Annotated in this window: 100 protein-coding genes, 2 tRNA genes, 3 pseudogenes and 1 riboswitch (1 of these 106 running past the window's edge); of the genes and pseudogenes, 55 read left to right on the top strand and 50 right to left on the bottom strand. The window is 72.1% G+C overall.

Going from position 1 to position 93,933, the window contains the following annotated elements; genetic code table 11:
• From ACWD5O_RS02115 to ACWD5O_RS02105, 3 genes and pseudogenes are all read right to left on the bottom strand, one after another.
• Positions 1-296, bottom strand: a pseudogene (locus ACWD5O_RS02115) (DDE-type integrase/transposase/recombinase); the annotation flags it as partial.
• 92 nt (positions 297-388) lie between these two features.
• Positions 389-661: pseudogene (locus tag ACWD5O_RS02110) on the bottom strand (IS6 family transposase); the annotation flags it as partial.
• Between the two features lie 355 nt (positions 662-1,016).
• On the bottom strand, positions 1,017-1,817 hold the full coding sequence (locus ACWD5O_RS02105) for a zinc-binding dehydrogenase (RefSeq protein WP_450084347.1): 801 nt from the start codon (positions 1,815-1,817) through the stop codon (positions 1,017-1,019).
• Here ACWD5O_RS02105 and ACWD5O_RS02100 point away from each other — a divergent pair.
• Complete coding sequence (locus ACWD5O_RS02100; RefSeq protein WP_450084346.1) at positions 1,792-2,448, top strand: IS701 family transposase; 657 nt, start codon at positions 1,792-1,794, stop codon at positions 2,446-2,448. The genes ACWD5O_RS02105 and ACWD5O_RS02100 overlap by 26 nt on opposite strands.
• 1 nt (position 2,449) lies before the next feature.
• Here ACWD5O_RS02100 and ACWD5O_RS02095 read toward each other — a convergent pair whose 3' ends face one another.
• Both ACWD5O_RS02095 and ACWD5O_RS02090 read right to left on the bottom strand, forming a co-directional pair.
• Positions 2,450-2,947, bottom strand: coding sequence for an integrase core domain-containing protein (locus ACWD5O_RS02095; RefSeq protein ID WP_450084345.1), 498 nt, complete (start codon positions 2,945-2,947; stop codon positions 2,450-2,452).
• Between the two features lie 648 nt (positions 2,948-3,595).
• A complete protein-coding gene (locus ACWD5O_RS02090) occupies positions 3,596-3,703 on the bottom strand; it encodes a helix-turn-helix domain-containing protein (protein ID WP_450084344.1) in 108 nt (35 codons plus the stop codon).
• A gap of 379 nt (positions 3,704-4,082) precedes the next feature.
• Positions 4,083-4,158: riboswitch (S-adenosyl-L-homocysteine riboswitch) on the top strand.
• A 65-nt stretch (positions 4,159-4,223) separates the two neighbouring features.
• Here ACWD5O_RS02090 and metH point away from each other — a divergent pair.
• Complete coding sequence (gene metH / locus ACWD5O_RS02085; RefSeq protein ID WP_450084343.1) at positions 4,224-7,799, top strand: methionine synthase; 3,576 nt, start codon at positions 4,224-4,226, stop codon at positions 7,797-7,799.
• A 136-nt stretch (positions 7,800-7,935) separates the two neighbouring features.
• On the opposite strand, the gene ACWD5O_RS02080 is transcribed toward metH, so the two are convergent.
• The 3 genes from ACWD5O_RS02080 to ACWD5O_RS02070 form a co-directional block, all read right to left on the bottom strand.
• Complete coding sequence (locus ACWD5O_RS02080; protein WP_450084342.1) at positions 7,936-8,070, bottom strand: hypothetical protein; 135 nt, start codon at positions 8,068-8,070, stop codon at positions 7,936-7,938.
• 201 nt (positions 8,071-8,271) lie between these two features.
• Complete coding sequence (locus ACWD5O_RS02075; RefSeq protein WP_450084341.1) at positions 8,272-8,469, bottom strand: hypothetical protein; 198 nt, start codon at positions 8,467-8,469, stop codon at positions 8,272-8,274.
• A 228-nt stretch (positions 8,470-8,697) separates the two neighbouring features.
• Positions 8,698-9,009, bottom strand: coding sequence for a hypothetical protein (locus tag ACWD5O_RS02070; protein WP_450084340.1), 312 nt, complete (start codon positions 9,007-9,009; stop codon positions 8,698-8,700).
• A 476-nt stretch (positions 9,010-9,485) separates the two neighbouring features.
• On the opposite strand from ACWD5O_RS02070, the gene ACWD5O_RS02065 reads away from it, so the two are divergent.
• Both ACWD5O_RS02065 and ACWD5O_RS02060 read left to right on the top strand, forming a co-directional pair.
• The gene (locus tag ACWD5O_RS02065; RefSeq protein WP_450084339.1) at positions 9,486-10,394 is read left to right on the top strand and encodes an MFS transporter; all 909 of its coding nucleotides are present in this window, start codon (positions 9,486-9,488) and stop codon (positions 10,392-10,394) included.
• 1,150 nt (positions 10,395-11,544) lie between these two features.
• Positions 11,545-11,617: transfer RNA gene (locus ACWD5O_RS02060), tRNA-Arg, on the top strand.
• Between the two features lie 92 nt (positions 11,618-11,709).
• Here the strand turns inward: ACWD5O_RS02060 and ACWD5O_RS02055 are convergent.
• Positions 11,710-12,261, bottom strand: a complete 552-nt coding sequence (locus ACWD5O_RS02055) for a hypothetical protein (protein ID WP_450084338.1) — start codon at positions 12,259-12,261, stop codon at positions 11,710-11,712.
• Between the two features lie 100 nt (positions 12,262-12,361).
• On the opposite strand from ACWD5O_RS02055, the gene ACWD5O_RS02050 reads away from it, so the two are divergent.
• Both ACWD5O_RS02050 and ACWD5O_RS02045 read left to right on the top strand, forming a co-directional pair.
• The gene (locus tag ACWD5O_RS02050) at positions 12,362-12,688 is read left to right on the top strand and encodes a zinc finger domain-containing protein (protein ID WP_450084337.1); all 327 of its coding nucleotides are present in this window, start codon (positions 12,362-12,364) and stop codon (positions 12,686-12,688) included.
• Positions 12,689-12,993: 305 nt separating this feature from the next.
• Positions 12,994-13,479: a hypothetical protein gene (locus ACWD5O_RS02045; protein ID WP_387323099.1), complete on the top strand. Its 486-nt coding sequence runs from the start codon at positions 12,994-12,996 to the stop codon at positions 13,477-13,479.
• Between the two features lie 75 nt (positions 13,480-13,554).
• Here the strand turns inward: ACWD5O_RS02045 and ACWD5O_RS02040 are convergent, their stop codons facing one another.
• The 5 genes from ACWD5O_RS02040 to ACWD5O_RS02020 all read right to left on the bottom strand — a co-directional run bounded on the left by ACWD5O_RS02040 (position 13,555) and on the right by ACWD5O_RS02020 (position 17,551).
• On the bottom strand, positions 13,555-14,307 hold the full coding sequence (locus ACWD5O_RS02040; protein ID WP_387323101.1) for a hypothetical protein: 753 nt from the start codon (positions 14,305-14,307) through the stop codon (positions 13,555-13,557).
• Between the two features lie 262 nt (positions 14,308-14,569).
• Complete coding sequence (locus ACWD5O_RS02035; protein WP_387323103.1) at positions 14,570-15,169, bottom strand: ClpP family protease; 600 nt, start codon at positions 15,167-15,169, stop codon at positions 14,570-14,572.
• 136 nt (positions 15,170-15,305) lie between these two features.
• On the bottom strand, positions 15,306-15,803 hold the full coding sequence (locus ACWD5O_RS02030) for a helix-turn-helix domain-containing protein (RefSeq protein ID WP_354964537.1): 498 nt from the start codon (positions 15,801-15,803) through the stop codon (positions 15,306-15,308).
• Positions 15,804-15,914: 111 nt separating this feature from the next.
• On the bottom strand, positions 15,915-17,027 hold the full coding sequence (locus ACWD5O_RS02025) for a hypothetical protein (protein ID WP_450084336.1): 1,113 nt from the start codon (positions 17,025-17,027) through the stop codon (positions 15,915-15,917).
• Between the two features lie 11 nt (positions 17,028-17,038).
• On the bottom strand, positions 17,039-17,551 hold the full coding sequence (locus ACWD5O_RS02020; protein WP_354964539.1) for a SigE family RNA polymerase sigma factor: 513 nt from the start codon (positions 17,549-17,551) through the stop codon (positions 17,039-17,041).
• 168 nt (positions 17,552-17,719) lie between these two features.
• On the opposite strand from ACWD5O_RS02020, the gene ACWD5O_RS02015 reads away from it, so the two are divergent.
• A complete protein-coding gene (locus ACWD5O_RS02015) occupies positions 17,720-18,733 on the top strand; it encodes a potassium channel family protein (protein WP_354964540.1) in 1,014 nt (337 codons plus the stop codon).
• 22 nt (positions 18,734-18,755) lie between these two features.
• Here the strand turns inward: ACWD5O_RS02015 and ACWD5O_RS02010 are convergent, their stop codons facing one another.
• On the bottom strand, positions 18,756-19,244 hold the full coding sequence (locus tag ACWD5O_RS02010) for a MarR family winged helix-turn-helix transcriptional regulator (RefSeq protein ID WP_450084335.1): 489 nt from the start codon (positions 19,242-19,244) through the stop codon (positions 18,756-18,758).
• Between the two features lie 82 nt (positions 19,245-19,326).
• Here ACWD5O_RS02010 and ACWD5O_RS02005 point away from each other — a divergent pair, with 82 nt between their 5' ends.
• Both ACWD5O_RS02005 and ACWD5O_RS02000 read left to right on the top strand, forming a co-directional pair.
• Positions 19,327-19,971, top strand: a complete 645-nt coding sequence (locus tag ACWD5O_RS02005) for an FMN-dependent NADH-azoreductase (RefSeq protein ID WP_354964542.1) — start codon at positions 19,327-19,329, stop codon at positions 19,969-19,971.
• A gap of 345 nt (positions 19,972-20,316) precedes the next feature.
• Positions 20,317-22,119, top strand: a complete 1,803-nt coding sequence (locus ACWD5O_RS02000; RefSeq protein ID WP_450084334.1) for a trypsin-like serine protease — start codon at positions 20,317-20,319, stop codon at positions 22,117-22,119.
• A 226-nt stretch (positions 22,120-22,345) separates the two neighbouring features.
• Here ACWD5O_RS02000 and ACWD5O_RS01995 read toward each other — a convergent pair whose 3' ends face one another.
• The 3 genes from ACWD5O_RS01995 to ACWD5O_RS01985 all read right to left on the bottom strand — a co-directional run bounded on the left by ACWD5O_RS01995 (position 22,346) and on the right by ACWD5O_RS01985 (position 26,982).
• Complete coding sequence (locus ACWD5O_RS01995) at positions 22,346-23,383, bottom strand: 2-oxoacid:ferredoxin oxidoreductase subunit beta (protein ID WP_354964544.1); 1,038 nt, start codon at positions 23,381-23,383, stop codon at positions 22,346-22,348.
• Positions 23,376-25,223 (bottom strand): 2-oxoacid:acceptor oxidoreductase subunit alpha, encoded by a 1,848-nt coding sequence (locus ACWD5O_RS01990; protein ID WP_354964545.1) that lies wholly within the window; start codon positions 25,221-25,223, stop codon positions 23,376-23,378. The genes ACWD5O_RS01995 and ACWD5O_RS01990 overlap by 8 nt, the downstream gene beginning before the upstream one ends.
• Before the next feature lie 316 nt (positions 25,224-25,539).
• Positions 25,540-26,982 carry a hypothetical protein gene (locus ACWD5O_RS01985; RefSeq protein ID WP_450084333.1) on the bottom strand — a complete coding sequence of 481 codons (1,443 nt, stop codon included), beginning with the start codon at positions 26,980-26,982 and terminating at the stop codon, positions 25,540-25,542.
• Positions 26,983-27,111: 129 nt separating this feature from the next.
• Between ACWD5O_RS01985 and ndhC the strand changes: the two genes are divergently transcribed.
• Positions 27,112-27,489, top strand: coding sequence for an NADH-quinone oxidoreductase subunit A (gene ndhC / locus ACWD5O_RS01980; protein WP_074316464.1), 378 nt, complete (start codon positions 27,112-27,114; stop codon positions 27,487-27,489).
• A gap of 66 nt (positions 27,490-27,555) precedes the next feature.
• Here the strand turns inward: ndhC and folP are convergent, their stop codons facing one another.
• Positions 27,556-28,425: a dihydropteroate synthase gene (gene folP / locus ACWD5O_RS01975; RefSeq protein ID WP_354964547.1), complete on the bottom strand. Its 870-nt coding sequence runs from the start codon at positions 28,423-28,425 to the stop codon at positions 27,556-27,558.
• Positions 28,426-28,580: 155 nt separating this feature from the next.
• Between folP and ACWD5O_RS01970 the strand changes: the two genes are divergently transcribed.
• From ACWD5O_RS01970 to ACWD5O_RS01955, 4 genes are all read left to right on the top strand, one after another.
• Complete coding sequence (locus tag ACWD5O_RS01970; protein WP_450084332.1) at positions 28,581-29,159, top strand: DivIVA domain-containing protein; 579 nt, start codon at positions 28,581-28,583, stop codon at positions 29,157-29,159.
• Positions 29,156-29,650 carry an SRPBCC family protein gene (locus ACWD5O_RS01965; RefSeq protein WP_354964549.1) on the top strand — a complete coding sequence of 165 codons (495 nt, stop codon included), beginning with the start codon at positions 29,156-29,158 and terminating at the stop codon, positions 29,648-29,650. The genes ACWD5O_RS01970 and ACWD5O_RS01965 overlap by 4 nt, the downstream gene beginning before the upstream one ends.
• A gap of 87 nt (positions 29,651-29,737) precedes the next feature.
• A complete protein-coding gene (locus ACWD5O_RS01960; protein WP_450004512.1) occupies positions 29,738-30,319 on the top strand; it encodes a DNA-3-methyladenine glycosylase I in 582 nt (193 codons plus the stop codon).
• 12 nt (positions 30,320-30,331) lie between these two features.
• A complete protein-coding gene (locus ACWD5O_RS01955) occupies positions 30,332-30,955 on the top strand; it encodes a hypothetical protein (RefSeq protein ID WP_354964551.1) in 624 nt (207 codons plus the stop codon).
• A 23-nt stretch (positions 30,956-30,978) separates the two neighbouring features.
• Here the strand turns inward: ACWD5O_RS01955 and ACWD5O_RS01950 are convergent, their stop codons facing one another.
• Complete coding sequence (locus ACWD5O_RS01950) at positions 30,979-31,770, bottom strand: enoyl-CoA hydratase-related protein (protein WP_354964552.1); 792 nt, start codon at positions 31,768-31,770, stop codon at positions 30,979-30,981.
• 4 nt (positions 31,771-31,774) lie between these two features.
• Positions 31,775-32,593, bottom strand: a complete 819-nt coding sequence (locus ACWD5O_RS01945; RefSeq protein ID WP_354964553.1) for a PaaX family transcriptional regulator — start codon at positions 32,591-32,593, stop codon at positions 31,775-31,777.
• A gap of 190 nt (positions 32,594-32,783) precedes the next feature.
• Here ACWD5O_RS01945 and ACWD5O_RS01940 point away from each other — a divergent pair, with 190 nt between their 5' ends.
• Together ACWD5O_RS01940 and ACWD5O_RS01935 are read left to right on the top strand one after the other, a co-directional pair.
• Entirely contained in the window at positions 32,784-32,951 is a 168-nt protein-coding gene (locus ACWD5O_RS01940) for a DUF3117 domain-containing protein (protein ID WP_007455245.1), read from the top strand.
• Between the two features lie 147 nt (positions 32,952-33,098).
• Positions 33,099-34,574, top strand: a complete 1,476-nt coding sequence (locus tag ACWD5O_RS01935; protein ID WP_450084331.1) for a leucyl aminopeptidase family protein — start codon at positions 33,099-33,101, stop codon at positions 34,572-34,574.
• A 6-nt stretch (positions 34,575-34,580) separates the two neighbouring features.
• Here ACWD5O_RS01935 and ACWD5O_RS01930 read toward each other — a convergent pair whose 3' ends face one another.
• On the bottom strand, positions 34,581-35,150 hold the full coding sequence (locus ACWD5O_RS01930; RefSeq protein WP_074319132.1) for an O-methyltransferase: 570 nt from the start codon (positions 35,148-35,150) through the stop codon (positions 34,581-34,583).
• A 300-nt stretch (positions 35,151-35,450) separates the two neighbouring features.
• Between ACWD5O_RS01930 and ACWD5O_RS01925 the strand changes: the two genes are divergently transcribed.
• Complete coding sequence (locus tag ACWD5O_RS01925; RefSeq protein ID WP_450084365.1) at positions 35,451-36,917, top strand: trypsin-like peptidase domain-containing protein; 1,467 nt, start codon at positions 35,451-35,453, stop codon at positions 36,915-36,917.
• 76 nt (positions 36,918-36,993) lie between these two features.
• The gene (locus ACWD5O_RS01920) at positions 36,994-37,416 is read left to right on the top strand and encodes a Sec-independent protein translocase family protein (RefSeq protein WP_354964556.1); all 423 of its coding nucleotides are present in this window, start codon (positions 36,994-36,996) and stop codon (positions 37,414-37,416) included.
• 85 nt (positions 37,417-37,501) lie between these two features.
• Here the strand turns inward: ACWD5O_RS01920 and ACWD5O_RS01915 are convergent, their stop codons facing one another.
• From ACWD5O_RS01915 to ACWD5O_RS01905, 3 genes are all read right to left on the bottom strand, one after another.
• The gene (locus ACWD5O_RS01915) at positions 37,502-38,650 is read right to left on the bottom strand and encodes an Mrp/NBP35 family ATP-binding protein (protein WP_354964557.1); all 1,149 of its coding nucleotides are present in this window, start codon (positions 38,648-38,650) and stop codon (positions 37,502-37,504) included.
• Between the two features lie 87 nt (positions 38,651-38,737).
• Complete coding sequence (locus ACWD5O_RS01910) at positions 38,738-39,388, bottom strand: DUF1003 domain-containing protein (protein WP_450084330.1); 651 nt, start codon at positions 39,386-39,388, stop codon at positions 38,738-38,740.
• Complete coding sequence (locus ACWD5O_RS01905) at positions 39,381-40,667, bottom strand: magnesium transporter MgtE N-terminal domain-containing protein (RefSeq protein ID WP_354964559.1); 1,287 nt, start codon at positions 40,665-40,667, stop codon at positions 39,381-39,383. Before ACWD5O_RS01905 ends, ACWD5O_RS01910 begins: the two co-directional genes overlap by 8 nt.
• Positions 40,668-40,700: 33 nt before the next feature.
• Between ACWD5O_RS01905 and ACWD5O_RS01900 the strand changes: the two genes are divergently transcribed.
• Both ACWD5O_RS01900 and ACWD5O_RS01895 read left to right on the top strand, forming a co-directional pair.
• Entirely contained in the window at positions 40,701-41,570 is an 870-nt protein-coding gene (locus ACWD5O_RS01900; RefSeq protein WP_354964560.1) for a PhzF family phenazine biosynthesis protein, read from the top strand.
• A 15-nt stretch (positions 41,571-41,585) separates the two neighbouring features.
• Entirely contained in the window at positions 41,586-42,116 is a 531-nt protein-coding gene (locus ACWD5O_RS01895) for a hypothetical protein (protein ID WP_450084329.1), read from the top strand.
• An 18-nt stretch (positions 42,117-42,134) separates the two neighbouring features.
• Here the strand turns inward: ACWD5O_RS01895 and ACWD5O_RS01890 are convergent, their stop codons facing one another.
• On the bottom strand, positions 42,135-42,842 hold the full coding sequence (locus ACWD5O_RS01890) for an HAD family hydrolase (RefSeq protein WP_354964562.1): 708 nt from the start codon (positions 42,840-42,842) through the stop codon (positions 42,135-42,137).
• Positions 42,843-42,947: 105 nt separating this feature from the next.
• Between ACWD5O_RS01890 and ACWD5O_RS01885 the strand changes: the two genes are divergently transcribed.
• The 3 genes from ACWD5O_RS01885 to ACWD5O_RS01875 all read left to right on the top strand — a co-directional run bounded on the left by ACWD5O_RS01885 (position 42,948) and on the right by ACWD5O_RS01875 (position 45,916).
• Positions 42,948-43,907: a DMT family transporter gene (locus tag ACWD5O_RS01885; RefSeq protein WP_354964563.1), complete on the top strand. Its 960-nt coding sequence runs from the start codon at positions 42,948-42,950 to the stop codon at positions 43,905-43,907.
• 108 nt (positions 43,908-44,015) lie between these two features.
• Positions 44,016-44,540 (top strand): SigE family RNA polymerase sigma factor, encoded by a 525-nt coding sequence (locus ACWD5O_RS01880; protein ID WP_450084328.1) that lies wholly within the window; start codon positions 44,016-44,018, stop codon positions 44,538-44,540.
• Positions 44,537-45,916 carry a hypothetical protein gene (locus ACWD5O_RS01875; RefSeq protein WP_450084327.1) on the top strand — a complete coding sequence of 460 codons (1,380 nt, stop codon included), beginning with the start codon at positions 44,537-44,539 and terminating at the stop codon, positions 45,914-45,916. The genes ACWD5O_RS01880 and ACWD5O_RS01875 overlap by 4 nt, the downstream gene beginning before the upstream one ends.
• 8 nt (positions 45,917-45,924) lie before the next feature.
• Here ACWD5O_RS01875 and ACWD5O_RS01870 read toward each other — a convergent pair whose 3' ends face one another.
• On the bottom strand, positions 45,925-46,200 hold the full coding sequence (locus tag ACWD5O_RS01870; protein WP_450084326.1) for a hypothetical protein: 276 nt from the start codon (positions 46,198-46,200) through the stop codon (positions 45,925-45,927).
• A 10-nt stretch (positions 46,201-46,210) separates the two neighbouring features.
• The gene (locus ACWD5O_RS01865; protein WP_450084325.1) at positions 46,211-47,035 is read right to left on the bottom strand and encodes an SDR family NAD(P)-dependent oxidoreductase; all 825 of its coding nucleotides are present in this window, start codon (positions 47,033-47,035) and stop codon (positions 46,211-46,213) included.
• Positions 47,036-47,164: 129 nt separating this feature from the next.
• Between ACWD5O_RS01865 and ACWD5O_RS01860 the strand changes: the two genes are divergently transcribed.
• Entirely contained in the window at positions 47,165-48,121 is a 957-nt protein-coding gene (locus ACWD5O_RS01860; RefSeq protein ID WP_450084324.1) for an HpcH/HpaI aldolase/citrate lyase family protein, read from the top strand.
• A gap of 76 nt (positions 48,122-48,197) precedes the next feature.
• Here the strand turns inward: ACWD5O_RS01860 and ACWD5O_RS01855 are convergent, their stop codons facing one another.
• Positions 48,198-48,698 (bottom strand): DUF4190 domain-containing protein, encoded by a 501-nt coding sequence (locus tag ACWD5O_RS01855; protein ID WP_354964568.1) that lies wholly within the window; start codon positions 48,696-48,698, stop codon positions 48,198-48,200.
• A 115-nt stretch (positions 48,699-48,813) separates the two neighbouring features.
• Between ACWD5O_RS01855 and ACWD5O_RS01850 the strand changes: the two genes are divergently transcribed.
• The gene (locus tag ACWD5O_RS01850; RefSeq protein WP_354964569.1) at positions 48,814-49,719 is read left to right on the top strand and encodes an SDR family NAD(P)-dependent oxidoreductase; all 906 of its coding nucleotides are present in this window, start codon (positions 48,814-48,816) and stop codon (positions 49,717-49,719) included.
• Between the two features lie 37 nt (positions 49,720-49,756).
• Here the strand turns inward: ACWD5O_RS01850 and ACWD5O_RS01845 are convergent, their stop codons facing one another.
• A complete protein-coding gene (locus tag ACWD5O_RS01845) occupies positions 49,757-50,293 on the bottom strand; it encodes a DUF4190 domain-containing protein (RefSeq protein ID WP_450084323.1) in 537 nt (178 codons plus the stop codon).
• A 177-nt stretch (positions 50,294-50,470) separates the two neighbouring features.
• Here ACWD5O_RS01845 and ACWD5O_RS01840 point away from each other — a divergent pair, with 177 nt between their 5' ends.
• Positions 50,471-51,667: an acyl-CoA dehydrogenase family protein gene (locus tag ACWD5O_RS01840; protein WP_450084322.1), complete on the top strand. Its 1,197-nt coding sequence runs from the start codon at positions 50,471-50,473 to the stop codon at positions 51,665-51,667.
• A gap of 81 nt (positions 51,668-51,748) precedes the next feature.
• Here the strand turns inward: ACWD5O_RS01840 and ACWD5O_RS01835 are convergent, their stop codons facing one another.
• Positions 51,749-52,156: a CoA-binding protein gene (locus ACWD5O_RS01835; protein WP_450084321.1), complete on the bottom strand. Its 408-nt coding sequence runs from the start codon at positions 52,154-52,156 to the stop codon at positions 51,749-51,751.
• A 26-nt stretch (positions 52,157-52,182) separates the two neighbouring features.
• The gene (locus ACWD5O_RS01830) at positions 52,183-54,249 is read right to left on the bottom strand and encodes an intein-containing Rv2578c family radical SAM protein (RefSeq protein WP_450084320.1); all 2,067 of its coding nucleotides are present in this window, start codon (positions 54,247-54,249) and stop codon (positions 52,183-52,185) included.
• A 93-nt stretch (positions 54,250-54,342) separates the two neighbouring features.
• On the opposite strand from ACWD5O_RS01830, the gene ACWD5O_RS01825 reads away from it, so the two are divergent.
• Complete coding sequence (locus ACWD5O_RS01825) at positions 54,343-54,762, top strand: thiol-disulfide oxidoreductase DCC family protein (protein ID WP_354964574.1); 420 nt, start codon at positions 54,343-54,345, stop codon at positions 54,760-54,762.
• Here the strand turns inward: ACWD5O_RS01825 and ACWD5O_RS01820 are convergent.
• The 3 genes from ACWD5O_RS01820 to trxA form a co-directional block, all read right to left on the bottom strand.
• The gene (locus ACWD5O_RS01820) at positions 54,726-55,679 is read right to left on the bottom strand and encodes an MFS transporter permease (protein WP_450084319.1); all 954 of its coding nucleotides are present in this window, start codon (positions 55,677-55,679) and stop codon (positions 54,726-54,728) included. The genes ACWD5O_RS01825 and ACWD5O_RS01820 overlap by 37 nt on opposite strands.
• A complete protein-coding gene (locus ACWD5O_RS01815; RefSeq protein ID WP_450084318.1) occupies positions 55,676-56,116 on the bottom strand; it encodes a hypothetical protein in 441 nt (146 codons plus the stop codon). The genes ACWD5O_RS01820 and ACWD5O_RS01815 overlap by 4 nt, the downstream gene beginning before the upstream one ends.
• Before the next feature lie 155 nt (positions 56,117-56,271).
• Positions 56,272-56,634: a thioredoxin gene (gene trxA, locus ACWD5O_RS01810; protein ID WP_007455291.1), complete on the bottom strand. Its 363-nt coding sequence runs from the start codon at positions 56,632-56,634 to the stop codon at positions 56,272-56,274.
• Between the two features lie 548 nt (positions 56,635-57,182).
• Between trxA and ACWD5O_RS01805 the strand changes: the two genes are divergently transcribed.
• From ACWD5O_RS01805 to ACWD5O_RS01755, 11 genes are all read left to right on the top strand, one after another.
• Positions 57,183-57,698, top strand: a complete 516-nt coding sequence (locus ACWD5O_RS01805; RefSeq protein WP_089017858.1) for a MaoC family dehydratase — start codon at positions 57,183-57,185, stop codon at positions 57,696-57,698.
• Positions 57,699-57,808: 110 nt separating this feature from the next.
• A complete protein-coding gene (locus ACWD5O_RS01800) occupies positions 57,809-58,324 on the top strand; it encodes a hypothetical protein (protein WP_449937334.1) in 516 nt (171 codons plus the stop codon).
• Between the two features lie 53 nt (positions 58,325-58,377).
• Entirely contained in the window at positions 58,378-59,001 is a 624-nt protein-coding gene (locus ACWD5O_RS01795) for a TrmH family RNA methyltransferase (RefSeq protein ID WP_450006133.1), read from the top strand.
• A 12-nt stretch (positions 59,002-59,013) separates the two neighbouring features.
• Positions 59,014-59,763, top strand: coding sequence for a DUF6758 family protein (locus ACWD5O_RS01790; RefSeq protein WP_450084317.1), 750 nt, complete (start codon positions 59,014-59,016; stop codon positions 59,761-59,763).
• 116 nt (positions 59,764-59,879) lie between these two features.
• Complete coding sequence (locus ACWD5O_RS01785; protein ID WP_165942702.1) at positions 59,880-60,038, top strand: hypothetical protein; 159 nt, start codon at positions 59,880-59,882, stop codon at positions 60,036-60,038.
• Positions 60,039-60,044: 6 nt separating this feature from the next.
• Positions 60,045-60,920, top strand: a complete 876-nt coding sequence (locus ACWD5O_RS01780) for a PH domain-containing protein (protein ID WP_387323159.1) — start codon at positions 60,045-60,047, stop codon at positions 60,918-60,920.
• Between the two features lie 103 nt (positions 60,921-61,023).
• A complete protein-coding gene (locus tag ACWD5O_RS01775; RefSeq protein ID WP_450084316.1) occupies positions 61,024-61,800 on the top strand; it encodes a SigE family RNA polymerase sigma factor in 777 nt (258 codons plus the stop codon).
• A gap of 83 nt (positions 61,801-61,883) precedes the next feature.
• Complete coding sequence (locus tag ACWD5O_RS01770; protein ID WP_450084315.1) at positions 61,884-63,056, top strand: hypothetical protein; 1,173 nt, start codon at positions 61,884-61,886, stop codon at positions 63,054-63,056.
• 70 nt (positions 63,057-63,126) lie between these two features.
• On the top strand, positions 63,127-63,999 hold the full coding sequence (locus ACWD5O_RS01765; RefSeq protein ID WP_354964583.1) for a PHP domain-containing protein: 873 nt from the start codon (positions 63,127-63,129) through the stop codon (positions 63,997-63,999).
• Between the two features lie 40 nt (positions 64,000-64,039).
• Positions 64,040-64,654 (top strand): MarC family protein, encoded by a 615-nt coding sequence (locus tag ACWD5O_RS01760; protein ID WP_089017854.1) that lies wholly within the window; start codon positions 64,040-64,042, stop codon positions 64,652-64,654.
• Between the two features lie 138 nt (positions 64,655-64,792).
• Positions 64,793-65,620, top strand: a complete 828-nt coding sequence (locus ACWD5O_RS01755; protein ID WP_450084364.1) for a RecB family exonuclease — start codon at positions 64,793-64,795, stop codon at positions 65,618-65,620.
• A 19-nt stretch (positions 65,621-65,639) separates the two neighbouring features.
• On the opposite strand, the gene ACWD5O_RS01750 is transcribed toward ACWD5O_RS01755, so the two are convergent.
• Together ACWD5O_RS01750 and ACWD5O_RS01745 are read right to left on the bottom strand one after the other, a co-directional pair.
• Positions 65,640-66,503 carry an oxygenase MpaB family protein gene (locus ACWD5O_RS01750; protein WP_354964585.1) on the bottom strand — a complete coding sequence of 288 codons (864 nt, stop codon included), beginning with the start codon at positions 66,501-66,503 and terminating at the stop codon, positions 65,640-65,642.
• A 60-nt stretch (positions 66,504-66,563) separates the two neighbouring features.
• Positions 66,564-66,992, bottom strand: coding sequence for a Fur family transcriptional regulator (locus ACWD5O_RS01745; RefSeq protein ID WP_089017851.1), 429 nt, complete (start codon positions 66,990-66,992; stop codon positions 66,564-66,566).
• 198 nt (positions 66,993-67,190) lie between these two features.
• Between ACWD5O_RS01745 and ACWD5O_RS01740 the strand changes: the two genes are divergently transcribed.
• The gene (locus ACWD5O_RS01740) at positions 67,191-67,673 is read left to right on the top strand and encodes a DUF2231 domain-containing protein (RefSeq protein WP_354964586.1); all 483 of its coding nucleotides are present in this window, start codon (positions 67,191-67,193) and stop codon (positions 67,671-67,673) included.
• A gap of 18 nt (positions 67,674-67,691) precedes the next feature.
• On the opposite strand, the gene ACWD5O_RS01735 is transcribed toward ACWD5O_RS01740, so the two are convergent.
• Complete coding sequence (locus ACWD5O_RS01735) at positions 67,692-68,012, bottom strand: hypothetical protein (protein ID WP_450084314.1); 321 nt, start codon at positions 68,010-68,012, stop codon at positions 67,692-67,694.
• A 104-nt stretch (positions 68,013-68,116) separates the two neighbouring features.
• Between ACWD5O_RS01735 and ACWD5O_RS01730 the strand changes: the two genes are divergently transcribed.
• The gene (locus tag ACWD5O_RS01730; protein ID WP_074316562.1) at positions 68,117-68,299 is read left to right on the top strand and encodes a hypothetical protein; all 183 of its coding nucleotides are present in this window, start codon (positions 68,117-68,119) and stop codon (positions 68,297-68,299) included.
• A 66-nt stretch (positions 68,300-68,365) separates the two neighbouring features.
• Here ACWD5O_RS01730 and ACWD5O_RS01725 read toward each other — a convergent pair whose 3' ends face one another.
• A complete protein-coding gene (locus tag ACWD5O_RS01725; protein ID WP_450084313.1) occupies positions 68,366-68,926 on the bottom strand; it encodes a flagellar biosynthesis protein FlgA in 561 nt (186 codons plus the stop codon).
• Positions 68,927-69,135: 209 nt separating this feature from the next.
• On the opposite strand from ACWD5O_RS01725, the gene ACWD5O_RS01720 reads away from it, so the two are divergent.
• Positions 69,136-69,348, top strand: coding sequence for a hypothetical protein (locus ACWD5O_RS01720; RefSeq protein ID WP_354964639.1), 213 nt, complete (start codon positions 69,136-69,138; stop codon positions 69,346-69,348).
• Positions 69,349-69,362: 14 nt separating this feature from the next.
• On the opposite strand, the pseudogene ACWD5O_RS01715 reads toward ACWD5O_RS01720, so the two are convergent.
• A pseudogene (locus ACWD5O_RS01715) lies at positions 69,363-69,569 on the bottom strand (FmdB family zinc ribbon protein); the annotation flags it as partial.
• On the bottom strand, positions 69,566-70,243 hold the full coding sequence (locus ACWD5O_RS01710; protein WP_354964588.1) for a 5-formyltetrahydrofolate cyclo-ligase: 678 nt from the start codon (positions 70,241-70,243) through the stop codon (positions 69,566-69,568). The pseudogene ACWD5O_RS01715 and the gene ACWD5O_RS01710, both read right to left, overlap by 4 nt.
• A gap of 85 nt (positions 70,244-70,328) precedes the next feature.
• On the opposite strand from ACWD5O_RS01710, the gene ACWD5O_RS01705 reads away from it, so the two are divergent.
• The 7 genes from ACWD5O_RS01705 to ACWD5O_RS01675 all read left to right on the top strand — a co-directional run bounded on the left by ACWD5O_RS01705 (position 70,329) and on the right by ACWD5O_RS01675 (position 78,010).
• On the top strand, positions 70,329-72,665 hold the full coding sequence (locus ACWD5O_RS01705) for a diguanylate cyclase (RefSeq protein WP_450084312.1): 2,337 nt from the start codon (positions 70,329-70,331) through the stop codon (positions 72,663-72,665).
• A 9-nt stretch (positions 72,666-72,674) separates the two neighbouring features.
• Positions 72,675-73,637, top strand: a complete 963-nt coding sequence (locus tag ACWD5O_RS01700) for a UTP--glucose-1-phosphate uridylyltransferase (protein ID WP_354964590.1) — start codon at positions 72,675-72,677, stop codon at positions 73,635-73,637.
• A complete protein-coding gene (locus tag ACWD5O_RS01695) occupies positions 73,634-74,947 on the top strand; it encodes a molybdopterin molybdotransferase MoeA (RefSeq protein ID WP_074316573.1) in 1,314 nt (437 codons plus the stop codon). The genes ACWD5O_RS01700 and ACWD5O_RS01695 overlap by 4 nt, the downstream gene beginning before the upstream one ends.
• 147 nt (positions 74,948-75,094) lie before the next feature.
• Positions 75,095-75,745 carry a GNAT family N-acetyltransferase gene (locus ACWD5O_RS01690; RefSeq protein ID WP_450084311.1) on the top strand — a complete coding sequence of 217 codons (651 nt, stop codon included), beginning with the start codon at positions 75,095-75,097 and terminating at the stop codon, positions 75,743-75,745.
• Between the two features lie 252 nt (positions 75,746-75,997).
• Positions 75,998-76,780, top strand: a complete 783-nt coding sequence (gene sepX / locus ACWD5O_RS01685; protein WP_450084310.1) for a divisome protein SepX/GlpR — start codon at positions 75,998-76,000, stop codon at positions 76,778-76,780.
• A gap of 214 nt (positions 76,781-76,994) precedes the next feature.
• A tRNA-Ala gene (locus tag ACWD5O_RS01680) sits at positions 76,995-77,068 on the top strand.
• A gap of 327 nt (positions 77,069-77,395) precedes the next feature.
• Positions 77,396-78,010, top strand: coding sequence for a TetR/AcrR family transcriptional regulator (locus ACWD5O_RS01675; RefSeq protein ID WP_450084309.1), 615 nt, complete (start codon positions 77,396-77,398; stop codon positions 78,008-78,010).
• A gap of 65 nt (positions 78,011-78,075) precedes the next feature.
• Here ACWD5O_RS01675 and ACWD5O_RS01670 read toward each other — a convergent pair whose 3' ends face one another.
• Positions 78,076-78,762, bottom strand: coding sequence for a hypothetical protein (locus ACWD5O_RS01670; RefSeq protein ID WP_387323183.1), 687 nt, complete (start codon positions 78,760-78,762; stop codon positions 78,076-78,078).
• Between the two features lie 83 nt (positions 78,763-78,845).
• Here ACWD5O_RS01670 and ACWD5O_RS01665 point away from each other — a divergent pair, with 83 nt between their 5' ends.
• The gene (locus ACWD5O_RS01665; RefSeq protein ID WP_450084308.1) at positions 78,846-79,931 is read left to right on the top strand and encodes a Gfo/Idh/MocA family protein; all 1,086 of its coding nucleotides are present in this window, start codon (positions 78,846-78,848) and stop codon (positions 79,929-79,931) included.
• Between the two features lie 69 nt (positions 79,932-80,000).
• The gene (locus ACWD5O_RS01660; RefSeq protein WP_450084307.1) at positions 80,001-80,459 is read left to right on the top strand and encodes an Rv0361 family membrane protein; all 459 of its coding nucleotides are present in this window, start codon (positions 80,001-80,003) and stop codon (positions 80,457-80,459) included.
• 107 nt (positions 80,460-80,566) lie between these two features.
• On the opposite strand, the gene ACWD5O_RS01655 is transcribed toward ACWD5O_RS01660, so the two are convergent.
• From ACWD5O_RS01655 to ACWD5O_RS01645, 3 genes are all read right to left on the bottom strand, one after another.
• Positions 80,567-80,758, bottom strand: coding sequence for a general stress protein CsbD (locus tag ACWD5O_RS01655; protein WP_354964597.1), 192 nt, complete (start codon positions 80,756-80,758; stop codon positions 80,567-80,569).
• A gap of 69 nt (positions 80,759-80,827) precedes the next feature.
• Positions 80,828-81,775 (bottom strand): DUF4352 domain-containing protein, encoded by a 948-nt coding sequence (locus tag ACWD5O_RS01650; RefSeq protein ID WP_387323191.1) that lies wholly within the window; start codon positions 81,773-81,775, stop codon positions 80,828-80,830.
• Positions 81,776-81,914: 139 nt separating this feature from the next.
• Positions 81,915-82,571, bottom strand: a complete 657-nt coding sequence (locus tag ACWD5O_RS01645; protein ID WP_450084306.1) for a 4'-phosphopantetheinyl transferase family protein — start codon at positions 82,569-82,571, stop codon at positions 81,915-81,917.
• A gap of 210 nt (positions 82,572-82,781) precedes the next feature.
• Between ACWD5O_RS01645 and ACWD5O_RS01640 the strand changes: the two genes are divergently transcribed.
• Positions 82,782-83,051, top strand: a complete 270-nt coding sequence (locus tag ACWD5O_RS01640; RefSeq protein WP_354964600.1) for a hypothetical protein — start codon at positions 82,782-82,784, stop codon at positions 83,049-83,051.
• Positions 83,052-83,101: 50 nt separating this feature from the next.
• Here the strand turns inward: ACWD5O_RS01640 and ACWD5O_RS01635 are convergent, their stop codons facing one another.
• The 3 genes from ACWD5O_RS01635 to ACWD5O_RS01625 form a co-directional block, all read right to left on the bottom strand.
• On the bottom strand, positions 83,102-83,884 hold the full coding sequence (locus ACWD5O_RS01635) for a peptidase (protein ID WP_450084305.1): 783 nt from the start codon (positions 83,882-83,884) through the stop codon (positions 83,102-83,104).
• Positions 83,884-85,167, bottom strand: a complete 1,284-nt coding sequence (locus tag ACWD5O_RS01630) for a VWA domain-containing protein (RefSeq protein WP_450084304.1) — start codon at positions 85,165-85,167, stop codon at positions 83,884-83,886. Before ACWD5O_RS01630 ends, ACWD5O_RS01635 begins: the two co-directional genes overlap by 1 nt.
• A 391-nt stretch (positions 85,168-85,558) precedes the next feature.
• Complete coding sequence (locus ACWD5O_RS01625) at positions 85,559-87,220, bottom strand: dolichyl-phosphate-mannose--protein mannosyltransferase (RefSeq protein WP_450084363.1); 1,662 nt, start codon at positions 87,218-87,220, stop codon at positions 85,559-85,561.
• A 141-nt stretch (positions 87,221-87,361) separates the two neighbouring features.
• On the opposite strand from ACWD5O_RS01625, the gene rsmI reads away from it, so the two are divergent.
• The gene (gene rsmI, locus ACWD5O_RS01620) at positions 87,362-88,201 is read left to right on the top strand and encodes a 16S rRNA (cytidine(1402)-2'-O)-methyltransferase (RefSeq protein ID WP_450084303.1); all 840 of its coding nucleotides are present in this window, start codon (positions 87,362-87,364) and stop codon (positions 88,199-88,201) included.
• A gap of 75 nt (positions 88,202-88,276) precedes the next feature.
• On the opposite strand, the gene ACWD5O_RS01615 is transcribed toward rsmI, so the two are convergent.
• Positions 88,277-89,416 carry a hypothetical protein gene (locus ACWD5O_RS01615; RefSeq protein WP_450084302.1) on the bottom strand — a complete coding sequence of 380 codons (1,140 nt, stop codon included), beginning with the start codon at positions 89,414-89,416 and terminating at the stop codon, positions 88,277-88,279.
• A gap of 148 nt (positions 89,417-89,564) precedes the next feature.
• On the opposite strand from ACWD5O_RS01615, the gene metG reads away from it, so the two are divergent.
• Positions 89,565-91,367 carry a methionine--tRNA ligase gene (gene metG, locus ACWD5O_RS01610; RefSeq protein ID WP_450084301.1) on the top strand — a complete coding sequence of 601 codons (1,803 nt, stop codon included), beginning with the start codon at positions 89,565-89,567 and terminating at the stop codon, positions 91,365-91,367.
• Between the two features lie 61 nt (positions 91,368-91,428).
• Here the strand turns inward: metG and ACWD5O_RS01605 are convergent, their stop codons facing one another.
• A complete protein-coding gene (locus ACWD5O_RS01605; RefSeq protein WP_450084300.1) occupies positions 91,429-92,676 on the bottom strand; it encodes a hypothetical protein in 1,248 nt (415 codons plus the stop codon).
• A 154-nt stretch (positions 92,677-92,830) separates the two neighbouring features.
• On the opposite strand from ACWD5O_RS01605, the gene ACWD5O_RS01600 reads away from it, so the two are divergent.
• A complete protein-coding gene (locus tag ACWD5O_RS01600; RefSeq protein WP_450084299.1) occupies positions 92,831-93,730 on the top strand; it encodes a TatD family hydrolase in 900 nt (299 codons plus the stop codon).
• Positions 93,731-93,839: 109 nt separating this feature from the next.
• A protein-coding gene (gene rsmA / locus ACWD5O_RS01595) for a 16S rRNA (adenine(1518)-N(6)/adenine(1519)-N(6))-dimethyltransferase RsmA (RefSeq protein ID WP_354964609.1) crosses the window boundary here: on the top strand, positions 93,840-93,933 show its 5' end (the start). Its footprint extends 776 nt past the window's final position; only the first 94 of its 870 coding nucleotides appear in the window; the start codon lies at positions 93,840-93,842; the stop codon falls past the right edge of the window.

Raw genomic sequence — 93,933 nt, 5'->3', positions numbered from 1 at the left:
TGCGCGGTCGGATCGGTTCGTAGGCCGCGCATCGGTCGTAGCCGGTGTTTTAGCTGGCTGTGATCAGCCTCGATCGGGTTGTTCGCGTGCTGCTCGACGTGGTGCCACGCCGACGGGACGAGCTCGTCCAGCACGGCGGGGTAGACCGCGGCGGCGTCGGTGACCACGTCAGTCGGTCTGAGCTTCAACGCCGACAGCGCCTGCTGGAAGAACCGCCTGGCCGCGTCGGCGTCCCGGCGGGTCGAGACCAGTACGTCGATGACTTGCCCGTACTGGTCTGTCGCGCGGTAGACGTAGCGCCGCACACCGTTGACCTTGAAGCGCCTCGCCAGTAGACAAGGGAGGTGCGGGGTGACCGCGGTCAAAGATGTGGCGCGGCGTCCGATCGGGCGTAGGTCTCGTCGACGAACCACCTGTCGCCTGGTGAGTGCCGGCTGAATCGGGCGGCGTCGGCCAGCAGCGGCGTGAATCGCTGCACCCACCGGTAGACGGTGACGTGGTCGATCTCGATGCCGTGTTCGACCAGCAGTTTCTCAAAGTCTCGGTAGGACAGGTTGTAGCGCGGGTACCACCGGACCGCGACGGCGATCACCTCGGGCGGGAACCGGAACCCGGCGAACGCGGACTTCGGTGGTAGCCAGGGGCGGGGACGGTTCGACAGCTTCACCGGTCAAGCCTGCCTCGATCTTGCTAACGACCAACGCAACAGAGTCCCCGCCTGGAACATGTCTTCAAGCCACCGCGCTGAACTTCATCCGCCTCGACGCCTGGTTCAACGGCGTACCCGTCAATCCCAGACGCACCAGCCACCTCAACCGGCTAGACCTCGCACTCGCCGCATAGCCCCAAATCAATCGCCAACAGAGTCACCCTGGGCAGGTGTGTGTTGGCGGGCGCCGTCATGGCAGCGGTAGCTCTTGGCGTGGGGCGATCATGTAGTTATGGTCCAACTCGTGAGGTGGCAGCGGTTCCGGTTCGAACCTAGGCACCGTTTTGGCCGGCCGCGCTCAGCCTGCTCAGGGGACGAGCACGATCTTCCCGCCGCCGGCCCGTCCGGCGGCCACGCGGGTGAAGGCGGCCGGCCCCTCACGCAGTGGGAGTGGTTCCGGCGCCAGCTGCAGCGTCCCGTCGCCGACCTGCTCCGCCAGCCGGGCCAGCTGTGCGGCATCGGGTCGCACGTACAGGTTCGTGCTGGTGATGCCCCGCTGCGGTGGCGGCGCGTCCGAGGTCAGCGAGCACAGCCGCCCGCCGTCGCGCACCAGCGGCAGGGCGGCGGTCGCCGTGCCGACGGCCGCGGCCAGCGCACCGTCGAACCGTCCGCGTACCTGATCCGGCCAGTTTGGGTCGTGGTAGTCGACGACCTGCGCCGCTCCGAGACCGCGCAGGCGGTCGGTGGCAGCAGCGGATGCGGTCGCGGTCACCTCGACGCCCGTGGCCGCGGCGAGTTGAACGGCCAGGGAACCGGTGTTGCCGGCTGCGTTGGTGACCAGGAGCCGCTGACCTCCACCGAGTCCCAGCATCGCCATAGCCTGCCACGCGGTGAGGCCGTTGACCGGCAGTGCCGCCGCTTCCACCGGCTCGAGCCCGGACGGGCGACGCGCCGCATGAGCCGCGGTGAGCAGGACGCGTTCGGCCCAGAAGCCGCTTCTACCGGGCAGCGGAGCCTCGTGCGCGAGCACCCGGTCGCCGACGGCGAACGCATCGACGTCGGCGCCGACCGCCATCACCCGGCCCGCGCCCTCCACTCCCAGCGCCGCCGGAGGCCGCAGCCCCACCTCCCAGCCGGCGTCGTTGAGCAGCCGATCCCACGCTCCCACTCCGGCCGCCTCGACCGCCGCCGGGAAGATCGAGAACTGCCAGCTCGCCGTGCACCTCGTCTACGCCACCGAGGCTGGTCACGCGATGCTCGACGCGGCCCTCTACCTGCCGAAATCCTGGTGCGACGACCCTGAGCGCCGGGCCGAGGCCGGTGTCCCCGAACAGGTGCGCTTCGCTACCAAGCCGCAACTGGCGGCCCGGATGATCGAGACGGCTGTGAGCAGCGGGCTGCCCTGCCGCTGGGCGGCCGGCGACGAGGCGTACGGCAACGATCCGCGCTTGGCCGCCCGACTGCGTCAGCTGCGACTGGGCTACGTCCTGGCGGTGGCCTGTTCACATCAGGTGATCACCGGCCTGGGCGTCTACAGCGTCGACGTACTGGCCGCCGGTCTTCCTACGACCGCCTGGCAGCGGATGTCCGCCGGTCAAGGCGCGAAGGGACACCGCTACTACGACTGGTCGTTCACCGCCCTGCCGCACGCCGCCGACCTGCACGGCGGGCACCACTGGCTGCTGATCCGCCGCAACCGCAAAAACGGTGAGCTGGCCTTCTACCGCTGCTGGTCGGTCGAACCCGTGTACGGTGCCAAAACTCTGTTTCGGGCTTGTGGGCTGCGAATTTGCGAGTAGCTCAAGCTGCCCGGTGATTCTCGTTGATCACGCCGTCCAGGACGCGGCGTCGCCGGATCGGCTTGTCGATCGCGACGACCACGCCGGGGTCGTAGTCGGGTGGATGCTGATCCAGGCTCTGGTGCGGCCGGTGCCGGTCGAAGTGGTCCTCATAGTGGCGTAACACGGTACGGGCGTGCTGTTCGTTGTAGATCAGGACCCGGTCGGTGCACTCGGCCCGGACACTGCGCACGAAGCGTTCCGCGAACGCGTTCGCCCGGGGCGTGCGTGGCGGAGTCTTCACCACGTCGATGCCTTCGGCGGCGAACACCGTGTCGAACGACGCGGTGAACTTGGCGTCGCGGTCGCGGATCAGGAACCGGAACAGTGTCATACGGTCACCGAGGTCCAGCACCAGGTTGCGGGCCTGATGGGTAGTCCAGGCGGCGGTCGGGTGGGCGGTGACGCCGAGGATGTGCACCCGTCGGGTCGTGATCTCCATGACGAACAGCACATACATCCGCTGCAGCGTGACCGTGTCGATGTGGAAGTAGTCGCCTCGCCAGTAGGCCGGACGCCTGCGCGCGCAGGAACGTCCGCCAATTGGTGTCGATCTCGTGTGGGGCGGGACCGCGCTTCGAGCTGGCGAGGATGCGACGGATGGTGCCAGCGCCGAGGCGATGGCCGAGTCCGACGAGTTCGCCTTGGATGCGTCGGTGCCCCCAGCCGGGATTCTCCCTGGCCAGGCGCAGGATCAGGTCCCGGAGGTCGTCGCTGATCGGTGGTCGTCCGGGCCGGTTCGGGTAGGTCCAGTGCCGGCGGACCAGCCGGCGGTGCCAGGCCAGCAGGGTGGCTGGGGTGACGATCCGATGCCTGCAGAGTTCCCGTGGCAGGGCCCGGACCAGCGCGGACAACACCGCCCGCTCCGGCCAGGACAGGCGCGGCCGACCGACCTGACGGCGTAGCACCGCCACCTCGTGGCGCAGCACCAGCAACTCTGCGACCATCGCGGACTCGCTGCGCGTGGCCTGCGGCAACCAGCCGAACATCCGCACCGCACTCAGGTACAGCAGCCGAACCAACACCCCTGCCATCCTGCGTCACTGCCGCGAAGCAGCAGCTCACACCCTGTGCGACGAGTTTCGGCACGGTACAAGCCGGACATCCGTCACAGCAAATAGGACACCCCGCACAGCGTGTAGGCGACGCCGAACCGGCGCTCGATCAATCTCGCGACCCGAGCCAACGTCCACCGAGCGTCAACACACCCCGGCACGACCAGACCTTCGTCTAGCAACCCGGCAAGCTATTTGCGCGCTGCTCAGCCGTGGGTCTACAGTCCGCGCCGTCGGGCTCGGACGAGGCTAGAGCCGCCAGCCCTCCGGCCGTAAATCCGCGCCGCCCTGCCGTGCCGACTTCTCCGAAACCCGCAGCTCAGAAGTGATCCGTGCCGGCGGGACGGTGCCGAGTTCGGACCCCCTACTGAGCCGATAACGCCGCGTCATCGTTTCGTGGCGGCGATGTGGCCCCGCCGCCACATCGCCCGTGAAGGGCCTGTGCTCGTCATGATCGGGCTTGCCGCGTGACCGCAGCCGTCAGACGTCAGATCCTCACCGGGACGTCTAGACAAGCGGGTCTGGGTACTATCTGCCTGTCGGGTCGAGAGGCGCTGCGACGGGCGGAGCCCGCCACGCTCGGCCTTCAATTCTTCAACAAGGGCGCCTCCGAGCTTCGGAGGCGGCTGCTTGAGCGCGCTATTGAGCCAGAGAAGCACTGCATCGTCGCTGCGGCAGCTGATGTCCCAGCGTATTCTGGTGTTGGACGGCGCCTGGGGAACGATGTTGCAGGGCGCGCAGCTCACCGCCGCGGACTACCGAGGCGACCTGATTGTCGACCATCCGCAGGACGTTAGCGGTGATCCGGACCTGCTCAACCTTACGCGGCCTGACGTCATTGTGGACGTACACCGGCAGTATCTGGCCGCCGGCGCCGACATCACCACCACCAATACTTTCACGGCGACGAGCATCGGCCAGGGCGACTACGGGCTCCAGTCACTGGTTCGTGAGATGAACGTTCAGGGTGCGCGGCTGGCCCGGCAGGCGGCGGACGAGTTCGGTGGCCGGTTCGTGGCCGGCTCGGTCGGGCCGCTGAACGTGACGCTGTCGCTGTCGCCGCGGGTCGAGGACCCGGCGTATCGCGCCGTCGACTTCGACGAAGTGCGCGCGGCGTACGCGGAGCAGATCTCGGCCCTGGCCGAGGGCGGTGTCGACCTGCTTCTGATCGAGACGATCTTCGACACGTTGAACGCGAAAGCCGCAATCGCCGCAGCCCGTGAGGTCGCGCCGCAACTGCCGCTGTGGATCTCCGTGACCATCGTCGACCTCAGCGGCCGGACCCTGTCGGGGCAGACCGTGGAGGCTTTCTGGCGCTCGATAGAGCGGGCCGAACCGCTGGTCGTCGGCGTGAACTGCTCGCTGGGCGCGGCCGAGATGCGCCCGCACGTCGAGGAGCTTTCCAAGATCGCCGGAACCTACGTGGCGTGTCACCCCAACGCCGGTCTGCCGAACGCTTTCGGCGGCTACGACCAAACGCCGGAGGAGACCGCCGGCCTGCTCGGCGAGTTTGCCGCGTCCGGCTTGCTCAACATCGCCGGCGGCTGCTGCGGCACCTCACCGGAGCACATCGCCCGGATCGTCGCCGCCGTGGCCGGCACACCGCCACGGACGGTTGCCGCCCTGCCGGAAACCACCCGGTTCAGTGGGTTGGAGCCGTTCGCGATCGGACCGGACACCGGGTTCGTGATGATCGGTGAGCGCACCAACGTCACCGGCTCGGCCAAGTTCCGCCGGCTCATCGAGTCGGACAACTATCAGGGCGCGGTCGACGTGGCCCTGGAGCAGGTCCGCGGCGGCGCCAACCTGCTCGACGTCAACATGGACGCGGACCTGCTCGACAGCGAGCGCGCCATGACGACCTTCCTCAACCTCATCGCCACCGAGCCGGAGGTCGCCCGGATCCCAGTGATGATCGATAGTTCGAAGTGGACGGTCCTCGAAGCCGGCCTCAAGTGCGTGCAGGGCAAGGGCGTGGTCAACTCGATCAGCCTCAAGGAGGGCGCGGAGTCATTCCTGGCTCAGGCCCGCCGGATCCACGATTACGGCGCCGGCGTGGTGGTGATGGCCTTCGACGAACACGGCCAGGCCGACACCACCGAACGCAAGGTGTCCATCTGCGGCCGGGCCTACGATCTGCTCGTCGAGCAGGCCGGGTTCGCGTCGGAGGACATCATCTTCGACCCGAACGTCCTCGCGGTCGCCACCGGCATCGCCGAGCACAACGGATACGCGAAGGCGTTCATCGACGCCCTCCCGCTGATCAAGGCGCGCTGCCCGGGTGCCCGCACCAGCGGCGGCATCTCCAACCTGTCATTCTCCTTCCGAGGCAACGACGTGGTTCGCGAGGCCATGCATTCGGCGTTCCTGTTGCACGCTGTCCGCGCCGGGTTGGACATGGGCATCGTCAACGCCGGCCAGCTCGCCGTGTACGCCGATATCCCCGCCGACCTCCTCGAACTCGTCGAGGACGTGATCTACGACCGGCGCCCGGACGCCACCGACCGCCTGGTCACCTTCGCGTCGACCGTTACCGGTTCCGGCACGAAGCGCGAGGTCGACCTTTCCTGGCGCGAGGCGCCAGTGACCGAGCGGCTGTCGTACGCGCTGGTCCACGGCATCGTCGACTTCATCGAACAGGACACGGAGGAGGCCCGGCAGGGCCTGGCCCGACCCCTCGATGTCATCGAGGGTCCGCTGATGAACGGAATGAAGATCGTCGGCGACCTGTTCGGCGCCGGCAAGATGTTCCTGCCGCAGGTGGTCAAGAGCGCCCGGGTGATGAAGCGCTCGGTCGCCTACCTCGAACCGTTCATGGCGGCCGAGAAGGAGCAGGCCCGCCTGGAGGGCCGGGTCGACCCGGGCCGCGGGCAGGGCAAGGTCGTGTTAGCGACCGTGAAGGGAGATGTGCACGACATCGGCAAGAACATCGTCGGCGTGGTCCTGGGCTGCAACAACTACGAGGTCATCGACCTGGGCGTGATGGTTCCGGCCGGCCGGATTCTGGACACGGCCGTCGCCGAAGGCGCCGACGCCATCGGCCTGTCCGGCCTGATCACGCCATCGCTGGACGAGATGGTCACAGTCGGCGCCGAGATGCAGCGCCGCGGCCTCAAGGTGCCCCTGCTGATCGGCGGGGCCACGACATCGCGTCAACACACCGCCGTCCGCATCGCCCCCTCGTACGACGGCACAACCGTGCACGTGCTCGACGCGTCCCGGGTCGTCGGCGTGGTCTCCGACCTCCTCGACGACGGCCGGGCCCGCGAGCTGGACCGCGCCAACCGCGTCGAGCAGGAGCAGCTGCGCGAGGCGCATGCCAACCGGCACTCCCAGCCGATGCTCGGCTTGGCTGAGGCCCGCGCGAACCGCGAGAAGGTCGACTTCAGCGACCTGCCGACCCCGGCCTTCACCGGCCGGCGGACGGTCCAGCCCACCCTTCCCGAGCTGCGCGAGATGATCGACTGGCAGTTCCTGTTTCTGGCCTGGGAACTCAAGGGCAAGTTCCCGGCGATCCTAGATCAGCCGGTCGCCCGCGAGCTCTACGACGACGCCAACACCCTGTTGGACAAGATCACGAAGGACGACTCCTTCCAGGCCCGGGGCGTCTACGGCTTCTGGCCCGCGCACTCCGAGGGCGACGACATCGTCCTCGGCAATGGGGTGCGCCTGCCGATGCTACGCCAGCAGACGGTCAAACCGGCCGGCCGCGACAACCGCTGCCTGGCCGACTACGTGGCCCCCGACGGTGACCACCTGGGTGGTTTCGCCGTGACCATCCACGGCGCCGATTCCCTGGCCGCGCACTACGAGGCCCAGCACGACGACTACCGCGCAATCATGGTCAAGGCGCTGGCCGACAGGCTTGCCGAAGCCTTCGCCGAGTACATCCACCTGAAGGCCCGCCGCGACTGGTTCGAACCAGACGCCACGCCGGACCTCGCCGACCTGCATGCCGAACGCTTCCGGGGCATCCGACCGGCGCTCGGCTATCCCGCCAGCCCGGACCACAGCGAGAAGCGGGAACTGTTCGACCTGCTGAAGGCCGCCGAGCTCGGCATCGGCCTGACGGAGTCCTTCGCGATGGCGCCGGCAGCCAGCGTCAGCGGGCTGATCTTCGCCAACAAGGCGGCGAGATACTTCACAGTGGGCCGTATCGGCAAGGACCAGATCGAAGACTACGCCGCCCGCCGCGCCACCAGCGTCGCCGACGTCGAGCGGTGGCTGCGACCAAATCTGGCCTATGAACCGTCCTGACGGGTGTACCGGCCAGGCGGGAGCGCCACGCCGTGGTGCGGTCGGTGACGACGAAGCGCCGGCGCCGCCGGGAGTTGCTGCCGTAGTGGCCACGATCCACGTTCCGTCTCAGAGCAGCCGTTACTGGACGCCACCGTCAACGTCCGCCGTCCCAGGTGCAGGTCACGATGCCAGGAGTCTGACCGAGCAGCCCGATGGGCCACGACGTGCCGTTCAGCCCGTGACGTCGCAGCCGCGCGATCAGCTGCTCCTCGTGGGTGGTCAGCAGCACGGCGGCCCCGCCGACGCGCAGGGTGTGGGCGACCAGCTGCCAGGGCGTTGAACAGGGCGATCCGGTCGCTCACTCCCACCTGCTTCCCCCACGGCGGGTTGGTCACCAGCAGGCGGGCGTCGACACGCGGGTCCGGCCCGGCGTACACGTCGCGGACGAACACCCGGTGGTGCAGCTCGTCCGCGGTCAGGCCGGCGCGGGTCAGGCGTTCGCGGGTGAGGCGGGCCGCGTGTCCGAGCGGTCCGAAGCGTAGACGGGCAGGCCGCGGCGGGAGGCCTCGCCGACGAGGGTGCCGCTGCCGCAGAACGGGTCGTACAGGGGGTGCGGGCCGCCCAGATCCACGGCGAGCCGGACCAGAGCCGCGGCGACGCGACGGTCGGGCGCAGCGCCCCCGGCCACGCCGCCGTGATGTCCCGCTCCTGCTCGCCGACGGGACGCTCCCAGAGGTTCACCGCAGCATGGCCGTCCTCGCCGTCGAGCTGGATGCGCACGTCGATCGGCTGCCGCTGGGTCGCGTCCGGGTCGGCGCCGTGCAGCGTGCGGGCCAGGATCGGCTTCGGGCTCCAGCGGGGCTTGCGCCGCCACGGCGGATTGCGCGTCGACAGCGTGACCGACCACGGCCCGGGGTCAGCGCGGCCCACCGAATGCCCGGACCTCCTTCGCAGCGGACGCGCACAGTGACTCCAGCCCGTCCTCGTCGCGGACCGTCGACGGGCCCGCGACCAGCATGCGGATGTCGTCGGGCATCCGCGCCTCCGCGCCGACCTGCTCGACCTCAGCAGGGGTCAGCTCGGCGATCAGGAACCGCTCCTCGCGCCGGCGGACCGCCACGTTCGGGACGATCTCACGCAGTTCCGCCTCGGCCACGTCAACGAGCCCCTTCGTCGCGTAGCGCACGAATGGCCCGGGGTGGCCGGGCGAAACGTTGAGCGAGCCCATAAGGCGAATTCTAGGACCCGTCAACCGGGCGGTTAGTCGTCACGCATCTGTGGCCGGACGGCCTCCACCTGTTCGCACGGGCAGCTCGCTGTCGGAATGATCACCGCCGCACCGAAATCGTCGCGAACCGCCGCGATCACATCGGACACTCTGCACGTCTCGATGATCACTTCGAACGAACCATTCGGCGGCTGGTGGCAGCCCGGGCGCGATCCCCTGGAAGGCGAAGAACCAGGCTGCCGTGCACACCCCGTATCCGGCAAGGTTCGGCGCCAGCCGGTTCACCCCGCTGCGCACCATCGCCGACGCGGCCGCCGGCTGGCCCGAGTACGCCACGCCACCGCAGTGGCCGTCCGCCTCGACGTGCACGACCAACTCGCGGTCTGCGCGCCGTACGGCCTCGATGACGTACTCGACGCGGTGTGCGGCGCAACACGACCTCGGAGTGGTGAAGCGTCGTAACTCCATGATCACCGATGCGGCTCCACCCGCTTCTTACGCCTCTACAGAGGCCGAACTCGTCTCTAAATCCCTGGTCAACGGCACGCCGGCCGACTATGCCATCGCCCTGCCACGGCACTTGCGCCGCTCTGCTTCGGATGTCGGTCAACTTTTCCAACATAGTCGGCGCAGCGATCGCTGGCGTTCTGGTCGCTACCGTAGGGCCTGGTTGGGCCTTGATGGTTGATGCAGCCTCATTTTTCCTATCTGCGGCATTGCTCGCCGGTATTAGTGTCGCGCACACTTTACGGGCCGAACGTTCGACGATGGTCGAAGATCTTCGGCATGGCTGGCATGAGTTCAGCTCTCGACAGTGGGTATGGGTGATTGTGGTGGCGGCTGCAGTCGTTAACGCCTGCTTCACCGGCGGTTTCAATGTGCTCGGCCCGGTCGTCGCCAAGCAACATCTTGGTGGCGCGGCGGCGTGGGCGGCGATCGCAGCAGCATTGTCGGCGGGCCTGCTGGTGGGCTCGTTCGTGGCGCTGCGGATGCGTCCCATCTACCCGATGCGGACAGTCGTTGTTGCGGCATTCGGATTGTGTTTGCCGTTGTTCCTGCTTGCCGGGCCGGCGCAACTGTGGATCATTGTCGCCGCAGCCTTCTGCATGGTCATCTGCGCCGACATCTCCGGCGTGCTTTGGGACACAGGACTGCAGACCCATGTGCCGCAAGAATCGCTGTCTCGGGTTAGCGCCTACGACATGTTCGGCTCGCTAGCCCTCGGCCCTGTCGGGCTCGCGGTTGCGGGCCCGATTGCCGATGCCATCGGCGTTCGAGAAACCCTCATTGGCGCCGGCGGGCTGATTGTGCTGTCGTGCCTCGCGGCCTTGTTGTCCGCGCAGGTGCGCAACCTCCGACGCACTCCACCCGCCCGGCAACAGTAGGCGTGTGATGGCCTCGGTGGATACGAGCGTGTCGGCGGGCTCTCCGTCCCTGGTAACGACCTCGGCCGTCATCAGGCGGGCGTGGGAGCGGCGCCTCGCATCCAGCCACGCGAGCTGCCCGACGCCGGTGGCGGTCTGGCGTTATGTCTCCTTCGCGGCTCAGCAACGCACGCCCCGCTCAGGCTCGGCACGTGGCGCTGTCCGGGGCCGTCGACCGCCCACTGGTGTGCCCTACGACGAATTCGTCCGCGCGGTCCGCCGGTTCATGGGCACCGGGCTGCTTCGGCTGCTGGACACGGCGTGGGTCGGACAGTGGCCTCGCTCGCCCCGCGTGCTGTTCAACGCCTAGCTGCGGCTTCGTGACGAACCGCACCCGTTCGGGAACCCGGGCCCCGCCCGACGTTCGTCCACCGCTGATCAGTACCGAAACCGTGCGCCGGCGGCCGGCTGTCCGCGCGGATCGCCCAACGCCACTGTAGGCACGGCCGATGGCCCGCTGCCGGTGGTTACCAGCCGTGATGGTGCTCCGTTGGTGCTCGGATGTTCGGCGCATGACCAGCACGGTCGGAGCTAGACCAGCACAGCACGGCCTGGGTGGCCGATCGTCGCCCCGCAGGATGTCGCGCTCTGCGCGCGGTATCGCCCTGACCAGCAGATACTCGGCCGCTTGTTTCGGCACGCAGCAGCACTCAGCGACACGCCGGAAGTGACGGCTACACGGCGTAGAAAGCCTCTGATGGATTCGGACTACGGATCAGATGCTCCACGTTCGCCGATCCGGGGATGCTCCGTCCTTATCGCTCCGGTCGTCCCGGCGCACCGCCTCTACGAGCAGTGACCGCGACCGATTCGCGGGGTGGCGAAGTCTCCATGAGCGTGGGCGATCAGGCGTTGGGTGCGAGGTGAGGGTCCGCCGACAGGCCATAATTGATCTTGCTGATGTGTACGCCGTGTGCTCTCCAGCGGGAGCCACCCCGGGTCAATCCGTGCCGCTTGTGGTCAACCGAGGTCAACGATCATGGTCGGGACCTGCCCGGTGTGATCGGCGTGTGGTCGTCGGTTGGGCCGGTCCGCCAGGTCAACGCAGGTCAACGCGGGTCACTCCCTGCCAACGCGGGTCGACCCGCAGGTCGTTACACTGACCACTCGCGCCCCCGTAGCTCAGGGGATAGAGCATCGGTTTCCTAAACCGTGTGTCGCAGGTTCGAATCCTGCCGGGGGCACCTCGATGATCAGCCAGAAATCTACCTGAGCAGGAAACACGCACCGGCTCCGCAAGGAGCCGGCCTGCGGTGGCAGCCCAGCAACGGCTCAGCTATTCGTGATGACGGAGCCCTCGCGGGTCGCGCTGCCGACCGGACGGGTGGAAGCGCCGGTGCACCGCCGGGACAAACAGCAGGATCACGACGACGGTTGCCGCGCCCACAAGCAGGGGTAGCACCAGCGCATCGCCAACGCGAACCCAGGTCGGCGCCCAGATATGCCCCGGGTTTTCAGCGGATGAGCCTGGATCGTTGATGAACGTCAGGCCACAGCAAAGAGCGAATGGAGCGGTCAGGATGTGGGTCGTCACATGTGCCCACGTCCTGCCGCGCACGAGCCCCGCCATGGACAGGAGCAGGCCAGCCACGGCCAGGCCGGACAGAACCAAGGCCAGTTGATTGACGACTTGGATGCCGAGGTCTGCAGAACCACTCCGGTTGGACGCCTCCCCGGGCGGCACGTAGTACACGGCGTCGTAACGCGTAAGGTCGTAAATGATCGTTGCGGCGTTGAGCGCCAGGCCGAGCACCAGCACCCCGACCGCGACTGCCGGCGCGAGCACCGGCCACCGCGATATCGGCGTCACGGCAAGCCACGCCGGCAACAGGATCTCCCCAAGACCACCGACGGACCATACACAAACCCCACCATGTGGACAGCAACACCGTGAGGTTTGGCCGGTCAGAGGGCGGGGATGCGCAATCGTGCGCATCGACGTAGACGAACCAAGGGCCGCCGAACAGTTCTGGGAAGGGATGCGGGCGGTGGCCGCTGCCGCTGCGCGGCACCAGGACTACGACCCTTACAGGGCGATCGTCAAGATCGGCCGAGCGGCCCTGGCTCAAGGTGTCGAACTGGTGCCATCCGGCGGGATGTTCCTTCAATGTCCGGTTTGCGATGCCCTGGCAGCCCAACGCTGTGTCAACGTGCCTGGCCACCCTCTGAGCGACGACGCGCTCCACCGCCAGCGCATCGAGTTGGCTGAGAAGGCGCTGAGCGGGGAAGTGCCTCTCCCCACTCCACTCCGCTGATGACCTCTGGGGCAAGATCCAGGTAGGCGAGGCGAGGCGAAGGCGCTCCCGGCCGTGGCGACGGGGGCTTCGGCTCTGGATGCCTCCCGCCGTGCCTCCCGCCGGGACGACCCGCAGACCCCCACAGGCAGGGCTGATATCCGGACGCCTATCGGACCGACAGACGTGCGGTCTTGGACAGTGGCCGTCAGCGGGTGATTGGGTTCCCGAAGCAGTCGACCGTTCGACTGCTGACAGGACCTGGGCTGAGTCACCGCGCCGCCCGTTCGGCGCCGTGACGACCCCGCGAGACCAAGGACGGCGCCATGCTTTTTCTCGTGTTGCTCCTCGCCGCGCTCGGCGGCGCCGTCACTACGGTGGTCCTCACCGTTCGGGGGCTCGTCGCGGTGTTTCGTAGAGGCGGGCGCTCCCGGCCGGCGCGGCTGCGGGCGGCAGCGCTCCTCGTCGGCGCCGCCGCCGTCGCCATGTACGCGTGGGGACTGCTCCACGTCGGCGTCGCGGTGATGCAGGCGGAGGACGGGGGAGCTGGCTCCTTCCCGATCCAGCCGTGTCGGGAAGCCGGGACGCAACTGGCGAGCCAGGTCACCGGGTACGGGGTCAGCTACCTGCCGCTCCGTTTCGAGTGCCACCTCGACGGTGGCGACACGTACGTCACGTCGTCCGTGCCGGGGTACGTCAACCCGGCCGCGGTCGCCCTCGGACTGGCCACCGCCGTGTGCGGGCTCCTCGCCACGACGACGGCAAAGAGCGCCCAACCGCCGGCCTCGTACGCGGCCGATCGCGATGGCTGATCGCGGCGGTGGTGTTCCCGCAGAAACGGTCGGTGCCCTCCGGGCCATCCGGAGGGCACCGCGTTCTATCGGGAATCAGAGGAACTTGTACATCTCCGCGGAGGCGGGCTCGGTCTCGTTGGCGGGCGGTACGGTCACCGAGACCTTCTCGCCGAAGTCGCTCATGCGCATGTCGGTGACCAGGTCGCCCACCGTCTTCGTGGCGATCGTGTAGGACAGCGCGGTGAGGCGGCCATCGGCGTCGACAGTCGCTTCGAACGGGATCGCCGTCGGGTCCTTCGCCAGCTTCGCGGACGACTCCAGGCCCTGGCGCATGCCGCCATCGGAACTGGCGGCCTCGGCCGCCTTGCCCAGGTCGGCGGTGCCGGTGTAGCGGCCGCCGCCCGCATCCTGCGCCGACACGACGCCGCCGATGATGCCGGTCTGCGCCTTGAGGTCGAAGGACTGGCGCAGCGAGCTGGTCGGCTTGAGCTTGCTGAGGTCGATCTTCATCCACGGCTTCTCGCCCTCGAGCGAGTCCGACTTGATGTAGGCCGCGTCGTCGATCAGCCGGGCCTCCATCGGCTCCGGGGCGTTGCCGGTGACCTGGACCGCCCGGGAGGCGGGGTCCATCTTTCCGCTGAGCGTGATCGACTGGGTGCCGGCCTTGATCGAGGCGTCCATGGTGACCGTGTCGGCGAGGCTGCGATCCATGGCCTGCCGGATGGCGGTGACCGGGTCCGCTGTGGACGTTGCGGGTGCGGCGGAGTCGCCGGTGGAGTTGGTGCCACAGCCAGCCACGAGGGCGGCGGCGAGGGCGATCGAAAGGGTTGGGATCAGTCGACGCATAGACGTGACCCTAACGGACCGCCGCTGGCCGCCTTTCTCCGGCATCACCCCCATCGCGATGCCGAGGTGTCGGTGGCTGGGGGCGCATCGGATTTACTTCGATCTCTGTAACGAGAATCTGTGGAAATGCGCTGCGCCTCTCCAGCCGAGCCTATTCCCACCGGCGGGAATAGGCTCGGACGTATCGGGGCCGGCACCACTCAGGCCCGCTCGTGCCTGGTCGGACGCGGATCGAGGGGGCCGCGTCCGGCGTTGGCACAGGTCAGACCGACGGTAGCTGCTCGGCGCGGGTGAGCACGTGGTCGATCAGGCCGTACTCCAAGGCCTGTTCGGCCGTGAACCAGCGGTCCCGGTCCCAGTCTCGCTGGATCTCGTCCAGCGTCCGTCCACTGTGCTGTGCGATCAGCTCCTGCATGGTCCGCTTCACGTGCAGCATGTTCTCCGCCTGGATCGTGATGTCCGAGGCGGTGCCGCCCATCCCGCCGGATGGCTGGTGCATCATCACCCGCGAGTGCGGCAGCGCGTACCGCTTGCCGGCCGCGCCGGCGCACAGCAGGAACTGCCCCATCGAACCGGCGAACCCCAGCGCCAGCGTGGCCACGTCGTTGCGGACGTAGCGCATTGTGTCGTAGACCGCCATCCCGGCGCTCACCGAGCCGCCCGGCGAGTTGATGTAGAGGTAGATGTCCCGCTCGGCGTCCTCGGCGGCGAGCAGCAGGATCTGCGCGCAGATCTGGTTGGCTGATTCCTCGGTCACCTCGGTGCCGAGGAAGACGATGCGCTCCCGCAGCAGCCGCTCGAACACTTGATCACCGAAGGACGGCTGCCCGCCGTCCAGCATCCGTACACCATTGTCGATCATTCGCAGTCGCCCTCCGCCGTGCCGGCGGGCGGTGGGACCGCCCGGTGGACCGGCCCCTCCAGCGTGCGCGCGGCGACGGTGGCTGGCCCAGGGATTCTTCCGCCGGCAGATCCGCCGACGGCAGAACCCGCGCGGCCTACGCGGCGGTCAGCCGCCGCGCACCCGCCCGGGCCCGCGCACAGCCCCGCAGGGCGGCGGTACGCGGACCGGGGCGCAAGCCACCGGCGGAGGCCATCGCGCCGACGTGCAGGGTCGGGCCGGCCGCCCCCGGCCCCCGGTGCAGGATCGGCCCGGCGGTGCGCGGGCCCACCCGCAGTGTGTGGTTGCCGGCGTCCCGTCGAGCCACCTCGACCCGCTCGAGCCGGCTCAGCACCGCCCGCGGCGCGGCCGGGATGCGCGGCTCGACCCGGCGCAGATCGTCGCGGGCCTCCTCCAGCAGGTCGGAGAGGCGGATGCCGAGCGCCCGGCAGATCGCCGCGAGCACCTCCGACGAGGCCTCCTTGCGGCCCCGCTCGACCTCTGACAGGTACGGCACGGAGACGCCGGCGGACGCGGCCACCTCGCGCAGCGTGCGGCCCTGGCTCTGGCGCAGGCGGCGCAGCACCCCGCCGATCACTCGTCGCAGCAACGACATGCGGACCTCACTCTCGCGGTCGTCGGTTTGGCCACCCCCATCATGCCCGTTGCCGGCCGTCGGGGCCGACCCGTCCGGGCCCGCCCCGCGGCTTGGCGCGGGCCCGACGGTTCATCGGGTCAGGTGGGTGTGCCAGTCGGCCGGGTCCCGAGTCAGCGTGATGTGCCGGAACAGGGCCCGGGTGCCGCCGGCGGGCAGCAGGGCGCTGTCGTCGAACGACACGTTCGCCCCGTTCACGTCGTAGACGGTCAGCGACTCGTTGCCGTCCTGTCCACCGAACCGCGCCTGGTGCCCGTCGACGGTGGTGTTCGGGTCGACGTACTCATTGTCGGCGGGATCGGTGATGTGGCGGTAGCGGGAGACCCCGACGGACAGCGTTCGGGCCCGCTGCCACTGGGGCTCGGCGGTGGTCGGCTGCGCGGTCCAGGTCCACCCGGCGTACCAGGACCGGGGCTCGTCCAGTGACTCGGACACGTTGACCGTGATCATCCGAAGGTTGGTGGGCAGTCCCGCCACGGTCGCCGGCATCGGGACGGTGTCCGCGCCGAATCGCAGCGATCGGGCAACCTGTACCGCGGTGCCCCGTACGTCCGGTCCGGTGCCGACCACCCGGAGCTGTGCCCAGCCGTCCGGGGCGTACCGCCAGCGCAGGATGGCCTCCGGCGCCTCGGCGCCGCCGTACGCGGTGAAGGTGCTGGCCCCGCCGTTCAGGTCGGGCCCGTCGCTGGTGTCGGTCACGGTGGCCGGCTGCCCGCTGTCGCGCTGCGGTGCCGGTGGCTCCACTCCCTTCGGGTAGAGGTCGACGCTGACGCTCCGCCGCTGGTCACTGCCGGGGGCGTTGGACGCGCCGAGGTAGACCCCGGGACCGGAGAGCAGCAGCCCGGCCTGGTACTGGAGATTGGGCAACCCGTCCGGCAGCCAGCCGAACCGGACGTACACGCGTTGTGGATCCACCGCGGTGAGTGCGGCCGGCAGACCGGTCTGGCCGGCGGGGGCTGCCGCACCGGACGGTGCCGGCGGGCCCTCCGGGGCGAACAGGTCGGGGACGGTCAGCCCGCCGACGGCCAGCGCCGCCACCAGCAGCGCCGCACCGACCCCCTGTGCGCGGCGGCGCTGCCGCCGCGCGGTGGTCATCGCCCGGTCCACGTCCAACACCGCGGAGGGTCGCTCCGCCGATTCGATCTCGGCCAGCATCAGGTCGCCAATCTGGCGTTCATCCAGCATCGTCGCTCCTCTCAGTTGCCGGTCAGGCTGGTGGACAGCAGGGTGCGCAGGGTGGCCAGACCCTTCGCGGTCTGACTCTTGACGGTTCCCGTCGTGCAGCCCATGGCCCGGGCGGTCTCCTCGACGCTGAGATCCTGGAAGTACCGCAGGACCAGCACCGCGCGTTGGCGTGGAGGCACCTGTCGCAACGCGCCGACCAGGGTGATCCGGTCGGTCGGGTCGGTGGCGGCCGTCGACACGTCGGGCAGTGCGGCGCCGAGCCGTACCCGGGACCAGCGCAACCGCCGCTCGTCGATCAGCCGCCGCAGCAGCATGGTGCGGACCAGGGCGTCCAGGTGATCGGCCTGCCGCACTCGGCTCCAGGAGCGGTACAGCTCGGTGAGCACCCGTTGCAGGATGTCGTCGCCCCGGTCCCAGTCCCCGCACATGAGGTACGCGGTCCGTCGCCACTGGACCATCCGGGATCTCACGTACTCGGTGTATTCGTCGTCGGCCTCGGCTCGCCGTCCGCCGCTTGTCGTCACGAGGGTCGCGCCCCCTCCGTCTGCCGGCCCGCACCGGTTCGTCGTTGTCGTCAGGTAGTCGGGTGCGGGCCCGGGGCCGGTTGTCCGCCGCGCGACCCGGACGTGCGGCGTACGGCCCACCAGCTATGTTGTGGGCGTGCAGGTGACAGTGGCGGAGCAGGTTCGACGGTGATCCATTTCCCTGCGCAGCGTCGGGGTCCGCTGAGCGCGCTGAGCCTACGGCTGGCCGCCGCGCTGGCCCTGGTCCTGGCCGTGGTCAGCGCGGTCTACCTGGACCGGGACGGCTACCGCGACGTCAACGAGGACGGCCTGACGCTGCTCGACTGCTTCTACTACGCGGTCGTCTCGCTCTCCACCACCGGCTACGGCGACATCACCCCGGCCGCGCCGTCGGCCCGGCTGGTCAACGTCCTCTTCGTGACGCCCGCCCGGGTGCTCTTCCTGATCATCCTGGTCGGTACCACCCTGGAAGTCCTGACCGATCAGTACCGGACCGGCCGTCGCCTGTCGCGGTGGAGGAGAACCGTGAAGGACCACGTCATCATCTGCGGCTACGGCACCAAGGGCCGCAGCGCGGTCTCCGCCCTGCTGGAGAACGGCCTCGATCGGTCGAGGATCGTGGTGGTGGAGCGCAGTAGCGCTGCCCTGCGGCAGGCCACCTCTGCCGGACTGGTCGCGATCGAGGGCTCGGCGACCCGGTCGTCCGTGCTCAACGAGGCGCACGTCCGGAACGCGAAGGCAGTGATCATCGCGACCGACAGCGACGACGCCTCGGTGCTGGTGGCGCTGACCGTGCGGCAGCTCACCGCGGGTCAGGTCCGGATCATCGCGGCTGCCCGGGAGGCGGAGAACGCCCCGCTGCTCAAGCAGAGCGGTGCGCACCACGTGATCGTCTCCTCGGCCACCGCCGGTCGGCTGCTCGGTCTCTCCACCTCGGCCCCGCCGCTCATCGACGTGGTGGAGGACCTGCTCACCCCGGGTCAGGGCATGGCGCTGGCGATGCGCTCGGCGGAGCGGGACGAGGTGGGTCGTTCGCCGCGCGAGCTGGATTCTCTGGTGATCGCCCTGGTGCGGCGGGGCAAGGTGGTCACCCTGGCCGACCGGGCCGGCGCCGTGATCGAGACCGGCGACATGCTGGTGCACGTCCGCGACGACCGCCCCCAGTCGACCTCGGCGGTCTGAGGCGCCCGCCGCTGCGACGGCGTCAGCGGCCGTCGACGGGAGACGTGTCCTCGAGGATCACCGCTTCGCAGGCGACCGTCGTCCCGCTGGCGGCCTGTCGGAGCAGTAGGTAGAGCTTCTCCCGATCGTCGGGCTCCAACGCCCCCAACACCTCGTTCTCGGCGGCGGCGATGGCGCATTCGGCCTCGCTGAGGCGTTTTGCCCCGTCATCGGTGAGTTCGACGACGTGCCGGCGGCGATCCGCGGCCGAGCGGCGCCGCTGGACCAGCTGCATCGACTCAAGGTCGTTGAGCAGCCCGACGATGTTGGTGCCGTCCATGGCCAGGGTGCGGGCGAGCGCCTGCTGGCTGGTGCCGCCGCCGTCCCGCAGCACGGTGAGCGCGACCAGATGCCGCGGCCGCAGGCCCAGCGGCGACAGCACCGACTCGGACCGCAGCCGCATACGCCGGGCCAGATGGTCCAGCAGCGGGCCGGAGCGGTGCTCCGAAGAGTCGAGCGATGCGGCGGGCATGTGACCCAGTCTACCGAGCTGATGGAACATCGGCCTGCTATAAATAGTTGGCGCTTCACGAACGATCCCTGGAGGAGGAATCATGCATCTGCTGCATATCGACTCGAGCATCCGTGGCGAATGGTCCGTCAGCCGGAGGCTCACCGCCCGCGCTGTCGCCGTCTGGCAGGCGGCCCACCCCAACGGCACGGTGGCGTACCGAGATCTGGGCGCCGAGCCGCTGCCGCACCTGGACGCGGCGGGCGGCCTGGCCCGGATGACGCCCCCCGACGAGCACACCCCGGCGCAGCGCGAATCCTGGGAGCTCAGCGAGCAGTTGATCCACGAGGTGAAGCAGGCCGACGTGGTGCTGCTCGGGCTGCCGCTCTACAACTACGGCGCGCCCAGCAGCGTCAAGGCCTGGGTCGACCACCTGATCGTGCCCGGTTTGGCGTACGACCCGGCCTCCCAGCAGGGTCTGCTCGGCGGGCGGGAGTTCGTCGTGCTGGCCACCCGGGGTGGTGGCTACGGCGAGGGCACGCCCCGCTACGGCTGGGACCACGCCGAGCCGTGGCTTCCGCACGGCCTCGCGCTGACCGGCATGGAGCCGCGCTTCATCAGCACCGAGCTGACCCTCGCCCCGTCGGTCCCGGCGATGGCCGAGCTGATCCCGCTGCACGAGGCGAGCCTCGCGGCAACCGAGAAGGAGATCGACAACCTCTGGCTGCCGTCCTCCGCGCAGCGCTGAGCGAGACCTCTGGTCTGGACGGTGGCTGGCCGTTCCGCGCCGGAAGGCCAGCCACCCCCGGACGGAGGTCCCACGTTCCTCCCCTAGGCCGAGCGAAGACCCTCTATTTGGAGCTTTTTTCGCGCCGTGATGGTTGCTACGGTGTGGCGGCTTGGAACTGCCAATGAGGTCGCCGCAGCGAGTGCTCGCGCGGTGTCGCTGGCGCAGGCACGACGGGGGAACAATTTCGCACGGCGCCGGAGGCTCCGGCGTCGGTCGTCACCTTCCCGTCCGTTCGGACGCATCTCATCCGGGCCGTTCCGAGTACCTCGTTAATCGGACGACGGGAAACAATCAGTGGCTGAAGTGGCAACATCCGCAGGAGCCCGACGGCGGTGGTACGCCGGTGTCGCGACGGGCCTCGCTCTCGCGGGCGCGGCGGCGGTCGCACCCGCGACCAGTGCTCACGCCGCCCCCGCCGGGGGCGACGTGTACGACGCGGCGAGCAGTTCCCAACCGGACCGGTTCAGCAAGTTGCCGAACCTGCACAAGGGGAAGCTCACGCTTCCCGAGCCGGGCGCCAAGGGCCGGGCGTTCGAGTCCGGCTCGATTGCGTCTCCCAAGGTCTTCCAGGGAAGTCTGGCGAGCGCCTCCGAGTTTCCGTACATCGTGGGCATCGTCACCAGTATTGAGGAAGGTGGGGAGTACTACTGGTACTGGTGCACCGGCTCGATCATCGCCCCCAACAAGGTGCTGACGGCCGCGCACTGCACCGCCGACGGGCCCGGCACCACGCGGGTCCTCGCCGGCAAGGACCGGCTGTTCGACAGCAACGGTCAGATCATCCCCGGCAGCGGTTACGTCGCCGAGGTCAGCTCGACCTGGACCCACCCGAGCTGGAACATCGCCCAGCAGTACCAGGACCCCTACGCTCCGATCCTGGACGACGTCTCGGTCCTCACGCTCAAGCAGAACCTGCCCAGCGCGTACACCCCGGTGGCGCTGAGCGCCCAGGGCGACCAGAGCCCGTACGCGGCCGGCACGCCGGCCCAGATCGCGGGCTACGGCGTCACCTCGTCGAACGACGCGGTGATGGACAGCCGGCTGCGCAAGGCGACCGTCCCGATGCGGTCCAACGAGGACTGTGCAGCTGGCGCGCTCTACCGATCCGACCGGATGATCTGCGCCGGTTCGGGCACCGACACCACGCCGGGCAGCGACACCTGCGGGGGTGACTCGGGCGGTCCGCTGCTCGTCAACGGGGTCCAGGTCGGCATCACCGACTGGGGCTTCGAGCCGTGCGGGTCGTCCCCGGGTTACTACGAGCGGCTGAGCTACTACAGCAACGCCATCAAGGCGGACCTGACCCGGCCGAAGCTGATCAACGCCGACTGGTCCGGCGACGGGCACACCGACCTGATCGGTCGGGACAGCGCGGGCAACCTCCAGCTGTACTACGGCAGCGGCTTCTCCAACGACGGTAGTGGCGGCTTCTACTACAAGCGGAAGATCAACGCGGGGTGGTCCGGCTTCACCCGGGTCTTCCGGGTCTACAACTGGAACGGCGACAACAAGCCGTCCATCATGGCCATGAAGCCGACCGGTGAGCTGTTCATCTACGACTCCGACGGCGCGGGCAACTTCGTCGGCGGGGCCCGGAAGATTGGCAGCGGGTGGGCGGGTTTCACCGCTCTCATGGTGACGAACAACTGGCTGGGTAACAACCGGCCGAGCCTGATGGTCCGCAAGTCCAACGGCGACCTGATCCGCTACACCAGCAACGGTGCGGGCGGTTGGGAGAACCCGTCGGGCACCCGGATCGGCACCGGCTGGAACGGGTTCAACCTGTTCCTCACCCCGGGCGCCTGGAAGGGTGACGGGCTGGAGGTGCTGATCGGCCGCACCTCCACGGGCGTGCTGAAGATGTACCAGTCCAACGGCACGGGCGGCTGGACCAACCCGTCCGGTACCCAGATCGGCAGTGGCTGGGCCAACTACAAGAACATCATGGTTCCGGGTGACTGGAGCGGCGACAACATGATGGATCTGTTGGGCGTCAACAGCAGCAACCAGATGCGTCTCTACACCACCAACGGCTACGGCCAGTGGCTCGACGCGAGCGGCAAGGTGATCTCCAGCGGCTGGGGCGGTTTCAACCCGATCTTCTGATCGAGGTCTGCGCCACCGCGAACGGAAGGGGCCCGCAACCGGATCGGTTGCGGGCCCCTTCTCATCGCTGTCCAGCTGCCACGAGCGCCCCTGCGGTTCCTCGGCCCAACCCTCGTGCCAGCCCAACACAGTCACGAGCGTTATACCTCAGAGTCATAGATATGCCTCAGAGGTATAACGCTCGCGGACGTTCCGGCGCCGGCCCGGCCGTGCTCGGAACGTCCGGTCAGAGGATGGTCCAGGTGTCGCCGCTGCCCAGCAGGCCGGCGAGCTGCTGCTCGGGGGTCTCGGTGACCTTCGCCTTGGCGGCGGCGAGCTGGCTCTGCACCACGCTGTCGTACGACGGCCGGTCCACCGAGCGGAACACTCCGATCGGGGTGTTGCGCAGGTCCAGGCCGGGCAGTCGGGACAGCGCGAACGCGTACGCCGGGTCGGCCACCGTTGCGTCGTGCACGACGATCTCCTCTGGGCGGACCGAGCTGGTCTCCCGGACCTCCAGGCCGAACCCGCCCGGCGGGTGCACCACGCAGAACCGGCCGTCGGCGCCGCCGAAGGTGATCGGCTGCCCGTGCTCCAGGCGGATCAGGTAGTCGTCCCGGGTCGCCGGATCCTTGAGCTGGTCGAACGCCCCGTCGTTGAAGATGTTGCAGTTCTGGTAGATCTCCACGAACGCGGAGCCCTGGTGCTCGGCCGCAGCCCGCAACACCGACTGCAGGTGCTTGCGGTCCGAGTCGATGGTCCGGCCGACGAAGCTGGCCTCCGCGCCGAGCGCGAGGGAGAGCGGGTTGAACGGGGCGTCCGCCGAACCGGCCGGGGTCGACTTGGTGATCTTCCCGACCTCGGAGGTGGGCGAGTACTGCCCCTTGGTCAGCCCGTAGATCCGGTTGTTGAACAGCAGGATCTTGAGGTTGACGTTGCGCCGCAGCGCGTGGATCAGGTGGTTGCCGCCGATGGAGAGCGCGTCACCGTCACCGGTGACCACCCAGACCGACAGGTCGGGCCGGGACACCGAGAGGCCGGTCGCGATCGCCGGAGCGCGGCCGTGGATCGAGTGCATCCCGTACGTGTTCATGTAGTACGGGAAGCGGGACGAGCAGCCGATGCCGGAGACGAAGACGGTCCGCTCCCGGGGGATGTTCAGCTCCGGCATGAACTGCTGGATGGCCGCCAGGATCGCGTAGTCACCGCAGCCGGGGCACCAGCGGACCTCCTGGTCGGACTTGAAGTCCTTGGCGGTCAGCTTGAGGGCGACGGGCTCAGACATTCTTCAGCACCTCTTCCAGCGTCGTCTCCAGCTCCGTGGACGTGAACGGCAGGCCGCGGACCTGGTTGTAGCTGATCGCGTCGACCAGGTAGCGGGCCCGGATGACGTGGGCGAGCTGGCCCAGGTTCATCTCCGGAATGACCACCCGATCGTAGGAGCGCAGCACCTCAGCCAGGTTGGCGGGCATCGGGGCGAGGTGCCGCAGGTGCGCCTGGGCGATGGACAGGCCACGCTGGCGGAGCTGGCGGCACGCCGCACCGATCGGCCCGTACGTCGAGCCCCAGCCGAGCACCAGCACGCGGGCGTCGCCGTCCGGGTCCTCCACCTCGATGTCCGGCACGGGGATCGTCTCGATCCGGGCCGCGCGGGTGCGGACCATGAAGTCGTGGTTGGCCGGGTCGTAGGAGATGTCGCCGGTCTTGTCGGCCTTCTCCAAGCCGCCGATCCGGTGCTCCAGGCCCGCCGTACCCGGGATCGCCCACGGCCGGGCCAGGGTCTCTGGGTCACGCAGGTAGGGCAGGAAGGTGGTGCCGTCCTCGCCGTTGGGCTCGGTGGCGAACTCCACCCGCAGGTCGGGCAGCGACTCCACGTCGGGCAGCAGCCACGGCTCCGAGCCGTTGGCGACGTAGTTGTCGGAGAGCAGGATCACCGGGGTGCGGTAGGTCAGCGCGATCCGGGCCGCCTCCAGCGCGGCGAAGAAGCAGTCCGACGGCGACCTGGGCGCGATCACCGCGACGGGTGCCTCGCCGTGCCGGCCGTAGAGCGCCATGTTGAGGTCGGCCTGCTCGGTCTTGGTCGGCATGCCCGTCGACGGGCCGGCGCGCTGCACGTCCACGATCACCAGCGGCAGCTCCAGCGCCACCGCGAGGGAGATCGTCTCGCTCTTGAGCGCCACACCGGGGCCACTGGTGGTGGTCACCCCGAGCGACCCGCCGTACGACGCGCCCAGCGCCGCCCCGACCGCGGCGATCTCGTCCTCCGCCTGCATGGTGAGCACGCCGAAGCGCTTGTGCTTGCTCAGCTCGTGGAGGATGTCCGACGCTGGCGTGATCGGGTACGCGCCGAGGAAGACCGGCAGCCCGGAGCGGACTCCGGCGGCGACCAGACCCAGCGAGAGCGCCGCGTTGCCGGTGATGTTGCGGTAGGTGCCCGGCTGCATCTTCGCCGGCTTGACCTCGTAGCGGACCGCGAAGTCCTCGGTGGTCTCGCCGAAGTTCCAGCCGGCCTTGAAGGCGGCCACGTTCGCCGCGACCAGCTCGGGACGGGCGGCGAACTTACGCTCCAGGAAGCGCAGCGTCGACTCGTAGGGCCTGGAGTACATCCAGGAGAGCAGGCCGAGGGCGAACATGTTCTTCGACCGCTCGGCGTCCTTCTTGGACACGTCGTACGCGGCCAGGGCGCCGACGGTCATCGAGGTCAGCGCCACCGGGTGCACGACATAGCCGGCCAGCGAGTCGTCGTCCAGTGGGCTGGCCTGGTAGCCGACCTTGGCGAGGTTGCGCTTGGTGAACTCGTCGATGTTGACGATGATGTCCGCGCCGCGGGGCAGGTCGGCCAGGTTGGCCTTGAGCGCCGCCGGGTTCATCGCCACCAGCACGTTGGGCGCGTCGCCCGGGGTGAGGATGTCGTAGTCGGCGAAGTGCACCTGGAAGCTCGACACGCCGGGCAGGGTGCCGGCGGGCGCCCGGATCTCGGCGGGGAAGTTGGGCAGTGTGGAGATGTCGTTGCCGAGCTGCGCCGTCTCCGAGGTGAACCGGTCGCCGGTCAGCTGCATGCCGTCGCCGGAGTCACCGGCGAACCGGATGACCACCCGGTCGAGTTGACGGATCTGCTTGGTCACGCCTGCACCTCGCTTCGCTGCGCGCGGTCGCGCGGGCGGCTGAACATGATGGTGACCTCGCCTTGCCCGGTCACGGGACCTCCTTGACGCAACGCTGCACCGCACCGCTCCAGGCTGGTCCGGTCCGCTGTCGTTCCTCACCTGAGAGCCTACGTCGAACAGACCCCCGACCTTCCCCGGAGGTCCGCCGACTGGGACCGGATCCGGTTGAGGATTACGCCGTATTGCGGCGTTTCGCGCAGCCCGCCGTAATTCAGATCACCGTCGCCGTCCCGCCAGCGACCCTCGCCGCATGCCGGACACGTGGTGTGGCCGGTCAGTCGGTGCGGGCCGTGGTCGGGTCGGTGAGCCGGCGACGCAGCGAGGTGGTGGCCAGCGTGAGGGCCAGCACCACCAGCGACGCGGAGATCACGATCAGGGTGATCGCGGTGCGCTGCACCGAGGTCATCCCGCCGTCGTCGGCCGAACCCCCGGCGGGGAGCACGCCCTGCGAGCCGGTGGGCGCGGGCGGGGAGACCACCGGGGTGGCCAGCGCGGCGGCCGCGGTGATCCGGAAACTCATCTGCACCTGTCGGGTCGGGCCGCTACGCGGGTCGAGTTGCCCGATCACCGCGCCGGACAGCGGCGCCTCCTGCTGGGCCTGCGCGGTCGCCTCCAGCGGCAGCCGCAGATCGGCGGTCCTGCCCGCCGGCACCGGGCCGGTGTCGCACCGGGTGCGGGTCGGGTCGATCGCCACGCAGCCCGCCGGTGGGGCCGGCACGCTCACCCCGGGCGGAAGGACCACCTCGACCCGGCCGGCCGCGTCCACCGTTCCGGTGTTGCCCAGCCGGACCGCGAGGGTGCTCGCCGCGCCGCTGATGTCGAAGCTCATCTCGTCGGCGGCCAGCGAGATCCCGGGCACCGGCGGGCCCGGTGGGAAGAGCACCGCGAAGCCCTGGACGTCGGCCGCCTCGCCGGTGATTCCCGGCGCGCTCGCGGTGACCCGCACGGACCCGCTGAGTGGCATCTGCTTCCAGGCGGTGCCGGCGACCCGCAGCCGGAGCAGGCTGCTGAACCGAGCGCCCGCCTCGGCCGTCCAGGCCCCGCAGCGGTACGCGCCACCACCGGTGGCGGTGCAGCCCTTCGTCCCGGCGTCGGTCAGCCCGGCGGGCAGGGTGTACGAGAGTCGGATCCGCTGGGCGGTGGTGCCGGTGTTCGTCACCGTGACCCGCAGCGTGGTGGCGGTGCTGGCGGCGTTCCAGTACCCGCCCGTGAGGGTGACGTCCTCGGTGGTGACCCGCACGCCGAGTGGGTTCGGCGGCGGCGCGTCCGGGCCCGGTGCCGGCGGACGGACCGGGGGCGCTGACGGCGCGGGGGGCGCCGGTGGTCCGGGCGTGGGTGGGCGGGTGGTGCTGCCCGGCGCGGGCGCGGCGGTGGTCGGCGCCGGTGTCACGTCCGGCGCGGTGGTCTGCGGGGCCGGTGGCGTCGTCTCCGATGGCGGTGCGGTGGTCTCCGGGGCCGTCTCGGTGGGCAGGGGATCGCCGCCGGGCTCTTCGGTCGGGGTGGGCTCCTCCGCCGGGGTGGTCTCGGGGACGGGCTCGGGCTCGGTCACCGGATCGCTCACCACCGCGACCGGGCTGGCGTCCGGCGTCGCCGCGCTGGCCCAGGCCGGTGCCACGGCGAGCGCCGCGAGCAGGCCGAGCGCGAGCGAGGTCGCCAGCAGGGGCGCGGGACGCCGCCCCGCGGCCCGGGAGCCGGGCGGAACCTGCGCGCTGGCCATCTGTCCTCCGGTGACATGGGTGGGGGTCCAGTATTCGGTAACAGTTGCCTTCGAGCACTAGTCCCATTCGGAAACAAGTCCGTAACGTGTTCGGGACGGCCCTTTCGGGCGGGCGGTAGGCTCCCGGACGTGACCGGTTACCTGGGCTCGTACGCGACGCTCGGGCTCTTGCTGCTCGCCAGCGTCCTGTTCTTCGTTACGGCATTCTCGGCCAACCGGGTGTTACGTCCCGCCCGACCGGCCGAGCCGCACGGCAAGCGGACCAGCTACGAGTGCGGGCTCGACCCGGTCGGCGCGGACTGGGCGCAGATGCAGATCCGCTACTACGTCTACGCCTACCTCTACGTCCTCTTCGCGGTCGAGGCGGTGTTCCTCTTCCCCTGGGCGGTCGTCTTCGACCGGCCGGGCTTCGGCCTGGTCACGGTGGTGGAGATGGCGGTGTTCGTCGCGGTGCTCGCGCTGGGCATCCTCTATGCCTGGCGTAGGAACATCCTGCGCTGGACCTGACCGCGCGGGCCTCCGGCGATCGTGCCGGTCCGTCCGGCCGTTCGCGGCCGGTTGCCGGGCGAGCGGTCAGGCCAGGCCCCGGCGGGTCACCGCTGGCGGCCGGTCGCCGCGGATCGAGGCCACCATGTCCAGCACCCGGCGGGTGGGCGCGACCTGGTGGGCCCGGAAGACCCGGGCACCCAGCCAGGCGGAGATCGCCGTCGCGGCGAGCGTCCCCTCCAACCGTTCGGCCACCGGCAGGTCCAGGGTCTCGCCGATGAAGTCCTTGTTGGAGAGCGCCACCAGCAGCGGCCAGCCGGTCCCGGTCAACTCGTCCAGCCGGCGGGTGATCTCCAGGGAGTGCCGGGTGTTCTTACCGAAGTCGTGTGCCGGGTCGATCAGGATTCCGTCCGGGCGTACCCCCGCCGCCACCGCGCGCTCGGCGAGGCCGGTCACCGTCGCGACCACGTCGGCGACCACGTCGTCGAAGGCGGCCCGGTGCGGCCGGGTTCGCGGGACCAGCCCGCCGGCGTGCGAGCAGACCAGGCCGGCGCCGGTCTGCGCGGCCACCTGGGCGAGCGCCGGGTCGGCGCCCGACCAGGTGTCGTTGAGCAGGTCGGCGCCGGCCGCCACGGCCTCCACCGCCACCTCGGCGCGCCAGGTGTCGATGGAGATGACCACCTCCGGAAACGCGGCCCGGACGGCGGCGATGGTGTCCACCGTGCGCCGGATCTCCTCGGCGACGTCCACCTCGGCGCCGGGGCCGGCCTTCACCCCGCCGATGTCGATGATCGCCGCGCCCTCGTCCACGGCCCGTTCGACCGCGCGCAGCGCGCTGTCGGCGGCGAAGGTGGCGCCCCGGTCGAAGAACGAGTCCGGCGTGCGGTTGACGATCGCCATCACCACCAGCTCGCCGGGGGCGAACGTCCGCCCACCCAGCCGAAGCGCCCCGGCCATGCCCGCCTCCTGAGAGTCCGCACCGTCGCCGCCGCGTCGGCCGGTCCCGACGCTAGCCGGTCAGCCGGCCAGGACGCCCGGCGGCGTCGGCGATGATCGTGATCGGGGTGGGTGGTGGGCTCGCTCACGGCCGGTCGCCATGCCACGATCAGTGCATGGGTCAGCTTCTGCTCTTCCTGGTCGTGGCGTTGACCGTCGCGGCGGTGGTATTCGGCGTGACGGTGCTGGTCACCGGTCGTGATCCGGGCCTGGCGCCCGCCGAACCGGACTCGCAGGCCGTGTCGTTGCCGGTCACCCGGCCGTTGCGCGAATCCGATGTGGGCGCGGTCCGTTTCGACACCGGGCTGCGCGGGTACCGGATGGCCCAGGTCGATCACGCGATGCGCCGCGCCGCCTACGACATCGGCTACAAGTCTGAGCTGATCGGCGTGCTGGAGGCGGAGGTCACCGCGTTGCGTGCGGGACGCACCGCCGACGCGGACGCGCTGCGCCAGGCCCGTGAGCAGTCCGCCACCGCGGCGACGAACGAGGATGCGGCGGCTCGTCAGGGTCCGCGGCCGGGCGACGACGCCAACTCCGGCGCCGCCGGCGCGCTGCCCGCTGCCAGTTCCTCCCCGGCAGACTCCGACGGCGTGGCCCCGGCCGTCGCGCCAGCGGATGACGAGCCGACCGACGGTGAGCCGGCCGGTGGCGCCGGACAGCACGGCGCGGTGGTCCGGTCGGAGTCGGCGTGACCGACCCGGGCGCCGACGATCTTCGCGAGGCCGCCCAACCCGGCGCCGGCGAGGTGACCGCAACGGTGATCGTGAACGCCCCGGCGGAACGGGTCTTCACCGCGCTGCTCGCCTGGGAACGTCAGTCCGACTGGATCCCGTTCACCCGACTGCGGGTGGTCGAGGGCGACGGCCGTGAGGGCAGCCTGATCGAGGCGGTGACCGCGCTCGGCCCGGTGGTGCTGCGCGACGAGATGCGGGTGGTCCGGGTCGACGAGCCGTACGAGATCGGCGTGGTGCACTGCGGCCGGCTGCTGCGCGGCCCGGGTGTGCTGCGCTGCACCCAGATGGACCGGGCCCGCACCCAGGTGGTCTGGCACGAGTGGTTCCACCTGCCGGGTGGCCCGGCCGGTCGGCTGGCGTGGCCGGTGCTCTGGCCCGGCTCCAAGGTCGGCCTCACCCAGGCGCTGAAGAGGTTCGCCCGTCTGGTCGAGCAGGGCCGGCTGCCCTGACCATGCTCGCGGCGGCCGCCGGGCACCGCCGGCCGCCGGGCCGCCGGCGGCGATGGGCTGTCGGCCCGATGGCCTAGCGTGTACGAGGTGACTGACCTGGTGATCGGCGCCGACGGGCTGCCACGCTGCGCCTGGGGGGCGAGCACCCCCGACTACGCCGTCTACCACGACACCGAGTGGGGGCGGCCGCTGCACGGCGACGACGCGCTCTACGAGCGGATGACCCTGGAGGCGTTCCAGTCCGGCCTGTCCTGGCTGACCATCCTGCGCAAGCGCCCGGCGTTCCGGCTGGCCTTCGACGAGTTCCGGATCCCGACCGTCGCCGGCTACGGCGACGCCGACGTGACCCGGCTGCTCGCCGACGCCGGCATCGTCCGCAACCGAGCCAAGATCGAGGCGGCGATCGCCAACGCCCGCGCCGCGCTCGAGCTGCCCGACGGGCTGTCCGCGCTGCTCTGGTCCTTCGCCCCGGCGCACCGGCCGGTCCGCCCCGCCTCGTTCGCCGAGCTCGCGGCGATCACCCCCGAGTCGACGGCGATGGCCAAGGCGCTCAAGAAGCGCGGCTTCCGGTTCGTCGGCCCGACCACCGCGTACGCGCTCATGCAGGCCACCGGCATGGTCGACGATCACATCGTCGGCTGCCACGTCACGCTCCCACCCGCGGCGTGATGGGATGGCAGCATGACGACCGAGACCGCCCACCGGGCCGGCGAGGCCGGGCACGCTGACGGGACGGGCACCTGGGCGGTGCTGCTGCCCGCCGAGCGGTACGAGGCCGAGCGGCTCGTGCACCACGACACGCTGGAGCTGACCGGGCTGACGGGCGTCAGCCGGCCGGGCCCCGGTGACCGGGTGGCGGTGCTGACCGACACGCCGCCCCGGCTGGTGGCGCTCGGCCGGGTCACCGCGCCGGCCCAACGGCACCGGGAGGACCCGGACGATCCGCAGTCCCCGGTCGAGCCCGGAGCGCTCGTCGTGGCGTACACCCGGAGGGCCTTCGACGAGCCGGTGCCGGCCGACCGGTTGACGCTCGACGGGCCCGTCACCGCGCTGGATCCGGCGGCCTTCCGGGCGCTCGCCGACCGGCTCGGCCCGCCCCCGGCGCGGCGCACCTGGCTGGTCAGCCTCGATTTGCCGATCGAGGCCGGCACACCGGCCGAGGCGGTCCGGCTCTTCTGGTCATACGTGCAGGAGCTGGGGCCGCGTGAGCTGCCCGCCTTCGTGTCACCCTCCGGCGACGAGCTGGCCATGCAGGCGTTCGTGCTGGGCGCGGAGGCCAACCAGGACCCCGAAGAGGACGACTAGAAGGCCCCGTCGGGCTGCCGCGGTCAGTGTCCTTCGAAGACCGGCTTCTGCTTCGCGACGAAGGCCAGGGTGGCCGCCCGGTGATCGGCGGTGGCGCCGCAGATCGCCTGTGCCTGCGCCTCGGCGGCCAGCGCGTCGGCGAGGGTGCCGGCGTCGGCGATGGAGAGCTGCCGCTTGATCGCCCCGTACGCGACGGTGGGGCCGGCGGCGAGGCGTGCGGCCAGCTCCTGCGCGGTCGGCAGCACCTGCTCGTCGTCGTCGACCAGCCGGTTGAGCAGCCCCAGCCGGCTGGCCTCCTCGGCGCGTACCGGCTCGGCCAGCATCAGCAGCTCCACCGCCTTGGCGTGCCCGACCAGTCGCGGCAGCGTCCAGGAGGCGCCGGTGTCGGCGGCGAGGCCGACCCGGGCGAAGGCCATCAGAAAGCTCGTGGCCGGGCCACCGATCCGGATGTCGGCGAGGAAGGCCAGCGACGCGCCCGCCCCGGCGGCCATCCCACGGACGGCGGCCACCACCGGCTTGGGCAGGTTGGCCAGCCGGGCGGCGATCGGGTTGTAGTGCGCCCGTACGGTGTCCAGCGGGTTACCCGAGGCGCCCTCCAGCGTCGACACGTGCTCGCGCAGGTCCTGACCGGCGCTGAACGACCCACCCGCGCCCGCCAGCACGACCGCCCGACAGGACCGGTCGGTCTCCAGCTCCGCGAGGGTGTCCCGCAGGGCCTCCTTGAGCGCCACGTCGAGGGCGTTCATCGCGTTCGGCCGGTTCAGCGTGAGGGTGACGACGGCGTCGGTCCGGTCGACCAGCAACGGTTCGGTCACGTGTCTAACGACCCTTCTGTCGGACGATGCGGTTGCCGGCGTCGAGGCACTGCTCGACGTACCGGTCGGCGGCCGGACGCAGGCGGGCCGCGTGCCGGTCGAAGAAACTGGCCGCGGCGGTGCCGGGCCAGCGTTCGGGCAGCAGCGCCGGGGGCAGCTGCGGGTCCCGGAACAGGAAGGTACGCCAGGCGTGCACGAGCCGGAACCGGGCCGCGTACGCCTCCTCCTCGCTGCTGCGTGCGGTGACCGCGGCGAGCAGCGGGCGCTGGTCCGCGACGAACCGTTCGTAGGCGCGGCCGATCTCGCTCAGGTTCCAGGCCCGGCGGACCACGCCCATCGCGCCGGGTGTGCCGGCGAAGTGCGAGGCGGTGAACCGCTCGAATCGGACACCGGCCTCGGCGAGCAGCAGGTCGACGTCCTCGGCGGGCCGGGTGGCCACCCAGGTCTGCTCATCCAGCGTGCCGTAGCCCAGGAAGCTGAGGTTGGCGGCGAGCCGCTGCCGGTCCCGGCGGGAGCCGGGCGCCTCCAGCACGAGCAGATCGAACCGCCCGTCCCAGCTGACCCGGCCGGTCCGGTAGATCCGGGCTGCCGCCTCGTCCAGTCGCCGGGCGGCTTTCGGTGTGATCGAATATCCCGGTCCGGACGCCAGTCGGAGTGGGTCGAGCCAGCCCTGACGCACCATCCGGGAGACGGCGGTGCGCACTGCCGGCGGCGCGATTCCCAACGGTGCCAGTAGCTTGACCAGGGCGGCGACCGGTGCGCGGCCACCCCTCGGCCGGAGGTGGTCGCCGTACAGGTCGAAGAGTGCCGACCGTGCCTGCATGACCGCACATTGTGACAGGCCTTCTCAAGATAAGCTAGATGCTGTTACATCAATGCTGCTCCGGTTTGGGTCCGGCGGTGTTCATCAGGGAAAATCGTTGGTCGACACCCCCGCGACCGTTGCGGGTGGTCGTGACGAAGTGGCTGTGGGGCAACCCACCGACCCTGGTGTAGGTCTGAGGGGAGACAACATGGCGGCGATGAAGCCGCGGACGGGCGACGGTCCGCTGGAAGTCACCAAGGAGGGCCGGGGCATCGTCATGCGGGTCCCGCTGGAGGGCGGTGGCCGGCTCGTCGTCGAGATGACTCCCGACGAGGCCAACGCGCTCGGTGACGCGTTGAAGGCGGCCGCCGGCTGAGTGAGGATTGTTCCGGGCGGCGTACGCCGCCCGGAACCTTCCTCGGTCCCTGAGCCACCGGCATCGCCGGTGGCTCAGGGTCTTCATCTGTGCGGAGAAACGGGTCCGGCCCCGCTCCGCGACACTTTCCTGGAGGTGCGGTTCCGCGTGCTCGCCATCCGTCTGATCGCCGAGCCTGACCGGCTCGACGTCCTTGTCCTGCCCGTCCGTCCCGCCGACCAGGCAGCGGATGGCGACGCCTCCGCCGTACCGGCGCCCACCGCCGTCGCACTGCCGGACGGCACCGCCGAGGAGGCCGCCGCGCTGGCGCCGGTCGCCCGGCTGACCGGCCGGGCCGGCGAGATCCGCACCCATCTGCGCCCCGGGCGTACCCCCGGCCGGCTGCTGCTGCTCGGCATCGGCGACGGCGACGAGGCGGCCTGGCGGACCGCCGGCGCGGCCCTGGCCCGCGCCGCCGTAGATGAGACGCATATCACTCTCGCGCTTCCCGCGGAGGTGACACCGGCCGCAGTCCGCGGGTTGACCGAGGGGCTGCTGCTCGCCTCGTACCGGTTCCGGCTGACCGAGGCGGGTAACCCGCCCGCGCTCGCCGGCGTCGACCTGCTGCTCGCCGACCCGGCCGCGCACGAGGCCGCCATCGCCACGGCTCGGACCACCGCCGCGATGACCCGACTCGCCCGCGACCTGACCAACACGCCCTCCTCCGTGAAGAACCCGCAGTGGTTCGCCGACCAGGTGACCTCCGCCGCGGCCGACCTGTCGGACCTGCGTCTACGGGTCCGTGGGCCGGATGAGCTGGCTGCCGAGGGCTTCGGCGGGATCCTCGCCGTGGGCGGCGGCTCGGCCAGCGGCCCCCGCCTGGTCGAGCTCGACTGGAACCCTGCCGGCGCGCGTACCCATGTGGTGCTGATCGGCAAGGGCATCACCTTCGACACCGGCGGGATCTCGATCAAGCCGGTGCCGGCGATGAAGCTGATGCGCAAGGACATGGCCGGCGCGGCCGCGGTCGTCGCCGCCACCCTCGGCGCCGCGACGCTGCGGTTGCCGGTCCGGGTCACCGCGCTGGCCCCGCTGGCCGAGAACATGGTCAGCGGCTCGGCGTTCCGCCCCGGCGACATCGTCCGGCACTACGGCGGGACGACCAGCGAGACGACCAACTCCGACGCGGAGGGCCGGCTGGTCCTCGCCGACGCGCTGGCGTACGCGGTGCGGCAGCTCGCGCCGGACCTGCTGCTCGACCTGGCCACCCTCACCGGGGCCAACGCCGTGGCGTTGGGCAAGCGGACCGCCGCCCTGTACAGCGAGAACGACCGGCTGGCCGCCGATGTGCTCACCGCGTCCGAGGCGGCCGGTGAGGCTGCCTGGAGGATGCCGCTGCACACCGACTACGTCGAGTACCTGGGCAGCGACATCGCCGACCTGTACAGCGCTCCGACCCAGGGTGCCGGGTCGGTGGTGGCCGCACTCTACCTGCGCGAGTTCACCGGCGAGCTGCGGGATCGCTGGCTGCACCTGGACATGTCGGCCCCGTCCTGGGCGGACAGCGACCACGCCGAAGTCAGCCGGGGCGCGACCGGGTGGGGTGTCCGCTCGCTCCTGCGGTGGCTGGCCAGCGTCGACTGACCGGAGTCAGCACTTCACCGCGGCGAGCACCCCGTGCCCGACCGGGAGCAGCGCGGGAATCCAGTGTTCGGACTCCCGCACCGCCTTGATCGTCTCCCGGACTGTCACGGTCTCCGCGTCCCGGGCGGCCGGGTCACCGATCCGGCCGCCGGCCAGCATGCCGTTGAGCGCGAGCACGCCGCCCGGGCGCAGCAGCCGCAGCGCGGCTTCCACGCAGGCGTGGAAGCCGGTCGCCTCGGCGTCCACGAAGACCAGGTCGTACGCCCCGTCGGCGAGCCGGGGCAGCACGTCGAGGGCGCGACCGGTGATGATCCGTGTGCGGCCGGCGGCGAAGCCGGCCTCGCTGAAGATCCGCCGGGCGATCCGCTGGTGCTCCACCTCCACGTCGATGGTGGTGAGTACGCCGTCGGCGCGCATGCCGCGGAGCAGCCAGAGACCGCTCACCCCGGTGCCGGTGCCGATCTCCACCACCGCGCGGGCGTTGCCGGCTGCGGCCAGCAGTCGTAGCGCCGCTCCGGCGCCGGGGGTGACCGCGTCGAGGCCCACCTCGTGGGCCAGGCTGCGGGCGGTGCGCAGGACGAGATCCTCGGTGACGTACGACTCGGCGAACTGCTGAGCCTGGGTCGTCGAACTGCCGGAACCGGCGACCGTGGCGATGGGGCACCTCCGGGGGCGGTGCGTGGTGCGGGGGCGGGTTGGCACTGTGAGCGTAGAGGCGACCGTCGCGTGGCGCAGCCGCGCCTCCGTCCCCCGCGATCACCGGAGGCAACCGCTGACTCCACCGCGCGCATCCGTGCAATCCTGGAGGCGGTATCCCGTCAGCCGCGACCGCGCCGGTCGGTGGCCGGACGACGCGGCGCGGGATCCGGGGACGGACTGGGAGGCACCGACGTGACCGACGGCTGGGACTGGCGCCGGGGCGGTGAAACTCCGGCTCCGGCACGACCGCCCGGGGCAGAGGCCCCGTCGGCGGGGTCGCCGGTAGCGCCGGGGGCCGGCAGCGTGCCCGCGGCCGACGGGGCGTCGACGGCCGGGAGCCCACCGGCATCCAGCGCGCCGCCGACCACCTGGCCGGCGTCGACCGCGCCGCCGACCACCTGGCCGGCGTCGACCGCGGCGCCGGGTGGGCCCGGCGCCGCCGGCACGTCGCCCTGGTGGTCCGACGCGCTCGCTGATCCGTGGCGGGATCCGGCGGCGCCGGCCGCCGTGATGGTGCCCGGGGTGGTGGCGGCGGGCACCGAGCCAGAGCCGGTCACCGACCCCGATGCGCCGGGCCGGCCGACGCTGCGCCACTTGCTGCTCATCCCGGTGATCACCGCGCTGCTCGCCGGCACCCTCGGCGGCGCGCTGGGTTACGCGTTCGCCGTACGTGGCGGGGCCGGCGGGACGGTGCTCGGCGCCGAGCCGGCGCAGCCGCCGGCGTTGGCCCAGCGCAAGCCGGAGTCGCTGGCCGGGGTGGCCGAACGGGTCCTGCCCAGCGTGGTCACCGTGCGGGTGAGCAGTCTCGGCGGGACGAGTGAGGGCTCCGGCTTCATCGCCAGCGCCGACGGGCACGTGATCACCAACGACCACGTGGTGGCCGGCGGCAGCGGAAAGGCCTCGGTGATCTTCAACGACGGCAGCTCCGCGGCCGCGACCGTGGTCGGTCAGGACCCGGAGTCGGACATCGCGGTCATCAAGGTGAGCCGGACCGGGCTGCGGCCGGTGGAGTTCGGCGACTCCGACGCGTTGGCGGTCGGCGACCCGGTGCTCGCCATCGGCTCGCCGCTCTCGCTGGCCAACACGGTCACCGCCGGCATCGTGAGCGCCCTGGACCGGACGATGCAGGCCGGCGAGCCGGGCGGTCCGGTGCGGTACTACGCGGCGATCCAGACCGACGCGGCGGTCAACCACGGCAACTCGGGCGGCCCGCTCGTCGATGGGGCCGGACGGGTGGTCGGGGTGAACTCCACCATCAAGTCGCTGGTCGCCGAGGGTCAGGAGGCCGGCAACATCGGTCTCGCCTTCGCTATCCCGATCAACCAGGCCAAACGGGTGACCCAGGACATCATCGGCACCGGCAAGGCCCGGCGTACGGTGATCGGCGCCCAGGTCGGCGGTCCGGGCGCGGGAGCCAGCGGCGGCGTACGGCTCGCCGCGGTGGAGCCGTCCGGTCCGGCGGCCGGCGCCGGGCTGCGGGTCGGCGACGTGATCCTGAAGCTCAACGGCCGGCCGATGACCGAGCCGACAGACCTGATCGCGCTGGTCCGCAAGTTCGCGCCCGGCTCGGTGGTGACCGTCGAGTTCCGGCGCGGCGCCGACCGGCAGAACACCTCGGTCACCCTCGCCGCGGATGCCAAGTGAACAGCGGGTCACCCCCTGCCCGAAAGCCGTCCGACGTGCGTAGTCTTGCTGCTGACGCCGAGAGGAGGCCCGCGGGATGCTCGACAACCTGAATTGGTGGGAGATCGGTGCGCTGCTGCTCCTGGCACTGCTGATCTTCGGTGACCGGCTGCCCGCCGTGATCACCGACGGCCTGCGGATGGTGCGCAACCTTCGCAACATGGCCCGCAACGCCACCGGCGACCTGAGTCGTGAGCTGGGCACCGACATTCAGCTCGAGGATCTGCACCCGAAGGCCTTCATCCGCAAGCACCTCCTCAGCGAGGAGGACGAGGCGGCGATCCGCAAGCCGTTGCAGGGCGTATACGACAACCTGCGCGCGGATGTCGGCGGCGTGCACAACGAGCTGAAGGACGTGGCCAACGCCGCGGACCCGCGGACGAAGGGGACCCGGTCCGGCACGGCCACCGGCACCCCGTCGGCGCCGGCTCCCCGAGCCAGCTACGACGACGCCACCTGACCGGCCCGTCACCAGACCGGCCCGCCACCTGCCCGGCCCGCACCCGCCGGCCGGACGGCCGGCGGGTTAACGACGGACCGGGCGCTCAGCGCCCGGCGGGCTTGAGGCCGAGCGGCTTGCCGAGCAGCGACTCACGGCGCAGCGCGAGCCGGTCCGCGATCGTGCCGAGCGCCTGCGCGGCCGGCGACTCCGGCTCGGCCAGCACGATCGGGTTACCGGCGTCACCGGCCTCGCGGACGCGGGTGTCCAGCGGGATCTGCCCGAGCAGCGGCACCTGCGCGCCGATGGTCCGGCTCAGCGACTCGGCGACCGCCGCACCGCCGCCGGCACCGAAGATCTCCATCCGGGAGCCGTCCGGCAGCTCCAGCCAGGACATGTTCTCGATGACGCCGACGACCCGCTGATGGGTCTGCAGGGCGATCGCACCGGCCCGCTCCGCCACCTCAGCGGCGGCGGCCTGCGGGGTGGTGACCACCAGGATCTCCGAGTTGGGCAGCAGTTGGGCCAGCGAGATGGCCACGTCGCCGGTGCCCGGGGGCAGGTCGAGCAGGAGCACGTCCAGGTCGCCCCAGTAGACGTCGGCCAGGAACTGCTGCAACGCCCGGTGCAGCATCGGGCCGCGCCACACCACCGCGGCGTTGCCGGCGGTGAACATGCCGATCGAGATCACCTTCACGCCGTGCGACTGCGGCGGCATGATCATGTCCTCGACGCGGGTCGGCCGGCCGTCCGCGCCCAACATCCGGGGCACCGAGTGGCCGTAGATGTCCGCGTCGACCACACCCACCGAGAGCCCGCGGGCGGCCAGCGCCGCCGCCAGGTTGACCGTCACGCTGGACTTGCCGACGCCACCCTTGCCGCTGGCCACCGCATACACCCGCGTCCGCGAGCCGGGCTGGGCGAACGGGATGACCGGCTCCTCGCTGGCACCTCCGCCGCGCAGCTGCGACTGCAACGACTGCCGCTGCTCGGGGCTCATCACACCAAAGTCGATCTCCACGCCGGTCACCCCGGGCACCGCGGCGACCGCGGCGGTGATGTCCGTGCGCAGCTTGTCCTTGAGCGGGCAACCGGCGACGGTGAGCAGCAACTCGACCCGTACGACGCCGCTGGTGTCGATCGCGGCGGAGCGGACCATGCCCAGCTCGGTGATCGGCCGGCGGATCTCCGGGTCGTTGACGGTGGCCAGGGCGGCCTGGATCGCGTCCTCGACGGTGCTGACGGGTGCTGACATGCCCGCAATGCTACGTCGCGGGGCATCCGCTCCGGCCGCTGGCCGGGAACGGTGTGAGCGAATCGATGGCCCGCTCGAACCCTCCGGTCAGCCGTCCTGCGGGCGGGGCCCGGTGGCGTCCGGCCGGGCTTCGCGGGCGAAGTCGCCGTCCAGATCGTCGCGGGGTTCGTCCAGCCCGGCACCGTCGGTCGGCCGCTGGCCACGCCTCTCCTGCCGGCTGTCCTTCTCCTGCTGGCGGCGCTCCAACCGTTGCCGGCGCTGCCCCGCCTCGTCCAGCTCCTCGGCCAGCCGGGCCAGCTCCGAGCGCAGGAAGTCCCGGGTCGCCACCTCGCCCAGCGCGATGCGCAGCGCGGCGATCTCCCGGGCCAGGTACTCGGTGTCCGCCTTCTGCGCGGTGGCCCGCCGCCGGTCCTCCTCCAGCGCCACCCGGTCCCGGTCGGCCTGCCGGTTCTGCGCCAGCAGGATCAACGGCGCCGCATAGCTGGCTTGCAACGACAGCACCAGGGTCAGGAACGTGAAGGTGTACGGGTCGAAGCGCAGATCGGCCGGGGCCAGGGTGTTCCAGCCGAACCAGATCGCGATCACCACCGTCATGACGACGATGAAGTTGGCGGTGCCCATGCCGCGCGCGATGCCCTCGGACCACCGGCCGAACGCCTCCGCGTCGAACCGGGGCAGCTTGATCCCCCGGGGCTCGCGTGGCTGATCGAGCCGTTCAGCCCGCCGCTGGTCAGCCATCCGCGCCATCCGGCGCCGGTTCCGGGGAGTTCAGGGCGCCCAGGGCGTCCCGGTCCCGCCAGTCCCGGGGCAGTGAATGGTCCAGCACGTCGTCCACCGTCACGGCGCCGACCAGCCGGTTGTTCCGGTCGATCACCGGCATGGCGACCAGGTCGTAGGTGGCCATCCGGCGGGTGATCTCCGGGAGCGGGGTGGTGGGGCGTAGCGGGTCGATGTCGTTGACCACGACCTTGCCCAGCAGGTCGGCCGGGGGTTCGCGCAGCAACGCCTGGAAGTGCACCATGCCCAGGTACCGGCCGGTCGGGGTGTTCTGTGGGGCCCGGGTCACGAAGACCTGCGCGGCGACCGCGGGGGAGAGCTGGGGCTCCCGGATCCGGGCGAGCGCCTCGGCGACGGTGGCGTCCGGCGGCAGGATGACCGGCTCCGAGGTCATCACGCTGCCCGCCGTGCCCGGCGTGTACTTGAGGAGCTGGCGCACCGGGTCGGCCTCGTCCGGCTCCATCAGGTCCAGCAGCACGTCCTGCTCCGGCGGAGGCAGCTCGTTGAGCAGGTCCGCCGCGTCGTCCGGGTCCATCTCCTCCAGCACGTCCGCGGCCCGTTCCCGGTCCAGCGCGGCGAGGATCTCCACCTGGTCGTGCTCCGGCAACTCGCTGAGCACGTCGGCCAGCCGCTCGTCGTCCAGTGCCGCCGCGACCTCGTTGCGCCGCGCGTCGGGCAGGTCCTGCAAGGCGTTGGCCAGGTCGGCCGGGCGCATGTCCTCCAGTACGGCGAGCAGATTCGCCGTACCCCGGTTGTCGGCGATGCCGCTGAGCCCGCGCACCCGGTCCCACTCCACCTGGTGCAGGTGGCCGCGGCGGGTGAGCCGGCCGGTGTGCTCGCGGACCGCGACCCGGGTGAGCGACCACTCGCCACCCCGGGAGCATTCCATGGCGACGTCCACCACCGCGCCGGGCTGGCCGGCCGGTTCGAGCTGCACCCGCCGGTCCAGCAGTTCCTGGAGCACCAGCAGTTCGTTCGGGCGTTTCTCGAAGCGCCGCAGGTTGAGGGTGCCGGAGCCGAGCACGACCGCGTCGGCGTCGATGGACGTGATCCGGTTGATGGACAGGAAGATCCGCCGGCGCATCGGCATCTCAGCGACCAGGCCCACGACCTCCGGGGGACGTTTGGTCGCCCGCAGCCGGGCCACCGCGTCACGAACCCGGCCCACCTGGTCGCCGTTCGGATCGAAGACGGCGACTCCGGCGAGGCGGGCTATGTAGACCCGGGTCGGCGTGCTCACGGGCACCAGCCTAAGCGCCTAGTGTTTATCAACATGTCGACCTTGTCCTACGAGATCGTGGACGTCTTCACCGACCGCCCTTTCGCCGGCAACCCGCTGGCCGTGGTGTTCGGCGCGGAGGCGCTGGCCGCGGAGCAGATGCAGGCGCTCGCGCTGGAGTTCAACCTTTCCGAGACGGTGTTCGTGCTGGCCCCGACCCAGGTCGGCGCCACATACCGGGCCCGGATCTTCACCCCGGTGGAGGAGTTGCCGTTCGCCGGCCACCCCAGCGTCGGTGCGGCGGTCACCGCGAGCCGGCGCGGGATGTTCGGTGTGGGGCAGGTCATGCAGGAGTGCGGCGCCGGCGTGCTGCCGATCGAGGTGACCGCGTCCGGGGCGACCCTCACCGGTGGAAGCCCGACCCTCGGCCCCGAGCTGGACCCGGAGCCGCTGCTGGAGATCGCCGGGCTGGTCCCGGACGACCACGTCGGGCCGCCCCCACGGGTCGCCGGCTGCGGGCTGGAGTTTCCGTACCTGCCGGTGCGGCCGGAGTCGGTGGCCCGGGCACGGCTGAACCCGGCGGCGGCGGAGCGGTACGGGGTGGCGCACGTCAGCGTCTTCTCCTGGGACCCGACCACCCAAACCGCGCACGCCCGGGTCTTCGTTCCCGGCCTCGGCGTACCGGAGGACCCGGCGACCGGCTCGGCGGCGCTCGGTCTCGGTGTCTGGCTCGTGGCCAGCGGCCTGCTGCCCGGCGAAGGGATGTCCCGATACGCCGTGCGCCAGGGTGTGGAGATGAACCGTCCGTCCGCGCTGGCCTGCACGGTCACCGCGGAGAACGGCGTGGTGGTCGGCGCGACGGTCGCCGGCCAGGTGATGCCGGTGGCCCGGGGCGAGATCGCCGTGCCGCCCTTCGTGGGCTGACCGGCGGAGGTCCTCATGCGGGACAATGCGGGTGTGACGGACGAGGATGCCCCCCGTGGCACGCCACTGGTCGACGAGGCGATGAAGAAGGCTGCGGTGGCGTGGGTCAGCGTGGCCGGTGGGCCGGCGCTCGCACTCTGGTGCGCCCCGCTGGAGGGCGCGCTGTTCGTGGTCAGCGGGCCGGGTGAGCAGGCCGCACCGGGGCTGGCCGACGCGGCCGAGGCGCAGGTCACCCTGCGCGGTGACCACGGCGGCCGGATCGTCACCTGGCCGGCCCGGGTGACCCGGCTGCGACCGGGCACCGAGGCATGGGACACCACCGCGCCGCTGGTGGCGGGTAAGCGGCTGAACGCGTCCGGCCCGACCGCCGACCTGGTGGCCCGGTGGGCCGCCGAGGGCTGCGCGGTGAACCGGCTCGCCCCGGCCGGTGACCCGCTGGCCGGCGCCGACCTGCCGGCCGACGCGCAGGCCGAACCGCCCCGGGAGACCCCGGCGGTCCGGGCCACCCGCAAGCCGTTCCGCCTGCACCGGGTCCGCCGCCGCTGACCCGCCGCCGCGGTGCGGTCAGCCGAACGCCACGCCGATGACCTCGGCGTCGACGAGGTCGAGCACGTCGCGCAATGTGCTGAGTGTCGGGCCGCGCCAGTCCCGGTCGGCGTTGAAGACCATGTGCTCGGCGAGGTCGGGCGCGGCGAGCCGGACCGCGGTCATCCCGGCCCGCTCCGCGCCGGTCAGCTCCTGGCTGCCGCCGTCGCCGACGTACAGGCAGTCGCGCGGCGCGAGCCCGAGTCGCCGGCAGGCGGTCAGGTAGAGGGCCGGATCCGGTTTGCACCGTCCGACCTGCACCGAGAAGACCCGCACGTCGAGCAGCGGGGCGACCGCGAGCTGTGGCAGGAAGGCCGGCAGCTCGTGCGTACAGTCGCTGATCACGCCGGTGCACAGGCCGCGCTGGCGCAGCGCCGCCAGCACGGGCACCGCGTCGGCCCGCAGCCGGGTGTCCGCGCGGACCGCGCGGTGCCGGGACGCCACGGCCGCGCGCACCGCATGGTCGCTAGGGTGTACGCCGGCCTGGGCGCAGACCCACCGCAGCGTGGCCTCCGCGTTGCCGAGCCCGCCGGTGGCCCGCTCGTAGTAGGTGCGGTCCAGCACCTCGGTCAACGTGTCGGTGTGGCATCCGAGCAGCTCGGCGGTGCCGAGGTGGGCGGCGCCGCGCTGGACCGGACGGGTCAGGGTGCCGAAGAAGTCGAACAGCACCGCCTGGTAGCTGGGCATGGGGGAGCGCCTCCGGGCGGTCGAGGGTCGCCGGCGCGGACCCGCGTGATCGTAACGGAGTGCTGATGTTCTGTGTTATCCGCGAGCGTGTGAGGATTGCTTCCCGTGCCCCCTTCCTCACACCGCCCGCCCCCGGATCCGCTGACCACCGGCGCGGTCGGCCTGGCCGTGGTCGCCGTGTCGTCGTCCGCGCCGCTGATCGCCTACGCCGCCGCTCCCGCGCTGGCCATCGCGTTCTGGCGCAACCTGCTCGCGGTGGCCGTGCTGAGCCCGTTCTCGCTGGCCCGGCGTCGCGCCGAGTTCCGTGCGCTGGCCGGTCGGGCGGGCCGGCGGGAGGGGCTGTACTGCGTGCTCTCCGGGGTCGCGCTCGCCGCGCACTTCGCGACCTGGATGCCGAGCGCGCAGCTCACCTCGGTCGCCACGGCCACCGCCCTGGTCGCCACCCAGCCGGTCTGGCAGGGGCTGATCGCCCGTGCCCAGGGCCGCGGGCTGCCCCCGGTGGTCTGGATCGGCATCGCGGTGGCGGTCGGCGGCGCGGTGATCGCCACCGGCGCGGACGTGGGCATCTCCGGGCGGGCCGTCCTCGGAGACCTGCTCGCGTTGACCGGTGGCCTGTTCGCCGCCGTCTACACCGCCTTCGGTGAGCGGGCCCGGGCCAGCATCAGCACCACCACGTACACCACCATCTGCTACGGGATCTGCGCGCTGATCCTGCTGGTGGTCTGCCTGCTCGGCGGGGTCCGGATGACCGGCTTCGACGGGCGTACCTGGCTGGCCATCCTGGCCCTGGTGGCCGGCGCGCAACTGCTCGGCCATTCGATGTTCAACTACGCCCTGCGCCGGATTCCGGCGACCACGGTCAGCGTGCTGATCCTGCTGGAGGTGCCCGGCGCGGCGCTGCTCGGTTGGGTCTGGCTGGGGCAGCTGCCCCGCCCGTACGCGCTGTTGGGAATGGCGCTGCTGCTGGTCGGGGTGGCGGTGGTGGTGCTCGGCGGCGCCCGAGCCGGCCGCCGCGCCGCGCCGCCCACCCCGCTCCCCGCCGACGCCGCCCCGTTGACAGACTGACCGCCCGCCCGGCCCGGGCGAAATCCGGGACGACCTGAGGAACGTGGATGGCGGTTCCCTCCGGGGCGGGCCCGCCCGGCGTCTGCCCGGATGAGGAGGGCGATCCGTTTGACGACTGAGGACCGCACCCGGGACGGCTTCGCCGATTTCGTACGGGCCGAGACCGCCGGGCTGACCCGGTTCGCGTACCTGCTGACCAGCGACCGGCACCACGCCGAGGACCTGGTGCAGGTGGCGCTGGCCCGGGTCGCGGTGCGTTGGGAACGGCTCGACGACCCGGCCGCCTACCTGCGCCGGGTGCTCTACACGCAGGCGGCGAACTGGTGGCGGTGGCGCCGGGCCCGCCCGCCGGAGCGGTTGGGCGGAGCGCTGCCGGAGCGGGCCGGTCCGGGCGACGACACGGACCTGCGGCTGGTGCTCCAAGCGGCGTTGGCCCGGCTGACCGTTCGGCAGCGCGCGGTCCTGGTCCTGCGCTACTACGAGGACCACACCGAGACCGAGACGGCCGTGCTGCTGGGCTGCCGGGTCGGCACCGTGAAGAGCCAGACCCGGCACGCCCTCGGGCGGCTGCGCGTCCTCGCCCCCGAGCTGGCCGAGCTGGTTGGCCGTAACCCGCAGGAGGTGGCTCGATGACCGCCCGGCTCAGCGAGGCGCTGCGTCGCCTCGCCGACGACGTTCCGCCCGCGCGCGTACCGGCTGGGCTCTTCGACTCCGCGCGGACCCGGCACCGGCGTCGCCGGGCCGTCGCCGCCGGCGCGCTGGCCGTGCTGGTCCTGCTCCTCGGCACCGGGTACGCGCTGCACCCGGTGGCCCTGCCGTCGCCCGCCGCCCCACACTCCGATGCCCCTGGCCTGCCCACCCGAATCGTCGACCCGCCGCTGCGCACCGCCTCGGTGCGGGACTCGGCACCCGGCGCGGCCGCGATGCTCTTCGGCGGCCCGGCCGTGCGCACCGACTGGTTCGAGACCCGGATGGGCGTGCTGGCAGCCGACGCCGACCGGTACCGGGTACTGGACGCCGGGCAGCTCACCCCGGGCTTCGACGCGCTGCTGTCCCCGGACGGCCGGTACGCCTGGATCGGCGCGTCCCTGCTCGACCTGACATCCGGGCGGTTCACCCCGGACCGGACGGACGGCTACCCGCTCGCGTTCGCGCCGGATGGCGAGCGACTCGTCTACGCCGACGACGACGCCGCCTTCACCCCGCCGAACACCTACACCACCCCGTACGTCGGGGTCTACGACCGGGAGCGCGGGAAGGACGTCCTGCGGGTCCCGGTGGGCACCGCCTGGATTCCGCCGGGACGCACGGCGGCGCTCTCCCCGGACAGCGGTGAACTGGCCCTCCAGGTCCGGGACGAGGTCTGGCTCGCCCGGGTCGCCGACGCCAACGCGGACGGCGTCGCCGAGCCGTACCGGAAACTGCCGCTGCACGGCGGGCGGCTCGGCGGGGCCGGGTCCTGGCTGCCGGACGGGCGTGCGGTGGCGGTCCTGGACCGGTCCACCTGTACCGACTGCCCGGTGCCCGGCTACCCGCGTACCTGGACGCTGGCCGTCCGGTCCACCGTCGACGACGCACCGCGGGCCGGGGCGCCGTTCCCGCCGCTGCGCTCCCGTACGTTCGTCCAACTGCTCGGCTGGCGCTCGGCGGACGAGGCGGTCGCGCTGGTCGGTGTGCCCGGCCCGGAGGCGGTGGACCGGCCGGAGGACCACGACATCGCCTGGGGTCCGTATCACGAGCCGGGCACGGATCGGGTGGAACTCGTGGTGCTGCGCCGGGGCGCACCGGCGCCGGAGGTGCTCTTCCGCACCCCGGAGGGCATCACCGAGCTGACGGTCGCCGCCGACCTGGCGATCGACGGCGCGGTACGCGAAACCGGCCGACCCGACTACGGGCCACTGCCGTTCTGGCTGCTCGCCATGGGGTTCATCCTGGCGCTCGTGGTGGGCCTGCCGGTGCTGTCGCTGCTGCGGCGCTGGCGGGGTCGGCGGCTCGCCCGGCGCATCTGAGACACGCCCTACGCCTCGTACACCTCGATCACGCGCGTGGTCGGCGCGGACCCGCCGAGTGCGACGCGCAGCGCGGACCGCTCCGGGTCGACGAGGAACGACTCGTATCCGGCGCGCGCGTCGAACCGGATGACGTGCACCTCGGCCCGCTCGTCGATGCCGCGCAGTCGCCGTTCCAGGTGGCCACCGTGCCGGCCGAGCAGCGCCAGCACGGCGTCCTCGTAGCGCTTTCCGGCGGCCTCGGCCCCGACGGGGAACTCGACGAGCGCGACAAGCGTCAGCACGGTGGCCACGCTAGTCCGCGATGCCGACGGCCTTGGCGCTGGCCGCCCAGAGCCGGGCGGCGAGCTGCGGGTCGGCGGCCTTGCGGTACGGCCGGCGCGGCCGCCGGTCGTGGTAGTAGCCGCCGTCGATCAGCCGGGACCGGTCCTGATTGGCCAGCCAGACCAGGGTCTCGGCACCCTTCTCGGGGCTGCGGAACGGCAGGAGCCGCATGCCGAGGGCGACCAGCCGGCTGTCGTTGGCGAACCGGGTCCGCACCACCCCCGGGTGGAAGCTGTGTGCCGCAATGCCCGGCCAGCGGCGGGCAGCCTCGGCGGTGAACAGGATGTTCGCCTGTTTGCTCGTGCCGTACGCGCCCATCGGCCGGTAGCGGCCCAGCGGCCTGTTCAGGTCGTCCGGCTCCAGCGTGCCGAAGCGGTGCGCGCCGGAGGCGGTGACCACGATCCGGCCGATCCGGTCGGCGAGCAGGTTGGTCAGCAGGAACGGCGCCAGGTGGTTGGCCTGGATCGACAGTTCGAAGCCGTCGACGGTCGTGAGCGGCTGAAGTGCGATGGCACCGGCGTTGTTGGCCAGCACGTCGATCCGGCCGTACGCGTCGCGCAGCCGCCCGGCGAGCCGGCGCACGTCGTCCAGCACCGCGAAGTCGGCCCGGAACAACTCCGGACGCTCGCCCGACGTCTCCCGTACCCGTTCCGCCGCGGCCTGCAACCGGGCCGGGTCCCGCCCGACCAGCACCACCTGATCGCCGCGGCACGCCAGGTCCACGGCGGCGGCCAGCCCGATGCCGGAGCTGGCGCCGGTCACCACCACCAGTCGACGCCCAGTGAGATCTTCCACAGGTCCATTCACCCCGGTCATGGCGCGAGGTTACCGTGGCGTCACCACGCCCTTTGGGATCGTTAAGTTTCTCGGATCTGTCGTCAGGTGGCGTCGGCGTGCCCGCCGGACGCTGGAAGGAGCGCATCCATGGCCGCAGTCGGTCGTCCCCGCCGGTCCTGCCTCGCCGTACCGGGTTCCAGCGTCAAGATGCTCGGCAAGGCGCAGGGGCTCCCGGCCGACCAGGTCTTCCTCGACCTGGAGGACGCCGTGGCCCCGCTGGCCAAGCCGGATGCGCGGAAGAACATCGTGGCCGCGCTCAACGAGGGTGACTGGGCCGGCAAGACGCGCGTGGTCCGGGTCAACGACCTGACCACCCCGTGGACCTACCGGGACGTCATCGAGGTCGTCGAGGGTGCCGGCGCCAACCTGGACTGCGTCATGCTGCCGAAGGTGCAGACCGCCGAGCAGGTGCACTGGCTGGACCTGCTGCTCACCCAGATCGAGAAGACGCTCGGCCTGGAGGTCGGCCGGATCGGCATCGAGGCGCAGGTCGAGAACGCCGCCGGCCTGGTCAACGTGGACGCCATCGCCGCCGCCTCGCCCCGGGTGGAGACCATCATCTTCGGCCCGGCCGACTTCATGGCCTCGATCAACATGAAGTCGCTGGTGGTCGGCGCGCTGATCCCGGACTACCCGGGCGACCCGTACCACTACATCCTCATGCGGATCCTGATGGCCGCCCGGATGCACGACAAGCAGGCCATCGACGGCCCGTTCCTGCAGATCCGGGACGTGGACGCGTTCCGCGAGGTGGCCAAGCGTTCGGCGGCGCTGGGCTTCGACGGCAAGTGGGTGCTGCACCCGGGCCAGATCGACGCCGCCAACGAGGTCTACCAGCCGGCGCAGGCCGACTACGACCACGCCGAGCTGATCCTCGACGCGTACCAGCACTACACCTCGGAGGCCGGCGGCAAGCTCGGCGCGGTGATGCTCGGCGACGAGATGATCGACGAGGCGTCCCGCAAGATGGCACTGGTGGTCGTCGCCAAGGGCCGGGCCGCCGGGATGAGCCGTACGTCGTCGTTCACCCCGCCCTCGGAGTGACCGTGCCGGGCCGCGACGACAGCCGGCGGCTGTCGTCACGGCCCGACAACCGGCGCTGTGCCGACCCGTTCGCCGGTCAGTAGCTGTCGCTGCCGGCGCTCGTCGCGATGGCGATGATGATCATGACGACGTAGAAGGCGATCAGCAGCACCAGCAACCCGGTGAGGATCCAGCCGACGATGATCGCGGCCTTCGCCATCCCCTCGCCGCCCTCGCCGGTCAGCCGGATCTGCTTCTGGGCCACGTGACCGAGGATCGCGCCGACCGGTGCGGTGATGCAGGACGTCAAGCCGAGCAGGGCCAGAACGAGCGCCGCGATCGCCATCCCGTTGATCTTCTGTGGCACCGGGTAGCCGTAGCCGGCGTACTGCGGCGGATAGCCGGGCGGGGCGTAGCCGGGCATGGGCTGGCCCGGGGGAAGCTGCCCACCGGCGTACGGGTCGACCGGCGCGTACGGGTCCGCCGGGTTGGGCTGGGCGGGAACCGGCTGACCGGCCACAAGGGTCGGATCCAGCGGAGGGCTCGACTGTTGGCCGGTGGGATCGGTCCAGCCGCCGGGTGCGTGGGGATAGGTCATGCGATTCTCCGTCAGGTCGGGTGCGCCGTCAGGGTAGCCAGCGGCGACCAAACCGGATGCCCCCGCTCCCGGGTGCCGCGTTGCTCGGGCCCGTCCGACCGGGCAGGATCCTGGCATGGCAATGGATGCGCGCGCCGCCGATCGTTCCGGCAGTCGACCGAGACGGGACGTCAGCCGCCCCGGCGCCGGCCGGCGCGGTCGTGCGGCCACACCGGCCGGTGCCACCGGCGCGGACGAGCCGGTCGCGCTCGCCGACCCGGTGACCATGCGACTCGACGGGCGGGTCGCCCTGGTGACCGGAGCGGGCAGCCCGGACGGCATCGGGTACGCCACCGCCCGCCGACTCGCCGACCTGGGCGCCCGGGTGGCCATTGTCTCCACCACCCGGCGCATCCACGAGCGGGCCACCGAACTGGGGGTGACCGGCTTCGTGGCGGACCTGACCGACGAGTCCGAGGTCGGCGCGCTGGCCGACGCGGTCGCCGAGCAGTTGGGTGACGTCGAGGTGCTGGTCAACAACGCCGGCCTGGCCAGTCGGGCCAGCCAGGGTGTGCTGCGGCCGGTCGCGCAGCTGACCTACGACGAGTGGCGCGGCGAGATCGACCGCAACCTGTCCACCGCGTTCCTGTGCAGTCGGGCGTTCATCGGTGGGATGGCCGAGCGGGGCTGGGGTCGGATCGTCAACCTGGCCGCCACGGCCGGCCCGGTCAACGCTCTGCCCACCGAGGCCGCGTACGCCGCGGCGAAGGCCGGAGTGGTCGGGCTGACCCGGGCGCTGGCCATGGAGATGATCGCCGACGGGGTGACCGTGAACGCGGTGGCCCCCGGCACCATCTACACCGCGGCGTCCACGATGGCGGAGATCAAGCAGGGGCTGGGCACCCCGGTCGGTCGACCGGGCACTCCGGACGAGGTCGCCGCCGCGATCAGCTTCCTCTGCTCGCCGGCCGCCTCGTACATCACCGGTCAGATGCTGGTGGTGGACGGCGGTAACAGCGTCCGCGAGGCCCGGTTCCGTTGACCGGGCACGTCCACAGGGGACGGGTCCGGGCTGCCGGTCAGTAGCCGCCGCTGTCGCCGGTGTTGCCGATGAGGACCAGCGCCAGCCAACCACAGCAGGCCAGCAGGGTGAGCCCGGTGAAGGCGTAGCCGAGGACCAATCCCCAGGTGGCGAGCTGGCCGCCCTCCTCGCCGCTGGTGCGGATCTGCCGCTTGGCCACGTGGCCGAGGACAGCGCCGGCCGGGGGGAACACGAAGGCGAACACCAGCGACAGGATCGCCAGCACGTTGGTGCCCCGACCCGGTCCGGACGACGGAGGGCCGTACTGCCCGTAGGGGCCCTGCGGAGGGTACGGCGGCTGCTGCGCCCAGTGCGCCGGCTGGTGCGGTCCCTGCTGCTGGTACGGCGAGGGGTCGTCCGCCGGTGGCCCGTACGGCGAGCGCTCCGGCGGCCCGAAGGCCGACTGGTCCGGCGGCGGCGCGTACGGCGTCTGGCCCGCCGGCGGAGGCGCGTAGGGCGACTGGTCCGGGGGTGGCTCGTAGGGTGACGGCGGCTGCTCGTCCCCGGGCGGTCCCGACGGCGGCGGGTAGCTCACGGCTGTCCTCCTCCTGCCGGTGCCGGAAAAGTCCCTCTTGCCGGACGCTACCCGCAGCGGTGAACCTTTTCACAGCGGTTGTGTGGACTGGTCACCTTGGCCTCGCCGGCTCCGGAGGCCGATACTGACCCAGCGTTCAGTTACCCATGAGTAGTGCGCTGATCCCCGGAGGCTGAGATGGCTCGACTCGCCCAGACACCCGGCCTGACCGATGTGCAGCGGTCGATCCTGGAGACCGTCCGGGAGTTCGCCGACAAGGAGATCATCCCGCACGCTCAGCGGCTGGAGCACGCCGACGAATACCCGACCGACATCCTCGACGGGATGCGCGAGATGGGGCTGTTCGGCCTCACCATCGACGAGGAGTACGGCGGCCTCGGCGAGTCGCTGCTCACCTACGCGCTGGTGGTGGAACAGCTGTCCCGAGGCTGGATGTCGATCTCCGGCATCGTCAACACCCACTTCATCGTGGCGTACCTCATCTCCCAGCACGGCTCCGCCGAGCAGAAGGCCCGGCTGCTGCCGAGGATGGCCACCGGCGAGGTACGCGGCGCGTTCTCGATGTCGGAGCCGGAGACCGGCTCCGACGTCTCGGCCATCAAGTCCCGGGCCGTCCGCGACGGCGACCGCTACGTGCTCAACGGTCAGAAGATGTGGCTCACCAACGGGGCGTACTCCTCCGTGGTGGCCACCCTGGTCAAGACCGACACCGGCGCCGAGTCGGTGTACGGAAACATGAGCACCTTCCTGCTGGAGAAGGAGCCGGGCTTCGGCGAGACCGCACCCGGCCTCACCATCCCCGGCAAGATCGACAAGATGGGCTACAAGGGCGTCGAGACCACCGAGATGGTGCTCGACGGGGTGACCGTGCCCGACTCGGCGATCCTCGGCGGCGCCGACAAGGTGGGCCGGGGCTTCTACCAGATGATGGACGGCATCGAGGTGGGCCGGGTGAACGTCGCCGCCCGCGCCTGCGGCATCTCCATCCGGGCCTTCGAGTTGGCGGTCAGCTACGCGCAGCAGCGCAAGACCTTCGGTCAGCCGCTCGCCAAGCACCAGGCCATCGCCTTCAAGCTCGCCGAGATGGGCACGAAGATCGAGGCCGCGCACGCCCTCATGGTCAACGCCGCCCGGCTCAAGGACGCCGGCCAGCGCAACGACGTCGAGGCCGGGATGGCCAAGTTGCTCGCCTCGGAATACTGCGCCGAGGTCGTCCAGGAGGCGTTCCGCATCCACGGCGGCTACGGCTACTCCAAGGAGTACGAGATCGAGCGGCTGATGCGGGAGGCCCCGTTCCTGCTCATCGGCGAGGGCACCTCCGAGATCCAGAAGACCATCATCTCCCGCGGCCTGCTCAAGGAATACAAGCTCTGACCTCCGCCCGGCCGCAGTCAGGGAAGCAGACGGCGGGCGGTCGTGAGCGTGATGAATCCGGCCGCAGCGTGCGGGAGCGGTTTAGCCGAGGCGGGTGAGGGCGCCGACGGCGCGCTCGACGGCGAGGCAGCGGTCCTCGACGTAGTCCATCCCAGCGGCCTCGGCGATCCGCCGCGCCTCGGCGGAGACGATGCCCAGCTGCAACCAGACTGCCGGTGCGCCGATCGCCGCCGCGTCCCGGACCACCTGCACGGCGTCAGCTGCCGGCCGGAACACGTTCACCAGGTCGACCGGGTGCGGGATGTCGGCCAGCGTGGGGTAAGCCCGCTCCCCGAAGAGCTCCTCGACGCTCGGATTGACCGGAATGATCCGCCAGCCGTGCCGCTGCATCTGCAACGGCACACTGTGCGCGGCCTTGTCCGGGTCGCGGGACGCGCCCACGACGGCGATCACGGCGGAGTCGGCGAGGATCTGCTGAGCGGTACGCACCCGCCGACTGTAGCGCTGCCCTCGGGCTAGAGCAGGGTGAGCTGCTCAGCGGCCGGCGGTGGTGGTGGTTCGGGCAGGCCGCGGTTGTCGCCCTGCTCGGCGCGGTGCAGCCCGTGCCGGCGGGCCGCGATCCGCACCCGCGCGGTCAGCTCCCGCTGGTACGCCTGCGGGGCGTAGGAGCCGGCCCGGTAGAGCTCGCGGTAGCGGGGCACGAGGTGCGGATACTCGCGGGCGAGCCAGTGGGCGTACCACTCCCGGGCGCCGGGGCGCAGGTGCAGCGCCAGCGGGGTCACGCTGGTCGCCCCGGCGGCGGCGATCGCCGACACGGTGGCGTCGATCGACTCGTCGGTGTCGCTCAGCCCGGGCAGGATCGGGGCCATCAGCACCCCGACGGAGAAACCGGCGTCGGCGAGCGCCCGGACCGCGTCCAGCCGCCGGCGCGGGTGCGGCGTGCCCGGCTCGACGGAACGCCAGAGCTGCTCGTCGACGAAGCCCACCGAGTATGAGATGCCCACCCTGGTCACCTCGGCGGCCTCGCACAGCAGTGGCAGGTCCCGCAGGATCAGCGTGCCCTTGGTCAGGATCGAGAACGGGTTGGCGAAGTCTCGCAAGGCGGCGATGATCTGCGGCATCAGCCGGTATCGGCCCTCGGCGCGCTGGTAGCAGTCCACGTTGGTGCCCATCGCGACGTGTGCGCCCCGCCATTTCGGCGCGGCCAGCTCCCGCCGGACCAGCTCACCGGCGTTGACCTTGACGATCACCTTCCGGTCGAAGTCCGCCCCGGCGTCCAGGTCGAGGTAGGTGTGCGTATTCCGGGCGAAGCAGTTGTGGCTGACCACCCCGTTGGCGATGAAGTCCCCGGTGCCGGTGGTGATGTCCCACAGCGGCAGTTCCAGCCCGAGCGCCTGGATGCCGACAACCCGGAGTGCGGCCCGGCACTTCAGCGCGGCACCGTCAATCGACCGCTTGCGAGTGATGGCCGGGTCGGTCAAATGGAAGAAGCGCAACCGCGCCGGGAGACCCCCGGTCAGCCGTACGTAACGCAGTCGGTTGGTCCGCCGGCGGTCCTCCAGAACACTGGTGAATCCGAAGGCGCGCAGTGCTTCCGTCGTGTAGCTGAGAATCTGATCATCGCAGTTGGCGATCCTCAGGATGCCCTGGCTGCAACTGCCCTCGGCATCGAAGATGCCAGCGAGGAACCCTCGCTGCCACTCAAAAGTCGGATGCTTCGGCCATCGGATCATCTCCCTGATGGCATCGACCTTCTGCTTACCCGAAGCGCGGACGGCCTCCATCTTCCGCCGGTCAGGCATGGCCCGACCGAACGAGGAGCGGCTTGTCTCGACGCCCGTTTCCCTCAAGAACTGCTCGGTACGATCGAGTGCCTCGCTGTCCGCGAGCGCCAAGCGGAACTGGTGACTCCAGCTCTTGCCTGTGGCGTAGGTGCCTATGGTTCCGTCGCCACGCACCATGCCGCAGATATAGCCGCGACGGTAGTCGTGAGAGGCCTTCGGAGTTGTCTCGAACGCGCCAGTGCCGATCAGGCGATTGTTGGTGGTGAGGTAGGGGCGTTGGTCGGTGCCGACCATGTCGCCGGTGATGTGTTTCCAACCTCGCTCCGTCAGGAAGCGGTGGTCCCCGCTGGCGATGAGCGTCGTGCCGTCCTCCAGGGTGACCCGGTAAGCCGGTTTCACGGTGGACCACTTGTCGAGCACGGTGGTGACGACGTATCGGCGGTAGGCGCCGCGTCGCTCCGTGCCGTAGATACGGTCGCCCGGCTCCAATTCTCTGATCGGCTTGGTGCGCCCGTCCGCCATCAAGACTGGGGTGTCCCCCGAGACGCAGTACACACACGCATGCGAGCAGCCCCGGTACGGGTTGATGGTCCACTCGAAGGGGACCCGGGACTGCCCGGGAACCCGGTTGAGGATGGACTTGGCCTGCACCTCGTAGAAGGTCATCCCGGCGAACTCCGGGGTGTCGAAGGTGCGGGCGACGGCGCCGGGCAGCGCCAGCGGCAGGGGTGGCGTCGCTGGCGCTGCCCGCTCGGGGTCTCCCTCAACCGGGGGAGCGGTGAGGTTGTCCCAGCGCATGGCCACTATTCGAACACGTGTACGAGGGAAGCGCAAGTGACCCGCCGGACACCGGTGCCCGGTCGGGCGGTGACGGAGGGGAGGATGGACAGCATGAAGACGTCGACCTTCGTCTACGACGGGGACTGCGCGTTCTGCACCCGGTGCGCCGAGTTCATCGAACGCCGCATCCCCACCGCCGCGCGGGTGGTGCCCTGGCAGTTCGCCGACCTGGACGCGCTCGGCCTCACCGCCGACGAGTGCGAGGAGGCCGTGCAGTGGGTCGGCGCCGACGGCTCACGCGCCGCCGGCCCGGACGCCATCGCGAAGCTGCTCGCTGCGAGCGGCCCGGTCTGGCGGGTCGCCGGCGCCGGGCTGCGCTTCCCGCCGGCGCGCGCCGCGGCCTGGCCGGCGTACCGCTGGGTGGCGCGCAACCGGCACCGGCTGCCGGGTGGCACGGCGGCGTGTGCCCTTCCGCAGGAGGCCCGGGAGCGGCTCTACGGCCCGACCGGTCGCCCGACCACCGGCGGCTGACCGCCCAGCGGCGCCGGCTCGGCGCCCTCCAGGGCCGGCGCCGCGCTCGGCTCCGGCGGGTCCTGGACCGCGTCGCTCGTCGGCTCGGCCGTGGGGCGGCCGACGAGCCGGCGGGCCCAGACCAGCGGGCGGACCCGCTCCAGCGGCAGGAAGCTGGTCATCGCCGCCAGGTGCGGTGCGAACGAGATGGTGATGGTCGCGAAGGTCACCACGTGGAACGAGTAGAAGAAGCCGACCATGGCCGACCGCCAGCGGGCCGGCAGCAGGAAGACCACCGGGCTGAACAGCTCGAAGGCCACGATGCCGAACTGGGCGACGATCAGCAGGTGCGGCACCTGGGCGATGAGGTCCGCCAGGTCGGTGCCGCGCCGGATGATGGCCCGCGCGAGCACCGAGCCGGTCAGCCAGTCCAGTCCGCCGAAGCGCAGCTTGGCCCAGGCGGCCAGGAAGTACGTGCAGATCACCGCGATCTGGGTGACCCGCAGCGCCCAGCCGCCGGCCTCGGTGCGGGTGGTGTCGCCGTGCCGGGCGCGGCCGGCGGTGGGCAGTACGGCCAGCGCGACGAGCAGCCCGAACCGGTCGTGGTCGACCTTTCCGTAGCTCATCGCGATGATCATCCACAACAGGTACAGTGCGCACACCGACCAGCCGAGCAGCCGGGGCGCCCGTCCGGTCGCGGCGAGCAGGGCGAGCAGCAGCAGCACCCAGAAGATCACCGCCACCAGTGCCGGGGTCGGGGTGGGTAGCGGGAGGAGCCGGCCGACCAGCAGCGGCTGGTAGAGCTCGCCGGGCACGCTGGCCCTGGTCCGTACCCAGGGCGTGAAGACGACCAGGTCGGCGGCGACGAAGAGGTAGATCAGGGTCCGGAACGCGGCGATGCGGCCTCGCGGTACCGCTTCGGTCAGCCAGCGGCTCATCGGGGGGCCTGCCAGCGGACCACGGTCTCATCGGTGTGCTGGCCGGTCGGCCGGCCGGCGCGGATGCCGTGCCAGCGGATGACGATGCGGACCTCGATCAGCTCGGCGGCGTCCGGGTGGCGTTCGGCGTACGCGTCGGCGACCTCGGTGAGCAGCGTCGGGTCGGCGGCGTATCGGGCCTGCTGACCCTCGATCTCGGCGCGGCGGATGCCGGTCGCGTCCTGGTCGAGGTCGATCACGGCCCCGGAGCCGTTCACCCCCTCGACTCGCGTGTCGGGGGCGGGCGCGTTCGGCGGATTCGAGGTGGAGTACATCCGGAACGGGCCGAACGGGAAGTCGTCGTCGCTGCCCCAGAAGGTGCCGGCCAGCAGCAGGACGAGACCGAGTGCGGTCGCGCCCAGCCGGGTCACGCGCCCGCGGGTGGTCAGGTTCTCCATCGGGTCGTGACGATACGGGATCTACCGACCGCGTTGGTTCCCACCGGCGGTCAGTTCCGCCTGCCCGGGCAGGTGATCATGTGCGCGCTTCCGGGTACGACGAAGGCCGGGCCCGTACCGGGCCCGGCCTCGCGTGCCGTCGCGGGGACGGCGGCTCAGTGGTTGTGCTCGGCCAGCTGCTTACGGACGTCGTCCATGTCCAGTGCCTCGACCTGCTCGATCAGGTTCTCCAGCGCGGACTCCGGCAGCGCGCCCGGCTGGGCGAAGACGATGACGCCGTCGCGGATCGCCATGATCGTCGGGATCGACCGGATGTCGAACTTGGCGCCCAGCTCCTGCTGGGCCTCGGTGTCGACCTTGCCGAAGACGATGTTCTGGTGCTTCTCCGAGGAGCGCTCGTAGACCGGGGCGAACCGCTTGCACGGACCACACCAGTCGGCCCAGAAGTCGACCAGGACGATTCCGTCGTTGCCGGTCACCTCGTCGAAGTTCGTCGAGGTCAGCTCAACGGTTGCCATTGCACTCTCCGATCACCGCGGTTTGTCTACGTCCCGTAGAACCAGGGCTGACCGTATCGAATTCCCGGGCGGTGGGGCACGAAACGTGCTGCGGGCTGCCTGCGGGCACTGAGGGTTATCGACCCACGTCTGTGCGTTCCGATCTGCGGAACGCAAGTGCATGACGCACTTGCGTGACCGGACGTGATGGGAGCGTTTCCAGGGAGATCCACTCGATCGAGCGCTACGAATCGGTAACTTGCCCCTTGACAAGCAGGTATCGGGCCTGCAGAGATCGCCGATCACCCTGCGCTCAACCACGGAGAGTAGTGTTACAAAAGAGTAAATGTGACGCCGGTCTCTGTTGAACCTACGCTGCCGTAGGGCAGAATTCTCCGCATCAGAGCGTGGGCGGCGGGTGCCGGGGAGGGCCCCGCCGCTCATTGCGTCTCCCCCCGAGCGAGCGACCGGTGTGACTTTTCCGCCGGGGTCGCGCCCCGAGGGTCACCTTAACCACCGGTAAGGCATGCTGTGCCGAACTCCATCGCCGCCCGTCGAAGGGGACCAGGATGCAGTTCGGCCGTTACTACGAGGAGTTCGAGGTCGGCGCGGTCTACCGGCACTGGCCGGGCAAGACCGTCACCGAGTACGACGACCACCTCTTCTGCCTGCTCACCATGAACCACCACCCGCTGCACATGGACGCGCACTACGCCGAGACGGCCAGCCAGTTCAAGCGCAACGTCGTGGTCGGCAACTACATCTACTCGCTGCTGCTCGGCATGTCGGTGCCGGACGTCAGCGGCAAGGCGATCGCCAACCTGGAGGTCGAGTCGCTACGGCATGTGGCCCCCACCTTCCACGGCGACACCATCTACGGCGAGACCACCGTGCTGGACAAGCGGGAGTCCGGGTCCAAGCCCGACCGGGGCGTGGTGTCGGTGGAGACCCGCGGCTACAACCAGGACGGCACCATGGTCTGCGTCTTCCGCCGCAAGGTCATGGTCCCCAAGCGGGAGTACGCGGCCAGCAACGTCCCCGAGGGAGTGGACCCGGAGCGGCCCAGCTTCCCGGAGCCGCGCTGAGCACCGCGGCGGGCTACCCGCGCCGGCGTCGGGCTCCTTCCCACATCAGGTTCTGATGGGGAAGGGGCCCTTTTCCCGTTTCGAGGCATATGCTGGCGCCGGAGGTTCCGATGAGCCACTCCGTTGCCGGAGAGCCGCCCTCTGCCGGTCGCCGAGCCGCACCCTTGACCACCGCCGTCTACTCCGCCGCCGAGTGGGACCTGCTCACCAGCCTGCCCGGTCGGGTCCTCGTGGCCGCCGCCGCCCCGGGCCCCGGCCGGCCCGCGCGCGGGGTCATGGCGGGCCTGGCCGGCCTGGACGCGGTCGCCGCCGGCCGGGCGTTCGACAGCGATCTGGTCCGCGCGGTGGTCGCCGCGATCTACGCCCGCCACGACGGCACCCAGCCCCCGACCGAACGGCTCACCGATCTGGTGGACCTGCTGGCCGCCTGCCGGGCGGCGGTCCGGGTCCTGCACCGGCGCGCCGACCCCGCCGACTCGGCCGCGTACCGCCAGTGGGTGCAGTCGGTCGCGGCCCGGGTCTGCCGGGCGGTGCCCGCCCCCGGCGAGCCCTCGGCCGACCGGTCGGCCAGCCCGGCCGACCGGCGGTTCCTGGACCGGCTCGGTGGCGCGCTCGGGCTGGGTTGAACCGGCAGGCCGTCGGTGGCGAGCGCGGGACGGGTCCGTACTCTCTGATGACCGTGACCGACGACCAGCTTGAGGTGGGCGTGGGCCCCTGGCCGGGGGACCTGCCGGACGACCCGCGCTACGACCCGCAGTTGCTGGCCGAGGGGGACCGGCGCAACGTGACCGACCGCTATCGCTACTGGCGGCACGAGGCCATCGTCGCCGACCTGGACCGGCACCGGCACGGGTTCCACGTCGCCATCGAAAACTGGCAGCACGACTTCAACATCGGCACGGTGGTCCGCAACGCCAACGCCTTCCTCGCCGCCGAGGTGCACATCGTCGGACGGCGACGGTGGAACCGACGCGGCGCGATGGTGACCGATCGGTACCAGCACGTCCGGCACCACGAGACGATCGAGGAGTTCGTCGGCTGGGCCGCCGGGCAGGGGTTGTCGGTGTTCGGCATCGACAACCTGCCCGGATCGCGCCCACTGGAGACCGGCACCCTGCCGCGGAGGTGTGTGCTGCTGTTCGGCCAGGAGGGGCCCGGTCTCTCCGAACCGGCCCGCGCCGCCTGCGACCAGCTCTACTCCATCGCCCAGTACGGCTCCACGAGGTCGATCAACGCGGGTGTGGCCAGCGGCATCGCCATGCACGCGTGGATCCGCACCCACGCCGGGCCGCCGCCGGACTGACCACGCCCCTGGGTGCCGAATCGGGCGTTCCGGCTTGACGGGCCGGCGGTCCGGGGTGACGGTGGGGATGTGAGTGTCGCGGTGAGTTGTCCGAGATGCGGGGGCCCGGTACGGGCGCCGGATCTGATGCACACCGAATCGAGGTGCCTGCACTGTGGCCCGGTGCCACCGCTGCACGTGCCCGAGCGCATCGGAGCGGACATCCTGGCGAGCGTGGTGGACCGGATCACCGCGGCGACCGCGGATCCGCCGGGCACGCCGCTGTGGTGCCCGTGGCCGCTGCCGCCCGGCTGGACCCTCACCGGCGTGGCGTACGCCGGGGACGACCGCATCGGAGTGCGGGCGACCGCGGTGGCCTGCGCGGGCCCGGCGCCGCTCGGTGGCGGCCCGGCCGATCTGCTCTTCGTGGCCGAGGAGCCGGGCGTCGGCCTGGGCACCCGGCTGGCCGGGCTGTCCGGCCCGGACCCCGGACCGGAGTTGGCCGACGCGTTGACCGACCCTGGGCCGGGCCACCCCGAGCACGTCGGGCAGGCCCGGATCCGGGTCGGCGGGCATCCCACTCCACTGTGGCTGGTGAATTCTCCGACGGATCGAAGCGCGTACGCCGGCGAGGCTCGGGGAATGTGGCTGCATGCGATAGCCTGGCCGGCGAGTGCGGGTCACCTGCTCGCGGAAGATGTCGTGCTGCACGACCTGACCGAGTGGACTCCGCCCGAGCTCGTGTACGGCGCACCGTCCCCGTACCTACCCGGGAGAGCTTGACATGGCTCCCGGATTGACGGAGAACGGACGCAGATATTCACTGTACGACACCACACTGATACTCTGGGTGCCGCTGCGGTAATGGGACCCGGCGCCGCGCGAGAGGATGGCCCGCCATGGTCAAGAAGGTCCTCACCTGGGCCGGAATCGCATTCTTGATCTTCTTCGTCGCCTACCGGCCAAACTCTGCGGCGGATGTGTTCAAGTCGCTCGGCGGCGGGATCGTCGATATCGCCCAGGGGTTCGGCGACTTCTTCACCAGCCTCGTCGCCTAGCCGCCCATGGGCAGCCCCTCCGGTCCACCCTTCGACCCGGACGACCCCGACCGGGAGCGCCGCGAGCGCGACACCGAGCCGATCCCGCGGATCGGGCCCGACGACGGCCCGGGCTACGGCGCCGGCCCCGGCCTGTCCGACGGTCCGTCCCTATCGGACGACGTCGGCTACGGCGACGGGCCGGGCTACGCCGGTGAGGGTCGTTCGGGCCGGGCCTGGATCCGTGATCCGGAGGCCGGCTACCAGCCTCCGCAGATCTCCGAGGACGAGCTGGCCGGGTTGCGCGCCGACGCGACCGGCGCCACCCCCCGGCGGGTGCTGCCGCTGGAGGACGAGCCCAGCTCGCTGGTCGCCCGCTACCTCTTCCCCACCGAGCGCTACCGGGGTGAGTGGAAGCGGCACTGGATCCACCTCACCACCCCGCTGCTGGTCGGCATCGCGGCGACCTTCGTGCTCGGCTACCTCTCCGGCTTCCTCGCCGGGCAGAACGTCGGGGCGTTGACCACCGTCGCCGTGCTGCTCTGGTTCGCGGTGATGGGCTGGGTGGCGTGGAAGGTCGCCGACTGGTGGTATGACCGGTTCATCCTGACCAACAAGCGGGTCATGGTGGTCAACGGCATCATCACCCGCCGGGTGGCCATGATGCCGCTGGTCCGGGTCACCGACATGAAGTACGAGCAGACGCCCTCCGGTCGGGCGCTCAACTACGGCACCTTCGTGCTGGAGTCCGCCGGCCAGGAGCAGGCCCTACGCGAGATCAAGAACCTGCCCAACCCGAACGAGCTCTACCTGCGAGTGGTCGAAGAGATGTACGAGCCGCAGGCGGTCGAGGCCCGGCTGGGCAAGGAAGCCGACGAGGCCAAGGCCGACGACGGGGCGTGAAGGTTTTCGTCCGAACATCGGAGCAAGTGCGCACCTTTCGTCATGGACCGGAGCGCCTCTGACATGGCACTCTGCCAGGACGGCTGGCGTGCGGAGGTGCGTGGTGGCGAGCAGGGACCCGTTGGAGGAGGAGTTTCGCGACTTCGTCGCGGCTCGCTCCGCCGCCCTGCTGCGGACCGCGTACCTGCTCGCCGGCGACTGGGCCACGGCCGAGGACCTGCTCCAGACGGCGCTGACCAAGACCTATCTGGCGTGGAAGCGGCTCGGTGGGATCGAGGCGGTCGAGCCGTACGCCCGGCGGGTGATGGTCAACACATCGACGAGCTGGTGGCGGCGGCGCTGGCACGGTGAGCGCCCCACCGAGGTGCTGCCCGAGCGCGCCGGTGTCGACGAGATCGAACAGCAGCTGGACCGCGACCTGCTCTGGCGGCACCTCAGGGAGCTGCCCAACCGGCAGCGAGCGGTACTGGTGCTGCGCTACTACGAGGACATGTCCGAGGCGCAGACCGCCGCGATGCTGAACATCTCCCCGGGCACCGTGAAGAGCCAGGCCTCCCGGGCGCTGTCCACGCTGCGCCGACGGATGGGCGCGGCCGCACCAGAGTTGGCCGGCGAGGCCACCACCGGCGGCCGGACCGCCGTTGCCGGGACGCTCCGGAGCGGCGCAGGCCCCGCGCGTGCCGGTGGCGCGACCACCCCGAGCGGGCAGGTCACGGCCACCGGCGGTGCCGCGCCCAGCCGGCCCCGGACGACGACCAACCCGGCGTCCCGTCCGGCCGTGCCCCGCCCGATCGCCCCCCGTCCGGTCGAGCTGCCGGTCGAGTTGGCCGTCGATCCGGCGGCCGTGCCGGTCGGCACGGGCACCGGAGAGCAGCGGTGAAAGCATTCCCGGGGCGGTCAGGCAACCTGACGGGCAGCCCGCCGCGTCCCTACCACGTGCGACCTGACGAGCTGGATGGTGCGGTGCGGGAGACCCTCTCGCACCAGGTCGCCGTACCCCGCCCACTGAGCCCCGATCCGGCCGGCCAGGCCATCCGCCGGGCGAACCGGATCCGGCGCCGTCGTACCACGGGCGGCCTCGCCCTCGCGGCGGTCGCCACGGTGCTGGTCAGCACCGTGATGGCCCAGCTCGGTGACGACTCCGGTGGGCAGGGCACACCCATCGTCGTGATCGGTGACCCGAACCCGTCGGCCCGGCCGATTCCCTCGGCCGCACCCGCCCCCGCGCCGTCGCCCGGGACGTCCCTCGACCTACTCGTCGACGGGACGCTGATCAGCGCGAACGGGGGGCGGCTGGAGCTGTCCGGCGTCGGGCCGGCCGAGGCCGCCCACCTGCTGCCCGGCGGCGGCGGTTGGTTGGTGGTTGGCGCTCCGACCGCCGCTGGCCGTTCCCTCTGGGTGGCGCAGCGCGACGGGCTGGTGCAGGTGCTGCTGGCCGGGGCGGGCGCGATCGTCGTGGCACCCGACGGCCGCCAGGTCGCCTGGCGCGACGGCACCGGCCTGCTGGTGGCGGGGGTGGTCGGCACCCAGCTCATCGGGCCGGTGCGCACCTCCCTACCCGCCGACGCGGAACCGGTCCGGTTCCTCGGCGACAGCGTGCTGGTCCGGCTCGACCCGGACCGCGCGGGCCACGCCCTGTGGCGGCCCGGCGCCGGGCAGCTGACCGTGGGGGTCGACCGGACCACGCTGAGCGTCTACGGCGCGCTGCCCGACGGACGGCTGGTCGGCCAGGTCGCCGCCGGCGACACGGGCGGGAGCTGCCTGGCCGTACTCGACCCGAAGCGTGACCTGAAGCGGGTCAGCACCGGCTGCGGTCCGCAGCTGAGCGAGGACGGAGTCGGCGGGATCTCCGCCGACGGGCGGTGGCTGCTGGTGAACGGGCGGGTCGGCAAGGCCGCCCGCGCACTGCTGGTCGACCTGCAGCGGTTCGGACCGGACCTGACCGCCGTGCCGGCTGGGCCGCCTGCGACCGGCGCGATCGCCTGGACGACCGACTCGGACGCCACCTACGTCGACGGCGCCGGCCAGTTGGTCCGGGTCGACGTCGGCCGGGTGCGGGCCGGAAACCAGGCCCAGGCGGTCCCGGCGCCCGACGTGCAGCCGGGGAACCGGCCGGTCGTGGTGACGGGCTCCTGACCACCTGCATCGGTCGCGAGCGGGCAGGCCTCGACAGAACCGGGTCGGTGGCGCTGGGTAGCGTCGGGTGATGACCTCGCGTACCGGCTCCGCCCCGCGAATCGACCTGCACGCCCACTCGACGGCCAGCGACGGCACGCTGAGCCCGGGCGAGCTGGTCCGCGCGGCCTCCCACGCGGGGCTGGACGTGCTGGCTATCACCGACCACGACACCACCGCCGGCTGGGCGCCGGCCGTGCGGGCGCTGCCGCCCGGGCTGCGCCTGATCCGGGGCGCGGAGCTGTCCTGCCGCTGGTCCGGCACGGAGTCGCCGGTGCCGCTGCACCTGCTGGCGTATCTGTTCGACCCGGACCACCCGGAGCTGGTCGCCGAGCTGGCCCGGGTGCGCGCCGCCCGCGAGGAGCGGGGCGAACGCATCGTCGGGCTGCTGCGCGCCGATGGCGTCGACGTGAGCTGGCCGGACATTATGGCCGGCGCGGGAGGAGGCACGGTGGGCCGGCCGCACATCGCGCAGGCGCTCATCCGGGCCGGCCTGGTCGGGAGCACCCGGGAGGCGTTCGGTCCGGACTGGCTGGGCGAGCGGTACCGGCTGCCCAAGGAGGACATCGACGTGTTCCGGGCGATCCGGCTGGTCCGGGCGGCCGGCGGGGTGCCGGTCTTCGCCCATCCGCGCGCCACCCGACGCGGCCGGGTGGTGCCCGACGAGCTGATCGCCGAGCTGGCCGCCGCGGGGCTGGCCGGGCTGGAGGCCGACCACGAGGACCACAGCCCGGCCGAGCAGGCGCACGTACGGGCACTCGCCGCCGAGCTCGGTCTGCTGGTCACCGGCTCCTCGGACTTCCACGGCACCCACAAGACCGTCCAGCTCGGGGCGTTCAACACCGGTGTCGAGGCGTACGAGCGGATCGTCGCCGCGGGGGTGACCGAGGTCGCTTCGGGCTGATCCGGGTTTCGGTCCACAACGGCGCGGCTAGGTTGATCACGTGGATCTGAAGCTGTTCGGCGAGGTTTTCGTGACCCTGCTGGTGATCACCGACCCGCCGGGCATGATGCCGATCTTCCTCGCGCTGACCGGCCCGCTGCCCGCCCGGGACCGGAACCGGGCGGCCTGGCAGGCGGTGGCGCTGGCGCTCGGCGTGATCGTGATATTCGCGGTGGCGGGGCAGACCCTGCTCGATTACCTGCACGTGGACCTGCCCGCCCTGCAGGCGGCCGGCGGCCTGCTGCTGGTGCTGGTCGCCCTGGAACTGCTCACCGGCAAGGCCGACGACCCCAGCCAGCAGGTCACCTCGAACATCGCGCTGGTGCCCCTGGGCACCCCGCTGCTGGCCGGCCCCGGCGCCATCGTCGCCACCATGCTCTTCGTCCAGCAGGCCGACGGGCTGGGCGACTTCACCGCCATCGCCGCGGCGATCCTCGCCGTGATGGTCGCGGTCTGGATCGTGCTGCGCTTCTCGGGCGGCATCGTGAAGATCCTGCGCCCCGGCGGGATCGAGGTGCTGACCCGGATCGCCGGCCTGCTGCTGGCCGCGATCGCCGTGCAGCTCATCGCGGACGCGGTGGCCGCCTTCGTCACGCAGTACGTGAACATGACCTGACCCGGCACCCCCGTGCTGTCGGGGGTGGGTGGCAGGATCGCAGGCGTGCGACGATCCTCTTCAGCCGGACGACCGGCCGCCGGCGGCCGGGCCCCGCAGCAACGTGCCGGCAGCGCCGAGCAGCTCGGCTTCGAGGGCATGCCGGAGCGGCTCTTCGTCTGCACCCCGAGCAAGCTCGGTGCGTACTCGGACTGCCCGCGCCGCTACCGCTACTCCTACGTCGACCGGCCGGCCCCGCCCAAGGGCCCGCCGTGGGCGCACAACTCGCTCGGCGCCAGCGTCCACACCGCGCTGAAGAACTGGTATGCGCTGCCCGCTGACCGGCGTCGCCCAGAGGCGCTGGCCACCCTGCTCAAGGGCACCTGGGTCCGCGAGGGCTACCGCGACGACGAGCAGGAGCGGGCCGCCTACCGGCGGGCGTTGGGCTGGCTGGAGGCGTACGTCGAGACGCTGGAGCCGGACGCCGACCCGCTCGGCGTCGAGCGGGTGGTGGCGGTCAAGACCGCCGTGCTGGCCTTCAACGGCCGCGCCGACCGGATCGACTCCCGCCCCGGGCCGGAGGGCCAGGAGCTGGTCATCGTCGACTACAAGACCGGTCGCACCGGGCTGGACACCGACGACGCCCGGGGCTCGCAGGCGCTGGCGCTCTACGCGTACGCTGCCGAGCGGGTGTTCCGCCGCCCGTGCCGCCGGGTCGAGCTGCACCACCTGCCGACCGGCACGGTGGCGGGTCACGACCACACCGTCGAGTCACTGGCCCGGCAGTTGACCCGGGCCGAGGAGACGGCCCGCGACATCATGGCCGCCGAGCGGGCGGTCGCCGACGGCGGCGACGCGGATGCGGCGTTCCCCGTGGCGCCCGGCCCGCGCTGCGGCTGGTGCGACTACCGGCGGCACTGCCCGACCGGCGCGCAGACGCCGGGCAAGGAGCCGTGGGCGGCCGTGGACCGACCCACCGACGGCTGAAACCTCTGGCGGCGCCGGGTCAGCCGGCCAGCGGGGTGGCGGTGAGCCGTTCGGCCCGCTGCCTGGCGGCCTGCCGGATCGGCCCCTCCCGGTAGCGACGGGGGACCGTGGCGAGTGCCAGCCGCAGGGCGCGCACGGTCAGGTCCGCCGACAGGGCGGTGGTGGGCAGCCCGAGCCCGCCGTACATCCGGCGGGCCCACGCCGGCAGCAGCGCGAGCGCGGTGCCGGCGATCCCCAGGTACGCCCAGCGTGCTGGCCCGAGGCTGAGCCCCAGCCGGGCCGGCAGGTTGAGTTTCCACGGCAGCGGCGGGGCGGTGAGCAGGAGCGCGGTCTCCGCGGCCTCCCGGGTCATCCGCAGCTCGGGTCGCACCGCGCGGTAGTACTCCGCGACCTCCTCGGCGGTGCCCGGGACGCTGGCCGGGTCGAGGCCGACCAGGGCGGCGGAGCGGCGCTGCTCGGTGTAGTACCCGTCGACCTCGTCGTCGGTGAGCCGCAGCCCGGCCCGTCGGGCCGTGCTGAGGAACGACTCGACCTCGGCGACGTGCACCCAGCGCAGCAGATCCGGCTCGTCGATCCGGAACTCCGTGCCGGTGTCCGGGTCGGTGGCCCGCATCCTGTCGTGCAGCCGGCGCAGTCGCGCCCCGGCCGCCTCCGCCTCGGCGGTGGTCCCGTAGATGGTGGTCGCCACGTAGGTGGCGGTGCGGACCAGGCGGCCCCAGGCGTCGGTGCGGTAGTCGCTGTTCTGCGCGACCCCGGCCATCGCGCGCGGGTGCAACGCCTGGAGGTAGAGCGAGCGCAGGCCGGCGACGATCAGGATCGGCTCCTCGTGCACCTTCCACGTGACCGAACCCGGACCGAAGAGGCCGAGGTCATCGGAGTCCACCGCCCAAGAGTGCCACGGCCAGGCCGACCCCGCCGGCCACCTCTCCCGACGCGAGCCCGGTCAGCTGTCGGCGGAGCGGCGGGCCTGGCAGCCCGGGCAGAGACCCCAGAAGGTCACTTCCGCCTCGTCCACCTCGAAGCCGTGCGAGACGCTCGGCTCGAGGCAGGGGGCGCTGCCCACCGCGCAGTCGATGTCGGCGATCTCGCCGCAGCCCCGGCAGACCACGTGGTGGTGGTTGTCGCCGGCGCGCGCCTCGTAACGGGCGGGACTGCCGGCCGGCTCGATCCGTCGGGACAGCCCGGCCCGGGACAGCGCCCCCAGCACGTCGTAGACCGCCTGGGTGGAGACCGAGTCGAGGCGTTCGCGGACCTGCCGGGTGATCTCGTCGACCTCCAGGTGGCCGCCGCCGGCCAGCACGTCGAGCACCGCGAGGCGCGGTCGGGTGACGCGCAGGCCCCTCGATCGCAGCAGTTCCTCGGCACCGGACATGCGCCAATGACAGCACGTGCGACCGGCGCCGACAACCGACGTCCGGTCGGGGTGGCCGCGGACACAGTCGGCGGTGGCCGGATCGGGGCGCGGTGAACCCGATCGAGAGGCAGCGCGTGTCTCCGGTCGAGAGCCTGGGGGCGGCCGGCGAACCGTAGGCTGGCCACCCCGTGACCGTGATCCACCTGGAGGGTGTCGATGTTCGAGGAGATCCAGGGTCTACCGGTACACGTCCTGGTGGTCCATGCGGTGGTCCTGTTCGTGCCGCTGCTGGCTGTGCTGGCCGTCGCGTACGTGGGACTGCCGCGCTGGCGGCACCGGCTGGACTGGGCGGTGGCCATCCTGGCCGTGGCCGCTCCGCTGACCGCCTTCGTGGCCATCCAGTCGGGTGAGGCGTTCACCGACGCGCTGGTCGCCCGGGGTTTCCAGGGCCCGATCCTCGATCAGATCTTCGAGCACTCCCGGTACGGCGACATCCTGTTCCGGATCGTGGTGCCGCTCGGGATCGTGGCCATCCTGCTGTTGGTGGCGACCAGCGGGCACCCCCGGGTGCCGCGGCTGCCGGCACTGGTGACCCCGGTGTTGGCGGTGGCCGTCGTCGCGCTCTCCATCGCCGCCCTGGTCTACGTCTACCTGACCGGCCACTCCGGCGCCCAGGCCGTCTGGGGCACCACCCTCTGACCGTCGGTCACGACGGGGTCAGAAGAGAACCCGCGAGCAGAGCAGGCAGACCAGGACCACCAGCACCACGCCGACCGCCGCGCCGAAACCGTAGGTGACCCGCTGCGCGCGCTGCTCGGCCACGTCGAGGCCGGCCATGTCCTGCGGCGGCAGCCGCCGGGGCGGCGTCGGCTCCAGATGTACGGGTGGACGCCAGCCCGCCGGCGGCGGCACGCTCGGCGGTGGGCCGACGTACCCGGGCGCGGGCGCGGCGGCGGCTTGGTCGGGTGCTTCCTCGCCGCCGGTCCCGGGCCGCCGCCAGTAGTCGTCCGGGGTGCTGCCACCGCTGGGGGTCGTCACGCCGTCCGACGCTACCAACGCGGCCGGCGGCTCGGTCGCTTCTGGCCGGCGCGCCACCGTCTGCCACCGGTCCGCTGCCGTCGGCTGCGCTAGTCTTGCCGCTCGTGAGCACCGAGGACCCCGGCACGCAGGGCGCGCGCGGCGACGATGACCGCACCGTCGACCTGAGCGAAGACTTCGTGGTGCTGCCCGAGCAGACCGCCGACGACACCGACCGCGGCTGGGGCGAGCGGCCCGGCGGCAACGACGACTGGCTGCTCGCCGAACGCCCTCCGCACTGGGGCTGACCCGGCTCCCGTCCTGCGGGTCGGCGCGGCTGCCGCCCCCGTAGCGAGTCTCGGTGGTGTGCGCGGTCAACCGCGGACGACGATCGCGAACCGGCTTCCCTCGGGTAGCCCGACCGCGCGTTGCGCCTGGTCGGGGCGGAGCGCCAGATAGAGCGCCGACGACCCGTCGGTCGCGCCGGCACCCAACACGTCCAGCACCAGCGCTCGGGGGGCGAGCAGGGCGGCTTCGGTGCCCGATCCGCCCGGCGGCGTCGCTAGCAGATCGACCCGGGCCCCGGGGCGGACCACCGCCAGCGCGGCCGGCTCGGCCAACCGGACCGGCACCCCGACCGCGCCGCTGGGCAGCGCCAACGGGCCGGCCGTCACTTGCGCCCCGGCGGTGGTCGCGCCGGTCGGCTGCGGCCCGTCGACCGTGCCGGCCGGCCCCTTCCCGTCGACCGGTCCCGCGCCGGGGGATGGGGTGGCGCGGGTGGCCGGCGGGCAGCCGGTGGGGGTGTGCAGGACGGCGGCGGCCAAGCCGAGCAACGCGGCGACCAGACCGGCCCGGAGCAGGGTGCGCCCACGGGGCAGGGCGAGCCGCCGCAGCGGCCGCAACGCCCGAGCGGAATCTGGATCGCCGGTCGCCATCTGCCGCCTCCCGTCGTGGGGTGCCGCAGCGACACCCGTGGACGGCAGGTTAGGCCGATCGGGACCCGGTCAGCTGATCGCCCGCCGATGCCTGTGGACAACCGGCCGGCCTGTGGACAACGCCCACCGACCGGCCGGACCTGCTATGACACGGGACGACCACGCCGCTCGGGCGCAGCGGTCAGGATGCGGAACTGGCCGCCGGGGCCTTGCCGCTGCTCGACCCGCCGCTCGACCCGCCGGACGACGAGGAGCCGGACGACGAGGACGATCCGGACGACGAGGACGTCGACCCGGTCGAGGAACCGGACGACCCGGAGTCTCCGCCCGAGGACGACGAGGACGACTCGGACTTGGCCGGCTTGCCCGCCGTGCCACCGGCCGACGTCTCGGAGCCGGAAGCCCGGGAGTCGGTGCGGTAGAAGCCGGAGCCCTTGAAGACGATGCCGACCGAGTTGAAGACCTTGCGCAGCCGCCCCGCGCACGCCGGGCACTCGGTCAGCGGCGCGTCAGAGAAGGACTGGACCGCCTCGAGCTGGTGACCGCACGCGGTGCAGGCGTACTGGTACGTGGGCACGTTCTCCTCCGGATCTGGGCTCAGCCAGTTGGCACTCGACGTATTCGAGTGCCAATGGTGCGTCATTCGCCCCGGGTTCGTCCAGCGGACGTGTGGGGCGCGACACCATGCGCCGCACCCGGGCCGTCGTCAAGCGTACGCACCCCGTCGGCAGGGGTGACGATCGCGCGGACCGGACGGTCGTGCGGCTCCACCGGAAGCGCCTCGACCAGCTCGCCGTCGTGCAGCGGCACCACGGTCAGCGTCGCGGTGGGCACCCGGGCCAGCGCCCGGTCGTACGAGCCACCGCCGCGGCCCAGCCGCCGGCCGCGCCGGTCGACCGCCAGCGCCGGAACGACCACCAGACCCGCGTCGGTCACCGCGGCCACCCCGAGCCGGGGGCCGACCGGCTCCCGGATACCCCGCCCGGCCGCGATCATGGCATCCGGCCCGGTGTACGCCGCCCAGTCCAGGTCGAGGTCGGCGCGGAGCACCGGCAGCAGCAGCTCGGCGTCGGCCGGCAGCGCCGCCCGCAGCACCTCCGGCAGGTCGGCCCCGCCCGGCTCAGAGCCGACCGGCACGTACGCCGTCATCCGGCCCGGGCGCAGCCGGCGTACCAGCGCGACCAGCTCGGCCTGGACGCGCCCGGCGGCGGCGGCCCGGGCCGGACCGCTCAGCGCCCGACGGCGGGCGAGCAGCTCGGCCCGCGTGTCCCGCTTCGCCACCCGGGTCACTTCCGCTTCATCAGAAAATTCCGGCACGCAACACTCCTGACGCAACGCCTCTCCCACGGTTGCTCTGTGTCAGCATCGCAAGCAACAAAAGCGGAACGTCCGGGGGGACCGAGTGACGCTACGGGGGCGGTTGACGGCAGCCTTCCTCGTGGTGGTGCTCGGGCCGGTCCTGCTCGGTGCGTTCTTCGTCGCCTCCACCGTCGCCACCGTCGACCGCAGCCGCTCCACCGAGCGCCTCGCCGTGGCGGCGTCCACCGTGCGTACCTCGGTCGACGCGCTCTGTCAGCAGCTACGCGCCACCGCCGACGCCGTGGCCCTCACCGGCGATCCGGCCGGCGCCGCTGACCAACTGGTTGGCCGGGGGCTTGCCGCCGGGGTGTTGATCACCGACGTGACCGGCCAGGTCACGTACGCCTCGGCCGGCGCGCCGTCGACCCCCTGGCGGGATTGCTCCGGCACGGTCGCGCCGTCCGGCCCGGTCCGCGCCCTGGCCGCCCGGGTCGACCTGCGTGACCGGGCCGGGACCCTGCTGGGCACGGTAGCCGCCGCGCAACTGGTCGACCCGGCCTTCGTGGCGCGGCTGGCCGCGGTGACCGGCGTGGCCGTCACCCTGCTCGACGGCGGTGTCAGCGCCGGGCGGGTCACCCACACCACCGAATCCCGTGAGGTACGCGACGCGGTGCTGGCCGCCGCCAGCGCCACCGACGGCGAGCGGGTCACCGAGACCTCCGAGGGCCGGTACGTGCGGCGCATCGGGCCCTCCGCCGGGCAGCCACTGCCGCTGGTGCTCTCCGTGCCGAGCGAACGGCCACCCGCGCTGCACGTCACGCTGGTCGGCGTGGTCGTGCTGGCCGGGCTGCTCGCCGTGCTGAGCGCCTGGCGGTTGGCCCGGGTGACCACCCGGCCGCTGGTGGAGCTGGCCGGCGCGGTGGACCGGGTGGCGCACGGCGACCTGACCGCCCGGGTGCCGGTGCGCACCCGGGACGAACTGGGCCGGCTGGCCGCCGCGTTCAACCGGATGACCCGGGAGACGGGGTCGTACGTGACGGCGCTGACCAGCAGCCGGGACCAGCTACGCGGCCACCTCGCCGTCCTCGGGGACACCCTGGCCAGCACGCACGACCTGCAACGCATCCTGCGGGTGATCCTGCACAGCGCCATCGCGGCCACCGGGGCCCGGGCCGGCGCGGTGCTGCTGGTGGAGGCCGATGGGGTGCTGGTCGCCCAGTGCACCGAGGGGCTGGACGGGCGCTGGCCGGAGGGGGACGAAACGGAGACGTTACGGGTGCCGGTGGGCGTCGGCGTCGTCGGCGCTGTTGCCGCCACCGGGGAGCCCCAACGTGGGCGGGCGGGGCCGACCGACGCCCCGGCGGGTGAGCCGCGCTGCCACACATACGTCGCGGTCCCCTTCGCCACCCCGGGCGGCGGCGCCACGGCGACCCCGGGCGCGCCTGCGGCGCCGGTCGGCGGCGCCGGCGAGGAGGCCGGGGCGCCGGCGGCGGCGCTCGGCGTGCTGGCCCTCTACGACCGACTGGGCGCGGACGAGTTCGACGACGACGACCTGGTCACCCTGCGCACCTTCGCCGGGCACGCGGCGGTGGCGGTGGACAACGTCCGGGTGCACGAGGAGGCGCAGCGGCTCTCGCTCACCGACCCGCTCACCGGGCTGTGGAACTACCGCTACCTGCGCGAGTCGATCCGGCGGGAGGTGGAACGGGCCAGCCGGTTCAGCCGGATGCTCAGCGTCCTCGCCCTCGACCTGGACCGGTTCAAGGACGTCAACGACACGTACGGGCACGCGGCGGGGGACACCGTGCTGGCCGAGTTCGCCCGGCGGGTGCGCGGCGAGATCCGGGAGGTCGACCTCGCGTTCCGGCAGGGCGGCGAGGAGTTCGTGCTGCTGCTGCCGGAGACCGACGCCCGGGGTGCGGCGATCGTGGCGGAGCGGCTGGGCGCGGCGGTCCGCGAGACGCCGGTCGCCGTCGAGGCGTACGCGGGGCCGGTCGTGGTGACCGTGTCGGTCGGCATCGCCGTCTATCCGGACCACGGCAGCACCGGGCGGGAAGTGCTGGAGGCCGCCGACGACGCGCTCTACGCTGCGAAGGCCGCCGGCCGGGACACCTACCGGGTCGCCGAGGTGTACCCGGACGTGCCGAGGCGGGAGATCCCCGTCCCGGCGGGGGCGATGAGCCCACTGGACGGGCTGCCGCGCGCCGGCCGGCCCGTGCAGGCCACCCGGGAGCCGGGCGGACCCGCCCGGTCGGAGCCGGCTGCGGGCGTACCCGAATCGTCGCCGGCGGGGCCGACGCACGCCCGGCCGGAACCGGCCGACGGCGGGGCGGACAGCGCCGGGGACGCGGCCCGACCCGGCCCGGAAGCCGGCGGGTCGGGGTCAGGCGGCGGCGCGTCTTCTGGGCCACACCCGCCGCGGCAGAGCCGTGGCCGATAGTCTCGCGGCATGTCGGAGCACTCAGCGAACCCCTCATCGACGGTCGCCGCAACCGGCCGTCCCCTGGCGGTCAAGGCCGTCATCCCGGCCGCCGGACTGGCCACCCGGTTCCTGCCGGCCACCAAGGCGGTGCCCAAGGAGCTGCTGCCGGTGGTGGACCGGCCGGTGTTGCAGTACATCGTCGAGGAGGCCGCCCAGGCCGGCATGGGCGACGTGTTGCTGATCACCGGTCGGGGTAAGACGTCGATGGTGGACCACTTCGACCGTCGCCCCGACCTGGAAACCAGGCTGGAGGAGAAGGGCGACGCCGAGCGGCTGGCCGCAGTGCGCCGGCCCAGTGACCTGGCCGAGATCTACACCGTCCGGCAGCCGGAGCAGCTCGGGCTCGGCCACGCCGTCGGGTACGCCGAGGCCCACGTCGGCGACCAGCCCTTCGCGGTGCTGCTCGGCGACGAGTTCGTCAAGCCGTCCGAGCCGCTGCTGCCGGCCATGCTGGAGCTGCAGGCCCGCACCGGTGGCGTGGTGCTCGCCTTCTTCGAGGTCGACCCGGCCGACACCAAGCGGTACGGCATCGCCTCCGTCGAGCCGGCCGAGGCGGAGCTGACCGACATCGGCGAGGTCGTCAAGGTGACCGGCATGGTGGAGAAGCCGCAGCCGGAGGACGCGCCGAGCAACCTCGCGGTGCTGGGCCGCTACGTGCTGCCCGGCACGATCTTCGACGCGATCCGGCGGACCAAGCCGGGCAGCGGCGGTGAGATCCAGCTGACCGACGCGATGGAGCTGCTGCGCACCGAGGGCACGCCGGTGCACGCGATCGTCTACCGGGGCACCCGCTACGACACCGGAATGCCGTTGGGCTACCTCCAGACGGTGGTGCAGATCGCCGCCGAGCGCGACGACATGGGCGCCGAGTTCCGCTCCTGGCTGGCCGACTTCGTCAAGGCCGACGCGGCAGGCGGATCTGGTACATGACCGCGACGGCCGACGCCGAGGCGGCCGCGAACGAGTTGACGCCGCTCGCCGACTACCTGGGCAGCGTGCTGCGCAGGTTACGAGCGCTGCCGCCACTCGACCTCGACCTCACCCAGGCGTACGGCAACGTCCTCGCCGAGGACGTCGTCGCGCCGCACGCCTTTCCGGCCTTCGACCAGGCGGCCGTGGACGGGTACGCGGCCCGCTGGGAGGACATTTCCGGAGGGGGCCGGGGCCCCAGCTACGTCCCGGCCCCCTCCGGCACGCCCGGCGGCCGGACCATCCGGCTGAACGTGGTCGGCGACCTCGGCGCGGCGAGCTGGCGGCCCGTCCGGCTCACCCCGGGCTCGTGCTTCTCGGTGGCCGCCGGGGCGCCGCTGCCGGTCGCCGCCGACGTGGTGGTCCCGGTGGAGTGGACCGACCAGGGCATGGCCGCGGTGGAGATCTTCCGCACCCCCAAGCGGGGGTACGGGGTACGCCGCGCCGGTGAGGAGCTGCCCGCCGGCACCCTGCTCGCCCGGGCCGGCACGTACGTCTCCCCGGCCCTGGTCGCGGTCTTCGCCGCCACCGGCATCGGGCACGTGGTGGTCCGGCCCAGCCCACGCGTGGTGATCGTGGCCACCGGCGACGAGCTGGTCGACGTGGGCCGGGGCAGCCAGCCCGGGCAGGTGGTGGACGCGAACTCGCACGCGCTGACGGCCGCCGCGGCCGAGGTGGGGGCGCTGGCGTACCGGGTGGGCATCTGCGACGACGACCCGGAGGGGCTGCGCGGGCTGCTGGAGGACCAGACCCTGCGCGCCGACCTGATCATCACCACCGGGGGGACCGGCACCGGGCCGGGGGACATGGTGCGCCGGATCCTGTCCCGCCGGGAGGGCGGCCGGGCGGGGCCGGTCACCTTCACCGACGTGGCGCTCTATCCCGGCACCGCGCTCGGTTTCGGCACCGTCGGCGCCGAGGAGGTGCCGGTGGTCTGCCTGCCCGGCGACCCCGGCGCCGCGCTGATCGGCTTCGAGGTGCTGGCCCGTCCCGCCATCCAACTGCTCGCCGGCGCCGAGCCGGTGTTCCGGCCCAGCGTGCGGGCGCACCTGCTGGAGACCGTGTCGTCACCCGGCGGGCTGCGCGAGTTCCGGCCCGCCCACGTCGCCGAGCGGCGCGGCGGCGGGTACACGGTGCAGCCGCTCAGCGGTGGGCCGTTCACCCTCTCCGGGCTGGCCGAGGCGAACGGGCTGCTGGTGCTCGGCGAGCGGGTCACCACCGCCGCTGCCGGCTCCACGGTGGACGTCCTGCTGCTCGACCGTCGCCGGTGACGGTGTCCCGGTCTCCCGCCCGCAGGTGTGGCGGTGCGTCCGGGCGATCGGTGGTCCGCCTCCCGGCCCCACGAACATGAGGCCCTCTGCGCGGAGGGCGGTGGGTCGACTTGCGCGCTACACGGTCCCGCACGGGAGACTGTGCGGGTGAGTCTCTTCGGCCCCGAGCGGGCGCCCGGCTGGCCGGCGGTGCTGGTCGACGGCCCGGTGCTGCTGCGGCCCTACCGGCGCTCCGACGCGGGGGCGTGGTCGGAGGTACGGCGAGGCAACCGGGCCTGGTTGTCACCCTGGGAGTCGTCGCTGCCCGGCGACTGGGACGAGCTGAACTCGCCAGCCGCGTTCCGCTGGGTGCACCGTGACCAGCGGCGTTCGGCCCGCGAGGGCGAGGGCATGCCGTTCGCGGTCTGCCTGCGCGAGGCCGACCGGGACCGGCTGGTCGGGCACCTCAACGTGGGCAGCATCGTGCGGCGGGCCCTGTGTTCCGGGTACGTCGGCTACTGGGTGGACGCCCGGGTGGCCGGCCAGGGCGTGATGCCGACCGCGCTCGCGCTGGCCGTGGACCACGCGTTCGGCCCCGGCGGGCTGCACCGGGTGGAGGTGAACATCCGCCCCGAGAATCGGCCGTCCCGGCGGGTGGTGGAGAAGCTGGGCTTCCGCGAGGAGTCGTACCACGTGCGCTACATGCACATCGACGGCGCGTGGCGGGACCACATCGGATACGCGATGACCAGTGAGGAGATCGCTGCCGAGGGTGGTCTGCTGGCCCGATGGCACCGGGTTCGCGCCGGCGCGCGCTAAGAGGCCGTCGGGAAATCCCGGGGCGATCGAGCTGGGCCCGCCGTCGCCGCGGCGGGATTTCCCGACGGCCTCTCCGTCGTCCCACGGACGGGATCGGCGCGGCGCGGCGGCATCCCGGTCGGTGCGCCGTAACCTCAAGTAACTGCAAGCTTCGGCAAGCACTGCCCATCCGGACGATCCACTCGGCCGGGCGCGATCGGTAGAAGATCCTGCGGTCGGGTGGTGGTTGCTCCGAATTCGGTGACGGGAGGGGTGAGGGTGCCGACCTCGGTGCTCCTCGCCGTCCTCGCCGCCGCCGGCCTGCTCGCCCTGGCCCCGGCGCTGGTCCGCCGGTACGACGCCACAGAGCGGCTGGTGGCGGAGCGGGCGCAGTCGACGGCGCGGGTGCTCCAGCGCCGCCGACGGCGCCGCACTGTGCCGGGGCGCCGGCCCGTGCACCCGCCGCGCTCACTTGTTGTCACCCTCAGTGAGGATGCCGCTACCGGAGCGTTGACCGCGCCGGTCTCCGCGCCTCCGGCAGGCCGCCGCTTCGGCCGGCTGCGAGCCGTGCCGCCCGCATCGAAGCGGTCCCGCCGCCGCCCGTCGCCCCGCCGGCAGCACACCCCCGCCGTGTACCGGCGCCGCCGCGTCCTCGCCGCCCTGCTGCTGCTCAACGTCGTCGAGTTGATCGGCGTGCTGTTCGTCAGCCCCGGCTTCTGGATCGGCTTCTCGGTCACCTTCATGCTCCTGGCCGTGTACGTCGTCCACCTGCGCGGTCGGGCCCTGGCCGGCCGCCGCCGGCGCCGGGCCCGGGCCCGCGAGGCGGCCTGGCTGGCAGCCCGGCAGGCCGAGGTGCGCCGCGAGCAGGCCCGCCGCGCCGCGGCCCGTCGGGAGGCGCAGCGTCGGCTGGCAGCCCAGCGCGAGGGGGTACGCCGCGCCGCCATGGGCCTGGACCGGCCGGGCGACCTGCCAGCGGCTGTCAACGGCGCGTCGGTCTCCTACCGCCGAACGGGTGGCCTGCGCGGACGCCCCTACGAGGCCGGCCGCGGCGCGTGAGCCCGCGCGGTGGCGCTTGATCGACTCGGTTTCCTGGAAGTCGGGTTGTCGCGGCGTCCTGGATGCCCCGGTTTCCAGGAGACCGAGTGGATCTTCGGGTGGGTACGAGCGCTGCGCCGGGGGCGGATTCGCGGTGGGGGCCGGCGACCTGTTAGCCTTGCTGCCGGCCCGCCCGGTGTAAGCCGGGTGGGACCGAAGCCGGTTCGCCGGCGGAGGGGCTGTGGCGCAGACTGGTAGCGCACCTCGTTCGCATCGAGGGGGTCAGGGGTTCAAATCCCCTCAGCTCCACCCAGTTCAAGGCCGTTTCCGCGAGTCGGAAACGGCCTTTTTCGATCTTGTACAGCAGTGAAGGGCGACGGACGAGTCGACCTGTACGCCGGATTCAGTTGGCCGCTAAGTCAGTGGACCGCCAGCGAGATCGGCCGGACCGCGATGGTCGGCGCGATCGATGGTGCGGCGGCGTTGGTGGATGTCGTCTCACTCATGAGATGAGTGCCTTACTGGTCGATCGGCGTGGTGGCGGCATCCGGCGGTCTGGCAACATGTATTCCGGAGCGTCGCTCCGCTTAGCGGTACGGAGCAGCGCTCCGTTCAACAAGTGTTGGGATGTGAGCCATGCCACCGACTCCCGAACCACCTCCGCGCGTCGGCCGGCGACCGCGTTCGGACGCTCAGCGCAACCAGCGCACGCTTCTTGAGGCCGCCAGCGTTGTCTTCGTGCGCTCCGGCGTGGACGCTCCCGTGCGCGACATCGCCGCCGAGGCGGGTGTCGGCATGGGCACCGTCTACCGGCACTTTCCGACCCGGGCGGACCTCGTCGTCGCGGTGTTTCGGCATCAACTCGACGCGCTCGCCGGCGACACGGCGGTCGCCGAACCTGGTGTGACACCGTACGAAGCTCTCCGGCGCTGGGTGCTTCGCTTCGTCGATTTCCTCGTGACCAAACACGGTCTGGCTGAAGCGTTGCGCTCGGACCAGGCCGGCTTCGAAAGTCTGCACGCGGAGTTCGTCGAGCGCTTGTTGCCCGTGCTCGATCAGCTGCTCAAGGCATCAGCCGCCGCCGGCCAGACGCATTCGGACACCCGGGCGTCCGACCTCATGCTCGCCATCGGCAACCTGTGTATCGGCGTCGAGACCTTCCCCGACTACCGCGCGCGGCACATGATCGATGTGCTTCTCGGCGGGCTGGCCAGGAACAACGAGGAGACGCCGGGCAGCGGGGACCAGTAGTAGTCCCGATGGGTTCCCTCCCGCGGCGATCGGCCACTGGCGCGTCCCGAACAGACCCGAACGGATCAGGAGAAACGCTCGGTCGTCACCGGGATCAAGCCGTGCTGACGCAGAAGGTTCGTCAGGTCGCAGAGGGTGGCCGCCACCGCCGCGGAGTCGGCATTGCCCACCAGGACGGTCACGTCCAGGCACCAGGCGAGCCCGTGCCCGACTCGACGTAGGTCCCAGGTGAACTGGTCATCGCCCTGCTCCAGGTGACCGGCGGCAACCGACCCCGGCGACCTGTCGACCGCCGAATGCCAGGCCGTGCGCAAGCTCGCCACCTGCTCCTCCCGGAGGTCCTTGGCGAAGAGGACACGGTAGAGGCGACGCTCGTGGAATCCGGCGGGTGGCTGCGCGGGGCCGAATCGCAGCGGCGGAACGGTCGGGAACGGCTGGTGGTCGTGGAAGTACGTACGCAGCACCGCTTCGGCCGGAAGTTGACCGCCACCGAGTGTGCGACAGGCGTTCTCCGCGCCGCTGCGGCAGGTGGGGAGCACCCTCGCCAGCAGCTCCGGGTCGGAGCGCATGCGGCGGCTGAACGAAGCGGAACTCCACCAGCCGGCACCCGCGGGCGTCCAGCCCGCGCTGTCCAGGCCTGCGGTCGTGTGGTCGGGGTGGCGGGTGAACTCCTCGACGACGATCCCCTCGACCTCGCCGGCCGGATGACCGGCCAGGATCAGGTAGTAGTCCAGCGACGGGTTGGTGACCATCCTCCGCCTCTCTGCTGGCGCGGATCCCAGGCAACCCTAGCGAATCGGCCGACTAGCATCCGGACTCGACGTGAGGAGTCCAAATGACATCGGCGGTCCAGACCAGGTTCGGCCTCGTCGGCAGTGGTTGGCGGGGCGAGTTCTTCCTCCGCCTGGCTCGACTGCTGCCGGAGCGGTTCCGCGCGACCGGGGTGGTCACGCGTACCGAATCGCGCGGTGCCGCGGTGGCGGCCGAGTGGGGCGTGCGGACCTTCCGCACGACGGCCGAACTGCTCGCCCACGAGCGGCCGGACTTCGTCATCGTGTCGGTGCCCTGGTCGGTGACGCCCGAGGCGACCCGCGACCTGGTCGCGGCCGGGGTGCCGGTGCTCGCCGAGACGCCGCCCGCGCCCGACCTGGCGCGGCTGCGGTCCCTCTGGTCCGACGTCGGAGGCAGTGACCTGGTGCAGGTCGCCGAGCAGTACCTGCTGATGCCCGGGCACGCGGCCCGGCTGGAGGTGATCCGCGCCGGGGTGCTGGGTGAACCGACCTCCGTCCAGGTCTCCTCCACGCACCTGTACCACGCGGTCTCGCTGATCCGTGGTCTGCTCGGCGTCGGGTACGACGTCGCCGAGGTCAACGCGCGGGCGTTCGTCGCGCCACTGGCCAACCCGTTGTCACCCGCCGGCTGGAGCGGTGACGCCACCCCGCAGCAACTCTCCACCATCCTCGCCACCATCGACTTCGGCGGGCGGATGGGGCTGTACGACTTCACCGACAACCAGTGGTGGAACCCCCTGCGTACCCGCCGGTTGGTGGTGCGGGGGTCGCTCGGCGAGCTGGTGGACGATCGGGTGGTCCGTTTGGTCGACCCGGCCACGCCGGTGGAGTCGTCCCTGGTGCGGCGGCAGACCGGCGTCGACCTGAACCTCGAAGGGCTCGACCTGAAGCACATCAGCTTCGACGGCGCCGTGGTCTACCGCAATCCGTTCGTCGGCAGTGGAATGTCCGACGACGACATCGCCGTGGCCGACATCTTGGCTCGCGCCGGCGCCTGGGCACGGGAGGAAGGCCCGGCGCCGTATCCCCTGGCGGAGGCGTGCCAGGACCACCTCATCAGCCTCGCCATCGAGGAATCGATACGCACCGACCGTCCGGTCGTCACCGCCAAGGAGGCGTGGGCACGGTAGCCGCGGCCGAGATCGATCTGTGCTCCGGTCGTGTTCGGGTCCTGACTCGCCGTGGCTAGCGTGCCGGGTATGACGCCACCGATGCACACGCCGCCCGGGGTCGTTGGCCAGCGAGGCTGGGGGCCGTGGGCCGTCGCCGCCGCCTGCGTGGTGGCGCTGCTGGCGGCGGCATTCCTTCCGGTGCTCGGCTTTCTGGTGTGGATGTACGGCGGCCCGGACATCGATGAGGCGCGAGCCGCAGCCGATCGGTTCGTGCAGCACCTGGAGCAGAACCAGGACGACACCGCTTACCGCTCGATGTGTTCGGAGGTGAAGGACCGAATCACCGTCGAAGAGTTCACCGAGGCGGTGGAGCGACTGGGCCGTCCGGTCTCCCACGATCTCGGGCGGGCCGGATTCGGCAATGAAGCCGGCAGCAGTGCGTTCGTGACCGTGCGACTGACCGGCGGTTCCGGTGCGACGACGTCATTGAGTCTCCGGCTCGAGACCGAACCGGACTGGCGCGTCTGCAGCGACACCTTCGGCTGACCGTCGTCCTTCGCGCGCACGACGAACCCGCCAGGGATGGGCACCGGCTGCCAGCCGTGCGGTGGCGCCCCCGGGCACGCCGGACGGGGCGCCACCGCAGTGGCGCGTCAGCTGGTGAAGTCGTCCGAAACGTCCCGGGCGTCCTCCTGGACGTGCTCGCCGGGCTGGTTGCCCCGGATCTCATCGCGCTGCGCCACGCGATCCGCCTGTGACCGCTCGTTCCGGGTCATGTTGCCCACCTGCGCCTTCGCCGGACCGGCCACGCGCTCAACCTGGTCGTTCGCCCTCTCCACGCTCATGTCGCCTCCCTTTCGTCGCGGCGGGACGCCTCTCCTGACTTGCGTCCCCGCCCTCCGTCGGGGGAAACGTCAGGGCTTCCAGGAGCCGGCGGTCTCGAACTCGTGCTGGTACTCCAGCACACCCTTGGTGTCGGGCACGTCGAACACGACGCTGCCGGTGCGCTTGGTGCCGGCGGTCAGGTCGTTGCCGGCGGGCATGGGCTTGCCGCAGCCCGAGAAGGCCCCACCGATCGCGTTGGTCTCGGTGCCGTCGGCGGCGACCCACTGGAAGAAGAGCGGGTTCGTCGAACCGGTGCCCTTGGTGACTGCGACCGTCACGTCGGCGATCACGTACATGCCCTCGTCCGGCTTGAGGCCGTACGACTTGCAGGGCTTGGTGGAGGTGCTGAACTTCGTCACCGTGATCTCGACGGTGCCGTCGTCGCCGTCGATGACCAGGGTGTCCCCGGGCGACATGTTCCGGGTGTCGTCGTCCGTCGAGGGCGGGGCCGACGAGCGCGGGGCCGACGAGGGGGCGCCGATCGGCGGCTGCCCGACGCCCCGGGTCACGCCCGGGGCCGGCAGGGCTTCGGTCACGTCGTTGGCGGCCCGGTTCGCCCCGATGACCACCGCCACGATGCCGCCGGCGCAGCACAGCAGGGTGAGCACGGCCGCGGTGACCGCGATGACCACCACGGTCTTCTTGGAGTTCTTCGCGGGTACGGGCGGCGGCATGGTGAGCGGGTGGCCCGGCCCGCCGGGTGGCGGGTACGCGCCGCCGCCCGCTCCCGGGTACGCGCCGCCCGAGAACGGCGGCGGCGGCCAGGCCTGGTCCGGCGCGGTCGGGTACGGCGGGCTGGCGTACGGCGCCTGCGGCGCGTTCCCCCCTGCCGACCACGGGTTGGGCGGCACGGGCGCCTGCGGGACCGTCGGCTCGGCGGCGGACTGCTGCGGTGTCGCCGGGAACGGTTGGGTCGGCGGCTCCGGGTTCGGCTGTTGGGGGTCCTGCGGCCCGACGGGGGGCTGGGGGTGGGTCACCGTACTCCTTGACGCCTCGGTACGTGCGGTTCGCGAACCCGCCGACGCTACCGTGCGTCATTGACCGCCCGGTCGCCGCGCCAGATCCCGTCCCACGCCGGACCACCACGGTGGACGGTCCGGTGTCGGACGCCGGGTGTCAGCGGAGCGGGAGAACGGCGGCGGTGCGGACCAGCCCGTCGGCGACCGCGAACCGGCCGCTGACCGTGGCCGGCGGGTCGGCGACCGCCGCCGCGTCCACCCGGGCCGGCGCGATCCGGGCGGTGAACGTGCCGGCGTCCGGGTCGAGATCGAGCCGGGCGTCGTGGAAGTCCAGCCAGCTCCCGACGACCGGGTACCAGACCTTGTAGACGGTCTCCTTGGCGCTGAACAGCACGACCGGCCAGGAGACGCCGCGGGGCAGCCGCGCGCAGGCCTCCTCCTCCTCGGGCAGCAGCACGAGTCGGCGTACTCCCTCATTTATCTCGCGGTGCTGCTCGGCGTCCATTCCGACGGACCGGAGGTCGGTGCTGCGCGCCGCCGCGGCGGCGCAGTAGCCGGTGGTGTGGGTGATGCTGCCGACCACCCCGGCCGGCCAGACCGGCGCGCGGTCGGCGGCGGCCGGAACGGCGGCCGGTGGCAGGCCGAGGCCGGCCATCGCCCGGCGGGCGCAGACCCGCCCGGCGGTGAAGTCCCGCCGGCGGGTCTGAACCGCCCGCTCGCCCAGGCAGGCCTGCTCGGCGGCGAGCAGTTCCCCGACCCAGTCGTCCGGGTCGGCGACGGCCACCGCCACCGTCGCGGGCAGCAGGTCACGCATTGCCGGCTACCGGTCGGTAGATAGGGACGCGCTGCGCCGACTTCGGGTCGACCGTCAACTTTCCGACTGCCACGAGGGGAGAACGTACCGGAAGGATGTAACACCGGAGGGACGCGCAGCGCTCGCACTGATGGCACCGGGGGGCCACCATCAGCCGCTGACCGGGGCTCGGCAACCGCCAGTCCTGCGGACATCTGGAGAGGACGTGCGATGACCGATGGTGCGGAACGGCCGGGAGGACGGGCTGACGATCACGCCCCGACAACCCCCGGCTGGAGCTGCGGCTCCTGCGGCGAAGAGTGGCCGTGCGCGACGAAGCGCAGCCGGCTGCTGGCCGAATACGGGGGTGACCGGGCGATGCTCAGCGTCTACCTGGGCTCCTGTCTCGCCGCCGCCACGGAGGACCTGCGCGCCGCCCCGGTGATGTCCCTCCAGGATCGGTTCATCGGCTGGCTGCCGCGCGGCTCGCGACGCGCCTGAGCCCGCCGGTGGCCCCGCCGCCGGGCGGGGCCACCGGGGGTCGGGCTCGTTCAGCCGCGCCGGGGTCGCCGGGTCAGGGCGAAGCCGACGACGCCGGCTACCGCGGCCAGCACACCGCCGATGCCGGTCCAGACCCAGCGCGAGCCGAGATCCGGCAGCCAGTCCGCCGGTGAGTCAGCCTCGTCGTCGGCCTCCGCGTCGGCCGCCGGTACGGCGGTGAGCACCGTGCCCGCCTTGGTGTTCGGCACCAGCGGCGCGGCCAACTCGCCGTCGTCGGCCGAGGCGCCCCGGTCGGCGACGGTGCCGACCAGCAGGTCGACGTCGATCGGCGCGCCCAGGTCCGGTTCCGGCAGGTCCACCACGGAGAGCCGGATGACGTACGTGCCGGGCAGCGGATCGGCCGACCACGGCTCCGCCCAGGGCCGCACCTCGCGCAGCGTGCAGCCCAGCGCCACGCTCGACGCCCGCGCGTCCACCGTCGGGGTCTGCGCCCCGGCGGTGCACGCCTGCCGCCGGCGCAACCCGTCGAAGACGTCGACGGTCCAGGTGGAATCACCGCCGCGTGCCTTCGGGAAGGTGACGGTGGCGCTGATCTCCTGCACCTGCCCGGCCGTTGCCGGGAAGGACCAGTAGAGGTGGTCGCCGACCGAGGCGTCCACCCGCACCGGTTGCCCGGCGGTGATCGGCGTGGCGGTCAGGAACGACGTGCCGGCCCGGGTCACCGGCGTGGCGCCCGGCGAGGGGGTGGGGGCGGCGACGGCCGCCGCGGGCAGCAGCGCGGACCCGCCGGCGGCGAGGACCGCCGCCAGCGACCGGAACAGTGCGGTACGCATCAGTTCTCCCTCCAGGTGGCGACCCACCAGCGGGTGAGCAGGCCGGCGAGCAGTCCGGTGAGCAGGCCGGCCACGGTGAGCAGGGCGAGCAGCGCCCAGCCCCGGCCGAGGTCGGGCCCGTCCGGCGCGGGCGCGGCGGCGACCACGTCGACGGTCAGCTCGACCGGCATGCCGGGCGTCGCCGCGGTGCCTGGGCGCGGGGCGAAGGAGTTGCTCACCACCAGGCAGACGGTGGTGGGCTCGATGGCCGCTGCCGCGGTCTCCTCGGCCTCGACGGCGTCCTCGTCGTCGGCGCTGGCCGACCAGCGCAGCCCGGCGGAGAGCACGTCGGCGCGCCCGCTGCCGGCGTCCGCGCCACGGACCAGTTCCCGGCCGTCCGCCGCGGTGGCCCGCAGCAGCACCCCGTAGTCCCGGTTCACCGGCCGGTCCAGAGCCATGCTCACCGACGCGCGCAGCTCCTGCCCGGGGCGCACCGGCACCCGGTAGTAACGGTGCTCGGAGAACGCCTCCCGGTCGGCGTAGACGCCGGGGGCCAGCAGTGGCGCCGAGTCGCAGGCGTTCGCGCCGCCGACCACGGTCGGGGCCCGGGTGTGCGTGTCACCGGCACGCTCGACGAGTTGCTTGATCCGGTCGGTCAGCTCCTCGGCGCTCTGCGCCGCGGTGTAGGTGCCGCCGGTCGCGCCGGCGATGCAGAGCAGCTGCCGACGGACTTTCTCGTCGGGGGCCAGGCCGAGCGTGTCGACCACCAGGCTGGTGCCCTGGGCGGCCAGCTCGCGGGCCACCTCGCACGGGTCCGGCGGGGCGCAGGTGTCCTCCCCGTCGGTGATCAGCACGATCCGTCGGGTGGTGGCGCCGGTGCCCAGGTCCTGCGCGGCGGAGCGCAGCGCGAGGCCGACCGGCGTGAACCCGGTCGGTCGTAGCGTCGCCACCGCCGCCTTGGCGCGCGCACGGTCCACCGGCCCGACGGGCACGATCTGCTGGGTGTCCTGGCAGCCGACCTTCTTGTCCTTGCCCCGGTAGGTCGCGCCGAGCACCCGGATGCCGAGCTGTGTCTCGGCGGGCAGCGCGTCCACGACCTCGTTGAACGCCTGCTGGGCGACTGGGATTCGGCTATGCCCGTCGATGTCCGCGGCCCGCATCGAGCCGCTGACGTCGAGCACCAGCTCGACCCGGGGCGGCTCGGCCGCCGGCTCCTCGTCGGCCGCCGCCGGGACCGGCCCGGTCAGCGCGGTGGTCGCCAGCAGTCCGAGAAGGACGGCCGCCGATCGTCTGAAGTTGATCACGGCCCGCAGTGTAGTTAGATCCACTTTGGATGATCATTTGGGTGGTGGTTGGTGACCGCCGGGCACCGGTCCGGCGGGCGCCGGACGTGGGCGCGGCGAGCGGGGTCGCGCGGCCTCGGGCCTGCTCGTTCGGGGCGCTGAGTCCACGCCGGGTCACCCTCGGTCAACGGCCGGAGGGGAGGCGTCGGCCCGGCCCGCATCCGTCGGAAATCTGACCCAAGTCGACCCGTTGTGCCGGTGGTGCGCGGTGGTTAAGCTGCTCATGCGCGCCCCAATCGCCCGCTTCCCCCGTGGCAGGCGATCGGGGCGCGCATCTTTGTAGAACGGGCCCGCACGCCGAAGCGTGCGGGCCCGTTTCCGTCGCGCTGAGCGGCGCGTCGCCTGCCGATGCTTATATCCAGCGCCCGTCCAGCCACATGCGGGACAGCCAGTCCGAGTACGGGATCAGCCGACCCACGAAGATCGGATAGAAGTACGCGAAGCAGAGCGCCACCAGCAGCACGTACGCGCCGGCCGCGATGCTGCCCACCAACCGGCGTTCGTAGCCCGGGTCGCCGGGCACCAGTGGCGCCACCTCGCCGACGTCACCCCCGGCCGGGGCGATCAGCGCACCCAGCACGTAGACGACGGCCAGCACCAGGAAGGGCAGCGCGGGTGCGGCGTAGAACGAGAACATCGTCCGGCCGTCGAGGGCGAACACGAACCAGGGCAGCAGCCCGGCCGCCACGCTGAGCAGGAGCGCTCCGGCCCGCCAGTCGCGGCGAGCCACACCCAGCCAGACCAGCGCCACCAGGGCGGGCAGGAACGACCACCAGAGCAGCGGGGTGCCGAGCAGCAGGATCTCCGAGGCGCAGGACGGCGCGCCACAGGCGCCATCGCCGGACCAGTGGAACGCCACCGGACGGCCGAGCAGAAGCCACTGCCAGGGCCACGACTGGTATTTGTGCGGGGTGTCCAGCCCGGTGTGGAAGCCGAATGCCGCCCGGTGGTACTCGAAGAGGTTGATCAGCGGACCGATCACCGGGGTGTCGCTGAGCGGGGCGTTCGGATAGGACGACGCGAGCCGGTAGTAGCCGTCGTCGCTGAGCAGCCAGCCCGACCAGGTGGCCAGGTAGGTGCCCACCATCAGCACGCCGGCCAGCACCAGCCAGGGCAGCTCGTCGAGCAGGGTGTCCCGCCAGGGCCGGCGGACCCCGGCCGAGCGGCGGACGCCGACCTCCCAGAGGAGCACCAGCAGCGCGAAGGCCGGCACGAAGTAGAGCGCGCTCCACTTCACCGCGCAGGCGCAGCCGAGCAGCACCCCGGCGGCGAGCCGCCACCACGGCCAGGTGCGCCAGCCGGTCGGCGGCCGGCCGGCGCGGCCGGGCAGGGACGGGTCGAGCCCGTCGTCGAGCGCCCGCGCCCAGCGCCGGCGGCGGGCGTCGCGGTCGAGCACCAGCGCGCCGAACGCGGCCAGCACGAAGAAGAGCAGGAAGATGTCGAGCAGCGCCGCGCGGGACAGCACCAGGTGGAAGCCGTCCAGAGCGAGCAGCAGGCCGGCCGCGCAGCCCAGCACCGTCGAGCGGAACATCCGCCGCCCGATGCGGACCAGCAGCAGCACCGACAGCGTGCCGACCACGGCCGCCGAGAACCGCCAGCCGAACTCCGGGGCGGTGGTCATCAGGTGCCCGGGGACGGAGACCTTCGACTCGACGTCCTGATAGCCGAAGGCCCACTCGCCGAGGCCGATCAGCCACTTGCCCAGCGGGGGGTGCACCACGTACGACGGGGCGTTGTCCTTGTAGTTCCACTCGACGCCGCGGCTGATCAGCCCGTAGGCGTCCTTGGCGTAGTACGTCTCGTCGAAGATCTTGCCCTTCGGGCTGGACAGGCCGACGAAGCGCAGGATCGCCGCGATGGCCACCACGACGGCGGTGGCCAGCCACGAGAAGCGGTCCAGCCGGGTGTCGACGGTGGTGAACCGTCGGCGGACCCCGCCGGACACCGCGCCACCGCCGGCGGGGGGCGACGCGGACTCCTGGTCGGGGCTCTGGTCGCTCGTCACGTCGACCATCTTTGCCGGGTCGGCGCTCGGGCTCTGCGCTGTCGACGCACTCGTCACCCGGCGATCGTAGGCTGCCAACGTGTCCGGTGGCGTCCGTCGTCCCTGATACCGGTATCCGCTGTCAACGAAGGAGACGATCCTGTGGGTGAAATGTCCGAAGCTGGGCGCCTGATCCTGCTCGGCGCCCCGCTCGGCAACCCCGCCGACGCCTCGGCCCGGTTCCGGGAGGTGCTGACCAGCGCCGACGTGGTGGCCGCCGAGGACACTCGCCGGCTCACCCGGCTGGCCCGCGACCTCGACATCACCGTCGGCGGCCGGATCGTCTCCTACTTCGAGGGCAACGAGGAGCGACGTACCCCCGAGCTGGTCGAAGTCATCCTCGGCGGGTACGTGGTGGCGCTGGTGACCGACGGCGGGATGCCGAGCGTCTCCGACCCCGGCTACCGGCTGGTCCGGGCCGCACTGGACGTCGGGGCGCCGGTCAGCGTCGCGCCCGGGCCGAGTGCGGTGACCACCGCGTTGGCCGTCTCCGGGCTGCCCTGCGACCGGTTCTGCTTCGAGGGCTTTCTTCCCCGTACTCCCGGCGCCCGTCGATCCCGGCTGCGCGCCCTCGCCGCCGAGGAGCGCACCCTCGTCTTCTTCGAGGCGCCGCACCGGATCGGAGCGGCGCTCGCCGACCTGGCCGAGACGTTCGGGGCGGATCGGCCGGCGGCGCTCTGCCGGGAGCTCACCAAGACCTACGAGGAGGTCCTGCGCCGCCCGCTCGGCGAGCTGGCCCGGTGGGCCGCTGAGGGAGATCCGCGCGGGGAGATCACCCTGGTGGTGGCCGGGGCGCCGGTGACCGCCGCGGAACGCCCCGACGACGACACCCTGCGCGCGGCGGTCGCCGAGCGGGAGGCGGCCGGCCGGTCACGCCGCGACGCCATCACCGACGTCGCCACCGAGTACGCCCTGCGCCGCCGCGACGTCTACACCATCGTGCACAGCTGACCCACGTTCGCGGCGCGCCGGACCGGGTTCACCGGGTGGTCGGTCCCGCACGCGGGAGTTCACCGGGCGGACGGGTCACCACGCGGCGGCGAGGAAACCGAGAGTGATCAGCGCCGGGCCGGCGACGGCGACCGCGACCGCCCAGCGGCGGTTCCGTCGGCCCGGCAGCCGCGTCGCTCCGGTCCACCGGGCGATACCGGCGGCGCAGCCGAGCACCACCAGCAGGCCGGGCAGCCAGAGGAGGTGCCGGGCCACGCCGGTGTCGACGTACGCGGTGCCGCCGTCGGGGCCGGCCATCCGCGCCGGCAGCGCCGTCCCGGGGACGTCTCGGCCGGCGGGTACGCCGCCGACCCGTACCCCGTGTGCCAGGAACCGCCCGTCGTGCGCCGTGAAGATTCCCCGGCAGCGCTGGGTGAGCCCGCCGCCGGTGCAGTCGTCGATCACCACCGTGCCGACCCGGGCATGCCCGACCGCGAGCCAGAACGGGCCGGCGCTGACCCAGGCGAAGAAGGCCGCGACCAGGCTCAGCAGCACCAGCACCAGCACCGCGAGCCCGGGCAGCGGGTCCGGGGGTGGAGTGGTGCGGGTCGGTGCCCGGCGCCGGGCCGCCCCGGAGGCCCGGTCCCGCTCCGGTGCGGGATCGTCCCGGACAGGGGTGCCGTCCCAGTGCACCTGCTCGATCGGCGCCCAGTAGGTGCCGTCGTCACCATCCGGCGGCGTGTCGCGGTCGGTCCGGCGGGCGCCCCGGTGCCAGCGGCTGTGCTGCCGGACCGGCACCCGGCGCGGCACCGCGTCCACCGGGGCCCCGGTGGTCGGCTCCAGCTCGACGGCCGCCGCGGGCTCCCCGCCGGCCGGTGCCCTGCCGCCGGACGGGTCCACCGGCGTGGGACGAGCCGGGGTGGGTGCCCGCGCGGCCGGCGTGGGACGGCCCGGAGCCGGCGCGGCCGGCGTCGGACGGTCCGGAGTCGCGGCGATCCCCGCCGTGCCGTCCGGCTTCGGCGTGGCTGTCCGCCCCGCCGGCGTGGGCCGCTGCCTGCCGGGCCAGCCGGCGGCGGGGGCCGGTGAAGCGGTGGCGCCGGGCACCAGCCGGGGCTGGGGCGCGACCGTTCCACCACGCGCCCCGCCGGGCTCGGGGCTGGGGTCGTCGCCGATCGTCGGCCCGGTGGGACGGTCATCGTGGTCCCGGGCCGCTCGTGTGCCAGTCACGACGTTCATTGCACACCGGTGCCGGAGTCGGATCGGGCAGGCTGAGCGCGTGTCGACACAAATCGGACCAACGGGCGGGGTGCCCGGACCGGTCCGCCGACCCCGCACCCCCCATTGGTTCGCGGGCGTCCCGGAGAGGTCACTAGGCTTGCTGCTCATGAGTCACGTTCTCGCGGCAGTGGCCTGGCCGTACGCCAACGGCCCACGCCACATCGGCCACGTTTCCGGTTTCGGCGTTCCCTCCGACGTCTTCGCCCGGTACATGCGGATGGCCGGCCACGACGTGCTCATGGTCTCGGGCACCGACGAACACGGCACCCCCATCCAGGTGCAGGCCGACGCCGACGGGGTCACCCCGCGCGAGCTGGCCGACCGGTACAACAGGGTGATCGTCGAGGACCTGCACGGCCTGGGGCTCTCCTACGACCTGTTCACCCGCACCACCACCCGCAACCACTACGCGGTGGTGCAGGAGCTGTTCGAGGGGATGTACCGCAACGGCTACATCGTGCCGAAGACCACCATGGGCGCGATCTCCCCGTCCACCGGGCGCACCCTGCCCGACCGGTACATCGAGGGCACCTGCCCGATCTGCGGGTACGACAGCGCCCGCGGTGACCAGTGCGACAACTGCGGCAACCAGCTCGACCCGATCGACCTGATCGACCCGAAGTCGCGGATCAACGGGGAAACTCCGAAGTTCGTCGAGACCGAGCACTTCTTCCTGGACCTGCCCGCGCTGGCCGACGTCCTGCGGCAGTGGCTGGACACCCGGGAGGGGTGGCGGCCCAACGTGCTGCGGTTCTCCCGCAACCTGCTCGACGACCTCCAGCCGCGGGCGATCACCCGGGACCTGGAGTGGGGCGTACCGATCCCGTTGGACGGCTGGCGGGACCGGCCGGACAAGCGGATCTACGTCTGGTTCGACGCGGTGATCGGCTACCTGTCCGCCTCGATCGAGTGGGCCCGCCGCACCGGCGATCCCGAGGCGTGGCGGAAGTGGTGGTCCGCCGACGGGGAGGGCAAGGACGCCCGGTCCTACTACTTCATGGGCAAGGACAACATCGTCTTCCACTCGGTGATCTGGCCGGCGCTGCTCTCCGGATACTCCGGCGAGGGCTCCCGCGACGGTGAGCCGGGCGAGCTGGGCCAGCTCAACCTGCCCACCGAGGTGGTCTCCAGCGAGTACCTGACCATGGAGGGGCGCAAGTTCTCCTCGTCCCGCAAGGTGGTCATCTACGTCCGGGACTTCCTGGAGCGCTACGACGCCGACGCGCTGCGCTACTTCATCGCCGCCGCCGGCCCGGAGAGCAACGACACCGACTTCACCTGGGCGGAGTTCCTTCGCCGCAACAACGACGAGCTGGTCGCCGGCTGGGGAAACCTGGTCAACCGGTGCGTCTCGATGGCGGCGAAGAACTTCGGCGCCATCCCGCCGGTCGACCCGGCCGGCCTCACCGAGGCCGACGAGGCACTGCTCGCGGTGGCCCGCGCCGGCTTCACCACGGTCGGCGACCTGATCAGCCGGCACCGGCAGAAGCAGGCGATCGGTGAGGCCATGAAGGTGGTCGCCGAAGCCAACAAGTACCTGTCCGAGCAGGCGCCGTGGAAGCTCAAGGCCGAGACGGACAAGCCCCGCATGGGCACCATCCTGCACGTCGCCCTTCAGGTGATCAGCGACGCCAACACGCTGCTCACCCCGTTCCTGCCGCACTCCGCACAGCAGGTGCACGAGCTGCTCGGCCGCACCGGCGTGCACGCGCCGATGCCCGTCATCGAGCAGGTCGACGACCTGGACGGCGGGCCGGCGTACCCGGTGCTGACCGGGGACTACACGGTCGGCGCGCGCTGGGAGTCGGTGCCGCTGGAGGCCGGCCGTCCGCTGGCCGCGCCGAAGCCCGTGTTCCGCAAGCTCGACCCGTCGATCGTCGACGAGGAGCTGGCCCGGCTGGCCGGCTGAGCGCAGGACGTCGCCGTACGGCGGCACGACGCCCACCCGGGCGCCGTGCCGCCGCTGGGCTTTACAGCGCGTACCGGGTGTCCATCACCTGATCGTCGGTCACCTCGGCGACCGGCGCCCAGGTCTCGTAGACGCCACGATCGTGGCACTGCGCCCCGGTCGTGAGCACCGTGTCCGGATCCGGCTGACGCAGCCGCAGCCGCAGCCAACCGGCCTCCTCCCGCAGCACCAGGCAGGGCACGCCCCGCCACCGGGCGAACCGGATCCGGCGGGCCACCGCCTCCACCGGGTAGCGGGCCGCCCGGGTCATCGCCAGCACCCGGAACCCGCCGGGCAGGTCCGCCACCGCCTCGTACTCGCCGTCGCCGTGCACGCCGACCAGCTGGGTGGAGCGCGGCGCGTCCCCGGTCGGCACGTACTCCTGGTCCGGGGAGAGACCCGGCACCGCGGCCAGCAGGTGCCGCCACTGCGGGCCCACCATCCGCAGCCACCCGCGCTGCTCGGCCTGATAGGTGTAGAGCACCACCTCCACCCCCTCCGCCGGGTAGGCGAGCAGGGCGGCGTTCGCGGGCATCGGCAGGTCGGCGAAGTCCCGGGTGATGAACTCCGGAATGAGCTGGGCGTTGCTCGGCACGAACCCGGTACCCAGCACCGGTGGGCCCAGCCGGTCCCGGGGCGCCAGCGCGGTCAGACCGTGGTGCGCCTCGCCGACCGGCACGTCGTAGTCACCTGGGTCGGCGGCCCGCCAGCGCAGGGCGTACGCCACATCCAGGCCGTCCCTGCCGACCTCGCCGTCGGTGCGTAGCACCGTGGTCGCCGCCGGCGTACGCAGGTGTGCCACGTCGTGCTCCCGGTAGCAGAAGCCGTGCGGCAACCACCCTCGCACGTACCCGGCGAGCTGTCGGGGGGAGAGCACCTTCACCATCCGGGTGCCCCGCCGGACCACCGCCGACGCGCGTGCCGCTGCCACCATCGCGTCACCCGCCGCGGCCGGCTGCTGGCTGAGCTGGTGCAGCTGCGCCCACCCCCGCTCCCGATGTGCCGGCAGCATCAGCGGCGTGTCCGGCTCCTCGGCCGGCTCCACCGCCCCGTGCACCGCCGTCACCTCGGTGACGTGCACGAACCGGTGCCACGGCAGGGCGCTGCCGGGTCGGGGAGCCCACTCGAAACCGGGCACCTCGTCGGCGCTGAACAGCTCGTACGCGGCGCCGCGGGCGATCTCCTCGGCCGGGTAGACGCCGCCGCCGAACGCCACGCGCAGCCCGGTACGTTCGCTGGCGGCGTCGCTGGCCTGGGGAGTGACGCTCATGCCGTCACCTCCCTCCACTCGGTGAGATGCGGGCCGTCACGCTGTCGCGTCGGTCCGGTGACGCACTCAGTCCGCCCACGCGGCGACGGTAGAGTCGCGCGGCGTAGGCGAGGTGAACGTCGGGTGGCGGGCGGATGGACAGCCCCGGTGTGTGATGCTGTCGCTGATGAGCGAGCCTGCTGAAACCCGCCGAGAGCGTGCCGCACGGCGGGCCGGAGAGTTCCCGCCCGCCCCCGAGCCGCTACCCCGGCCGGTGCTGGACAGCCACACCCACCTGGACATCACCGTCAGCGAGGCCGGCGTACCCGGCGGCGGGCCGGCCGACGACCCGGTCGCCGTGGCGATCTCGCTGGCCGCGAAGGTCGGCGTGGACCGGCTGGTTCAGGTGGGGGTGGACGTGGCCTCCTCCAGGTGGGGCGTGGAGATCGCCGACCGGCATCCCGCCGTGCTGGCCACGGTGGCCCTGCACCCCAACGAGGCGCCCCGGCTGGGCGACCTCGACGAGGCGCTGCGGGAGATCGAGTCACTCGCCGCCCGCGACCGGGTCCGGGGGATCGGCGAGACCGGGATGGACTTCTTCCGCACCGGCGACGAGGGGCGTGCCACGCAGGAGGAGAGCTTCCGGGCGCACATCGCGATCGCCAAGCGGTACGGCCGGGCGTTGGTGATCCACGATCGGGACGCGCACGCCGACGTGCTGCGGATCCTCGACGACGAGGGCGCTCCGGACACCGTGGTGCTGCACTGCTTCTCCGGTGACGCCGACTTCGCCCGCGAGTGCGTCCGCCGCGGGTACGTGCTCAGCTTCGCCGGCACCGTCACCTTCGGCAGCGCCGCCGCGCTGCGCGAGGCCGCCGCGCTCACCCCCGTGGACCAGATCCTGGTGGAGACCGACGCCCCCTACCTCACCCCGACGCCGCACCGCGGCCGGCCGAACGCCTCGTACCTGATCCCGCTCACCGTCCGCTCGCTCGCCGCGACCACCGGCACCGACCTGGACGAGCTGTGCGCGGCCATCTCCGCCACCGGCGACCGCGTCTTCGGCCCGTGGTGAGCCCGGCCCCATCGCACGCCCGGACGTTAGGAAGGGCACCTTGCAATCGCCTGGTGTTGTACAAGGGGCCCTTCCTAACGGCGGGGTGCGGGCGCATACGCTGCCAGCCATGACCGGACTCCTCGGCCCGGCGGAGATCCGGGAACTCGCCGCCCGGCTGGGCGTCGCGCCCACCAAGAAGCTGGGCCAGAACTTCGTGCACG

This window comes from Micromonospora sp. NPDC005161 (genome assembly GCF_053599855.1).
This window is presented reverse-complemented; position numbering and strand designations above follow the sequence as displayed.

Excerpts from the sequence above, each read along its gene's own strand:
- ACWD5O_RS02095 (WP_450084345.1), bottom strand. The coding sequence starts at position 2,947 with ATGTATGTGCTGTTCGTCATGGAGATCACGACCCGACGGGTGCACATC.
- metH (WP_450084343.1), top strand. The coding sequence starts at position 4,224 with ATGTCCCAGCGTATTCTGGTGTTGGACGGCGCCTGGGGAACGATGTTG.
- ACWD5O_RS02070 (WP_450084340.1), bottom strand. The coding sequence starts at position 9,009 with ATGGGCTCGCTCAACGTTTCGCCCGGCCACCCCGGGCCATTCGTGCGC.
- ACWD5O_RS02065 (WP_450084339.1), top strand. The coding sequence starts at position 9,486 with ATGCGGCTCCACCCGCTTCTTACGCCTCTACAGAGGCCGAACTCGTCT.
- ACWD5O_RS02045 (WP_387323099.1), top strand. The coding sequence starts at position 12,994 with ATGCTTTTTCTCGTGTTGCTCCTCGCCGCGCTCGGCGGCGCCGTCACT.
- ACWD5O_RS02040 (WP_387323101.1), bottom strand. The coding sequence starts at position 14,307 with ATGCGTCGACTGATCCCAACCCTTTCGATCGCCCTCGCCGCCGCCCTC.
- ACWD5O_RS02035 (WP_387323103.1), bottom strand. The coding sequence starts at position 15,169 with ATGATCGACAATGGTGTACGGATGCTGGACGGCGGGCAGCCGTCCTTC.
- ACWD5O_RS02030 (WP_354964537.1), bottom strand. The coding sequence starts at position 15,803 with ATGTCGTTGCTGCGACGAGTGATCGGCGGGGTGCTGCGCCGCCTGCGC.
- ACWD5O_RS02025 (WP_450084336.1), bottom strand. The coding sequence starts at position 17,027 with ATGCTGGATGAACGCCAGATTGGCGACCTGATGCTGGCCGAGATCGAA.
- ACWD5O_RS02010 (WP_450084335.1), bottom strand. The coding sequence starts at position 19,244 with ATGCCCGCCGCATCGCTCGACTCTTCGGAGCACCGCTCCGGCCCGCTG.
- ACWD5O_RS02005 (WP_354964542.1), top strand. The coding sequence starts at position 19,327 with ATGCATCTGCTGCATATCGACTCGAGCATCCGTGGCGAATGGTCCGTC.
- ACWD5O_RS01995 (WP_354964544.1), bottom strand. The coding sequence starts at position 23,383 with ATGTCTGAGCCCGTCGCCCTCAAGCTGACCGCCAAGGACTTCAAGTCC.
- ACWD5O_RS01985 (WP_450084333.1), bottom strand. The coding sequence starts at position 26,982 with ATGGCCAGCGCGCAGGTTCCGCCCGGCTCCCGGGCCGCGGGGCGGCGT.
- folP (WP_354964547.1), bottom strand. The coding sequence starts at position 28,425 with ATGGCCGGGGCGCTTCGGCTGGGTGGGCGGACGTTCGCCCCCGGCGAG.
- ACWD5O_RS01970 (WP_450084332.1), top strand. The coding sequence starts at position 28,581 with ATGGGTCAGCTTCTGCTCTTCCTGGTCGTGGCGTTGACCGTCGCGGCG.
- ACWD5O_RS01955 (WP_354964551.1), top strand. The coding sequence starts at position 30,332 with ATGACGACCGAGACCGCCCACCGGGCCGGCGAGGCCGGGCACGCTGAC.
- ACWD5O_RS01945 (WP_354964553.1), bottom strand. The coding sequence starts at position 32,593 with ATGCAGGCACGGTCGGCACTCTTCGACCTGTACGGCGACCACCTCCGG.
- ACWD5O_RS01940 (WP_007455245.1), top strand. The coding sequence starts at position 32,784 with ATGGCGGCGATGAAGCCGCGGACGGGCGACGGTCCGCTGGAAGTCACC.
- ACWD5O_RS01920 (WP_354964556.1), top strand. The coding sequence starts at position 36,994 with ATGCTCGACAACCTGAATTGGTGGGAGATCGGTGCGCTGCTGCTCCTG.
- ACWD5O_RS01915 (WP_354964557.1), bottom strand. The coding sequence starts at position 38,650 with ATGTCAGCACCCGTCAGCACCGTCGAGGACGCGATCCAGGCCGCCCTG.
- ACWD5O_RS01910 (WP_450084330.1), bottom strand. The coding sequence starts at position 39,388 with ATGGCTGACCAGCGGCGGGCTGAACGGCTCGATCAGCCACGCGAGCCC.
- ACWD5O_RS01900 (WP_354964560.1), top strand. The coding sequence starts at position 40,701 with ATGTCGACCTTGTCCTACGAGATCGTGGACGTCTTCACCGACCGCCCT.
- ACWD5O_RS01895 (WP_450084329.1), top strand. The coding sequence starts at position 41,586 with ATGCGGGACAATGCGGGTGTGACGGACGAGGATGCCCCCCGTGGCACG.
- ACWD5O_RS01890 (WP_354964562.1), bottom strand. The coding sequence starts at position 42,842 with ATGCCCAGCTACCAGGCGGTGCTGTTCGACTTCTTCGGCACCCTGACC.
- ACWD5O_RS01875 (WP_450084327.1), top strand. The coding sequence starts at position 44,537 with ATGACCGCCCGGCTCAGCGAGGCGCTGCGTCGCCTCGCCGACGACGTT.
- ACWD5O_RS01860 (WP_450084324.1), top strand. The coding sequence starts at position 47,165 with ATGGCCGCAGTCGGTCGTCCCCGCCGGTCCTGCCTCGCCGTACCGGGT.
- ACWD5O_RS01855 (WP_354964568.1), bottom strand. The coding sequence starts at position 48,698 with ATGACCTATCCCCACGCACCCGGCGGCTGGACCGATCCCACCGGCCAA.
- ACWD5O_RS01850 (WP_354964569.1), top strand. The coding sequence starts at position 48,814 with ATGGCAATGGATGCGCGCGCCGCCGATCGTTCCGGCAGTCGACCGAGA.
- ACWD5O_RS01840 (WP_450084322.1), top strand. The coding sequence starts at position 50,471 with ATGGCTCGACTCGCCCAGACACCCGGCCTGACCGATGTGCAGCGGTCG.
- ACWD5O_RS01830 (WP_450084320.1), bottom strand. The coding sequence starts at position 54,249 with ATGCGCTGGGACAACCTCACCGCTCCCCCGGTTGAGGGAGACCCCGAG.
- ACWD5O_RS01825 (WP_354964574.1), top strand. The coding sequence starts at position 54,343 with ATGAAGACGTCGACCTTCGTCTACGACGGGGACTGCGCGTTCTGCACC.
- ACWD5O_RS01820 (WP_450084319.1), bottom strand. The coding sequence starts at position 55,679 with ATGAGCCGCTGGCTGACCGAAGCGGTACCGCGAGGCCGCATCGCCGCG.
- ACWD5O_RS01815 (WP_450084318.1), bottom strand. The coding sequence starts at position 56,116 with ATGGAGAACCTGACCACCCGCGGGCGCGTGACCCGGCTGGGCGCGACC.
- trxA (WP_007455291.1), bottom strand. The coding sequence starts at position 56,634 with ATGGCAACCGTTGAGCTGACCTCGACGAACTTCGACGAGGTGACCGGC.
- ACWD5O_RS01805 (WP_089017858.1), top strand. The coding sequence starts at position 57,183 with ATGCAGTTCGGCCGTTACTACGAGGAGTTCGAGGTCGGCGCGGTCTAC.
- ACWD5O_RS01800 (WP_449937334.1), top strand. The coding sequence starts at position 57,809 with ATGAGCCACTCCGTTGCCGGAGAGCCGCCCTCTGCCGGTCGCCGAGCC.
- ACWD5O_RS01785 (WP_165942702.1), top strand. The coding sequence starts at position 59,880 with ATGGTCAAGAAGGTCCTCACCTGGGCCGGAATCGCATTCTTGATCTTC.
- ACWD5O_RS01780 (WP_387323159.1), top strand. The coding sequence starts at position 60,045 with ATGGGCAGCCCCTCCGGTCCACCCTTCGACCCGGACGACCCCGACCGG.
- ACWD5O_RS01765 (WP_354964583.1), top strand. The coding sequence starts at position 63,127 with ATGACCTCGCGTACCGGCTCCGCCCCGCGAATCGACCTGCACGCCCAC.
- ACWD5O_RS01755 (WP_450084364.1), top strand. The coding sequence starts at position 64,793 with ATGCCGGAGCGGCTCTTCGTCTGCACCCCGAGCAAGCTCGGTGCGTAC.
- ACWD5O_RS01745 (WP_089017851.1), bottom strand. The coding sequence starts at position 66,992 with ATGTCCGGTGCCGAGGAACTGCTGCGATCGAGGGGCCTGCGCGTCACC.
- ACWD5O_RS01740 (WP_354964586.1), top strand. The coding sequence starts at position 67,191 with ATGTTCGAGGAGATCCAGGGTCTACCGGTACACGTCCTGGTGGTCCAT.
- ACWD5O_RS01725 (WP_450084313.1), bottom strand. The coding sequence starts at position 68,926 with ATGGCGACCGGCGATCCAGATTCCGCTCGGGCGTTGCGGCCGCTGCGG.
- ACWD5O_RS01700 (WP_354964590.1), top strand. The coding sequence starts at position 72,675 with ATGTCGGAGCACTCAGCGAACCCCTCATCGACGGTCGCCGCAACCGGC.
- ACWD5O_RS01695 (WP_074316573.1), top strand. The coding sequence starts at position 73,634 with ATGACCGCGACGGCCGACGCCGAGGCGGCCGCGAACGAGTTGACGCCG.
- ACWD5O_RS01675 (WP_450084309.1), top strand. The coding sequence starts at position 77,396 with ATGCCACCGACTCCCGAACCACCTCCGCGCGTCGGCCGGCGACCGCGT.
- ACWD5O_RS01670 (WP_387323183.1), bottom strand. The coding sequence starts at position 78,762 with ATGGTCACCAACCCGTCGCTGGACTACTACCTGATCCTGGCCGGTCAT.
- ACWD5O_RS01665 (WP_450084308.1), top strand. The coding sequence starts at position 78,846 with ATGACATCGGCGGTCCAGACCAGGTTCGGCCTCGTCGGCAGTGGTTGG.
- ACWD5O_RS01660 (WP_450084307.1), top strand. The coding sequence starts at position 80,001 with ATGACGCCACCGATGCACACGCCGCCCGGGGTCGTTGGCCAGCGAGGC.
- ACWD5O_RS01655 (WP_354964597.1), bottom strand. The coding sequence starts at position 80,758 with ATGAGCGTGGAGAGGGCGAACGACCAGGTTGAGCGCGTGGCCGGTCCG.
- ACWD5O_RS01645 (WP_450084306.1), bottom strand. The coding sequence starts at position 82,571 with ATGCGTGACCTGCTGCCCGCGACGGTGGCGGTGGCCGTCGCCGACCCG.
- ACWD5O_RS01640 (WP_354964600.1), top strand. The coding sequence starts at position 82,782 with ATGACCGATGGTGCGGAACGGCCGGGAGGACGGGCTGACGATCACGCC.
- ACWD5O_RS01635 (WP_450084305.1), bottom strand. The coding sequence starts at position 83,884 with ATGCGTACCGCACTGTTCCGGTCGCTGGCGGCGGTCCTCGCCGCCGGC.
- ACWD5O_RS01625 (WP_450084363.1), bottom strand. The coding sequence starts at position 87,220 with ATGGTCGACGTGACGAGCGACCAGAGCCCCGACCAGGAGTCCGCGTCG.
- rsmI (WP_450084303.1), top strand. The coding sequence starts at position 87,362 with ATGTCCGAAGCTGGGCGCCTGATCCTGCTCGGCGCCCCGCTCGGCAAC.
- ACWD5O_RS01615 (WP_450084302.1), bottom strand. The coding sequence starts at position 89,416 with ATGAACGTCGTGACTGGCACACGAGCGGCCCGGGACCACGATGACCGT.
- metG (WP_450084301.1), top strand. The coding sequence starts at position 89,565 with ATGAGTCACGTTCTCGCGGCAGTGGCCTGGCCGTACGCCAACGGCCCA.
- ACWD5O_RS01605 (WP_450084300.1), bottom strand. The coding sequence starts at position 92,676 with ATGAGCGTCACTCCCCAGGCCAGCGACGCCGCCAGCGAACGTACCGGG.
- ACWD5O_RS01600 (WP_450084299.1), top strand. The coding sequence starts at position 92,831 with ATGCTGTCGCTGATGAGCGAGCCTGCTGAAACCCGCCGAGAGCGTGCC.